This is a genomic window from Staphylococcus caeli (genome assembly GCF_051413795.1).
GTDB lineage: Bacteria > Bacillota > Bacilli > Staphylococcales > Staphylococcaceae > Staphylococcus > Staphylococcus caeli_A.
Genome location: NZ_JBOIRQ010000004.1, coordinates 1 through 115,343 on the forward strand (window position 1 = coordinate 1; position 115,343 = coordinate 115,343).

The 115,343-nt window shown below is 34.1% G+C and carries 99 protein-coding genes (1 of these 99 running past the window's edge); 6 read left to right on the plus strand and 93 right to left on the minus strand.

From position 1 onward, the window contains the following. Positions 1 to 154 precede the first annotated feature (154 nt). From rny to rbfA, 19 genes are all read right to left on the minus strand, one after another. Positions 155 to 1,714: a ribonuclease Y gene (gene rny / locus ACSULM_RS03400; protein ID WP_436860595.1), complete on the minus strand. Its 1,560-nt coding sequence runs from the start codon at positions 1,712 to 1,714 to the stop codon at positions 155 to 157. A gap of 324 nt (positions 1,715 to 2,038) precedes the next feature. Further along, positions 2,039 to 3,085, minus strand: a complete 1,047-nt coding sequence (gene recA, locus ACSULM_RS03405; protein ID WP_436860598.1) for a recombinase RecA — start codon at positions 3,083 to 3,085, stop codon at positions 2,039 to 2,041. 173 nt (positions 3,086 to 3,258) lie between these two features. Continuing rightward, positions 3,259 to 4,401 carry a CinA family nicotinamide mononucleotide deamidase-related protein gene (locus tag ACSULM_RS03410; RefSeq protein ID WP_436860600.1) on the minus strand — a complete coding sequence of 381 codons (1,143 nt, stop codon included), beginning with the start codon at positions 4,399 to 4,401 and terminating at the stop codon, positions 3,259 to 3,261. 158 nt (positions 4,402 to 4,559) lie between these two features. Then, positions 4,560 to 4,667 carry a hypothetical protein gene (locus tag ACSULM_RS03415; RefSeq protein WP_436860603.1) on the minus strand — a complete coding sequence of 36 codons (108 nt, stop codon included), beginning with the start codon at positions 4,665 to 4,667 and terminating at the stop codon, positions 4,560 to 4,562. A 17-nt stretch (positions 4,668 to 4,684) separates the two neighbouring features. Continuing rightward, positions 4,685 to 4,846 carry a hypothetical protein gene (locus ACSULM_RS03420; RefSeq protein WP_436860604.1) on the minus strand — a complete coding sequence of 54 codons (162 nt, stop codon included), beginning with the start codon at positions 4,844 to 4,846 and terminating at the stop codon, positions 4,685 to 4,687. A 208-nt stretch (positions 4,847 to 5,054) separates the two neighbouring features. Next, complete coding sequence (pgsA, locus tag ACSULM_RS03425; RefSeq protein ID WP_436860606.1) at positions 5,055 to 5,633, minus strand: CDP-diacylglycerol--glycerol-3-phosphate 3-phosphatidyltransferase; 579 nt, start codon at positions 5,631 to 5,633, stop codon at positions 5,055 to 5,057. Between the two features lie 52 nt (positions 5,634 to 5,685). Continuing rightward, the gene (locus ACSULM_RS03430; protein WP_436860608.1) at positions 5,686 to 6,078 is read right to left on the minus strand and encodes a helix-turn-helix domain-containing protein; all 393 of its coding nucleotides are present in this window, start codon (positions 6,076 to 6,078) and stop codon (positions 5,686 to 5,688) included. A 31-nt stretch (positions 6,079 to 6,109) separates the two neighbouring features. Further along, positions 6,110 to 6,940 carry a DUF3388 domain-containing protein gene (locus ACSULM_RS03435; protein WP_436860610.1) on the minus strand — a complete coding sequence of 277 codons (831 nt, stop codon included), beginning with the start codon at positions 6,938 to 6,940 and terminating at the stop codon, positions 6,110 to 6,112. 187 nt (positions 6,941 to 7,127) lie between these two features. After that, positions 7,128 to 7,832: an elongation factor P 5-aminopentanone reductase gene (ymfI, locus tag ACSULM_RS03440; protein ID WP_436860612.1), complete on the minus strand. Its 705-nt coding sequence runs from the start codon at positions 7,830 to 7,832 to the stop codon at positions 7,128 to 7,130. 1 nt (position 7,833) lies between these two features. Then, positions 7,834 to 9,126, minus strand: coding sequence for an EF-P 5-aminopentanol modification-associated protein YfmH (gene yfmH, locus ACSULM_RS03445; protein ID WP_436860614.1), 1,293 nt, complete (start codon positions 9,124 to 9,126; stop codon positions 7,834 to 7,836). Next, the gene (yfmF, locus tag ACSULM_RS03450) at positions 9,126 to 10,415 is read right to left on the minus strand and encodes an EF-P 5-aminopentanol modification-associated protein YfmF (protein ID WP_436860615.1); all 1,290 of its coding nucleotides are present in this window, start codon (positions 10,413 to 10,415) and stop codon (positions 9,126 to 9,128) included. Before yfmF ends, yfmH begins: the two co-directional genes overlap by 1 nt. Positions 10,416 to 10,425: 10 nt before the next feature. Continuing rightward, on the minus strand, positions 10,426 to 11,139 hold the full coding sequence (locus ACSULM_RS03455) for a GntR family transcriptional regulator (protein WP_436853718.1): 714 nt from the start codon (positions 11,137 to 11,139) through the stop codon (positions 10,426 to 10,428). A gap of 2 nt (positions 11,140 to 11,141) precedes the next feature. Then, a complete protein-coding gene (locus ACSULM_RS03460) occupies positions 11,142 to 13,607 on the minus strand; it encodes a DNA translocase FtsK (RefSeq protein WP_436860617.1) in 2,466 nt (821 codons plus the stop codon). 311 nt (positions 13,608 to 13,918) lie between these two features. Then, positions 13,919 to 15,592 (minus strand): ribonuclease J2, encoded by a 1,674-nt coding sequence (gene rnjB / locus ACSULM_RS03465; RefSeq protein WP_436860618.1) that lies wholly within the window; start codon positions 15,590 to 15,592, stop codon positions 13,919 to 13,921. Between the two features lie 325 nt (positions 15,593 to 15,917). After that, positions 15,918 to 18,011 carry a polyribonucleotide nucleotidyltransferase gene (pnp, locus tag ACSULM_RS03470; RefSeq protein WP_436860620.1) on the minus strand — a complete coding sequence of 698 codons (2,094 nt, stop codon included), beginning with the start codon at positions 18,009 to 18,011 and terminating at the stop codon, positions 15,918 to 15,920. A 249-nt stretch (positions 18,012 to 18,260) separates the two neighbouring features. Further along, positions 18,261 to 18,530, minus strand: coding sequence for a 30S ribosomal protein S15 (gene rpsO / locus ACSULM_RS03475; RefSeq protein ID WP_436853714.1), 270 nt, complete (start codon positions 18,528 to 18,530; stop codon positions 18,261 to 18,263). A 103-nt stretch (positions 18,531 to 18,633) separates the two neighbouring features. Next, the gene (locus ACSULM_RS03480; RefSeq protein ID WP_436853713.1) at positions 18,634 to 19,605 is read right to left on the minus strand and encodes a bifunctional riboflavin kinase/FAD synthetase; all 972 of its coding nucleotides are present in this window, start codon (positions 19,603 to 19,605) and stop codon (positions 18,634 to 18,636) included. Between the two features lie 13 nt (positions 19,606 to 19,618). Next, positions 19,619 to 20,536 (minus strand): tRNA pseudouridine(55) synthase TruB, encoded by a 918-nt coding sequence (truB, locus tag ACSULM_RS03485; protein WP_436860622.1) that lies wholly within the window; start codon positions 20,534 to 20,536, stop codon positions 19,619 to 19,621. Between the two features lie 235 nt (positions 20,537 to 20,771). Continuing rightward, positions 20,772 to 21,116, minus strand: a complete 345-nt coding sequence (gene rbfA, locus ACSULM_RS03490) for a 30S ribosome-binding factor RbfA (protein ID WP_436853711.1) — start codon at positions 21,114 to 21,116, stop codon at positions 20,772 to 20,774. 409 nt (positions 21,117 to 21,525) lie between these two features. Here rbfA and ACSULM_RS03495 point away from each other — a divergent pair, with 409 nt between their 5' ends. Then, on the plus strand, positions 21,526 to 22,398 hold the full coding sequence (locus ACSULM_RS03495; RefSeq protein ID WP_436860625.1) for a hypothetical protein: 873 nt from the start codon (positions 21,526 to 21,528) through the stop codon (positions 22,396 to 22,398). 276 nt (positions 22,399 to 22,674) lie between these two features. Here ACSULM_RS03495 and ACSULM_RS03500 read toward each other — a convergent pair whose 3' ends face one another. The 27 genes from ACSULM_RS03500 to ylqF all read right to left on the minus strand — a co-directional run bounded on the left by ACSULM_RS03500 (position 22,675) and on the right by ylqF (position 54,749). Further along, positions 22,675 to 23,475 (minus strand): hypothetical protein, encoded by an 801-nt coding sequence (locus tag ACSULM_RS03500; protein WP_436860627.1) that lies wholly within the window; start codon positions 23,473 to 23,475, stop codon positions 22,675 to 22,677. Further along, positions 23,468 to 23,674 carry a hypothetical protein gene (locus tag ACSULM_RS03505; protein ID WP_436860629.1) on the minus strand — a complete coding sequence of 69 codons (207 nt, stop codon included), beginning with the start codon at positions 23,672 to 23,674 and terminating at the stop codon, positions 23,468 to 23,470. Before ACSULM_RS03505 ends, ACSULM_RS03500 begins: the two co-directional genes overlap by 8 nt. A gap of 408 nt (positions 23,675 to 24,082) precedes the next feature. After that, positions 24,083 to 26,179, minus strand: a complete 2,097-nt coding sequence (gene infB, locus ACSULM_RS03510) for a translation initiation factor IF-2 (protein ID WP_436860631.1) — start codon at positions 26,177 to 26,179, stop codon at positions 24,083 to 24,085. 4 nt (positions 26,180 to 26,183) lie between these two features. Then, complete coding sequence (locus tag ACSULM_RS03515; RefSeq protein ID WP_436853707.1) at positions 26,184 to 26,501, minus strand: L7Ae/L30e/S12e/Gadd45 family ribosomal protein; 318 nt, start codon at positions 26,499 to 26,501, stop codon at positions 26,184 to 26,186. Continuing rightward, positions 26,498 to 26,782 carry an RNase P modulator RnpM gene (gene rnpM / locus ACSULM_RS03520; RefSeq protein WP_436853706.1) on the minus strand — a complete coding sequence of 95 codons (285 nt, stop codon included), beginning with the start codon at positions 26,780 to 26,782 and terminating at the stop codon, positions 26,498 to 26,500. The genes ACSULM_RS03515 and rnpM overlap by 4 nt, the downstream gene beginning before the upstream one ends. 17 nt (positions 26,783 to 26,799) lie before the next feature. After that, positions 26,800 to 27,996 carry a transcription termination factor NusA gene (gene nusA / locus ACSULM_RS03525; RefSeq protein WP_436860633.1) on the minus strand — a complete coding sequence of 399 codons (1,197 nt, stop codon included), beginning with the start codon at positions 27,994 to 27,996 and terminating at the stop codon, positions 26,800 to 26,802. Between the two features lie 23 nt (positions 27,997 to 28,019). Further along, positions 28,020 to 28,487, minus strand: coding sequence for a ribosome maturation factor RimP (gene rimP / locus ACSULM_RS03530; RefSeq protein WP_436860635.1), 468 nt, complete (start codon positions 28,485 to 28,487; stop codon positions 28,020 to 28,022). A 439-nt stretch (positions 28,488 to 28,926) separates the two neighbouring features. Then, positions 28,927 to 33,243 (minus strand): PolC-type DNA polymerase III, encoded by a 4,317-nt coding sequence (locus ACSULM_RS03535; RefSeq protein WP_436860637.1) that lies wholly within the window; start codon positions 33,241 to 33,243, stop codon positions 28,927 to 28,929. A 310-nt stretch (positions 33,244 to 33,553) separates the two neighbouring features. Further along, complete coding sequence (locus tag ACSULM_RS03540) at positions 33,554 to 35,254, minus strand: proline--tRNA ligase (RefSeq protein WP_436860640.1); 1,701 nt, start codon at positions 35,252 to 35,254, stop codon at positions 33,554 to 33,556. Positions 35,255 to 35,273: 19 nt separating this feature from the next. After that, positions 35,274 to 36,560, minus strand: coding sequence for an RIP metalloprotease RseP (gene rseP / locus ACSULM_RS03545; RefSeq protein WP_436860642.1), 1,287 nt, complete (start codon positions 36,558 to 36,560; stop codon positions 35,274 to 35,276). Between the two features lie 307 nt (positions 36,561 to 36,867). Then, positions 36,868 to 37,650: a phosphatidate cytidylyltransferase gene (locus tag ACSULM_RS03550; RefSeq protein WP_436853700.1), complete on the minus strand. Its 783-nt coding sequence runs from the start codon at positions 37,648 to 37,650 to the stop codon at positions 36,868 to 36,870. 17 nt (positions 37,651 to 37,667) lie between these two features. Continuing rightward, positions 37,668 to 38,432 (minus strand): isoprenyl transferase, encoded by a 765-nt coding sequence (locus ACSULM_RS03555; RefSeq protein ID WP_436860643.1) that lies wholly within the window; start codon positions 38,430 to 38,432, stop codon positions 37,668 to 37,670. Between the two features lie 228 nt (positions 38,433 to 38,660). After that, positions 38,661 to 39,215, minus strand: coding sequence for a ribosome recycling factor (gene frr, locus ACSULM_RS03560; RefSeq protein WP_436853698.1), 555 nt, complete (start codon positions 39,213 to 39,215; stop codon positions 38,661 to 38,663). Between the two features lie 16 nt (positions 39,216 to 39,231). Beyond that, positions 39,232 to 39,954: a UMP kinase gene (gene pyrH / locus ACSULM_RS03565; protein ID WP_436853697.1), complete on the minus strand. Its 723-nt coding sequence runs from the start codon at positions 39,952 to 39,954 to the stop codon at positions 39,232 to 39,234. A 133-nt stretch (positions 39,955 to 40,087) separates the two neighbouring features. Continuing rightward, positions 40,088 to 40,966, minus strand: coding sequence for a translation elongation factor Ts (gene tsf, locus ACSULM_RS03570; RefSeq protein ID WP_436860645.1), 879 nt, complete (start codon positions 40,964 to 40,966; stop codon positions 40,088 to 40,090). Positions 40,967 to 41,059: 93 nt separating this feature from the next. After that, entirely contained in the window at positions 41,060 to 41,848 is a 789-nt protein-coding gene (gene rpsB / locus ACSULM_RS03575; RefSeq protein WP_069995764.1) for a 30S ribosomal protein S2, read from the minus strand. A gap of 330 nt (positions 41,849 to 42,178) precedes the next feature. Then, entirely contained in the window at positions 42,179 to 42,952 is a 774-nt protein-coding gene (gene codY, locus ACSULM_RS03580) for a GTP-sensing pleiotropic transcriptional regulator CodY (protein ID WP_436853694.1), read from the minus strand. A 23-nt stretch (positions 42,953 to 42,975) separates the two neighbouring features. Beyond that, positions 42,976 to 44,388 (minus strand): ATP-dependent protease ATPase subunit HslU, encoded by a 1,413-nt coding sequence (hslU, locus tag ACSULM_RS03585; RefSeq protein WP_436860648.1) that lies wholly within the window; start codon positions 44,386 to 44,388, stop codon positions 42,976 to 42,978. Positions 44,389 to 44,526: 138 nt separating this feature from the next. Further along, complete coding sequence (hslV, locus tag ACSULM_RS03590; protein WP_436860649.1) at positions 44,527 to 45,069, minus strand: ATP-dependent protease subunit HslV; 543 nt, start codon at positions 45,067 to 45,069, stop codon at positions 44,527 to 44,529. Between the two features lie 3 nt (positions 45,070 to 45,072). Continuing rightward, positions 45,073 to 45,963 (minus strand): tyrosine recombinase XerC, encoded by an 891-nt coding sequence (xerC, locus tag ACSULM_RS03595; RefSeq protein ID WP_436860651.1) that lies wholly within the window; start codon positions 45,961 to 45,963, stop codon positions 45,073 to 45,075. Positions 45,964 to 46,081: 118 nt separating this feature from the next. After that, a complete protein-coding gene (trmFO, locus tag ACSULM_RS03600) occupies positions 46,082 to 47,389 on the minus strand; it encodes an FADH(2)-oxidizing methylenetetrahydrofolate--tRNA-(uracil(54)-C(5))-methyltransferase TrmFO (protein ID WP_436853690.1) in 1,308 nt (435 codons plus the stop codon). Positions 47,390 to 47,534: 145 nt separating this feature from the next. Next, positions 47,535 to 49,601 (minus strand): type I DNA topoisomerase, encoded by a 2,067-nt coding sequence (gene topA, locus ACSULM_RS03605; RefSeq protein WP_436860653.1) that lies wholly within the window; start codon positions 49,599 to 49,601, stop codon positions 47,535 to 47,537. A gap of 202 nt (positions 49,602 to 49,803) precedes the next feature. Then, positions 49,804 to 50,673: a DNA-processing protein DprA gene (gene dprA, locus ACSULM_RS03610; RefSeq protein ID WP_436860655.1), complete on the minus strand. Its 870-nt coding sequence runs from the start codon at positions 50,671 to 50,673 to the stop codon at positions 49,804 to 49,806. A gap of 238 nt (positions 50,674 to 50,911) precedes the next feature. Then, positions 50,912 to 51,817, minus strand: a complete 906-nt coding sequence (sucD, locus tag ACSULM_RS03615; protein WP_436853687.1) for a succinate--CoA ligase subunit alpha — start codon at positions 51,815 to 51,817, stop codon at positions 50,912 to 50,914. Positions 51,818 to 51,838: 21 nt separating this feature from the next. Continuing rightward, positions 51,839 to 53,005 (minus strand): ADP-forming succinate--CoA ligase subunit beta, encoded by a 1,167-nt coding sequence (gene sucC / locus ACSULM_RS03620; RefSeq protein ID WP_436853686.1) that lies wholly within the window; start codon positions 53,003 to 53,005, stop codon positions 51,839 to 51,841. Positions 53,006 to 53,112: 107 nt separating this feature from the next. Next, positions 53,113 to 53,883 carry a ribonuclease HII gene (locus tag ACSULM_RS03625; RefSeq protein WP_436860657.1) on the minus strand — a complete coding sequence of 257 codons (771 nt, stop codon included), beginning with the start codon at positions 53,881 to 53,883 and terminating at the stop codon, positions 53,113 to 53,115. A gap of 5 nt (positions 53,884 to 53,888) precedes the next feature. Continuing rightward, positions 53,889 to 54,749, minus strand: coding sequence for a ribosome biogenesis GTPase YlqF (gene ylqF, locus ACSULM_RS03630; protein ID WP_436860660.1), 861 nt, complete (start codon positions 54,747 to 54,749; stop codon positions 53,889 to 53,891). A gap of 453 nt (positions 54,750 to 55,202) precedes the next feature. Between ylqF and ACSULM_RS03635 the strand changes: the two genes are divergently transcribed. Then, a complete protein-coding gene (locus tag ACSULM_RS03635) occupies positions 55,203 to 57,788 on the plus strand; it encodes a YfhO family protein (protein WP_436860662.1) in 2,586 nt (861 codons plus the stop codon). Positions 57,789 to 57,824: 36 nt separating this feature from the next. Further along, positions 57,825 to 60,440, plus strand: coding sequence for a YfhO family protein (locus ACSULM_RS03640; protein WP_436860663.1), 2,616 nt, complete (start codon positions 57,825 to 57,827; stop codon positions 60,438 to 60,440). Positions 60,441 to 60,625: 185 nt separating this feature from the next. On the opposite strand, the gene rplS is transcribed toward ACSULM_RS03640, so the two are convergent. From rplS to fapR, 14 genes are all read right to left on the minus strand, one after another. Continuing rightward, the gene (rplS, locus tag ACSULM_RS03645; RefSeq protein ID WP_069995606.1) at positions 60,626 to 60,976 is read right to left on the minus strand and encodes a 50S ribosomal protein L19; all 351 of its coding nucleotides are present in this window, start codon (positions 60,974 to 60,976) and stop codon (positions 60,626 to 60,628) included. A 103-nt stretch (positions 60,977 to 61,079) separates the two neighbouring features. Further along, positions 61,080 to 61,817 carry a tRNA (guanosine(37)-N1)-methyltransferase TrmD gene (gene trmD / locus ACSULM_RS03650; protein WP_436860762.1) on the minus strand — a complete coding sequence of 246 codons (738 nt, stop codon included), beginning with the start codon at positions 61,815 to 61,817 and terminating at the stop codon, positions 61,080 to 61,082. Then, a complete protein-coding gene (gene rimM / locus ACSULM_RS03655; protein WP_436860665.1) occupies positions 61,817 to 62,323 on the minus strand; it encodes a ribosome maturation factor RimM in 507 nt (168 codons plus the stop codon). The genes trmD and rimM overlap by 1 nt, the downstream gene beginning before the upstream one ends. A gap of 263 nt (positions 62,324 to 62,586) precedes the next feature. After that, on the minus strand, positions 62,587 to 62,853 hold the full coding sequence (gene rpsP / locus ACSULM_RS03660; protein WP_436853679.1) for a 30S ribosomal protein S16: 267 nt from the start codon (positions 62,851 to 62,853) through the stop codon (positions 62,587 to 62,589). A 313-nt stretch (positions 62,854 to 63,166) separates the two neighbouring features. Next, complete coding sequence (ffh, locus tag ACSULM_RS03665; RefSeq protein WP_436860668.1) at positions 63,167 to 64,534, minus strand: signal recognition particle protein; 1,368 nt, start codon at positions 64,532 to 64,534, stop codon at positions 63,167 to 63,169. A 25-nt stretch (positions 64,535 to 64,559) separates the two neighbouring features. Next, positions 64,560 to 64,892 carry a putative DNA-binding protein gene (locus tag ACSULM_RS03670; protein WP_069995611.1) on the minus strand — a complete coding sequence of 111 codons (333 nt, stop codon included), beginning with the start codon at positions 64,890 to 64,892 and terminating at the stop codon, positions 64,560 to 64,562. Beyond that, positions 64,879 to 66,111 carry a signal recognition particle-docking protein FtsY gene (ftsY, locus tag ACSULM_RS03675; RefSeq protein WP_436860670.1) on the minus strand — a complete coding sequence of 411 codons (1,233 nt, stop codon included), beginning with the start codon at positions 66,109 to 66,111 and terminating at the stop codon, positions 64,879 to 64,881. Before ftsY ends, ACSULM_RS03670 begins: the two co-directional genes overlap by 14 nt. Then, positions 66,108 to 69,677, minus strand: coding sequence for a chromosome segregation protein SMC (gene smc / locus ACSULM_RS03680; protein WP_436860673.1), 3,570 nt, complete (start codon positions 69,675 to 69,677; stop codon positions 66,108 to 66,110). The genes ftsY and smc overlap by 4 nt, the downstream gene beginning before the upstream one ends. 245 nt (positions 69,678 to 69,922) lie before the next feature. Continuing rightward, positions 69,923 to 70,657: a ribonuclease III gene (rnc, locus tag ACSULM_RS03685; protein ID WP_436860675.1), complete on the minus strand. Its 735-nt coding sequence runs from the start codon at positions 70,655 to 70,657 to the stop codon at positions 69,923 to 69,925. A gap of 206 nt (positions 70,658 to 70,863) precedes the next feature. Then, positions 70,864 to 71,097, minus strand: coding sequence for an acyl carrier protein (locus tag ACSULM_RS03690; RefSeq protein ID WP_002483492.1), 234 nt, complete (start codon positions 71,095 to 71,097; stop codon positions 70,864 to 70,866). A gap of 213 nt (positions 71,098 to 71,310) precedes the next feature. Then, complete coding sequence (gene fabG, locus ACSULM_RS03695; RefSeq protein ID WP_436860677.1) at positions 71,311 to 72,045, minus strand: 3-oxoacyl-[acyl-carrier-protein] reductase; 735 nt, start codon at positions 72,043 to 72,045, stop codon at positions 71,311 to 71,313. Then, on the minus strand, positions 72,038 to 72,964 hold the full coding sequence (fabD, locus tag ACSULM_RS03700) for an ACP S-malonyltransferase (RefSeq protein ID WP_436860680.1): 927 nt from the start codon (positions 72,962 to 72,964) through the stop codon (positions 72,038 to 72,040). Before fabD ends, fabG begins: the two co-directional genes overlap by 8 nt. Next, the gene (gene plsX, locus ACSULM_RS03705) at positions 72,957 to 73,943 is read right to left on the minus strand and encodes a phosphate acyltransferase PlsX (RefSeq protein ID WP_436854231.1); all 987 of its coding nucleotides are present in this window, start codon (positions 73,941 to 73,943) and stop codon (positions 72,957 to 72,959) included. Before plsX ends, fabD begins: the two co-directional genes overlap by 8 nt. Beyond that, positions 73,936 to 74,505 (minus strand): transcription factor FapR, encoded by a 570-nt coding sequence (fapR, locus tag ACSULM_RS03710; RefSeq protein ID WP_436853672.1) that lies wholly within the window; start codon positions 74,503 to 74,505, stop codon positions 73,936 to 73,938. Before fapR ends, plsX begins: the two co-directional genes overlap by 8 nt. A 360-nt stretch (positions 74,506 to 74,865) precedes the next feature. On the opposite strand from fapR, the gene ACSULM_RS03715 reads away from it, so the two are divergent. Next, positions 74,866 to 76,428 (plus strand): M4 family metallopeptidase, encoded by a 1,563-nt coding sequence (locus tag ACSULM_RS03715; protein WP_436860681.1) that lies wholly within the window; start codon positions 74,866 to 74,868, stop codon positions 76,426 to 76,428. Between the two features lie 166 nt (positions 76,429 to 76,594). Here ACSULM_RS03715 and recG read toward each other — a convergent pair whose 3' ends face one another. The 5 genes from recG to ACSULM_RS03740 all read right to left on the minus strand — a co-directional run bounded on the left by recG (position 76,595) and on the right by ACSULM_RS03740 (position 82,532). Then, on the minus strand, positions 76,595 to 78,640 hold the full coding sequence (recG, locus tag ACSULM_RS03720) for an ATP-dependent DNA helicase RecG (RefSeq protein ID WP_436860683.1): 2,046 nt from the start codon (positions 78,638 to 78,640) through the stop codon (positions 76,595 to 76,597). 2 nt (positions 78,641 to 78,642) lie between these two features. Next, the gene (gene sdaAA / locus ACSULM_RS03725; RefSeq protein WP_069995621.1) at positions 78,643 to 79,512 is read right to left on the minus strand and encodes an L-serine ammonia-lyase, iron-sulfur-dependent, subunit alpha; all 870 of its coding nucleotides are present in this window, start codon (positions 79,510 to 79,512) and stop codon (positions 78,643 to 78,645) included. Positions 79,513 to 79,524: 12 nt separating this feature from the next. Further along, a complete protein-coding gene (gene sdaAB / locus ACSULM_RS03730) occupies positions 79,525 to 80,190 on the minus strand; it encodes an L-serine ammonia-lyase, iron-sulfur-dependent subunit beta (RefSeq protein WP_436853669.1) in 666 nt (221 codons plus the stop codon). A 297-nt stretch (positions 80,191 to 80,487) separates the two neighbouring features. Further along, positions 80,488 to 82,146, minus strand: a complete 1,659-nt coding sequence (gene fakA / locus ACSULM_RS03735) for a fatty acid kinase catalytic subunit FakA (RefSeq protein ID WP_436860686.1) — start codon at positions 82,144 to 82,146, stop codon at positions 80,488 to 80,490. A 14-nt stretch (positions 82,147 to 82,160) separates the two neighbouring features. Then, positions 82,161 to 82,532: an Asp23/Gls24 family envelope stress response protein gene (locus tag ACSULM_RS03740; protein WP_436860689.1), complete on the minus strand. Its 372-nt coding sequence runs from the start codon at positions 82,530 to 82,532 to the stop codon at positions 82,161 to 82,163. 252 nt (positions 82,533 to 82,784) lie between these two features. Between ACSULM_RS03740 and rpmB the strand changes: the two genes are divergently transcribed. Continuing rightward, entirely contained in the window at positions 82,785 to 82,973 is a 189-nt protein-coding gene (gene rpmB / locus ACSULM_RS03745) for a 50S ribosomal protein L28 (protein WP_002483503.1), read from the plus strand. Positions 82,974 to 83,029: 56 nt separating this feature from the next. Here the strand turns inward: rpmB and ACSULM_RS03750 are convergent, their stop codons facing one another. The 14 genes from ACSULM_RS03750 to gmk form a co-directional block, all read right to left on the minus strand. Beyond that, positions 83,030 to 83,668, minus strand: a complete 639-nt coding sequence (locus ACSULM_RS03750; protein ID WP_436860692.1) for a thiamine diphosphokinase — start codon at positions 83,666 to 83,668, stop codon at positions 83,030 to 83,032. Positions 83,669 to 83,673: 5 nt separating this feature from the next. Continuing rightward, positions 83,674 to 84,318, minus strand: coding sequence for a ribulose-phosphate 3-epimerase (rpe, locus tag ACSULM_RS03755; protein ID WP_436860694.1), 645 nt, complete (start codon positions 84,316 to 84,318; stop codon positions 83,674 to 83,676). Next, positions 84,319 to 85,194 carry a ribosome small subunit-dependent GTPase A gene (rsgA, locus tag ACSULM_RS03760; RefSeq protein WP_436860695.1) on the minus strand — a complete coding sequence of 292 codons (876 nt, stop codon included), beginning with the start codon at positions 85,192 to 85,194 and terminating at the stop codon, positions 84,319 to 84,321. 293 nt (positions 85,195 to 85,487) lie between these two features. After that, positions 85,488 to 87,503 carry a Stk1 family PASTA domain-containing Ser/Thr kinase gene (gene pknB / locus ACSULM_RS03765; RefSeq protein WP_436860698.1) on the minus strand — a complete coding sequence of 672 codons (2,016 nt, stop codon included), beginning with the start codon at positions 87,501 to 87,503 and terminating at the stop codon, positions 85,488 to 85,490. Further along, positions 87,500 to 88,243 (minus strand): Stp1/IreP family PP2C-type Ser/Thr phosphatase, encoded by a 744-nt coding sequence (locus ACSULM_RS03770; protein WP_436860700.1) that lies wholly within the window; start codon positions 88,241 to 88,243, stop codon positions 87,500 to 87,502. Before ACSULM_RS03770 ends, pknB begins: the two co-directional genes overlap by 4 nt. Positions 88,244 to 88,247: 4 nt before the next feature. Next, positions 88,248 to 89,342: a 23S rRNA (adenine(2503)-C(2))-methyltransferase RlmN gene (gene rlmN / locus ACSULM_RS03775; protein ID WP_436853661.1), complete on the minus strand. Its 1,095-nt coding sequence runs from the start codon at positions 89,340 to 89,342 to the stop codon at positions 88,248 to 88,250. A gap of 3 nt (positions 89,343 to 89,345) precedes the next feature. Next, positions 89,346 to 90,659, minus strand: coding sequence for a 16S rRNA (cytosine(967)-C(5))-methyltransferase RsmB (gene rsmB / locus ACSULM_RS03780; RefSeq protein WP_436860703.1), 1,314 nt, complete (start codon positions 90,657 to 90,659; stop codon positions 89,346 to 89,348). Then, on the minus strand, positions 90,656 to 91,588 hold the full coding sequence (gene fmt, locus ACSULM_RS03785) for a methionyl-tRNA formyltransferase (RefSeq protein WP_436860705.1): 933 nt from the start codon (positions 91,586 to 91,588) through the stop codon (positions 90,656 to 90,658). The genes rsmB and fmt overlap by 4 nt, the downstream gene beginning before the upstream one ends. Next, positions 91,581 to 92,069 carry a peptide deformylase gene (locus ACSULM_RS03790; RefSeq protein ID WP_436860708.1) on the minus strand — a complete coding sequence of 163 codons (489 nt, stop codon included), beginning with the start codon at positions 92,067 to 92,069 and terminating at the stop codon, positions 91,581 to 91,583. Before ACSULM_RS03790 ends, fmt begins: the two co-directional genes overlap by 8 nt. A 79-nt stretch (positions 92,070 to 92,148) precedes the next feature. Then, on the minus strand, positions 92,149 to 92,838 hold the full coding sequence (locus ACSULM_RS03795; RefSeq protein WP_436860711.1) for a GNAT family N-acetyltransferase: 690 nt from the start codon (positions 92,836 to 92,838) through the stop codon (positions 92,149 to 92,151). 244 nt (positions 92,839 to 93,082) lie between these two features. After that, a complete protein-coding gene (priA, locus tag ACSULM_RS03800) occupies positions 93,083 to 95,491 on the minus strand; it encodes a primosomal protein N' (RefSeq protein WP_436860714.1) in 2,409 nt (802 codons plus the stop codon). 1 nt (position 95,492) lies between these two features. Next, on the minus strand, positions 95,493 to 96,701 hold the full coding sequence (coaBC, locus tag ACSULM_RS03805) for a bifunctional phosphopantothenoylcysteine decarboxylase/phosphopantothenate--cysteine ligase CoaBC (protein ID WP_436860716.1): 1,209 nt from the start codon (positions 96,699 to 96,701) through the stop codon (positions 95,493 to 95,495). Positions 96,702 to 97,119: 418 nt separating this feature from the next. Further along, on the minus strand, positions 97,120 to 97,332 hold the full coding sequence (gene rpoZ / locus ACSULM_RS03810; RefSeq protein ID WP_069995636.1) for a DNA-directed RNA polymerase subunit omega: 213 nt from the start codon (positions 97,330 to 97,332) through the stop codon (positions 97,120 to 97,122). Further along, positions 97,332 to 97,955: a guanylate kinase gene (gmk, locus tag ACSULM_RS03815; protein ID WP_436860719.1), complete on the minus strand. Its 624-nt coding sequence runs from the start codon at positions 97,953 to 97,955 to the stop codon at positions 97,332 to 97,334. Before gmk ends, rpoZ begins: the two co-directional genes overlap by 1 nt. Positions 97,956 to 98,114: 159 nt before the next feature. Here gmk and ACSULM_RS03820 point away from each other — a divergent pair, with 159 nt between their 5' ends. Further along, positions 98,115 to 99,812 (plus strand): Rqc2 family fibronectin-binding protein, encoded by a 1,698-nt coding sequence (locus ACSULM_RS03820; protein WP_436860721.1) that lies wholly within the window; start codon positions 98,115 to 98,117, stop codon positions 99,810 to 99,812. Between the two features lie 263 nt (positions 99,813 to 100,075). Here the strand turns inward: ACSULM_RS03820 and ACSULM_RS03825 are convergent, their stop codons facing one another. The 14 genes from ACSULM_RS03825 to ileS all read right to left on the minus strand — a co-directional run. Continuing rightward, the gene (locus tag ACSULM_RS03825; RefSeq protein ID WP_436853652.1) at positions 100,076 to 100,486 is read right to left on the minus strand and encodes a VOC family protein; all 411 of its coding nucleotides are present in this window, start codon (positions 100,484 to 100,486) and stop codon (positions 100,076 to 100,078) included. Positions 100,487 to 100,826: 340 nt separating this feature from the next. Next, positions 100,827 to 101,015, minus strand: coding sequence for a hypothetical protein (locus tag ACSULM_RS03830; protein WP_436860722.1), 189 nt, complete (start codon positions 101,013 to 101,015; stop codon positions 100,827 to 100,829). Between the two features lie 22 nt (positions 101,016 to 101,037). Then, on the minus strand, positions 101,038 to 101,649 hold the full coding sequence (gene pyrE / locus ACSULM_RS03835) for an orotate phosphoribosyltransferase (protein WP_436860723.1): 612 nt from the start codon (positions 101,647 to 101,649) through the stop codon (positions 101,038 to 101,040). Further along, positions 101,650 to 102,342: an orotidine-5'-phosphate decarboxylase gene (gene pyrF / locus ACSULM_RS03840; protein ID WP_436860725.1), complete on the minus strand. Its 693-nt coding sequence runs from the start codon at positions 102,340 to 102,342 to the stop codon at positions 101,650 to 101,652. It abuts the gene before it with no gap. 71 nt (positions 102,343 to 102,413) lie between these two features. Next, on the minus strand, positions 102,414 to 105,587 hold the full coding sequence (carB, locus tag ACSULM_RS03845; protein ID WP_436860727.1) for a carbamoyl-phosphate synthase large subunit: 3,174 nt from the start codon (positions 105,585 to 105,587) through the stop codon (positions 102,414 to 102,416). Beyond that, the gene (locus ACSULM_RS03850) at positions 105,580 to 106,680 is read right to left on the minus strand and encodes a carbamoyl phosphate synthase small subunit (RefSeq protein ID WP_436860730.1); all 1,101 of its coding nucleotides are present in this window, start codon (positions 106,678 to 106,680) and stop codon (positions 105,580 to 105,582) included. The genes carB and ACSULM_RS03850 overlap by 8 nt, the downstream gene beginning before the upstream one ends. Continuing rightward, on the minus strand, positions 106,680 to 107,954 hold the full coding sequence (locus tag ACSULM_RS03855; RefSeq protein ID WP_436860731.1) for a dihydroorotase: 1,275 nt from the start codon (positions 107,952 to 107,954) through the stop codon (positions 106,680 to 106,682). The genes ACSULM_RS03850 and ACSULM_RS03855 overlap by 1 nt, the downstream gene beginning before the upstream one ends. Continuing rightward, a complete protein-coding gene (locus ACSULM_RS03860) occupies positions 107,951 to 108,853 on the minus strand; it encodes an aspartate carbamoyltransferase catalytic subunit (RefSeq protein WP_436860734.1) in 903 nt (300 codons plus the stop codon). The genes ACSULM_RS03855 and ACSULM_RS03860 overlap by 4 nt, the downstream gene beginning before the upstream one ends. Before the next feature lie 29 nt (positions 108,854 to 108,882). Beyond that, positions 108,883 to 110,190: a uracil-xanthine permease family protein gene (locus tag ACSULM_RS03865; protein ID WP_436860736.1), complete on the minus strand. Its 1,308-nt coding sequence runs from the start codon at positions 110,188 to 110,190 to the stop codon at positions 108,883 to 108,885. 278 nt (positions 110,191 to 110,468) lie between these two features. Beyond that, complete coding sequence (gene pyrR, locus ACSULM_RS03870; protein WP_436853643.1) at positions 110,469 to 110,996, minus strand: bifunctional pyr operon transcriptional regulator/uracil phosphoribosyltransferase PyrR; 528 nt, start codon at positions 110,994 to 110,996, stop codon at positions 110,469 to 110,471. A 449-nt stretch (positions 110,997 to 111,445) separates the two neighbouring features. Then, positions 111,446 to 112,363 (minus strand): RluA family pseudouridine synthase, encoded by a 918-nt coding sequence (locus tag ACSULM_RS03875; protein WP_436860738.1) that lies wholly within the window; start codon positions 112,361 to 112,363, stop codon positions 111,446 to 111,448. Positions 112,364 to 112,375: 12 nt separating this feature from the next. Continuing rightward, positions 112,376 to 112,852 carry a signal peptidase II gene (gene lspA, locus ACSULM_RS03880; protein WP_436853641.1) on the minus strand — a complete coding sequence of 159 codons (477 nt, stop codon included), beginning with the start codon at positions 112,850 to 112,852 and terminating at the stop codon, positions 112,376 to 112,378. 147 nt (positions 112,853 to 112,999) lie between these two features. Beyond that, positions 113,000 to 113,794 carry a VOC family protein gene (locus ACSULM_RS03885; RefSeq protein ID WP_436860741.1) on the minus strand — a complete coding sequence of 265 codons (795 nt, stop codon included), beginning with the start codon at positions 113,792 to 113,794 and terminating at the stop codon, positions 113,000 to 113,002. Between the two features lie 252 nt (positions 113,795 to 114,046). Continuing rightward, positions 114,047 to 115,343, minus strand: partial view of an isoleucine--tRNA ligase gene (gene ileS / locus ACSULM_RS03890; RefSeq protein WP_436860743.1) — the 3' portion only. 1,454 nt of this gene lie beyond the right edge of the window; only the last 1,297 of its 2,751 coding nucleotides appear in the window; its start codon lies off the right edge, out of view; it ends in the stop codon at positions 114,047 to 114,049.

Consider the following 115,343-nt stretch of genomic DNA (forward strand, 5'->3'; position numbering starts at 1 on the left):
CATCTTACAATAGAGTGCCGTTTATGGGCATTTTTTTTATGAAATTTTAAGAGTGTTGCACTTAATATTACAATCCGTCATATAAAAAAACAAACTAAGCATTGTTTAGCTTAGTTTGTTGAAAACTCAATATTAAATGTTTAATAAGTAATTTTTATTTTGCATATTCAATTGCTCTAGTCTCACGAACAACTGTCACTTTTATATGGCCAGGATATTGAAGCTCATCTTCAATTTGGCGCTTAATATCTCTTGCTAAGCGATGTGATTTTAAGTCGTCGATAGTTTCTGGTGATACAATCACTCGTATTTCTCGACCTGCTTGGATGGCAAATGCTTTTTCAACACCTTCATAACCTTCTGACAGTGTTTCTAGTCTTTCCAATCTTCTTATATAATTTTCTAATGTCTCTTTACGAGCACCTGGTCTTGCAGCAGATAAAGCATCAGCTGCTGCTACAAGTATAGAAATAATAGAAGTTGGCTCTACATCACCATGGTGAGAATGGATAGCATTAATTACCGTATCATTTTCTGCATATTTTTTAGCTAACTCAACACCAATTTCAACATGGCTACCTTCAACTTCATGGTCAATTGCTTTACCAACATCATGAAGTAATCCGGCACGTTTAGCTAACGTAATATCTTCACCTAATTCTGCAGCTAACATTCCACTTAAGTGTGCAACTTCAATGGAGTGTTTTAATACATTTTGTCCATAGCTTGTACGATATTGTAAACGACCCAAGATTTTCACTAAATCTGGATGCATATTATGCACATTAATTTCAAATGTAGCTTGTTCACCTGCATCACGAATGATGTCGTCTACTTCTTTACGAGCTTTATCAACCATATCTTCTATACGTCCAGGATGGATTCGACCATCCGAAACAAGATTTACTAATGCAGTTCTTGCAATTTCACGTCTAATTGGGTCAAAACCAGAAAGAATTACTGCTTCTGGCGTATCATCTATAATTAAGTCAATACCTGTTAACGTTTCTAACGTTCTGATATTTCTACCTTCTCTACCAATGATTCGACCTTTCATTTCGTCATTCGGTAAATTAACAACGGAAACTGTTGATTCAGAAGTATGTTCTGCTGCTAATCTTTGAACAGTAGTTGCTAATAACTCTTTTGCATTTTTATCGACTGCTTCTTTTGCTTCTCTCTCTTTTTCCTTAACAAGTATTGCAATATCTTGTGACAATTCATCTTCAACTCTTTGAAGTTGCTCTTGAGCTGCTTCTTCTTGAGTGAGACCAGAGATGCGTTCTAATTCTTGTTCATGCTTATTTATTAATGTTTGAACACTACTCTCTTTTGCATCTACTTGTTGTTGTCGTTCTTCAAGTTTAGACTCTTTTTGCTCTAAAATCTCATCCTTTTTGTCTAACAGATCAGATTTTCGCTCTAAGTTTTCTTCTTTTTGTAGAAGTCTTGCTTCCTGTCTTTGAAGTTCACCGCGTCTTTCACGAAGTTCGTTTTCACTTTGTTCTTTGATGATTTGGTTTTCTTCTTTTGCTTCTAGGAGCTTTTCCTTCTTAATATTCTCTGCTTCTTTATTACCTTGCTCGATAATATCTTTAGCAGTTTGTCTTGCTTGTATTTGCTTTTGATGCAACAAATTTCGGGCAATTAGATACCCTACAACAACTCCGAGAATAATACCTAGCAAAATGAGTAGGAGGCTTAATAAATTCACACAAACACCCCCTTTTATCTAGGATTTTGCTCTGTATATCAAATTCAATATGATTATATGAAGTTATATAAGAATCATACAATGTAATTGTACGGTTTTAAACTAAGTGGTGTCAAGGTTTCCATATACATTAATTCAATATTTGAAACAACTCTTTTACACTAAATGCACTTTAGCAATTGCTGGTCCTTAATTAGCAACATTTTTAGAATGAAAAAACTTTTCATATAATATTTTGAAATTCTTATGTAAAAACAAAAATAAGTGCACATTTTTTATAATGTACACTTATTTTATAATTTATCTCTATATAATTAATATCGATTATTCTTCGTCAAATAACGTTGCTGGTTTCTCAGCTTCCGTTTCTTCAACATCACCATCAAAAATGCCTAATTTCTCACGTAATTTTTGATCAATTTCATTTTTAATCGTTGGATTTTCTTTAAGGTAAGATTTAACGTTTTCTTTACCTTGCCCCATGCGCTCTCCATTATAAGAATACCAAGCACCGGATTTATCAACAATTTCATGCTCAGCACCAAGGTCTATTAATTCGCCTTCTTTAGAGATACCTTTACCGTACATGATATCAACTTCTGCAATTCTAAATGGTGGTGCTACTTTATTTTTTACAACTTTAATTTTCGTTCTGTTACCTACAATTTCTTGGCCTTGTTTCAATTGCTCGGCACGACGTACTTCTAAACGCACTGAACTATAGAATTTTAACGCACGCCCACCTGGTGTTACTTCAGGATTACCGAACATAACCCCTACTTTTTCACGAATTTGGTTGATAAATATTGCTGTCGTATTTGATTTTGAAATCGCACCGGAAAGTTTTCTAAGTGCTTGTGACATCAAACGTGCTTGTAAACCAACATGTGTGTCACCCATTTCACCTTCAATTTCAGCTTTAGGTGTTAAGGCAGCAACTGAGTCAACTACAACGATATCTACAGCGCCACTTCTAACGAATGCTTCTGCAATTTCTAAACCTTGCTCACCATGGTCTGGTTGTGAAAGATAAAGGTTTTGAATATCTACACCTAATGCTTCTGCATAAACAGGATCTAATGCGTGCTCAGCATCAATAAAAGCTGCTACGCCACCATTTTTTTGAACTTCCGCAATTGCGTGAAGTGCCACAGTCGTTTTACCTGAACTTTCAGGACCATATATTTCAACAATTCTACCTTTAGGGTATCCACCTACACCTAATGCATTATCTAAAGTTACTGAACCACTTGATACACTTGATACACGACGACCTTTATTATCGCCTAATTTCATTACTGCACCTTTACCAAATGATTTTTCCATATTTTTAATTACCGTATCTAAAGCTTTCTGACGATCGTTATCCAATGCTGGACCTCCTAAATGAGTTTTATCTCTGAAAAATATCTTATACATACTATACCTTGATTTAAATAATTCCGCAAGCATTTTGCGAATATTTGTTCGCTAAACTTTAAAACATCACAAACAAAAATAGAACACATGTACTAAAAATATTGTTTTTTGATACATGTTCGTATCTATTTAAACCAATTTAGTAGTCTAATTAACACATAATTTGGTGTTCTGCTTTTTATTAAATTTCGTCTTTGCGGCATTTTGAATGTCTGGATCGTTAATTGTTTATGTTTTAAAATGCCTAAATAAACTGAATCATTTTCATGCAAAATTGAAATTCCAATATCTGTTGCAAATAAATCTTTAACAATATTAGCTGTAATAGAAAGTTGCGCTTCAATCGTATCACGGGAAGCTACAAATTGCTCGTGATGAGACAGCATTCCTTTAAGTGTGTTATCTGTATCAAAATCTTTCATTCTTGAGTACAAAATACCTTCAGTTACACCATCATATACTGCAAATGTATGGGAAACATTTTCCATAAATGCTTGCTCTAGCAAATCATCATCTGAACCGTAATAATATTGGCCAATACGTTGTAAAATTTGAGCTTTTATTGGTGCGATCAATGCTTTACAAGCTCGCTCTGTTTCACCATTAGCTGTTAATCTTACATTAACTTCATGAGTCCCAGCCAAGGGTGCAATCGTTGGATTTGATTGATTATCAATTAAATCTAATAATTCTGTTTCGACTTTTGATTCACCAATTCCAGCAAAACGTAATGACTCTGAAAATATCGTGCGTTCACCATTTAGAAAATATGGTAATAACGCTTCTTTAGCCATTGGCTTCATTTCTTTTGGTGGCCCGGGCAACAATGCAATACGCTTGCTATCTTGTTCAACTAACATACCGGGTGCCATGCCATTTTTGTTTTCTAATACATGTGAACCCTCAATCACAAGTGCTTGCTGACGATTATTTGGTGTCATTTCTGTACCTTGCTCATTAAAATACTGTTCAATATAGTCTAGCGCATGTTGATTGATGACCAATTCTTTTCCTAATAATTTAGCTACTGTATGTTTCGTCAAATCATCTTTTGTTGGTCCTAAACCACCAGTAAGTATCACTGAATCATACTTTGACATAGCATGTTCTATTACGTTCTCTAAACGCTCTGGATTGTCTCCAATTACTGTATGTTCTACAACATTGTGTCCAGCTTCGTTAAACAATTTTGATAAATATTGGCCATTGGTATTTGCAATTTGACCTAACAATAATTCTGATCCTACTGCAATAATAGAGATATTCACACTACATCCTCCTAGTATCAAATGCACCTTTTAACATTTAACGAAAAGCATGCATTTATTAACAATATATGTCTACTTCCCTTTATTATAAAATGAGAAACTCCAAAAAACGAAAAATTAGCTTTCAACTTTTTAAGCTGCAATTTCACTTATTTGAATTAAATAAAAAAAAGAAGCATGAGTTCTGCTACACTTGTTTCTATTTCTTTAATTGTTTGTCTCATTGATTTAATACCAAATAATCTTTGTGTGAGTAATATCTTCACTAAAATAACAAGGTCTATTAATGGTCTACCATTAGACAGTATTTGTCTTCGACAAGTTCATATACAAAGTTTAAATCTAATATCGCATCGACTTTACGTAATAAATGATTATTAAGGACTAATTCAGAGATAGAGATCATTTCATATTGATCTCTTTTATCAATTGATTTATTTAGCATAATAAACACCACCAATCTTTAATTTACATATAATATTTTGTGTATAATATTGGCAGTAATTTATGCCGACTCCTGCGGGAATAGCACTAGCCGAAGACTACAGGCTAAGGCAGTGCCCGCGGAAAGCGTGCATAAAAAAACTGCCAACAAAGTCGGAGACTTTGTCGACAGTCTGAGAAGCATGAACTCATGCTTCTTTTAGGTATTATTATTTTGCTTTAAATACGTCGCGACCTTTATAGAAATATTCTATTCCAGATAAGATAGTGAATACTACGCCAATATATAGCATTACTTGACCTAATTGGAAACCAATCCATATAGCTAATGGATCACCTAGTAGAATCCATACAATTGCTACCATTGTAACTGCCGTCTTAATCTTACCTAATTGCCCTGCAGCACTTACAAAACCTTGTTCAATTTGTAATAAACGTAAGCCAGTCACTGCAAATTCACGTGCAATAATAATAATTGCAACTATAGAATTCGTTAAATCAACTTGAACCAACGCAATTAGAGCACTAGAAACAAGTAATTTATCAGCTAATGGATCTAGGAATTTCCCCATATTCGTTACAAGATTCCATTTTCTAGCTAAATATCCGTCCACAAAATCACTAAGTGATGCAACAATAAAAACAATTCCACTAATAAGTAATTCTATTCTTATTTCATTCCCACCTAGAAATGAAATGTTACCAAAACCAAAATCTGCAAGTGCAAATAGAAGAAATATTGGAATTAGTATAACTCTGAAAACAGTTATCCAATTCGGTATATTCATAAAAAGTCCTCTTTTCTATATATATCTAATATTTATTTATAAAGTACTGTTTCTAAAAAATCAAAACTGAAAAAATCCATAATAATGCTGAAATAACAACAGCTAAACATACAACAATTGCTACCTGCATAGGTTCTTTGTTCTTACTACGATACGAAGGTTTATCTTCTTGTGAGAAGGCATTAATTGTTTGTTGCATAGTTTCGTCATTATTTGGAATTTCATCTCTATGCGCTTCTATCAATTGCACTGAGTCAATATTAACAGCTTGTGCATATTTTCTGATGAAACCTTCAGCATAATTCACATTATTTAATGATTCAAAATCATTATTCTCAATAATTGTTAAAGTTTGACGTTTAATTTGTGTTCGTGACTCTAATTCAGTGAGCGTCATTCCTAAACGTTCTCGTCGTCCTTTTAACGTTTGACCAACTAAATTCAATGGTTAGTCCTCCTCACTTATCATTCATCAATTATTCAAAAAATCCAAAACCGCCGCCAAATGTATCATTACCAAAGTCTAGGTTATTTTTACTTTTAACGGTCTGCTTTTTCATTTCTTCATATTGAATTTCTTGATTTTTATTTTCTCGTAATTCAATAATATAATCAAAATCACTCATTTCATAGTCACTTGTTTCTACAAAAAGATCTGGGTGTTCTACTACTTTGATTGCAGGTAAACTCATCACTTCTTTAACTAACTCTTGATGTTTTTGATTAGATTCTCTGGCTGTAACAGCACCATCAATAATATAAACATGGTCAGAATCATATTCACCTTTAATTAAAGAACTTCGAACCGTTTGCTTGATTAACGTAGAGCTAATGAATAACCATCTCTTATGTGCACAGACACTACCTGCTACAATAGATTCAGTCTTGCCTACTCTAGGCATTCCTCTAATACCAATAAGTTTATGTCCATTTTCTTTAAATAATTCGGCCATAAAATCCACGAGTAAACCTAAGTCATCTCTTTCGAAACGGAAGGTTTTCTTGTCATCAGCATCTTGCTCTATGTATCGACCATGTCTGACCGCTAAGCGATCACGTAATTCTGGCTGTCTCAATTTTGTAATTGAAATATCATCTATTTCTGTAACAATATTTTCAAAACGATGTACTTTATCAAGACTATCAGATTTAATTAAAAGACCTCTTCGTCCTTCATCAATACCATTAATAGTAACGATACTAATCCCCATCATACCTAACAAACTTGATATGTCGCCTAAGAGACCTGCACGGTTCATTGTTATCTTATATTCTAAATACCATTCTTTTTTTGTAGCTACTGCCATGAAATAAACACCCCTTTGTTTAAAGAACGCATACTATAGACTTAAATCATATATCTAATAGCATTTAATAACTATAAGTTTATTTATTGCTAGTTTCATTTGTCATATAAAATGTTAAATTATTGTACACATATTATATCATTGAATGTTTCGGAGTTGGTTTATTTTCCAAATATTATTTAAAATTTTATAAGTACCAAGCACCATTTACTTTTTGGATTGTCCCCGTAATACTCTTGGCTAGTGGATGACACAAGTAACTACAAGTATGCGCAATTTCAATAGGATCAATCAATCTTTGCTGTGGCAACGAGTTTCTAATTTCTGTTAGTTCATCATCCGTCCATACGTTTGCCATGTTCCCTTTTACAAAGCCAGGTGCAATTGCATTTACGGTAACTAATGTCATCGCTAATTCTTGACTTAAAGCTTTAACAAAAGCAATCTGTGCACCCTTCATCGCAGAATAGACTGATTCCATGCTAGCACCCGTTTCACCCCATATTGATGAAATAATGACTATGCGCCCAGAATCACTTTGTCTTAACTGGTCTGTGAAATAACGACAAATTCTAATCATTTGCCTTACATGTAAATGGTAACAAGTATCAATCATTGTGTCTGACATATCTTGCAATTGACCATAAAGTGCTGTACCTGGTGCATAAACGAGGCAATCAAGATGCTTAATAAATTGTAAATGGGTTTCTAAATGCACATCTTGCGTTAAATCCAACTGGATGAATTGGACTGGCTGTTCACGATAACGTTGCTGCAATACATCAATATCAGCGCAGTGGTAATGTACAATCACTTCATAACCATCATCTAACAAACGATCTACTATAGCTGAACCTATTGTACCGGAACCACCCATTACTAAGGCTCTCATGTTATTTCATCTCCAAGCGACTGTCGACAACTTGTGCCATATTTAAACACATTTGTGAGGTTTCATTAACGCTTTCTAACGTAATACTTTCCACAATTTCTAACAGATCAAATAAACTTACACCTTCAAAATAAAGTTTTGTGTATTGGTTGGCAATATATTCTGGAGAATTCAAACCTGAGATAAATTCGCCAATAAATTGTTTTTTCAATAAATCAAATGCTTCTACATCAGTCAAATTGCCTTGATATTTTTCAATTTCAGATATAAGTACAGCTTTTAATTTATCTGGATATTGCGTAGCGCTAGTGATTACAGAGAAGCTGTATGTCGGTTCTAACACGAATTGATATCCGAATGTCTCATCAATCAAGTCTTCATTCAGTAATGATTGATAAAAGTCAGTCTCTTCGCCAAATAACATTTCATAAAAAAGAGTCATTTCTAAATCACGTTTAACAAATGCAGCATCTGGTTCTTCCGTGAGTGGTTTATTTTTAAACCCTAACATGAGTCTAGGTGATTGTAGCTTCATCGTTTCTGAAACTTTAACTTCATTAACCGTTGCTTTTTCTACTAATGCATCTCTAACAATTTGCGGTTGAGCAACTTTATCACGCTGTGCTTCATGTGTAGCAATCACATCGTAAATATGAGATACATCAACATCACCCACAACAAAAAGAACCATATTAGATGGATGATAGAAAGTTTCATAACATAAGTACAAATCATCTTTCGTTATTTCATAAATACTTTCCACACTACCAGCAATGTCTACACGTATCGGGTGTGTATCGTACATCGCTTTCAATGTGTTAAACATTAATTTATATCCCGGTTGTTCTTGATACATTTTAATTTCTTCAGCAATAATACCTTTTTCTTTATCTACAGTTTCTTTCGTAAAGTAAGGTGATTCGACCATAGTTAACAGTCGTATAATATTACGTTCTACATGATCAGTTGCACTAAATAAGTAACTTGTCCGATCGAAACTTGTAAATGCATTTACTTGAGCATTATCTTCAGCAAACGCCGTAAACAAGTCTTCACCAGAATCGTCATTCTCAAATAGTTTATGTTCTAAAAAATGTGCGACGCCATCAGGCACTGTAACAAACGTATCACTACCATGTGGCTTGAATTTATTATCTAGTGAGCCAAACTTTGTAGTATATGTCACAAACGTTTTTTGAAAACCTTTTTTAGGAATAATGAATAATTTGAGTCCGTTATTTAATTCTGCTTCGAAAACGCGCTCATCTATTTGTTCATAATATGTTTCTCGCATTATTCATTACCTCCTTTTGTCAAAATATAAATAGTATCTAACGTAACTTTCTGTGCCAATTGTTGAACATCTTCTTTAGTTACTTGTTGTATACCAGATAAATAATCATCTTCACTCATAGGTGTATCCAATAAAATATTATTGTTTAAAATTTCAATAATACTCTTCGGCCTATCGTGTGATTCTTGTCTTTGCGATAAAATTACTTTTTTGGCTAGCGCTAATTTTTCTTCCTCAAACTGACCATTTTGAAATTTTTCAAATTCAGCAATTATAGTATCTTTGGCAATGTCGTATTTATCTGCAGAGACACCACTAAGTACAAACATATAACCATTTTTAGCATCAATCTGTGAATGGATAGAATATGCTAAACTTTGTTTTTCTCGTACTTCATTAAATAGTACCGAAGATGGATCTCCTCCAAACATGACATTAAACACTACCATGGCAAAATAATCTGCGTCGCCATATTGTGCTGGCAATCTGAATCCCATATTTAATTTTGCTTGATCTACATCGTCTTTTTCAATAACTTCAAGTGGCATTTGTGACTTTGGTGTTGGTACGGCAGTTTGGGTTAACTCAAACTGAAATGGTTTAATATTAAAGTAAGATTGTAATTGTTGTTTTACTTGCAATTCATCTACATTACCTACTACATATACAGCACAATAGTCATTTTGTAACATAGATTGATATGTATGATATAAAGTTTCTGGTGTGATGCTTGATATGTATTCAACTTGACCAGTTGCTAAATGGCGATATGGTTGTTCTCCAAACATGTTTTTAAGTAAATTCAAGAATGATATTTGTGATTTATTATCGACCATCGCTTCTAATTTTTTTGTTAATAATGATTTTTCTTGTGCGACAAATACATCATCAAAACGGCCATCTGTAATCAGTGGGTTCCAAATCATTTCTTTAAGTAAGTTTAATCCTTTTTCAAATAAAGGCGTTTGATCTTTTAAGTAACGTTCATTTACAAGTTCCAATGAAATCGTAATTACATGTTTATCTTTAAATTTAGTTACAAAACTGTTTACATATGCTCCGTATAGTTGAGATAGATGTCGATTAGATGCTTTATCTGTCGGCCACTCTTTCGTAGCGCGTACCAACAATTTACTTAAAATAGAACGTGCTGTCGTTGTTTTACTGTCTAAAGGTGCCATGAATTTCAATGTAATTGTTGTCGTTTTAAATTTTGTTGTTGGCATTACATTAATATGTATATCGTCTTGTATGTTCTCAGTGTTCAAAATATCATGCCTCACTTCCATAAATTTATTATTATAATCTGTTTTTAACCGTTTTAAATTTTACTAAACTACTTTTGAAATAATTAAATGAATAAAGTATCGGTTGATTATCTTTATCATAGTGTACTAACTTCAATAGCATTAGCCCTTCATGTGGTGATGCACCAAGTACATCCGAAATATGTGGCTCGTAACTAATTGCTTCCATTTCTGTATCGGCATAAGCCACTTTTCTATTTGTATATGCTTCTATAGCATCCAATAATGATTCATCACTATTTTGATATTCTGCACAAGTTAGTGACTCTGTAGGCAATTTATCTAAGCAATACACAACTGGATTATTGTCAGCTGTACGCACCCGTTCAATAATTGTCACATATGCTTTATCTGCAATCTTTAAACGCATAGCATCTAAAGAGGTAGCTGGTTTTTCATCAAAGCTAATATATTCCGTACCTGCCTTATAACCTTGATCCTCAATCATCTTACTGATACTTACAACCTCTCCTAAAGGATAATAGAATGGGTGCAGTGATTTAACACATGCACCTTCTTCTAAGTTATTCGATAGGACTTGTTCTGTAATCAATTCATCTACTGCATCATAGACATCGTCTGTTTTTACATTTAATGTTCTCGCAATCGCTAAATTACTTGGCAGTGGTTCTCCATGTTGTAACTTACCAGCTTTAATTTGTTGAATCATCCACTCTTTTACTTTATAAACAGAAGTCAATTCCATATTTACACCTCATCACTATCTAAATCCACTAATATTTGTCTAGGTTTACTACCTTTTTGTGGTCCAATTACTTGATTACGTTCTAAATCATCCATTAATCGTGAAGCACGGTTATAGCCAATTCTAAATTGTCTTTGTAACAATGACGTACTTGCTTTTTGTTGTTCAAGAACAAATAGATATGCTTCATCATATAACGCATCTTCACTCTTCATTTCTGATTTTTCAACGGGAGCATCAGGTTCCATTTCTTTCACATAATTTGCTTTTTGCTGTTCAACGACATAATTTACAACGTCTTGAACTTCTTGATCACTTAAAAATGCACCTTGTACTCGCGTTCTCGTAGAACCACCATTTGCTACGTAAAGCATATCGCCTTTTCCTAACAATTTGTCAGCACCACTGCTATCAATAATGGTTCTAGAATCAATTTGTGAACTTACTGCAAAAGCAATTCTGCTAGGAATATTATTCTTAATTAATCCAGTAATAACGTCTACAGAAGGTCTTTGCGTTGCAATTATCAAATGAATACCCGCAGCACGTGCCATCTGTGTAATACGTTGAATGGCATTTTCAACTTCTTTTCCTGCTACCATCATTAAATCGGCTAATTCATCTACAATTACAACAATATATGGTAATTCAGATTGCTTTTCTTCCATTTCCATATTTTGACGTCTAATCGCTTCGTTATATCCTTCAATATTTCTTGTTGAAGAATGTTGGAATAAATCGTAACGACGTTCCATCTCAGCAACGACTTTCTCTAAAGCCTGAGATGCTTTGTGTGGATTCGTAACCACTGGAATGAGTAAGTGAGGAATACCATTATATACGTTCAATTCTACCATTTTCGGGTCTATTAACATAAGTTTTACTTCGTGCGGCTTCGCATTCAATAAAATACTTGTAATAATGCCATTTATACAAACGGACTTCCCGCTACCTGTTGAACCAGCTACTAATAAGTGCGGCATTTTATTTAATTCTACCGTTATTGGATCACCTGAAATATCTCTACCTAACCCTACTTCCAACTTGTTTTTAGCCGGGAATTTTTCATCTAGTACCTCTTTTAATGACACAAGTGAAATTTTATCATTCGGAACTTCAATCCCAACTGCTGAACGCCCTGGAATTGGCGCTTCAATTCTTATATCTTTCGCTGCCAATGCTAAAGCAATATCATTATGCAAGTTTACAATTTTACTTACTTTAACACCTTGTGCTGGCTGTATTTCATATTGTGTAACTGCAGGTCCGATTTTAATTTGCGTCACTCTAGCATCCACACCGAAATTTTTAAGTGTTGTTTCTAAGAGTTGGCCCTTTTTCTGAACTTCAGCTTTAGATGTTGCTTTTTGTTTGGCAGGTTGATTTAGTAATGATAATGGCGGTACAGTATAAGCTTCATTTTCAACTTCTCCTGCTTCAGAAATTGAATTTACCGCTTCACCTTGCGCTTCATCGCTATCTTGATTACTATCCATAGCTTGATCTAATGACGTTAAATCAGCATCCGACATTGGTTGTGAAGTATTTTGATTAGCAGTATCTTCATGGTCAAACATACGCTTGCGACTCGAACGACTACTTTTTTGGGAAGAATTCGTCTGTGCTACCTCTTCTTCATTGTCACTATGACCATAAATTGGGATCGATGACTGCATTTCAGAATTTGAGTTAGAAACCTCTTGTAACTCACTAACATCTTTTATGTCATCATCGCCAGTATCTGCTCTAGTCGCTTCTAAGCGTTGTGCCTGCTCAGCTTTTTTCTCTGCTTTTACACGTGCCTTGGCATCTTTTTTAACTTTGTTTTGTTGTCTCTTTTCTTTATAATTCGCTGAAGCATCTTGGCTTTTTATTTTTAGCATTTCAAAAAATACTTTAGAAACATCGCGATGTTTTTGCTTTAACAGTAAAATAATACTAGAAGCAATCAATAAAATTGTCACTATAATAATACCCACAATAGAAATGAGCGGAATGAACAAAGCTAGTAAATAATGTCCAATTAAGCCACCACCAAAATTAGGAAAATGCGAATGTTCATATGATTTATACACAAAAGATAATACTGGCTCTCGTTGTGCTTGAACCTTATTTGTAAAATAAAATACGATTTGTGTTACTAACAATAGTGCAATTTGTAATACAAATGCTCCTACTGTTCGTCTAGTCTTCGGCAAAGCCTTATAATATGTAATAAATACGGTACCAATTAAAATGAGTAAATATGTTAAAAATCTACTTGAACCAAATAAATAGTTAAAGAAACTATCAATCATCGTACCCACAATACCAAGTTGAAAAGCACCTAATATAACAAGTACAAAAACAGCAATCGCTATGATATATCTTAATGGACTATCACCCTGTTGTTTCTTTTTATTCGTTGTTTTCTTTCTTGTAGTAGTAGGTTTACGCTTAGTAGTTGTTCTTTTTTTTGCCTGTGCCAAACTTTACACCTTCTTCTCGACTCTTTGTCTCAATTTATCTACGTGCGAACATGCTAAAATTCACATCAATATGTCCCTTGATTTTGCACTTAAATTATTTGTTATTGCCTTTAATATGTACAATTACAATGCATAAATTAATATTTATAACCCTTACATAATAACACAAAAGAGGTAAGACAATTACCGCTCTCAGTAAATTTAAAGGTTACATCTCTCGTACAACATGTTTCAACATGTCAATGTAATCAGCTTTTAAATATATTTAACCTTAGCGTTTGTCTTAACCTCTTTGTTTAGTTCAGAAATAATTAAATTTCTGATATAACTGGAATAATCATAGGACGACGTTTTGTATTCTCAAATAATAATTTACTTATTTGATCACGCATACTTTGTTTAATTTCTGACCATTCAATACGTTTTTCTTGTAAACCTAATTCTACAATTTCACGTACTTTTTCTTCAGCTTCGTTTAATAATGCTTCACTTTCTCTAACATATACAAAACCTCTAGATTGAATTTCCGGTCCTGCAGCGATTCTTCTATTTTTAGGATCAAGTGTTACCACAGCAATGAAAATACCATCTTCAGCTAATAAATGACGGTCTCTGAGGACTATATTACCTACGTCGCCGACACCAATACCATCTATAAGAACATTTCCAGAATTTACTTTTTCATTTAAAATCATTTCTTCGCCATCGTAATTAACAACATCGCCTTTTTCTACTAAAAAGATTTTTTCAGGTTGTACGCCTGATTCATTTGCTAATTTAGCATGTGCAATCTGCATTTTAAATTCACCATTTACAGGAATAAAGTATTCTGGTTTCATGATATTAATCATCATCTTCAACTCTTCCATACAACCATGGCTTGAAGCATGAATTTTTTTGCTGTTTGGAATAATTTCTGCACCAGCACGTACGAGTTCATTTAACGTATTACCAACAATAACTTCCATATTCGCAGAAGCTGTAATCGCTAAAAATACTGAATCTCCTGGTTCAATATTCATTATTTTGTGTTTCTGTTGAGCCATTTGATTCAATGCTTCTACAGGTTCGCCTTGCATACCTGTTGCAATAATAATCACTTCATTTTTAGGATAATTTTCAACTTCATTAATTGGAATTAACAAGTCTTTTGAAATATCAAAATAACCCATTTTTCTAGCAATATTAAACGAACTTTCTAATGAACGTCCTAAGAATGACACTTTACGGTTCAATCTTTGTGCTAAATTTAAAACTTGCTGAATACGTATAAAATTCGATGCATAGCAAGATACAATCAATCTACCTTTAACTTTTGTAAATGCATCATACATATGTGATTCAATGACATTTTCCGGTGTATTATAGCCTGGTTTTTCAGCCTCAGTAGAGTCACTGATTAATGCAAATACGCCTTCTTCGCCAATTTCAGTCATTTTCTTCAAATCTGGTGCATAATGACCATGTAAGCTTTGATCGAATTTGAATTCACCTGTGTAAACAATCGCACCGTAAGAAGTATGAATACAAACGCCTAAGCTATCTGGAATACTATGTGTCGTGTTAAAGAAAGTGATATTAAAACCTTTGAAACGCATAACAGATTCATTATTAACTGTGTAATATCTCACTTTTTTATTCACATTACGTGCTTTCATATTCTCTTTAATTAACGCAATCGTTAATTTAGAACCATAAACTGGTGCATCCACTTGTTCTAATACATACGTAACTGCACCAATCGCGTGTTCATGACCATGTGTTAAAAAGATACCTTTTAATTTTTCTTTGTTTTCAATGACATATTGGATATCTGGAATTACAATATCTACCCCAAGCATTTCATCTTCTGGAAACATCAAGCCAGCATCTAGCATGAACATTTCATCGTCTACTTCGACGATATACATGTTTTTCGCAATTTCTCCAACTCCGCCGAGTGGTATGATGCGAATATTTTTGTTTTTTTTCTTTATTAAACTCAAAATGTTACCTCCTATTAAATTTCCCCGTCCATATATAAACTCATAATTTATTATAAGTTAAAATAGGCTTTATGTACACTATTAAAGTAATGTGATATAACCTTCACGCTTGTTTTTATTTAATAGTACATATTTCATTGCGATTCATTTATGTGCGCTGGAATATATTTTTTATTGTATTTTCATATGTAAAAAAAGAAACTAGTTATTCTGAACTACACGCATATCAATAAATGCACTTATTTCATGCATTTGCTGATTGCAAGCATTCATTTAGCTAGTCTCTTCTTATATAAATCAATATAAATTAATTGTTACTGCTAAACTATAGCAACGCTTTATGTGACGCATTAACGCGACCTTGTTTATCAATTTCAGTCACTTTTATTTTAAATGTGTCGCCAACTTTCAACACATCTTCCACTTTTTCAATACGTTCATTAGCAATTTGTGAGATGTGTACAAGTGCATCTTTACCTGGGAATAGTTCAACAAAGGCACCATATTTTTCAATACGTTTAACTTTCCCTTCATAAACTTGTCCAACTTCAGCTTCTCTTGTAAGATCTTCGATAATTGAACGCGCACGTGCGATTGCATCTTTATCAACAGCACCGATGAAGATTGTACCATCTTGTTCTATATCTAGCTTAACGCCCGTTTCATCAATAATTTCATTGATTTTCTTACCACCAGGTCCAATGACATCTCTGATTTTTTCTGGTTTAATCGTCATTGTAACTACTTTTGGTGCAAATGCACTTAATTCGTTACGAGGTGTATCAATCGTTTGTAGCATATGATCTAAAATTGCAAGTCTACCTTCACGTGCTTGTTCTAACGCTTCTTTGATTATTTCTTTAGTCAATCCATCAATTTTGATATCCATTTGAATGGCAGTAATACCTTCTGATGTACCTGCAACTTTAAAGTCCATATCTCCAAGTGCGTCTTCCATGCCTTGAATATCTGTTAGTATCGTATAGCTATCATCACGTGTTACAAGGCCCATTGCAATACCTGCAACCGGTGCTTTAATTGGTACCCCTGCATCCATTAATGCTAAAGTAGAGCCACAAATCGAAGCTTGTGATGATGAACCATTTGATTCTAATACTTCACTAACAATTCTTACAGTATATGGGAAGTCTTTTAAATCAGGAATGATATAACTTAACGCGCGTTCGCCAAGTGCACCATGTCCAATTTCACGACGTCCAGGAGAACGTACAGGTCCAGTTTCACCTACTGAATAATTAGGGAAATTATAGTGATGCATGAAACGTTTTTGCTCTTCTTCACCTAATCCATCGAGTATTTGATACTCACTCATTGAACCTAATGTTAATACTGACAAGGCTTGCGTTTGTCCACGTGTGAATAAACCAGAACCATGTGCTCTTGGAAGTATACCTACTTCAGATTCAAGTGGACGAATTTCATTTGTTTTACGTCCATCTGGTCTGATTTTCTCTTCAGCGATAAGTCTTCTAACCTCTTCTTTGACTAAATCATTTAAAATGCCGTTCACTTCTTTAATAAGTGTTTCGTTATCTGCATCATCTTCATCAATAAATTCTGCAGCAACTTTTTCTTTTAAAGCATCTAAATTAATGTCACGTTGTTGTTTATCAAATGTTAAAACTGCATCTTTTAAACCGTGTTCTTCAGTCAATTGCTTAACTTTAGCTTCAAGAGCTTCATCTTTTTCAACTGGAACAAATTCTTTTTTAACAGGTTGTATATAATCAACAATTTCTTGTTGGAATTTCACTAATCGTTGAATTTCATTATGTCCAAAGAAAATTGCTTCTAACATTTCACTTTCTGTTATTTCACTCGCCCCTGCTTCAACCATGTTCACAGCATCTTTATGTCCTGCAACTTCTAGGTCAAGACGTGAAACTTCTTTTTGGGCAACCGTTGGGTTAATCACATATTCACCATCTACATAACCAACGTTTACACCGGCAATCGGTCCTTGGAATGGTATATCAGATACGCTAAGCGCCATTGATGAGCCAATCATCGCTGCCATTTCTGGTGAACAATCAGGGTCTGCACTTAACACTGTATTCATTATTTGTACATCATATTTATAACCTTTAGGGAATAATGGACGAATAGGTCTGTCGATTAAACGTGCCGTTAATGTAGCCTCATCGCTTGGACGACCTTCACGTTTTTTAAATCCACCAGGTATTTTACCTGCTGCGTACATTTTTTCTTCGTAGTTTACCATTAATGGGAAAAAGTCACCATCACGTGGTTCTTTTGATGCAACCGCGGTAGATAACACAACTGTATCACCATAACGAACTAATACAGCACCATTTGCTTGTTTAGCAAGTTGTCCTGTTTCAATCGTTAATGAGCGATTTGCCCATTCCGTTTTAAAAACCTTTTTTTCTTGAGACATTTCGAATCTCCTCTCATATATCTAATAAATACTATCATATCATTTCTTAGAATATTTTTATATTAGTATATTACTTTTTAAACTTTGCTTGTCTATATTTATAAAAAAGCGGCTCAGAAATCTAATAAATTAAACAAACTTACTCTGAACACTTAGAAAAATGATTTAAATTGAACAAATATCATCATAATAACAGTTGAGGCTGAGACATATACTATGCCTCAGCCTCGTCTATATACGTCTTAAAAATTAACGACGGATACCTAATGATTTAATTAATTCACGGTAACGTTGAACATCTTTATCACGTAAGTAGTTAAGTAAGTGTCTACGACGACCTACCATTTTTAATAATCCACGACGTGAATGGTGATCTTTCTTGTGTTCACGTAAGTGATCGTTTAATGCAGTGATTTCTGCAGTTAAAACAGCGATTTGAACTTCTGGAGATCCAGTATCCGCTTCGTGTGTACGATATTCTTTAATTAGTTCATTTTTACGTTCTTGTGAAATTGCCATTGTCAATTTCCTCCTTTAATTTTTATTCGCCTTTATCCGAGCAAATCGTCGGAGTCTCGAACTGCCAAGGTAAAGGTGCTAGAATGTGATTTACACATTCGCCTTAAATATTATATGATACTTCATCACCAAAATCAACAGATAATAAGTATTTCGCTTTTTCTTTATCTTTATTCATCTGTTCAACTAAAGGGTCTATACCATCAAATTTGATTTCTGGTCTCAAATAGTGATGCCAAAATACTGTCACACGCTCACCGTATATATTTTCACTAAAATCAAACAAGTTAACCTCTATCACAATTTGCGCTTTCGATGGATCATGAAAAGTCGGTTTCACTCCTACATTAGCCACGCCACGATAAATTTCTTTATTCGCACCTATTTCCATACTTACGGCATAAACGCCATTTTTCGGTAAAACATAGTCACCATTAGGTTGTACATTAGCAGTTGGAAAACCTATTGTTCTACCTCGTTTTTCCCCTTGAACGACCGTACCTTTAATACGATAACGATAGTCAAGTTCCTCATTTGCTTTTTGCAAATCACCAGTTTTCAGCGATTTTCTAATATCTGTAGTAGAAATCTTTTCCGATTCTATTTCTTGTTTACTAACAACTGTTGTATTAAACTCAGACATTTCATCAAGAATCATCATATTCCCTTTACCAAACTTACCAAATGTAAAATCAAATCCTGCAATGACTTCTTTCACACGATTTTTAATAATATATTCTTTAATAAAATCTTCAGCTGTAACATCAGCAAACTTCGAAGAAAAATTTATAATAATACAATAATCTATACCATAAGATTCCAATATTTCTACTTTGTCTTGAATCGGCGTCAAATAATCCGTACGTTTAAGTTTAGGATTTAGCACAACAGATGGATGTGGATCAAATGTCATGACGGCTTTCTTAAGATTTGATTCCTTGGCCTTTTGTTCTAAAGTTTCAAATACCTTCGCATGACCTTTATGCATACCATCAAAAAATCCAAATGCCATGGCTACATCTTCCGTAATATATTGATCTTGTTGAATTGGATGTGCTATTTCTATTACTTTCATGCGTAGGACTCCTTTAGTTAAATACCTTTTTAGGTTTAATTTCATGAATTTTTTCAGGGTGTGGTTCATAAATTGCTAACACTTTTTGTGTCGTATCATCTACCATTATAACGATTTCATCAATATTTTGCTCGAACTGCGCTTTATTAAACTTCTGACCATTCAATATTTTCCCTTTGATTTCATCATCAGATATTACAATTTGTTTTAAACCCTTCAAACCATATTCTATCGGAAACAATTTTTCTTGTAACGCGTCTTGCTCATGCAACGTTTGTATCGCTTCTAATGATAAACTCTCTTTCAAGTCAAAGCCACCACTTTGCGTGCGTGTAAGTTTAGACATATGTGCAGGTAAACCTAATGCTTTACCAATATCTGTTGCTAGCGTTCTAATATATGTACCTTTGCCACATGAAACAATAATGTCAAATTCGCAGTCATTATGTTCAAAGCGTAACCCAGAAGTGCGAGAAATCTGATTAATCACTACCTGTCTTTCAGGCCTTTCAACAACTTGATTGTTTCTCGCATATTCATATAATTTTTTACCATTAACCTTCACAGAAGAGTACATCGGTGGCACTTGTGTAATCACACCTTGAAACTGCACTAACACGTCATCAATTTGCGTACTTGTAATGGTATCTTTTTCAATATTTACACGTTCTATAACTTCACCCGTTTGATCCTCGGTCGTGGTCGTAGATCCTAGGCATACGGTAGCTTCATAGGTTTTCCCCATGTTCATGACATAATCGCTTACTTTAGTAGCATCACCGATACAAATAGGAAGTACACCTGATACCTCTGGGTCTAATGTGCCTGTATGACCTACTTTTTTTGTTTTTAAAATTTTTCTCAATTTAAATACTACATCATGGCTTGTTAATCCACGTTCCTTATAAACAGGTAATATACCATTATACATTTCTCATTCACCTTCAACTGTTCAATTTTTCATTTTCTTATCATATAACAATACAATGCTAAGTATGAATTTATGTAAAAAAAGGAGCGGTACAGAAACCAAATCTTATAATTTGATTTCATATTCCCGCCCCTCACAATAATCACCAACAATCAAGCTGCCCTTTATTGTGTAAGCTATTTTATAGCTATTATTAGATATTCAGATAAAATAATGCTATCTAGTTTAATGCAAATTAGTCTTTCTTATGCAAATCTTGAATCATGCGTTCAATTTTATTACCATAATCGATTGACTCATCGTATTCAAAGTTCAATTCTGGAATTATACGTAATCTCATTCTTGAACCTAACTCAGATTTTATAAAGCCTTTTGCTTTTTCTAATCCTTTAAAAGTATCTGCTTTTTCTTTCTCATTACCTAAAACAGTTAAATAAACCGTTGCTATTGATAGATCATTAGTTAATTGAACATCTGTAATTGTTAAAAATCCAATTCTTGGATCTTTTACTTTATTATTTGCGATATCCATGATTTCTTGTTTCATTTGCTCGCCAACACGTTCTGCTCTCATATTCATATTCTTTCACCTCACATATTTAACACTTCGGCTTTGTTCCTTACTAAAAGATTATATGATAGTTTATTTCCTATCGTCAAACATATATTGCTACGATTATGAATTACTTTTTGAAAATTGACTGCGTTTCATCGCTATGCTGTTATTGTGACACTTAAGCATACTTTCATTTCTTAACTGTTATTTTTTTGAAACAATATTTCAAAAAATAAGTTATAAATTTACTTTTAAATTGCCTAGATGTTTAAAAAAGATGCCTAAGTGAAAATAATGCTGTTAATTTTAAAATTTGTTTTTATTTTGTATTTAAATTAGCCTAACAAGTTATACATATATTATATTAAAATGTTATACTATAGTACGATTTAGAAATAGATTGTTATATTTTAAGATTTAGGAGCGTATGTTATTGGAGAAACCAGAACGCCTTTTATATATTTACACTAGACTTTTAAATGGAAAAACCTTGAACAAAGATGTCCTTGCACAACAACTAAATGTAAACGTACGCTCGATTCAAAGAGATATTAGTGATATAAATAACTTTATATATGAAGATCAAGAGTGGCATGGCCTAGACGGAAAAGTTATATATGACACCTCAATTGAACAGCATCGTTTGAAAATAGATAGATATAAATTCAAAAACAACAGATTGTTAAATCTAATTTTTCGAATGAAAAATTTCACGCCGATGATTCATGAAGATACTTACAAGCTTATAAGAGGATTAAATGCAAATTCTAATTTAGCTGAAAAATTATTATCCAATAAACTACTCAGTCAGTTTAAAGTACATAAAGAGCTAAATGAATCTAGCCTCATCTATAAAATTCAATTAGCTATTGAAAATAGTCATGAAATTCTAATTAAATATGAAAATCACACTACCACAAGTGTTACTCCATTATATACAAGATATTTCTCAAATAAATATTGGTTTACGTATCTACAAAATAATGAAATACTTACACTCGACTTGTCTTCAATTATGGATATCGAACAATTAAATACCGTTATTGATGATTCTAAATTTAAGGACGTCCAATACGTAGTTATGACTGTGACAGACCAAATTTGGCCAGAAATCAAACGACAATTCGTCATACTAGATACACAAAAAACTGAATATGGTAATAAAGTTAAACTGCTTATTTCCAAGCAGGAAACCATGCAATTGGCATATGAATATCCAGTAGATATCACATTATTATATCCTGAAAAATACGTCGAAGATTTTAAAATGACACTTAACACTCTTTTCGATAAATATAATTTTTGATAATAAAAGCAAAATATCTGCTACACATCTTACTTTTAAACAAAATCAATCACCTTTATGAAACAGACATAATTTATTTTTTAAGTGAATTTAAGTTACATCTAATAAACATATAAAAAAGCTATGAAAACGGTAGTAAGACATTACATTTTCAATTCAGTCATCTACTGCCTAAATTGGAAAGAGCCTGAGACATAAATAGATGTCTCAGGCTCTTTCATAGCTTTTTTAGTTGTAGCATTACTGAGTTAAAAATATCTCAGGAGCTTTTTAAGCTTAATTTTGTTGTGTTACCTGATTACGCATGGCATTCATTTTTCTATGAAAATCGGAGTCACCATTTTCACGCGCAATTTTTTGTTCTTGATTCCACTTATAGTATTCAGTTTTAGTTAATTCTAATTTCTTTTTCAAACGTATACGGTGCTCTTTATAACTCAAAACATTACACATTGTTAAATGTCTATTTTGCTTAGATGAAAGTACAAATAACTGATCAATTAAATATTCACAAATTTCGTTTTCAGCAAAATTTTTAAAAATAGATATATATAATTCCTCTTCACTAACAATATAGATACGTTCTTTGTCGTCTTTTAACATTTTAATCAACAATTCAAAATTCATACATTGTGATGGTAATTTATATTTATATGAGAGGAAGTCTTTGGGAATGCCTGCAGAATGACCCGTTTGATATGGAAAAAAGTTAATAACCATTAAGCGATTTGGATCTATATTAAAATGTCTAAGCGTTGATGCATTACTATATAGATATTTTACAAACCATCTGTGACGGTCAATATACGGAAGAAAACGTTTTTCACCATCAAACGTTAGCTTACCTTGTATATCTAAAAGTATTCTCTTTCTAAATTCAATAGCATCTGTCTCAGGAAGTTCATCACCATATGTTTTAAAATCATTTTCTGGTTGTTTCTTCAATATCACTATATCTGCAATTTCTGGATTTCCGAAATAAGGTCTTGCAATAGCAGGATTGATTTCGGCGTTTTCAAATGTGATTTTTTGTCTGTTTTTATTGACCCTAACTTTCCCATTCGCAAAATCAATCATTTTTTTTAAACCGTGGTATTTCTGAAAAATTTTCACCAAAGTGCGCTTCAATATATTCTAAATCTTTTGGATGAAGAAAAGCAGTCGTATCATTATTTTCCACCATTTTTTTTAATGTTGTTTCATCATAAATAGAGTTATATTGATTTAAGTATTGTTCCCAAAATTCATTTATTTCTTTTAAGTATTCACCCATCATTAATAACCCCCCTATTTACTTCAATTCTAAATAAGTGCATAGACAATCACTGTCAATCATCGCTAATAGAGTAATTTTACGATAATTTTTAAATCTAATTTAAAGCTATAAATGCCTATTCTATTTATATAAAATGAATCGACAAAGTTTACATAGTTTAATTTTTAAAATTTAAAATCTTTTTTGAAATAGAATATTCCTAATACAAATTGTACATAAATAAAATTAGACATAGTTTGTTGTATATGATTATATTTTTGCTCATATATTGTATTATATTGAGTCGCTAAAAATCAAATTTTTTTATATTTTTTATTACGTATAATTACTGTTTTAAAAATATCTATAACAAATAAAAACACGCATTTTCAATTTTGAAAATGCGTGTTTTTATTAATTTATACTTATTTATCTTTTGATTTCAACCATTTCAAATGCTTCAATAATGTCGCCTTCTTTTAGGTCATTGTATTTTTCAACAGTAATACCACACTCATAACCTTGAGCAACTTCTTTTGCATCATCTTTAAAGCGTTTCAATGTATCGAGTTCGCCTTCAAATTGAACGATACCGTCTCTAATGACACGAACGCCAGCATTACGTGTGATTTTACCTTCAATCACGTAACTACCTGCAATAGTACCCACTTTAGAAACTTTGAATGTTTGACGAACTTCAGCTTGTCCAATAACTTTCTCTTCAAACTCAGGATCAAGCATACCTTTCATAGCTGATTCAATTTCTTCGATAACATTATAGATTACTCTGTGTAATCGCATATCTACGCCTTCTGTATCAGCTGCACGTTTAGCACCTGTATCTGGACGTACGTTAAACCCTATAATAATACCATTTGAAGCATTAGCTAATGTTACGTCTGATTCATTAATTGCACCCACTGCAGTGTGAATAATACGTACATTTACGCCTTCAACATCAATTTTCATTAATGACGCTGCAAGAGCTTCTACAGATCCTTGAACATCACCTTTAATGATAACATTAAGGTCTTTCATTTCGCCTTGTTTCATTTGTTCAAACAAGTTATCTAATGAAACACTCTTACTTTCTTGACGTTGTTGCATAACACTTGCTTCATGACGTGCTTCACCAATACGTCTTGCTTGTTTTTCATCTTTAAATACAACGAATCTATCACCAGCTTGAGGCACATCATTAATACCTGTAATTTCAACAGGCGTAGAAGGGCCAGCAGTTTTAATACGTTGACCTAAATCATTGACCATAGCACGAATTCTACCATACGTATTTCCGACTACGATTGAATCACCAACATTCAATGTACCATTTTGTACTAATAGAGATGCTGATGGTCCACGAGATTTATCTAATTCAGCTTCAATTACTGTACCGACAGCGTTCTTCTCTGGGTTCGCTTTTAATTCTTGAACTTCTGAAGTTAACACTATCATTTCTAATAAATCTTCAATTCCATCACCACTTAATGCTGAAAGTGGTACAAAAATTGTGTCGCCGCCCCAATCTTCAGGGATAAGACCGTATTCTGTTAATTCTTGCATTACACGATCTGGATTCGCTGTAGGTTTATCAATTTTGTTTACTGCAACAATTGTAGGTACTTCTGCTTCTTTAGCATGATTAATCGCTTCAATTGTTTGAGGCATGACACCATCATCCGCTGCAACTACCAAGATTGTAATGTCTGTTACTTGCGCACCACGTGCACGCATTGTTGTAAATGCAGCATGTCCAGGTGTATCTAAGAAAGTGATTTTTTTGCCATCATTTTCAATTTGATATGCACCAATATGTTGCGTGATACCACCAGCTTCGCCTGCAGTAACTTTAGTGTGACGAATTGAGTCTAGTAATGTTGTTTTACCATGGTCAACGTGTCCCATAATTGTTACAACAGCTGGACGTTCAATTGCATCTTCATCTTCTGTTTCATCATCAAAATAAATCGCTAAGTCTTCTTCGTCAATAACGATTTCTTTTTCTAATTCTACACCATAGTCATCTACAATTAATTCTAAAGATTCTTCATCTAATGATTGATTGATATTTGCCATAATACCTAAAAGGAATAATTTTTTTATGATACCTGAAGAATCAATATTTAGTTTTTCAGCAAGTTCTCCTACTGTAATTCCATCTTGATATGTGATTTTTGATGGCATTTCTTTCGGTTCTTCTTGTTTAGGCTGATTATTATTTTTATTATTGTTCTTGTTTGGTTTATTATTCTTTTTGTTGTTTGGCTTGTTGTTTTGTTTACCTTTATTGCCTTGATTGTTATTATTTTGATTACCTTTTTGATTTGAAGCTTGTTGTTTGTTTTGTGCAGGTTTTTGCGGTGCTTTTTCTGGTTTATAAATCTTGTCTAGTGCTTTAATTTGGTCGTCTTCTAACGTTTGCATGTGGCTCGTTACCTCAACGTCCATTTTGTTTAACTCATCTATAATTTCTTTGCTTTTTAATTTTAAATCTTTGGCATATTCATAAATTCTTTGTTTACTCATATAGTCACTCCTTACGATATTCATCAATCATTGACAATAACTTTTTAGCAAAGCCTTGATCAGTGATTCCAATGTTTACACGTTCTGCTTTACCTAAAGCCTGTCCTAATTCAGCTCTCGTTCCAAATATACGTAATGATATATGGTAACTCTCACATTTGTTCTGTATCACTTTAGTTGTGTTATCAGAAGCATCTGTTGCAATGATGACGAGCTTTAACTTGTTCTTTTTTAAGTCATTTAAAATGACTGATTCACCTGTTTTCACTTTACCAGCACGCATTGCTAAACCTAAAAAATTCACAATTTTTTCTTTCGTCATTTAGGAATCTCTTCACGATAAATAAGTCTTATAATTTCTTTATAAACAGGATCTAATGTTTCAGCATCTGCTTTAAAATATTTTTCTAAAGTTCCTTTTTCTTGCGCTGCTTCTACTAATTTCACGTCTTTTGAGACATATGCACCTCGACCTTGTTGTTTACCAGTTGCATCAGCAAAAATTTGTTCTTCTTTATTGATTACAACTCTAATCATGTCATTTTTAGGGCGCATTTCATTTGAAAGTATACATTTACGCATTGGAATTTTTTTCTTTTTCATAAAGTGTTCACTCCAATTTATTTTTCAGCGTCTACTTCGTCTTCTTCAACAGTTTCTGCTTCCAAAGCTTCAGTATGAGTTGCTTCCATTTCTTTGTCTTCAATTGCTACATCATCATCTGAAGTTAACTCAGCTTCATCCTCATCTGTTGCTTCAGCTACAGGATAAACACCAGCTGCTCTAGCCTCAGTTTCTGATTTAATATCAATCTTCCAACCTGTCAATTTCGCAGCTAAACGTGCATTTTGACCACGTTTACCAATTGCTAATGAAAGTTGATAATCAGGTACTACTACAACTGTTGATTGATTTGCTTCATCTACAATAACTTGTAATACTTGAGAAGGACTTAAAGCATTTTTTACAAATACTTTTGGATCTTCATTCCATTGAACGATGTCGATTTTTTCGCCACCAAGTTCTTCAACAACAGCTTCAACGCGTGCACCTTTAGCACCTACACATGCGCCAACTGCATCGATATCAGGATTATCAGAATGCACACTTATTTTCGAACGATCTCCCGCTTCACGAGCGACAGATTTAACGATTACTGTACCGTCAAAAATTTCTGGTACTTCTTGTTCAAATAAACGTTTTAACAAGCCTGGATGACTTCTTGAAACATAAATTTGCGGACCTTTCGTTGTTTGTTCAACCTTGTTTACATACACTCTAATTCTTTCGTTAGGAATATAGCTTTCATTAGGACTTCTCTCAGCTTCAGATAAAACTGCTTCAGTACGGCCTAAATTCACATATACGTAACGATGATCCACTCTGTCTATCAAACCAGTAACGATATCGTCCTCTTTATCAATAAATTCATCGTAAAGAATTTCACGTTCAGCATCACGTAAACGTTGCATAACAGCTTGTTTAGCTGCTTGTGCACCTACACGACCAAAGTCACTTGGCGTAACATCTTCTTCGTAAATATCCCCAATTTCATATGCTGGATTTTTAACTAATGCAGTATCTAGGCTGATTTCTTCTCTATCATCCATAGATTCTTCAACCACTTCTTTACGAGCGATTACCTTGAAACTACCTTGATCCATATTTAATTCAACTCGTACAGTTCTTGCACTATCATAGTTCTTTTTATAAGCAGTAATTAATGCGGCTTCAATAGCATCAATTAATACTTCTCTAGGGATTTTCTTTTCTTTTTCTAAGTACTCAGTAGCTAATAATAATTCATTACTTGACACGACTTATCATCCTCCTCATCACGTTATATCATTACAGCATGGCGTGCTTTTGCGATTTTATCTCTTGGAATTTCAATTTGTTTTGTTTTGGCTTTTTCTTTTACTTCCATAGTAATCTTGTCATCATCAACAGATTGTAAAATACCTAACCATTCTTTAGCATTTTCAACAGGTGCATATAATGACACAAATATAGGTTTTGTTAATGCATTTTGGTAATCTTTTTCTTTTTTAATTGGTCTTTCTGCGCCTGGAGATGCTACATCTAAATAATACATTTCTTGAATTGGGTCTTCTGCATCTATGACTTCACTAATCTTTTCAGATGCCAACGCACAATCATTTAAATCGACGCCGCCTTCTTTATCAATAGATACTCTTAAAAAATGGTCTTTACCTTCTTTTGTAAACTCAACTTCTACTAATTCAAAATTTAAGTCGTTAAGGACAGGTTGAATGATTGTTTCAACTTGCTCAGTTATTTTACTCATGCTGACCTCCTTTTTTGGCAAATAGAAAAGAGCGGGTATTATGCCCACTCTTTCTGCCTGAGTCTAATTTTTTAAGCACTGTTATTATACCATAGGTTTATTTTCTATACAAATAACTATATTTCTAAATCCCACTTATGACAACTATACTCAGATTTCACAAGTTTAGTTGTATTAAAATGGACGTACAGTACTTCTCGTAACATATATTTTATAATACGTGTGATGCTCTATTTGAAACACAAATAATTCTGAACCATTTTCATTGAGATAAATAAAATCGTTTATGTGGGTTAACTGAATTACATTTTGGAAAATTACAGTTATAAACTGTATTTGTGAAAAGAAACAAAAACTGCCAACAAAGCCATGTACTATGTCGACAGTTTGAAATTTTTTATCAACTGTAAATCAATCATAATTTCTCATAAAATATAGCTTACATATCAAAAATGGAAAGCTGTGCTTTATCTGGCAAATTAGGTAGTGACCCCAATTCATCAAGATATTCAATTACCTTTTGAGATAGACCTGCTTTTTTATTTAAATCTTCTTTTGATAAAAACGGACCTTCTTCACGTGCATCAACTATTCTTTGAGCAACGTTTTCACCTAAACCAGGCACAGAAATAAATGGCGGAATTAAGGTATCCCCTTCAATTACGAACTCATATGCTTTACTCTTCTCTAAACTAATTGGTTGCATACGATAACCACGTTGCGCCATTTCATTCATGATTTCAAGCACTGTTAATGTATCTTTTTCTTTTTTAGCTAAATCCATATATCTACTATACATCTCACTGACTGTATTTCGGATACTGTCTTTGTCTTTAATCATGGAAATCAAATCAAAGTCAGATGCACGTACTGTGAAGTAACTTGCATAGTAATATAAAGGATAATGAACTTTAAAGTAAGCAATACGTACGGCCATTAATACATAGGCAGCGGCATGGGCTTTAGGGAACATGTATTTAATCTTTCTACATGAGTCTAAATACCAATCCGGCACTTCATTATCCACCATCGCTTCAACCATATCATCCGTTAACCCTTTACCTTTACGTACAAACTCCATCGTCTTAAAGGCTAACGAAGGCTCTAAACCGTTATACATCAAGTACACCATGATATCATCACGACAACATATAACACTTGATAAATCACATTTTCCTGAACGGATTAAGTCTTGTGCATTACCTAACCACACATCTGTACCATGTGATAATCCGGAAATTCTTACTAATTCTGAAAATGTCGTCGGCTTCGTATCTTCTAACATTTGTCTAACGAAACCAGTACCAAATTCTGGCACACCAAATGTTCCTGTTTTACATAAAATGGCTTCTGACGTTACACCTAAAGGATCTGGTGAACTGAAAATACCCATCGTATCTTTATCATCTACTGGTATCGTCTTCGGATCAATACCGGATAAATCTTGAAGCATACGAATCATTGTAGGGTCATCGTGTCCAAGTATATCAAGCTTCAGTACATTATCATGTATGGAATGGAAATCAAAATGCGTAGTCATCCATGAAGACCCTTGATCATCAGCTGGGAATTGTACCGGTGTAAAATCATAAATATCCATATAATCAGGTACAACGATAATACCACCTGGATGCTGTCCTGTAGTACGCTTCACACCCGTACAACCTTTGACTAAGCGATCAATTTCTGCACCTCTTTTATGGATGCCTTGATCATTTAAAAATCCTTTTACATAACCGAATGCTGTTTTTTCAGCTACTGTACCTATTGTTCCTGCACGGAATACTTTATCTTCACCAAATAATTCTTTCGTATAATTATGGGCTTCAGGTTGGTATTCACCACTAAAGTTCAAGTCAATATCGGGAACTTTATCCCCTTTAAATCCTAAGAATGTTTCGAAAGGAATATCTTGTCCTTCTTTAATTAAATCACAACCACATACGTCACATTTTTTATCTGGCAAGTCAAAACCAGAACCTACTGACCCATCATCAAAGAATTCACTTTTTTTACATTTCGGGCAAATATAATGTGGTGGTAATGGATTAACTTCTGTAATTTCTGTCATTGTCGCAACAAAACTGGAGCCGACAGAACCACGAGAACCAACTAAGTAACCATCATTAAGTGATTTTTTAACAAGTCTTTGTGAAATTAAATAGATAACTGAGAAACCATTACCGATGATACTCGCTAATTCTTTTTCTAATCGATCGATGACAATTTGTGGTAAATCATCTCCATAGAGTGCCTTGGCATTGTCGTAACTCATTTGACGAATTTCTTCATTCGCACCTTCCATCCGCGGTGTATATAATTCATCTTTAATTGGTACTACTCGTTCAATACGATCTGCTAATTCATTCGTATTTTTAATAACTAATTCATACGCTTTTTCTTCACCTAGAAAATGTAATTCATCAAGCATTTCATCAGTAGTTCTAAAATGTGCTTGTGGCAACGTTGAACGATTGAGTGGATTACCAGGTTGTGAAGCGATTAAAATTTTACGAGCAATAGCATCGTGTTCATTTAAATAGTGTGCATTTCCCGTAGCAATGACAGGTAGATTATTAACTTCTGCAGCACGAATCAATCGATTGTATATTTCATGTAATGTTTCGTTATCTCTAATCAATTCTCTATCAATCAAATCTTGATATAACGCTGGTGGTTGAACTTCAATAAAGTCGTAATACTTAGCAATGCGTTCGACTTGTGATTGGTCTTTTTGCATAACTGCCGTAAATACTTCGCCTTCATCACATGCTGAACCGACTAAGATACCTTCACGATACTCATCTAACAGAGAACGTGGAATTCTTGGTGTTCGATAATAGTATTGAACAAGTGATGCACTCACTATTTTGAAAAGGTTCTTTAGGCCTTGTTGATTCTGCACGATAAGTGTAACGTGATTCGGTCTAGCACGTTTATACGCATCTTCGTTAGAGAGCGATGTATTGATGTCTTTATGATTATGAACATCCAATTCTTCTAATTGCTTAAGCATTTTTATAAACATATATGCAGTAGCTTCTGTATCATAAATCGCTCTATGGTGTTGTGTTAATTCGACGCCATATTTTTTAGCTAAGAAATTCAGTCCGTGTTTACCATATTCGGTATTAATCGTTCTAGACAATTCCAATGTATCAATAACACCATTTGTAGATGCGCCAATACCAACATGTTCGTAACCAGTATCTATGAAGCCCATGTCGAATGATGCGTTATGGGCAACAAAGATTGCATCTCCAACCCATTCTTTAAATTCAGTTAATACCTCTTCGATTTCTGGAGCATCGACAAGCATATCATCGGATATATGCGTTAAGTTTTTAATCGTTTCTGATAACCGTTCATGTGGATTACTGAAACGTTCAAATTTATCTACAATCTCACCATCTACGACTTTTACAGCTGCGAGTTCAATAATTTTATCATATTGGTTAGACAATCCTGTTGTCTCAACGTCAAATACAACATATGTAGCTGTTTTCAAATCTCTATCTTGAGGCTTGTAAGCGATAGGGACACCATCATCCACTAACATACCTTCCATGCCGTAAATCATCTTAATGCCATTTTTTTCTGCTGCACTATGTGCATCTGGAAAAGCTTGTACGACATTATGGTCAGTTACAGCAATTGCTTTGTGCCCCCACTTGGCAGCTTGGTCAACATATGAGGCAATGTTAGGAATACCATCCATTTGACTCATAGATGTATGCAAATGAAACTCAACACGTTTCTCTTCAGCTTTGTCTTGTTTTGTCGCCTTTTTAATTTCTTCAATATCAGACATCATCATTACTAAATCACGAACAAAGGTATCTTCTTCGATTCGACCTTGTGCACGCACCCATTTTCCGACACTTAACGCCTTAAAATGAGCTAAATCATCTTTATTTTTACGTGTAAACATTTTTAATACGAGTGAGTCCGTATAGTCAGTCACTTTTAATTCAACAATATGTCGGCCACTTTTCAGTTCTTTCAAATTAATGTCAAAAATAACACCTTCAACAGCAACCTTAAACTCTTCCTCAATAATAGAATCAATTGGTCGAACATTTTCAACTTGAATTGGCTTACCAATCTGACATTTTGATACCGAACTTTCATTGTTGTCTTGTTGTTTAGCTTTTTCAGCTTTCATTTTTTCTAATTTTTCTGTTGCTTCACGAGCACTTTTTTCATCTTCTTCTTGAATATGCGCTTCAAGCGATGCAAGATCTCCATCGTTATCAGCACTATCCGTCTCAAATACGACTTTATTCAAATCAAAGCCACATTGTTTAAAAGCGGCAATTAGGCTTCCGTTACAAGCTTTATCAAAATGATTACGTTCAACATCATTTTGACACATTACTTTCAACACATCACCTGACATAATTAATTTTTTTTGCTTCAATTGTCCCTTTACTTTTGGAGACAACTTAGTCTGCTCAATGCAATGGCTAAAATATTTTAACGCGAACTCATCTTGATTCGCTTTATTTTTAACAGTGATATTACATTGCACATCAGCAATTGTTTTAAATTCTTCAGTGATTGCTCCTATAAAAAGCAAATAATCTTCTATAGCTAAAAAGTATGGAAACGTGATTTGAAACACCCAAGTACGGTCAGATGTCTTGACGTCTACACGTGTCAATTCGCTTTGTGCCAATATTTCTGGATCCAAATGATCTGTGATTTTTATTTGGTCAGCTAGGATTTTAAATTTTTCCTCGTTTGTCATTGTCATGACGATAACCACCTTACTATTCATTACACTGCTTTTCTTGTATACCTATTACTGGATTGACGGTGCATGTGTTTTTCTACATATTTAATAATACAATGAAAACTAGTTAAAATTCTATTAGAAAATCTTAACGCTTATTATTTGAACTTATAAGTACACATAAATAAAAGAGAGCGAGAAAGTAATCAAAAGTACTATTTTGATTTATATTCCTCGCCCTCCTCAATAGTTAGTAAGAGCACTCAAATAATTAATAATTTGCTATATGGTCTATGTCTGGACAAAAATAGATACCATTGTCTTATTTAAACTACAGTTTTGTATATAGTTCATTTACATAATTACTTAAATCATCAACATGTACATCTTCACTATCACCTGTATCACGGCGTTTAACTTCAACAATACCTTCAGAAGCATTTTTACCAACTACTACACGAATTGGTAGCCCTATTAAATCAGCATCATTAAATTTCACACCCGCACGTTCTTTTCGATCATCATACAATACATCGAAGTTTTCTTTAAGTTGGACGTATAATTGATCTGCTAATTCACGTTGATCATCTTTTTTAGGATTGATTGTGATTAAATGTAAATCAAATGGAGTAACTGATTTTGGCCAAATAATACCATTATCATCATTGTTCTGTTCTACAATAGCACTTAAAGTTCTTGATACTCCGATACCATAGCATCCCATCAATAATGGTTGTGCTTTCCCTTGGTTATCTAAAAATGTTGCATTCATAGATTCAGAGTATTTCGTACCTAATTTAAATACTTGACCTACTTCGATACCTTCAGCAAATCTTGCAACACCTGACCCATCTACTAATGGCTCACCTTCTAAAATAAATCTAAAATCACCAAATGCTTCTACATTGAAATCACGACCAATATTAGCATTAAGTAAATGGTAACCATCTTCGTTGGCACCTACAACAATGTTATTTAAGTCTTGGATATAATTATCTGCATATACTTTGATTTCTTTATCAAATACAGGACCTAATGAACCTGGCTTCGCACCTAATAAATTCACGATTTCATCTTCAGTAGCGAGCTCTATATTGTCCGTTTCAAAGTAAGCTTTTAATTTAATATCATTGAGTTCATGGTGACCACGCACAAGTACCATGATAAATTCTCCCTCAACTTTAAAGACCATTGATTTAGTAATTTCATCTAAAGGCTTTTCTAAAAATGTAGCTAATTCTTGTGCCGTTTGGATATTTGGTGTTTCTATTTTAGTTAATGGTTGAAGTTCACTATGTTTTTCGTTTGGTTGATATACGACTTCTGCTTTTTCAATATTAGCTGCATAGTCACTTTGCTCACTATAAACGATCGTATCTTCGCCAATTTCACTCAAAGCCATAAATTCATGTGTATGACTACCGCCAATTGCACCAGAATCAGCAACAACCGGACGTGCATTAATGCCTACACGTTTAAAAATTCGGCCATAAGCATTGTACATATCTTGATATGATTCATCTAAAGACGCTTCATCTGCATGGAAAGAATACGCATCTTTCATAATAAATTCTCTTCCACGTAATAAACCAAAGCGTGGACGCTTTTCATCTCTGAATTTAGATTGAATTTGGAATAGCGTCATTGGTAACTGTTTATAAGATTTTAGTTCATCTCGTACGATTGATGTTACAACTTCTTCATGTGTTGGTCCTAATGCAAATTCACGACCATTGCGGTCTTTTAAGCGCATTAGTTCTGGACCGTATGCATTCCAACGACCTGATTCTTCCCATAGTTCTGCTTGTTGTAATGCAGGCATTAAGATTTCAACCGCATCAATGCGTTCCATTTCTTCTCGAACGATTGCTTCAATATTATTGAGCACACGAGCTGCTAGTGGTAAATAACTGTAAATACCACTTGTACTTTGTTTAATTAAACCCGCTTTTAGTAAAAGGCGATGACTAAGTGCTTCTGCACCCGCTGGTACTTCTTTCATCGTTGGTATAAATACTTTTGATTGTTTCATTGAACTACCTCTCTCCCATTTATAAGAAATAACGTTGAATATCGTTCCACGTTACTAAGACCATAATAATTAATACAAATACTGCGCCAATAGCTACAATTGTTGTTTCTGCCTTCTTGTTTACTGGCTTTCTAAATATTGCTTCATAAATAACAAATAAAATACGTCCACCATCTAATGCTGGTACAGGTAATAGATTCATCAAACCTAAGTTTACACTCAATAATGCTGTCCATGAAATCAAGTTGATGATACCTGTTTTAACAACTGAATCGACGGTATGGTAAATACCAACCGGTCCATTCAACATATCAAATGAGAAATGTCCTGTGAATATACTCGCAATCATGCTCACTATTGCAGTGAAAATGAGCTTACCTGCAACTAATGTGCGTTCAAATCCTGCTGCAATTGGTTTAAACAACGTATGTTCCGTAGTAGATTCATAACCTAATATGTAACGTGTTTCCGTTTTGGTCTTCGTTACTTTTTGCTCTATTTTTTTAGGTTTGATATCCATTGTTTGTTTTTTGCCATCACGTTCGACCGTAATTTTCGTTGTTTTATTGCCGGTTTTTTCCACTGCTTCGTTAATATCATTTCTTGTAGAAATTTTATTATTATCTATCTTAACAATGGTATCTCCAGCTTTAAGTCCTGCGTGTGCTGCCGGTGAATCTTTCATAACTTTATCAATTGAATTCGTCGGCGTGCCTTGATAATATGCAAGACCTATAAACAATACAAGTGTAAGTAAAAAGTTAAATAACGGACCTGCAAACAATGTTAAAAACTTTTGATAAGGTTTTTTATACGTAAATTGTCTATCTTTAGGTGCGATTTGAATAAGACTGCCATTTTCAACAAAATAAGATTCTTTTGCAATCGTATATCTATGACGCGCTTGATCGTAAGGTGTAACCCCTTCAATATATAAGCCATCTTTAAAATCACATTGCTTCACTTCTATAGCTTCAATTTGTTGGAATTTATGTTGATCATCTAAAATGATATGCGTAATTTCTTCTTGATCATTTAATTTAATTTTAACATGCATACCTGGTTGTACTGGCGGTTCTTCTAAACCATCTCCAGCCATTCGTACATATCCACCAACGGGTAATAATCGAATTGTATAAAGGGTTTCATTTTTCCTGAAACTAAAAATTTTCGGTCCCATACCAATAGCAAATTCCGGGCACATAATTCCTGCACGTTTTGCAAAGAACATGTGACCATACTCATGTACAGTTACGAGGACACCAAAGAAAATAATAAATGAAATAATTGTTACTAGAAAACTCAATTTGATACACCTCATATTTTCTAAATAAATTGACTGCGATTACGATTACAAAATATTAAATAGTATTCTAATTCGTCGCACTTTAGGTTATAAAAGTATAACATATCTCTATGTTATGACACACGTAACTTTAATATATAACCATATCCTTTTCCCAAAAATAGTGTTTGGATATGATAGCAAATCTACAAAATGTCCACCTTGTCAAAAGGAGTTAAGAACAGTAGAAACCGTGCAATACACAGGGTCCACATTCATTAACTCCTAGCAAATTTATATCCAATTATTTAATACTATCTCACTATTTTTAAATTTGTATTAACAAGATATTTAATAAAGGTAGTACAAACATAAAGCTATCGAAACGATCCAATATACCACCATGACCTGGCAGAATTCTACCTGAATCTTTAACACCGAAATGACGTTTAAAGCCTGACTCAACTAAGTCACCTAATTGACCAAACATACTTAATATAATGGTAATGATGAGTAATAACCATAATGCTGTATTAAAATCAACAAACAACATCATAACAAGCGGAACGATAAGACTACAAATCAGTCCACCAACAAAGCCTTCAACCGTTTTATTCGGGCTGATTACTGGCCATAATTTGTGTTTACCCATTAATCTACCGAAGATATAAGCACCTGTATCCGTTAACCATACGACTAGAAACGCAAATAATATGTAATGTAGGCCTTCTGAACGAGTTTCATATAAATACATAAAGCCGATACCGACATAAGCGATAGACATGAGACAGAATGCCGCATCCATAAAACTAAATCTATTTTTCGAAAGTACGGTATAACTTAATAAAATAAAACTCATTGCGATTAAAGATTTCAACTGAAGATCATTCACCCAGCTACCCGCATCTTGAGGTAACATAATAATTAAAATACCTAATGCACTTATTATTCCTGGAATGGATAAGAACTTAATCATATTCATATTGAGCAATTCTTTTAAAGCTATGAACGCTAATAAATATGAAAATAGCATTAGTATAAAGCCGCCCTTTAATAATACAGGGAGGAACACGATAAGCGCTATGATTGCCGTTAAAGTTCTAACTTTCATACTATTCTCCTAACTATTTATAATCCACCGAATCGACGTTGTCGTGATTGATAAATTTTAATACAATTTATTAATTCCTCTTTATCAAAATCTGGCCATAATTTATCGTTGAAAATAAATTCACTATAAGATACTTGCCAGATTAGGAAATTACTAATTCTCTGTTCACCTGATGTTCTTATCAATAAATCTGGATCTGGATAAGCGTGGGTCATCAAATGGTCATCAATCATCTGTTCTGTAATTTCATCACTCGTTAAACCTTTAGCAGTTAATTGATCATAGATTGATTTCACACTGTTTACAATTTCTGCGCGGCCACCATAATTAATTGCAAAAATTAATTTCAAGCCAGTATTGTGCTTCGTTTCCTCTTTCGCTTTAGCAATTGCTTTAAGTGTAGAAGTTGGCAAATATTCCATAAATCCAATTGTCTCAACTTTTACATTATTTTCTATCAACTCTGGTAGAAATGTTTTTAAAAAGTTAACTGGTAAGTTCATGATATAGTTGACTTCACTTTCAGGTCGCGTCCAATTTTCTGTAGAAAATGCATACAATGTTAAATATTTTATTCCCAAATCACTTGCAACTTTAGTGATTTTTTTTACGGTTTGCATACCCTGATAGTGACCTTTAATTCTAGGCAATTTTCTTTGTTTAGCCCAACGACCATTACCATCCATAATGATAGCCACATGTTCAGGTATGTTATGTAATTCCAATTCAAAGTTGGATATGGTTGGCAGATTTTTTTTCTTCTTCATTAACTTTTTAAACATGGTATTTCCTCCGAGCGTGATCATCTATGTTTATTATAATTGGTTCTAGATGCAATTATCTACCATTTTATCATAATAGATAGATGCATTGAATAAACAAATAAAAAAACTGTACCAAAGTCTGATTTGATACAGTTCAGATAAAATATGATTAGCTTCTTTTTGGACGATTTCATTAGTATAACAATACCGTAATCTCTAAATTGAAGCTTATCATCCTTACCATGTTTATACTGACATAATATCTTGTTCTTTTTCTTCTAACAATTTATCAATTTCTTTAATTGAATCGTCAGTTAGCTTTTGGACATCGTCTGTTTGAGATCTTAAGTCATCTTCAGTGATGTCAGCATTTTTTTGTTGTTTTTTAAGTTCGTCGTTTGTGTCACGACGTACGTTTCTTACTGCAACTTTCGCATCTTCGCCAGTTTTCTTTACTTCTTTAACTAACTCTTTACGACGTTCTTCTGTTAATGCAGGAACACTGATGCGAATAACTTCGCCATCACTTGATGGATTAACACCTAAGTTCGCTGCGTTGATAGCTTTTTCTATATTTCCAAGTGATGTTTTATCATAAGGAGAAATAACTAATAAACGTGCTTCTGGAACATTGATACTTGCAAGTTGTTGAACTGGTGTTGGAGCACCATAATAGTCAACATTAACTCCATTGAGTAAGTTAGAATTGGCTCTACCCGCACTGATATTTGCTAATTCTCTTGAAAGGTTATCTATAGATTTTTGCATTTTTGATTTTGTTTCATTAATAATGTCACTCATAGTCATACACCTCTAATTATTTTGTAATTAACGTTCCTATTTTTTCGCCCATAACAGCACGTTTAATGTTACCTTCTTCTGTTATAGAGAAGACATTCAATGGAATATTATTATCCATACAGAATGATGAAGCTGTTGAATCCATGACTTGTAATCCTTCTTGCAACATTTGAATATGTGTTAAATGTTCATATTTGATTGCATTTGGGTCAACTTTAGGATCTGCTGAATAAACACCATCAACATTATTTTTACCCATTAAAATGACGTCAGCTTCTACTTCAGCAGCACGTAAAGCTGCAGTAGTATCTGTAGAGAAGTAAGGGTTACCAATACCAGCTGCAAATATTACAACACGTTTCTTTTCTAAATGTCTAATTGCACGACGACGAATATATGGTTCTGCTACTTGTTTCATTTCTATTGAAGTTAAAACACGTGTATCGCAATCTAATTGTTCGAGGCTATCTTGTAATGCTAAAGCATTCATAACCGTAGCAAGCATACCCATGTAGTCTGCTGTACCACGATCCATACCTAAGTCACTACCAGTTTTACCTCTCCAAATGTTACCTCCACCAACAATAACAGCAATTTCGCAATCCATTTTTGCTACTTCAGCAACTTGTTCTGCTACACTTTTAATTATAATTGGATTGATTCCAAATCCATCTTCACCTGCGAGTGCTTCGCCACTTAATTTTAATACAACACGTTCGTATTTAGAAGTTTGAGCCATTGTCTTATCCTCTCTATTGTAAAAATATGTAAATTATACAAGTAAAGAAGACACAATAGGTCTTCCAATACAAAAGTGAATCTTTCATACGGAGCACAAAAGGTGTCTTCTTACTTGTCTAAACTATGAAAAATTATTTCATTTGTCCTTTAACTTCGTCAGCAAAGTTTTCTTCACGTTTTTCCATACCTTCGCCTACTTCATAACGTACGAAGTCAACTAGTTTACCACCTTTAGATTTTAAGAAAGCTTCAACTGTTTGATCAGGATCTTTTACAAAGTTTTGGTCAACTGCACAAATTTCTTGTAAATATTTACGTAAACGGCCTTCTACCATTTTTTCTACGATGTTTTCTGGTTTACCTTCATTAAGCGCTTGTTGTTTTAATACTTCTCTTTCATGTGCAATTTCTTCTTCACTTACTTGTTCAGAAGAAACATATTTAGGGTTAATCGCAGCGATGTGCATTGCTACGTCTTTAGCTGCTTCACCATCAGTTGAACCTTCAACGACAGTTAATACACCAATACGACCGCCCATGTGTAAATAAGCACCAAAAGCATCATTGTCAGTTTTTGTTCTGATAGCAAAACGACGAATGCTTAATTTTTCTCCGATAGTTGAAATTGCTTCTTTTACGCGTTGATCTACAGATTTACCATCAGGTAAGTTAGTTTCTAATAACGCTTCAACTGTATCTACTTTAGTGTCTAATACTTGAATAGCAATTTCTTTTACTAATTGTTGGAAACCTTCGTTACGTGCTACGAAGTCAGTTTCAGAATTAATTTCTACAATTGCTGCTTCGTTGCCTCTTTCTTCAACATGTACTAAACCTTCTGCCGCAATACGGTCAGATTTTTTAGCAGCTTTAGCGATACCTTTTTCACGTAGGAAATCGATCGCTTTGTCGATGTCACCATCAGTTTCTGTTAACGCTTTTTTACAATCCATCATACCAGCGCCAGTTTTTTCACGTAATTCTTTTACAAGTTTAGCTGAAATTGCCATTTCAAATTCCTCCATTATTTAATGAATTTTATTATATTTATTTTAAAAAAAGGTGATAAGCTTAAATATCTTATCACCCATTTTACATTATTCTTAGTTTGATTCAACAGAAGTGTTTTCTTCAGTTGTTTCTGCTTCAGTAGCTTCTTTTGATTCATTTAAATCAATGTTTTGTTCTGCTGCTACTTCTTCATTTGATACACCTTGTTGACCTTCTAAGATTGCATCTGCCATTTTACCAGTTAATAATTTAACGGCACGGATAGCATCATCGTTTGCAGGGATAACGTAATCAATTTCATCTGGGTCGCAGTTAGTATCTACAATACCTACGATTGGGATGTGTAATTTGCGTGCTTCAGCAATTGCGTTGCGCTCTTTACGAGGGTCAACAACAAATAATGCTTGAGGCATAGATTTCATATCACGAATTCCGCCTAAGAATTTAATTAAACGGTCATATTCTTTTTTAAGTTCTACAACTTCTTTTTTAGGTAATACTTCGAATAAGCCATCTTCTTCCATTTTTTCAATTTCAGAGATGCGTTTGATACGTTTAGAAATTGTTTTATAGTTAGTTAAAATTCCACCTAACCATCTTTGGTTAACATAGAATTGACCCGCACGTTCTGCTTCAGCTTTAACTGATTCTTGTGCTTGTTTTTTAGTACCAACGAATAAAACTTTTCCGCCATCTTCTGATACTTGTTTGATGAAGTTATAAGCTTCCTCTACTTTTTTCACTGTTTTTTGTAAATCGATAATATAGATACCGTTTCTTTCAGTGAAAATGTATCTCTTCATTTTTGGGTTCCAACGGCGTGTTTGGTGACCGAAGTGAACACCTGCTTCTAGCAATTGTTTCATTGAAATTACTGCCATAATAAAAATCCTCCTATTGGTTTATTACCTCCATAAAAAGCTCATATAAACACGACAAATAAATATCGCACCCTTTATACTTTCACTCTTTATGTGTGTATTGGCTTCATAGCCGTCAATAAATATATCATATTTGTATCTATAAATCAACACTTTCAAATCAGTTATTTATGCATTTATTTTAACTTAAATAGATTACTATAAGACGTTGTTCAAAATAAAAATAAATACATTTTTAACTGATGCGATTTATGATCTTTCAGAGATTAAGCCCAAGATACAAGGGCATCTTAGGCTCAACATAAACTGTATGTGGATTACATCCGTCTATTATTTAATTCTTTCAAGTTCATCTAAGAATTTTTCTTTTTTAACTTTAATAAATGTACCTTTCATACCAAGTGAACGTGATTCAATTACACCTGCACTTTCAAGTTTACGTAAGGCATTCACGATTACAGAACGTGTAATTCCTACTCTATCCGCTACTTTTGAAGCAATTAATAAACCTTCTTTACCGCCTAATTCTTCAAAAATATGCTCAATCGCTTCACTCTCAGAGTAAGATAATGAGTTGATTGCCATACTTATCGCTGCTTTGTCTCGTGCTTCTTGCTCAACTTCATTATGCTTCTCACGTAAAATTTCCATACCAATAACAGTTGCTGCATATTCGCCAAGAACTAAATCATTTTCTGAGAAATCTTCAGTCACACGGCCTAGAACTAAAGTACCTAATCTTTCACCGCCACCTAAAATAGGGAAAATTGTCGTTCTACTTTCGCCAAATAAGTCTTTGTTTTCCGGTGGGAATACAGTAAGTACGTTATCAATACCAATGTTAGATTGTGTTTCTCTAACATCCATTAATTGATCCGTATACTCAACAGGAATATGTCTATTTTCAAGCATTTGAATTATACGTTCATTTTTCAACAGCTCATTCAAGTTTGAACCTAAAATTTTTCCTTTTCTAGATACGATAAATACATTAGTAACTGTGACATTACTGATTGTTTGTGCGACATCTTTAAAATCTACGGCAATACCTTTATGTTTTTGCAAAAGTGTATTTAATTCTCTTGTTTTCGATAATAAGCTCATATTACTGCTCCTTTATATTTATATTATAAGATAAATGCACTTAAATCTTTATTTATTGAAATTGATTTCAACTTATCATCAACGTACTGTGGCGTAATATCTACAACCGCATTAGGCATATTCGGTGCTTCAAATGATAAATCTTCTAACATTTTTTCAAGTATTGTATGCAGTCGACGGGCGCCAATGTCATCTGTATCTTGGTTTACTTTGAATGCAATTTCAGCTAATCGTTTAATTGATTCGTCAGTAAAATTAACTGTGACATGTTCCGTATCTAGCAACGCCTCATATTGTTTGATAAGTGATAGCTTAGGTTCTGTTAAAATACGGACAAAATCTCCTACTGAAAGACTTTCCAGTTCAACACGAATTGGGAAGCGTCCTTGTAACTCAGGAATTAAATCACTTGGTTTAGACACGTGAAATGCACCCGCACCAATAAACAGCATATGTTCAGTATTAACAGTACCATACTTTGTTTGAACCATGCTACCTTCAAGAATTGGTAATATATCTCTTTGAACACCTTGACGTGACACATCTTGACCAGAGTTTTGATTATTTGTAGCAACCTTATCTATTTCATCAATAAAAATGATGCCCATTTGCTCTGCAAGTTCAATTGCTTCTTGGTTAGCAGTTTCTTGGTCAATCAATTCATCCGCATATTCGTCTGTTAGTATTTTACGTGCAGTTTTAACAGGTAGTTCTCGTTCAACTTTTTTCTTCGGCATGAGTTGATTCATCATATCTTGCATTTGTTGATTTTGGTTTGTACCTAACATTCCCATTGCAGCAGGGTCTTGTTCAACTTTCAATCTTACTTTTTCTTCTTCGAGCGCGCCATTTAAAAGTTGTTGTTTAATTTCAGAACGTTTTGTTTTCACTTCTTCAGTTGGTGCTTCATCTTCCTCTTCGTTATTTTGACCAAAATTAGGAATTGCTCCTCCAAAAAGTGACTCTAATGGATTATTACTATTGTTATTATTATTTGCTTTTTTCTTCATACTAGGCACAAGTAATTTGACTAATTTTTCATTAGCTTTTGCTTCTGCTTCATCTTTGACTAATGCTTTCTTCTGTTCTTTTACAAGTCTAACCGCAACGTCTACAAGATCTCTCACCATACTTTCAACATCGCGTCCAACATAACCAACTTCAGTAAATTTTGTAGCTTCTACTTTTATAAAAGGTGCACCGACAACTTTCGCCATACGTCTCGCAATTTCTGTTTTACCTACACCTGTTGGACCAATCATTAAAATATTCTTAGGTGCGATCTCTTGCTTCTCTTCTTCTGACAATAAACTTCTTCTATATCGGTTTCGTAATGCAATCGCAACTTTTCTTTTAGCATCATCTTGTCCGACGATATACTCATTCAATTTCGAAACAATATCTTTAGGTGTTAGCTTTATACTATTTGTCTCCATGCGTTGCTATACCTCCATTATTTTGAATTCTTTTAATTTTCAACTTAGTTTTATTTTTCAGTTAATAGTTTAAACATTTTAGCGGCTCTCAATCAAATAGGATGACATTTAGTAACATGCCTCATTTTATAATTTAAACTATAACTTTTCAACGATGATTTGATCATTTGTAAATACACATATATCTGAAGCTACTTTTAAACTTTCGTATGCCATTTCACTCGCAGTTAAATGTGTTGCATTACGTTTTAGTGCTCTACCTGCACTTAATGCATAATTACCGCCTGAACCAATAGCTATGAGGTTGTCATCTGGAGCAATAACTTCACCTGTACCACTCACTACTAAAATAGATGATTCATCCATAACAATGAGCATTGCTTCTAATTGTCTTAATTGTTTGTCTCCACGCCATTCTTGCGCTAATTCCACTGCAGCTCGCTCTAAATTACCACCAAATTGTTGTAATTTAGTTTCGAATTTTTCGAACAATGTAAATGCGTCTGCCACACTGCCTGCAAATCCAGCTAGCACTTTATCATTATATAAACGTCTCACTTTTCTTGCAGTTTGTTTCATAATCACCTGTTCACCTAATGTCACTTGTCCATCTCCGGCCATTGCTGCATGGCCATTATGTTGTACTGCAAAAATTGTTGTTGCATGAATAGATGTACTCATTAATTATTTCTCCTTTTTCGCACGCGGATGTGCGTTTAAATATACTTTTCGTAATTGTTCATTTGTTACATGTGTATAACGACCTGTTGTAGATAGATTCACATGTCCTAATAAAGATTGGACTGTTCTTAAATCTGCACCTTGATTTAGCATATGCGTTGCAAATGTATGCCTTAATTTATGTGGGTGTATCTCCGTGACACCAGCTGTACGTTTGACCACATCATTTAATACATAGCGTATACCTCGTTCAGTAATTGGTTCACCCTTCATGTTTACTAACAAAAATTCATGATTGGCATTCAATTTAGGTTTGAAAGTTGTAATATACCTTTCAATACCTTGCTTACAAAATTCGCCAAACGGAATGAAGCGTTCTTTACCACCTTTACCTAGTACTTTTACACCTGGCGCATTCATATCAATATCCTGCGTTTTGATATGTACTAATTCAGACACCCTTATTCCTGTAGCATACAGCAATTCCAATATCACTCTATCTCTTAACCCTTTTTTTAGATCATTTTCAACTGTATCGAATAGGGCTTCCATTTCTTCTTCATAAAAAAAATGCGGTAAGTAATGTTCTTTTTTGGGGTGTACAAGTTGAATAAAAGGATTCACAACACTTTCATCTTGTGTCATCCAATATTCATAAAAACTTCTCAGCGTTGAAATTTTACGAGAAACTGACGTTCTTTTCAAGTTTTTTGAATATAGATAACTTAGATAGTTTCGTGCATCTTTATATTCAAATGATAGCAGTGATAAATGTTCTTGTGCTAAAAACACATTAAATTGTGCTAAATCATCATGATACGATTTTAAAGTATGCTCCGAAAACTGTCGTTCTACTTTTAACATAAATAAGTATGCTTCTTGGATTTTTTCCAATAAAAACCCCTCCATCAATATGAATTGTAGCATAATGATAGAGGGGACTGCGAAAAATATCTATTAAATTAAGGCGAACTTTCAAAATTTTCCGAAAGTATTATCACCTATTATACTTTTACAATGTCTGTTTATAATTATCTAAATATGTTAATGCACGATTAGCCAAGGTTTCATAACGTTCTTTTTTATCTTTAATTCTATTTTCTAAAGTTGGAAGCAAACCAAAATTAGCATTCATTGGTTGGAAATTTTTCTCATTTTTAGCATGTGATATATAATAAGCCATACTTCCAATCATCGTTTCTCGTGGAAAAATAACTTCACCTTTATCTAAAATTTTATGTGCCACATTAATACCAGCAACTAATCCACTAGCAGCACTTTCCACATAACCTTCTACGCCTGTCATTTGACCTGCAAAGTAAAGTGTTTCTCTACCTTTTAGTTCGTAAGTTTCAGATAGAACATCTGGAGAGTTGATAAAAGTATTTCTATGCATCACACCATATCTTACGATTTCAACATTTTCTAAACCTGGAATAAGACGAATTACATCTTTTTGTGCCCCCCATTTTAAATGCGTTTGAAAACCAACGATATTGTAAAGTGTTCCAGCCGCATCGTCTTGGCGCAACTGCACGACCGCATATGGTCTTTTACCAGTCTTTGGATCTTCCAATCCTACAGGTTTCATAGGACCAAATAGCAACGTTTTTCTACCTCGTTCAGCCATAACTTCAAATGGCATACAACCTTCAAAGTATTTTTCTTTTTCAAATTCATTGACCGGCGCTACTTCTGCTTCCATCAATGCATCATAAAATGTATTGAATTCATCTTCTGTCATAGGACAGTTTAAATATGCTGCTTCACCTTTATCATAACGTGATTTTAAATATACTTTATCCATATCGATGCTATCTTTTTCAACAATTGGTGCTGCTGCGTCATAAAAATACAATTGATCTTTTCCAGTTGCTTCTACTATCTCATTCGCTAAATTATCTGTCGTTAACGGGCCAGTTGCGATGATCGTATAGCCTTCAGGTATCGAATGAATTTCTTCATTTAATACTGTGATGTTTGGATGATTCTTAAGTGTGTCTGTGATATAACCAGCAAAATCATGACGGTCAACAGCTAATGCACCACCTGCAGGTACTCGCGCTTTATCAGCAGCACGTATGATTAAAGAATCTAAACGTCTCATTTCTTCTTTTAGTACACCAACTGCATTTGTTAGCGCATTACCTCTTAATGAATTTGAACAAACGAGTTCTGCAAATTTATCTGTATGGTGCGCTGGTGTTTGTTTTACAGGTCTCATTTCAATTAAATTTACTTTTACGCCTCGTTGCGCTAATTGATATGCGGCTTCAGAACCAGCTAAGCCAGCCCCAACTACATTTACAACTTGAGTCATTTTATTTCCTCCTATACAAAAAAGCAACTTAGACATCGTATCATAATTATAAATACACTTTTATTATAAATATGTGTCATAAGTTGCGCTTATTTATTACTATCGTATCCATCAATCATAAAAATCTCTTATTAAAGTCAGTTATTTATTTCTGTTCTTCTTCTTTATAATCACAATTAGAACATACTACTTGGCTCTTACGGCCTTGTTTTTTCTCAACAAGGTAGTCTTCACACTTAGGACACGCACGGCCTATTGGTTTATCCCAACTAACAAAATCACATTCTGGGTATTTTGAACAACCATAGAATATGCGATTTTTCTTAGATTTACGCTCTACTACATCGCCCTCTTTACATTTAGGACAAGTAACTCCAATTGTTTTAACAATTGCTTTAGTGTTACGACAATCTGGGAAATTAGAACAAGCCATAAATTTACCATAACGCCCCATTTTAATAACCATTGGCGAACCACATAATTCACAATCTTCTCCTGCAGGTTCATCTTTAATTTCTATCTTTTCCATTTCTTCCTCAGCACGTTCTACATCTTGTTTAAAACTGCTATAGAAATCAGAAATAACTTTCTTCCATCCAATTTCTCCATCAGCAACCTTATCCAATAATGTTTCCATGTTAACTGTAAAATCGACATCAATGATTTCAGGGAAGTAATCTTTTACTTGTTCATGAACAATTTCACCTAATTCAGTAGGTACAAATCGTTTACTTTCATTCTTAACGTAATTTCTTTTTTGGATTGTATCAATCGTTGGTGCATATGTTGATGGACGACCAATTTTTAGCTCTTCCATTGTTTTTACTAAACGTGCTTCCGTATAACGTGGTGGTGGCTGAGTAAAGTGTTGAGAAGGTTCAATTTTAGTAGCAGTTACCATTTCGCCTTCATCAATATTTGGTAATTTATTATCTTTACCATCTTCGCTATCGTCTTTAGTTTCAACATATAACGTCATAAATCCTTTGAACTTAATTGTTTGGCCGTTTGCACGGAATTTTATATCATTTTGAGTTAAGTCCATTGCAACTGTATCTAAAATTGCAGGTGCCATTTGACTCGCTACAAATCTTTCCCAAATCAACTTGTACAATCTATGTTGATCACGCGTTAAATATGGTTTCATTTCATTCGGTGTACGCAAAGTACTAGATGGTCTAATTGCTTCATGGGCATCTTGATCTCCCTGACCTTTTGCTTTCCGTTTCGATGTGTAATTTTTCCCATATGTTTCTTCAATATAATTTTGAGCTTCAGATTTTGCTTGATCAGAAATTCTTGTTGAGTCCGTACGCATATATGTGATTAAACCAACAGTACCTTGTCTTTTCAAATCAATACCTTCATATAGTTGTTGTGCTAACATCATTGTTTTACGCGCTTTGAAATTTAATTTTCGTGCTGCTTCTTGTTGTAACGTTGATGTTGTAAAAGGATTCGCTGGATAACGTGTCTTTTCTTTCTTCGTCACTTTCGTAACTTCGAATTGATCGCCATCTAATTGTGTAGTTACTTTTTCTACATCTGCTTTTTCAGTTAGTTTAAATGGTTTATCTTTTAAATGTAAAAATTTAGCTGTGAATTTTGATTTTTTATATCTAAACTCACCTTCTATTTTCCAATATTCTTCTGGTTTAAAGTTTCTAATTTCATTTTCACGATCAATAACTAACCTTAGTGCAACAGATTGCACACGGCCTGCTGAAAGACCTTTTTTAACTTTTTTCCAAAGTACTGGTGAAATATTGTAACCAACAAGACGGTCAAGAATACGTCGTGCTTGTTGCGCATCAACTAATTCCATTTCAATACCACGTGGATGTTTAAAGCTATCTTTTACAGCGTCTTTTGTTATTTCATTAAATACTACTCTATTTTCATTTGAGTCTTCTAAATCTAATATATTTGCTAAATGCCAAGCAATCGCTTCACCTTCACGGTCAGGGTCACTCGCTAAGAATATTTTTTTAGCTTTCTTAGCATGCTTTTTTAATTCTTTAACAACTGGCCCTTTACCACGTATTGTTATATATTTGGGTTCATAATCATTTTCAGCATCTACGCCCATTTGACTACGAGGCAAATCTCTTACATGCCCCATTGATGCTACGACTTTATATTTTTTCCCTAAATATTTTTCAATGGTTTTTGCTTTTGCAGGCGATTCAACTATGACTAAATTTTCTGCCAAAGTAGTTACCCCCTTGCATTTTCTAATTACAAAGATAAATGATAAACGGTGTATTTTGTTTTTGTCAATGTTTTTAATTTTAAGTTGATTTAATTTAGAGCCGCATTTCACAAAATCTCTCTAAATATTGACAGTTTCTGCACAGTTTCAATCACTAGGCTTTACACTCATTTTCATTTGATAAACCTTTACTTATTATCTATTAAATATAATCATCTATAATATCATCTACTGTTCTTATAATTTTCGCACCTTCCTGAGCACTACGTAAATTGCCTTCAGTCATTTTATTAAAAATTGCTCCAGGTAAAACATATACTTCTCTATTTTGTTCAAGTGCACAATTCGTAGTAATACTCGTACCACTATGTACTGTTGATTCTGTAATAAGTACACCTTTAGATAGGCCACTTATAATTCGATTACGTTCAGGAAAGTGATATTTATATGGCTTAGCTGTTGGTAAGTATTCACTAATTACAATACCCGATGCCTCAATATCATTTCTAATGTTTATAGTAGATTGTGGGTAATGATTTAAATGCCCAAATCCTAAAACTGCTATAGTTGGCAGTTGAAAACTTAAAGCGCATTGATGTGCCATTTTATCAGCTCCATGTGCTAAACCTGACACGATTGTTAGATTATACTTTTTAAATGAAGGAAAAAATTGTTGAAGTGTGTTCCAAGTATATGTTGTGGCTTTTCTTGAGCCAATAATGGCAAGAGTTTGAAGTGATTTTAATAAATTTAAATCTCCCCTATAAAACAGTATTACAGGTGGATTGTGGATTTCTCTTAGTAATGGAGGATAAGCTTGATGATTGATGGTTATATAATTGATATACCATGATTTCAATTGAAGCTGCAATTGTTCCAAATCAAACTCTAGAAATGCTCGATACATCTTATCTTTATTTTTAGATTTCAATGTCGCTAAATATTGTTTAAGTAGATATTTTTGTTCTAAATCATGAGTTAACAGAAAGTCAGGAGAAAAATTAAGTAGTTGATAAATTTGTTTCGTAGAAAGTCCTGCAAATCGAAGTCTTAAATAGTGTGTGTCATTCATTAACATCGCACTCCTTTATAAGCAATATTATAAAGGAAATCACGCTAAATTCATTTTACAATTCAACATCAATTCACGTTAAAAAGTAACAGTTTTTTAAAGAGTAATTTCGTAAAATCAATTTCAGTAGCACATTGATTTTATTTTCATAAAACATATTCACTTATTACAATACAACCCAAAAAAGCACAAACTCCGACATATTCTCGGAATTTGTGCTGATTACAAACAATAAACCTTATTTTACAGTTAATAATTGTTCATAAATGCCAGCTTCTTTAGCAGCATCAATTAATGTTGTTCCAATTTCTGATGGAGTATCTGCAGTTTTCACGCCACAACTGTTAAGTGTTTTGATTTTTTCTGCAGCAGTACCTTTACCACCTGAGATAATCGCACCAGCATGGCCCATACGTTTACCTGGAGGTGCAGTTTGTCCACCTACGAAACCTACAACTGGTTTAGTCATGTTTGCTTTAATCCATTCAGCTGCTTCTTCTTCAGCAGTACCACCGATTTCACCAATCATAACAACCGCTTTTGTTTCATCATCTTCATTGAATGCTTTTAATACATCGATAAAGTTTGTTCCATTAACTGGGTCTCCGCCAATACCGACAGCAGTCGTTTGACCAATACCTTCTTCAGTTAATTGGTGAACCGCTTCATAAGTTAATGTACCAGAACGTGATACAACACCTACGTGACCTTTTTTATGAATATATCCTGGCATGATACCAATTTTACATTCGTCAGCAGTAATAACACCTGGACAGTTAGGTCCTACGACACGTGTTTTCTTACCTTCTGAGAAACGTTTCACTTTAATCATATCAATAACTGGGATATGTTCAGTGATACAGATTGCTAAGTCTAATTCAGCTTCGATACATTCTAAAATTGCATCAGCAGCAAATGGTGCTGGTACATAGATTACTGAAACTGTAGCACCTGTTTCTTTTTGTGCTTCTTCAACTGTATTGAAAACTGGTACGCCTTCTACAACTTGTCCACCTTTACCTGGAGTTACCCCAGCAACAATTTGTGTACCATATTCAAGCATTTGTTTTGTATGGAAAAGGGCAGTTGACCCTGTGATACCTTGTACAATTACTTTTGTATTCTTATCAATAAATACGCTCATCTTCGTGCTCCCATCCTTTCCTTATGCTTCTTTAACAAGTTTTACGATTTTTTGTGCGCCTTCAGCCATAGTAGCTGCTGGTTCGATTGCTAATCCTGATTGTTCAAGAATCTCTTTACCTCTTTCAACATTCGTACCTTCTAAACGTACAACTAATGGTAAAGTAAGTTCAACTTCTTTAACGGCAGCGACAATACCTTCAGCAATAATGTCACACTTCATGATGCCACCAAAGATATTTACGAAAATACCTTTAACATGTTCATCACCTAAGATGATTTTGAATGCTTCAGTAACTTTTTCTTTAGTTGCGCCGCCCCCTACGTCAAGGAAGTTAGCCGGATTTCCGCCAAAGTGATTGATTGTATCCATTGTAGCCATTGCTAAACCAGCACCGTTAACCATACAACCAATGTCTCCATCTAATGCGATATAAGATAAGTCATATTTTGATGCTTCGATTTCTTTTGGATCTTCTTCTTCTAAATCACGTAATTCTTGGATATCTTTATGTTTAAATAACGCATTGTCATCGAAGTTAACTTTTGCATCTAAAGCTAAAACTTCACCTTCACCTGTAGTTACAAGTGGGTTAATTTCAACGATTGAGCAATCTTTTTCGATAAATACATTATAAAGTGAAACTAAAAATTTAGCCGCTTTATTAATTGATTCTTTAGGAATATTAATGTTAAAAGCAATTCTTCTAGCTTGGTATGGTGCTAATCCTACAACAGGATCGATTGTTTCTTTGAATATTTTTTCAGGTGTTTCAGCAGCAACTTCTTCAATTTCAGTACCGCCTTCTTCTGAAGCCATCAAAGTAACTCTGTCTGTTGCGCGATCAATTACAAAACCAACATAATATTCTTTTTGAATATCGCAGCCCTCTTCTATGTAAAGGCGTTTAACTTCTTTACCTTCTGGACCAGTTTGATGTGTAACAAGCGTCTTACCTAATAATTCATTAGCATAAGTTTCAACTTCGGAAAGCGATTTAGCGATTTTAACACCGCCTGCTTTACCTCGACCCCCTGCGTGAATTTGTGCTTTTACCACATAAACTTTTGAATTTAATTCTTTTGCCTTTTCAACTGCTTCTTCAGCAGTATATGCTACGCGTCCTTCTGGGACAGCAACGCCCATAGAACGAAATATTGCTTTACCTTGATACTCGTGGATATTCATTCTCCATCCTCCTGTTTCTTAGGTTAAGTTCATAACCAATTATAAGAAATGAAAGCGCTATTGTAAACTGATTTAGCCTACTTATTTCAATTATTTTATTTTAACTATTAATTTAAGAGAGATTTAATTGGCTCAAATGTTTTTCTATGTTCATTTAAGATGCCATAATTTTTAATACCTTCTAAATGTTGTTGAGTGCCATAACCTGCATTTTTATCAAAACCATACCCTGGATATTTGTCACCGAGTTCACGCATATATTTGTCTCTATATTCTTTCGCTAGCACGCTTGCGGCAGCAATCGATACACTTCTAGCATCTCCTTTAATAATAGATGTTTGCGGTATATCAATATCTAATGTCATTGCATCTACAAGTAGATGTGTAGGTTTCACAGGTAATGCTTCAATTGCCCTGAGCATCGCTATTTTTGTAGCTTCATATATATTATAACGATCTATTTCTTCAACTGTTGCTTGTCCATAAGCATACGCATGTACTTCACTTAATAATTGAGTTTCAAGTGAATTTCTTTGCTTTGAAGACAGTTTTTTTGAATCGTTTAAACCTGTAAAGTGATGATTTTTATTTAAAATCACTGCGCTTGTAACAACTGGACCAGCAAGTGGACCACGCCCTACTTCATCTATACCGCAAATCAATGCTTGTTCATTTTCTGCCAAAATTGCATTTTCAAATTCAGTCATCTTAATATAATTGTCAAACAATTGTTGTTCTTTTTCTAACTGTTTGCGTCTTTGCGCAATTGCATTTTGTACGCCTTTTCGTGCGTCTTCATGATATCTAGTTGTTGCTAAATCATTAAGCGTAGTAATGTCTTGGAGCGCTAATTTAATTGTTTGAATCGTTTCTTTCATATGAGTTACACGTCCATTTCATTTATTAAGTCAAACGTGTACGTACCTATTTTCGCATTTCTTACTTCATGGATGATTAACTCAATAACCGCTTCATAATCAATTTCATTACCACGACGTAATAATCCACGTTTCCGTCCAATTGCATCAAACCACTCTATGTTTTCTGCATCTTTTGACACATCAACTTTGTAATGTTGTTTTAGTCCTTCATAGTCATGTTCTTTCAGGAAATCTAATGCATAAATTGCTACTTCATCTAAATGCACAATACTATCTTTGATAGCACCTGTTACACTTAGTTTTTTGCCGACAAGTTGATCTTCGAATTTCGGCCATAAGATACCAGGTGTATCTAATAATTGTAATGCATTTCCCACTTTAATCCATTGTTGTTGCTTCGTTACACCTGGTGTATTTCCGGTTTTTGCTATAGATTTATTTGCTAATTTATTTATTAATGTTGATTTTCCTACATTAGGAATCCCCACAATCATCGCTCTAATCGCGCGTGGTTTTAATCCTTTTAGTTTTTCTTTTTCAAACTTCTCTTTTGTCGCTCGTATTGCTGTTTGTTCTACTAGTTTTAAACCTTTACCATGTTTAGCGTCAATTGCCACTGGATAAAAACCTTTATCTTTAAAGAATGATTCCCACTTTGCTAGTTCTTTTAAATTTGCCATATCTTTTTTATTTAATATAACGACACGTGGTTTCTGCTGAATCACTTCATCTATCATTGGATTTCTTGAACTATACGGAATTCTTGCATCAACCAATTCAAATACAACATCAACCTTTTTCAATTGCTCAGAGACTTCTCTTTTAGCCTTGGCCATATGTCCTGGATACCATTGAATTACCATTTATATCACCTTTCCTTTTTGTAATACTTTCTGTCAATTTTTAAAACCATATTATTAATTATATTAAAAATTACGTACTATCAACTTTAAAATCATAACATGACGTCGCTCGGTTATAAACAATATTCTATGCTATTTACAGTTCATTATTCATTTTACAATATTTTATCTCATCTAAGTAATTAAGGTTATATTTAATAATTATTAATCATTACATCTCATGTACCATAAATGTAATAATGATCGTCTTTTAAAAACCAATATAAAAGTCTTCCTTACTTTAACTGACAACTCGATACGCAATAGTACTTGATTTCACAATTTTTCTCTGGGAAAATTAACAGCTACTTCTAAAATTAATTTTTTTAATAGAAAATAATAGTTATTTTTATCTAAATGTTCAAAAAGTAGTTACAATGAAGTAAATAGATTACATATTTAGGAGATTGTCTTATGAAACGCAAATTTTTATATGTCTGCTTATTTATATTATTAGCTATCATAGGTCATAGTTACGTTATTTATAGATATGTATTTGACGGTGTACTCTTTACAGGGCCAAATGATGGTATGGAACAAATGGTCCCTATTCAAATGTATTTATTTGATAACTGGCGTCATGGACAATTGTTTTACGCCACTGATTTCGGATTAGGCGGAGATTTCTTTACGGATCTTACCTATTACTTTTCGACAAATCTCATTTTTATCATAAATGCACTTATAATCATCGTATTAAAACTTTTTATACCATTAGCGACATCAGATATTATGTTTTGGATGACCAATGCGCTCATCATTTCTATTATTAAATCCGCAATTGCGATGTGTGCTACATTTGCATTTGTACGTTACATAACAATTAATCGATATATTTCAATTTTAGCTGCTTTTATATTTGTCATCTCGCCATTATATTTTAGATTTACAGTCTATTGGCCATTTTTCAGTGATATTTTCATTTGGCTGCCCTTATTATTATTAGCTATTGAACGTTTCTTAAAACAAGGAAAGATTGGACTTTTCATAATAATTGTCGTTGTATCACTGATTAATAACTTTTATTTTGCATATTATCAATTACTCACAGGAATATGCTATTTTGCAATAAGATTATGTTTCAAACATCAGCAAGATATCATCACAAGGTTTAAAGCAATAATCACATTATCAGTCGCATCAATTTTAGCATTGGGTTGTAGTTTATTTTTCTTTTTCCCGGCTATTCAGGGTTACTTTAACAATAGACGTGTTCCCTTCGAGGGTAATGTTGATTTACTTGAACCTTTTAATCAAAACACAAACATATTTTATGACAATTATTTAATTGTCATTCTCTTCATAACAATACAAGCACTATTATCCTTTAAACTATATAAACATTATTATTTCAGATTATTTGCTGTTGGAACTTTGGTGCTAATCATAGCTAGTTTTTTTCCATTCATTGACCAAGTTTTTAATGGTTTTTCTGCACCACAAAAACGCTGGCATTACCTAATTGCATTTAACGCTGCAATACTAATTGCTTTATATGTAAAATATTTTCGAACATTGTCATTAAAACAATACATACTTCCTTCTATTGTCGCATTAGGTTTTATCATTGGTTGTGCGTGGTATTATGATGATGTCGTAGCTTGGGTATGGTTCACACCCATCGTAAGTCTTATCGGCATGTTAATTTTACTAATCACAGATGCACACACACGCGTAAAATTAACACATGGTTTCCTACTATCTATCGCAATACTTGGTTTCCTTGTAAGTATGGTTTTTATTAGAAATCAAATCTATTTTGAAGATCATGTAGATCGTGCCAGTAAATATTATGTAAATGCTAGTCTTTTTAACACACCATTACAACGTCAACTTGTTTCAGAAATGACTCGAGATAAATCTGAAGATGAGCGCATCGACTGGCGTGTTAATGAACAGGACAATACGCCAATGTACCAACATTTCAAAGGATTGAGCATTTATTCTAGTATTTTCAATCATTCTATTTTAGATTTCTATTATGACCAATTGAAAATCAACCTGCAATCTGAATCTGTCAGTCGTTACCAATCAACGAATGCACGTCAGAATATCAACAGTTTATTTTCAATCAAATATTTAATGCGTAAAGACTACCAACAAAACTTGCCTACATATTTTCAAAAAATTAAATCTGAAGGTCAGTATCATATATATGAAAATAAATTAAACTTACCTTCAGTCCGTGTATCTAATAATACGTATAATGCGCAACAATTGACTGAACCCATTGATAGAGAACATGCCATGTTAGATGGGGTCATTTTAAATAATCACGGACAAACTTACCAAGATAAAGCACAGAACCTATTAGATAAAGTGAATGTAAGCTACCATAACATCAAGCAAAATCCCGATAATAAAGTCTATATTTCTAAAGCAAATAGTCATGTACAAATTCATATTCCACAAGCCTTAAGACAGCGTTATAAAGACTTTTATCTAACGCTTAAGGTTAAACGTGGTCAACCTGACAGTAATTATTCAATTAATATCAATAACTACAAAAATGATAGATTATTTAACAATTCAACTTATCGTACTGGTGTAGATACTCAACTTTATAGAGCGCAACCTGATGCAAACGGTAATATTAATGTATCATTAAGCCCAACTGGACCCTACTATCTTGAAGTACAACGTTTGCATGGTGAAGATTATAAAAAATTAAAATCCGCACATGCATCTCGTACAAATCAAGGCCATTATAAGGATATTAAAAATGGGGTTAAAGTTAAACTAACAAGACATCAAAAAGGCATCGCAGCGATTAATATTCCATATCGCGAAGGCATGTATGCATATATCGGCAATAAAAAAATTAAACCTTTCCAAGTTAACTATATGATGACTGGTGTTCCTGTTGATAAAGATGATCATGAAATCATTATTAAGTATCGACCTAAATATTGGTATACAATGGTTTGTATTTCGATCATTAATATGCTCGTTATCGCAATTTGGATAGGCCGACAAACAATTAAGAAGAAAAAACATTAAATTTATAAAGGAGTTTATTAGCTATGAGGTATGACCATGTTTCATAAACTTTGGGCACACAAAGTAACTAGGTTTTTATGTATCATTGCAATGGGATTATTTGTCGCATTGCTTACGTTTACACCATACATTTATCGTTATCTTACACAAGGTATTGTTTTTAGTGGCTCCGGTGACGGTTACAGACAAATGATGCCGTTTCAAATGTATTTATATGATCATTTTAGCCATTTCAAAAGTTTTTATGATCATTCATTTGGTTTAGGCGGCGATTATGTAAAAGATTTGGCGTATTATTATGCTACATCTCCATTTACGTTAGTAAATTTTATATTTGTATGGCTATCCGAACATTTATTTCATAGTACGCCTCAAAACATTACATTTTGGGCGAGTAACCAGCTCATTGTAGCCTTTGTTAAAGGCATAGCTACATTTGTTCTTTCATTCTACTTTTTTAAATATATAAAAGTTAAAGGTTATACACTATTTCTTGCTGCAATGCTTTATGCAGCATCAACAACTGTTATTTATTTTAATTTCACTTGGTCCTATTATGGAGATTTATTGATATTCCTTCCTTTATCTTTATTAGGTATCGAACGCTTTTATAAAGAACAGAAAATTGGTTTGTTTATTTTTGCAATTGCATTGACCCTATTTTCAAATTTTTATTTTAGCTATTATGAAGCTATTGTCATATTAGCGTATGCTATATATCGATTTATTTGGCCACACCCCAACGATATAGTTACGAGAAAACAACAATTATGGATGATACCTGTAGCAGTATTTTTAAGTACACTCATTGGAATATGGGGATTTTATACCGGTGTAAGTTCATTTTTAAATAATGATAGGGTCAGCAATCCACATTTTAATATACCGATGTTTACCGATTTCGCACGTCAAAAACACTTTTTCACTAACGGATTTTATATTACTGTATCCATCATCGCTATTGTTGCACTACTTTCATTTAAATTATACAAACATTACTATTATAGACTTTTTGCTATTGCTACATGGATAATGCTAATTGGTTCAATCACGCCACATTTTGACAGCATGTTTAATGGTTTTTCAACACCTGAACGTCGTTGGGTATACATATTTGCATTTACTACTGCAGGTCTCATCGCATTATTTATTCAACATCTTGCAGAGTTATCATTCAAAAATTATGTTTATGCTTGTATTCCAACATGTTTAATTATGCTAGTAATGATGATTATTGTGAAAGATCAAAAAATGTCCTGGATGACTATTTGCTTATTATTAATGATACTACTTGGTTTCATTTTGCATAAAAAACATCTATTAAACAAAAAGTGGATGATGCCTACAATCATATGTTTATTCATCATTCAACAAAGCATAATATTGTCGAATCATCACTTTAATAATGTAAAAAAATATGAATCTACTCAACAAGCCATGTCAGATTCTGCCTATAAGAGTCCTGCATTAGCTAAAAAAATTGATACCATTCAAGAACAGTCAACTAATCCATTGCAACGTATAGATTATATGTCACAATATGGTTTGAATTCTCCGATGATTTATCATTTTAATGGAATTGCATTATATTCAAGTATTTTTGATGGAGATATTTTAAGATATTATGATAAAACTTTACAAATAAACATGCATACCGATAAAAATAGTACTTATCGTCTTATGTCAAATCGTGCAAATTTAATGGCATTATGGGATGTAAGTGACCGTATACGCCGTCCTGATGATCTCAATATGCCTTATGGTTTTAAAGAAAAGGATGTTGTTCATCATTCTAAAGACGAAGCTTTTATACATTCGACAAATCAAATCCAATATCCGAGTGCACATATTACTAAAAAAGTTTTTGATGCAAATGACCTCAAATCTCCATTAGACAGAGAACAAGCCATGTTACAAGGCGTTGTTTTTAACGATAATAGTTATACAGCAAATCAGCACTTTAAGAGCAACCAAAATTTATTAAAAAACGCTTCACACAGCTTACATGATGCGCGTCAGCAAAAAAATAATGAAATCATCGTTTCGAAAGATAATGGTGGTATTAGTTACCATTTACCAAAATCAATAGCTCAAAAATACAAAGATATGTACGTCGAAATGGATGTTGAATTGTTAACACCAGATAAATCACACAACGTTGGCATTAATGAATACAGTCAGCAACGTAATCCACTCACTTATAAATACAGACGCTTCGTCACGCCAGTTACAATGCGTGTGAAGGCTAATGAAGATCTCAATATTAAATTATCTAAAGGCACATACCGTTTTAAAATGAAGGGCATTTATGGTGAAGATTATCAAACACTACAAAAAGCTTCAAAATCATTGCATCCTGTAAAAGTTTCACAGCAACGTGATGGTTATACCATTACAAAGGACCAGCATGATTCAGGCTACATAGTATTAACAATGTCCTATCGTGAAGGTATGCGTGCGTATGCAAACAATCAAACAATACCTGTTAAACAAGGCAATGGTATTATGACCGTCATTCCAGTAGAAAAAGGTCAAGAACAGATTAAACTTAAATATACACCACCACATCTTGGCTTATTGATAGTATCAACAATATTCGGCATACTATCTAGTATTGTATTCACAGTGTGGTTAAAACGTAGAAATAAATAACATGGTTAAATGATTAAATTGAAAAAGTTAAACCGCAGCGACTATTAGTTGAGTCGCTGCGGTCTTTTATTTTATATAACCCTATAGTAACTATCATGATTTATTGGAAAATGTTAAATGGCCATAAAATACAAAAAAAGCGATTCTCATATAGAGAATCGCTTTTAATATACTTATTATGCTGATTAACGAATTTCTTTAATTCTAGCAGCTTTACCACGTAATTCACGTAGGTAGTATAATTTAGCACGACGTACTTTACCACGACGTTTAACTTCAATTGTTTCGATTTTTGGTGTGTGTAATGGGAATGTACGTTCCACACCTACACCTGAAGAAATCTTACGTACAGTGAAAGTTTCAGAAATACCTCCACCACGGCGTTTGATAACTACACCTTCGAATACTTGGATACGTTCACGTGTACCCTCAACAATACGTACGTGCACTTTTAAAGTGTCACCAGGACGGAATGAAGGTAAGTCTGTGCGTAATTGCGATTGAGTTACTGCTTCGATTAATTTGTGATTACTCATTATTTTTTCTCTCCTTCAACCTATGTTCTTGCCTAGACAAAATATAGCAGCGGATCATAGTGATTTTTCGTGTGTCGCACACTTAAAATATATTAGCACACTGCTAATCTTTTTTCAATTGCTTTTTGTATCTTTCTATAATATCTTGCTCTTCTTTTGTTAATTTATATTGTTCTAATAAGTCTGGACGCTTTTCAAACGTGCGTATGATTTTTTGTTCATGACGCCATTTTTCAATATTTGCATGATTACCTGACAATAACACATCAGGTACTGCCATTGATTGATATTCACGTGGTCTTGTATATTGCGGAAATTCTAATAGTCCATCTTGAAAAGAATCATCCATGTGTGATTGCTTATTACCAAGCACACCAGGTAACAATCTCACTATGGCATCGGTCATTACCATTGCAGGTAACTCTCCACCAGTTAACACATAATCACCCATTGAAATTTCATCAGTGACTAAATGTTCGCGAATTCTTTCATCATATCCTTCATAATGTCCACATATAAATACTAGATGTTCTACCTCACTCAATTCATTGGCAATCGCCTGATCAAATGGACGTCCTTGTGGACACATTAAAATAACACGCGTGTCTGCTGTTTTTTCAATACTTGCCATTGCATTAAAAACCGGTTCTGGTTTCAGAACCATGCCTTGACCACCACCAAATGGATAATCGTCTACTTGGTTATGTTTATTTTCAGCAAAATGTCTAAAATCAACTGTATTTACTTGTAATAGACCTTTATCTTGAGCACGCTTAAGAATTGACTGGTTTAATACGCCATTAAACATTTCTGGAAATAATGTTAAGTAATCGATTTTCATCAATCTAACAATCCTTCCATAGGCGTGATTTGAATTCGTCTACCTTCTACATCTATTTCTTTGACAACATCTGCAATATAAGGAATTAAATACTCTTTGTCGCCTTTAACAACCCATACGTCATTGGCACCCGTCTCAAAAATTTCCGTTACTCGCCCTATAGGTGTATCTGCATCATCAAATACAGTGCAACCGATGATATCAGAATAATAAAATTCATGTTCACCTAATTCTATTTCTTCATGGTCACGTTCTTGTAATAACGTTTCTCCCTTTAAATACTCTATATCATTAATATTATTAATGCCTTCAAATGTTAGCATATGAAGCCCTTTATGCATACGATATGATTTTATGGTAAACGTGAGCGGCTCTTGTGCTTTACGATCAATAACAACTGTTTCACCAGGTTGAAAACGTGTATCTGTAAAATCTGAATTTGACTTCACCTTTATTTCGCCTTTAATACCATGTGTATTAACAATTTTACCTACTTCAACTTTCATGTTATGTTCCTCCGGTATACTTTGCCTATTTATTTATTTTATTATGTATATATTTTCATTACTTATCTTAATATTATAACATGTTACAGCTATCACAGTTACCCATTCAACTATAGAAAAAACACTCTAAATCTAGAAACAATTATAATATTCCTAACTTCATATCATTCATTACATTTTAATCATAAACATAAAATGAGCCTGAGACATCTATTTATGTCCCAGGCTCTTACAAACATTCATTTGTATTTTAGGTTGAAACCTTATTTTTGTTCATCAAATTTCTTCAAGATACCTTCTCTTGATAAGATATTGTGAACTGTATCTGTAGGTTTCGCACCATTTTTCAACCATTTAAGTGCTAATTCTTCGTCAATCTTAACTTCTGCTGCATTCACATTGTTTGGGTTGTAAGTACCGATTTGTTCGATATTACGACCGTCACGTGGCGCACGTGCATCAGCTGCTACGATACGATAGAATGGATTTCTTTTTGAACCTAAACGTGTTAAACGTAATTTAACTGCCATTTATATTCGCTCCTTTATGTTTTATAATTTTTATTTTCTACAAGAAATAATGATAACAGTTATCCAATGCTTTGTAAAGAGTTTCTTCTTTACCAATTTTAAAAATTTAAAATTCTACTTCAATGACACCATTTATTAAACTGTCATTATGCTCTCCACCAAGAAATAATGCTTTTATTAGCTATTTAAAATTACTTAGTCCGAGCCCAGCCAAGATGACTAGAATAGGCTTTTTTAACCAACTACTATTATACAAAGATAGAGACTGTAACACTATTTATGTCACAGCCTCTATTTCATACATTACTGTATCTTAAAACGGTAAGTTCATACCATTCATCATATTTTCCATTTGCTTACGTTTACCTTTTTTACCTTTACCGCCACCGGTAAATTGTTTCATCATTTTCTTCATGTCATTAAATTGTTTCATTAAGCGATTGACTTCTTGAACTGTGCGGCCTGAACCTTTGGCGATACGCTTTTTACGAGATACATTTAAAGTATCTGGATTATCACGTTCACTTGGTGTCATAGATTGAATAATTGCTTTAATATGATCGATTTGCTTTTCATTCATATTAAGCTTATCAATACCTTTCATTTTATTCATGCCAGGTATCATCTTCATAATGTCATCTAATGGCCCAAGATTTTTGACTTGGTCTAATTGTTCTAAAAAGTCATCCAAAGTAAATGAAGATGTACGCATCTTTTTCTCTAAATCTTTAGCTTTATCTTCATCTACATCTTGTTGCGCCTTCTCTATTAAACTTAGTACATCACCCATACCAAGTATACGTGATGCCATTCGTTCTGGGTGGAACGGTTCTAAGCCATCGAGTTTCTCACTCATACCCACAAATTTAATTGGTTTTTGTGTTACTGATCGAATTGATAACGCAGCACCACCACGTGTATCACCATCTAATTTCGTCAAAGTAACACCTGAAACTTCAAGTTGCTCATCAAATGACTGCGCAACATTTACTGCGTCTTGACCAGTCATTGCATCTACTACAAGCATAATTTCATCTGGTTTTGTGATTTCTTTAACATCACTTAGTTCTTGCATCAACGCTTCATCTACATGTAAACGACCAGCTGTATCGATAATTACAAAGTCTAAGTGTTCTTCTTTTGCATGCTTAATTGCATTATCAACAATTTGTTGTGGCTTCACTTGATCGCCTTCACTATAGACAGGTATATCAATTTGTTTACCTACAGTTTGCAATTGATCAATAGCGGCAGGACGATAAATATCTGCAGCAACGAGCATTGGTTTTTTATTATATTTCTTACGCATTAATAGTGCTAATTTACCTGCAGTCGTCGTTTTACCTGCACCTTGTAAACCAACCATCATTACAACTGTTGGCGGTTTATTAGCCATTTTAATCGAAGCATTTTCCCCACCCATGAGTTGGGTCAATTCTTCTTGTACAATTTTAATAACTTGTTGTCCAGGTGTTAATGATTTCATTACATCTGAACCTAAAGCTCTATCTGATACAGTTTTGACAAAATCCTTAACAACTTTAAAGTTAACATCGGCTTCTAGTAATGCTAATCTAACTTCACGCATCATTAATTTAATATCAGCTTCAGTAACTTTACCTTTACCGCGGATTTTTTGCATCGTTCCTTGTAAACGATCGGATAATCCTTCAAATGCCATATCAAATACCCTCCTTTTTCTCAATTCACTCTAAATCTTCTAATGATTGAATATCTTGTTTAATTTGTTCTGGATCATTTATATGTTGTTTAATTTGTTCATATATTTGTTGTCTTTGCTCGAAATTTCGATATAATCCCAGTTTTTCTTCATAGTCTTCTACTAAGTCGCCAGTTCTTCTTATGTTATCATACACTGCTTGACGACTCACATCAAATGTATCTGCTATCTCACTTAAGGAATAGTCTTGTAAGTAGAACAGTTCTAAATAATTACGTTGTTTTTCGGTAAGTAGTGCTTGATAGAAATCAAAAAGATAATTCATTCGAATCGTTTTAATTAAATCATTTTGGCTCATTCGATTGACCTTCAGTCTCTACTATACCTTGATCTTCTTCAGATACTTCTGCTTCATCAACATTTTGTTCTATCATATCAGCAAATAGTCCATAAACATAACTTTCAGGATTAAATGGTTGTAAATCGTCTAATTTTTCACCTAAACCAACATATTTAACTGGAATGTGTAATTCATTTCTAATTGCAAGTACAATACCACCTTTGGCCGTACCATCAAGTTTCGTTAGTACGATACCTGTAACGTTGGTTACCTCTTTAAATGTTTTAGCTTGTGATAACGCATTTTGCCCAGTTGTAGCATCTAAACATAATAATACTTCATGTGGTGCTTCAGGCACTGAACGACTAATTACGCGCTTCACTTTTTCTAATTCATTCATTAAATTAGATTTATTTTGTAAACGACCTGCTGTATCACAAATTAAAATATCTACACCTTTACTTTTAGCTGCATTAATCGCATCATACATTACCGCTGCAGGGTCAGAACCCTCGCTTTGACTCATAACATCAACGCCAACACGTTCGCCCCAAACTTTCAATTGTTGAATCGCACCAGCTCTAAATGTATCACCAGCGGCTAGCATTACTTTCTTGCCTTCTGCTTGGTAACGGTGCGCAAGTTTACCAATCGTTGTAGTCTTACCTACACCATTTACACCAACCATTAAGATAACATTCAGACCTTCATTTTCAATATTCATGACTTCTGAATTCGTATCATCTTGATGATAAATCTCAACTATTTTTTCAACGATAACTTCACGTAAATCTTCAGTTTCTGTAATGTTACGTCTTTGTGCTTCTACACGTAATTCTTCGACTAACTGCATCACAGTATTAAATCCAACGTCTGCAGTAATTAGCATTTCTTCTAAAGCTTCAAAAAACTCTTCATCAACTTTACGATAACGTGCAATTAAGTTATTCAATTGAGCTTGGAAATTCTCACGTGATTTTTCTAACCCTGCTCTAAATTTCGCACCAAGTTGTTGCGCTTCAATTTCCTCAAAGTCTTCAATAGATATTAAACCATCATCATCAAAGTCTGCCTCTTTTAACTTCTTAGGCTTTTTCTTTTCTGGCTGTTCAATCTCTGTTTGCTCTGTAACTTGTTCTTGTTCTTTATCTTCAGATAATGTTTCCAGTTCATTTTCTTGTTTCTCCACTTCAGGTTGTGCAGAGAACTTATCTTTTAATCGTTTGAAAAAGCTCATACTTGTTCCTCCTTAATGACTTCATCAATAGTATTTAGATTAACACTTACTAGCTTAGAAACACCTGATTCTTGCATTGTAACGCCATACAATCTATCAGAAAATTCCATTGTCCCTTTACGGTGAGTAATAACAATAAATTGCGTTTGATCAGATAGTTCTTTTAAGTATTGTGCATATCGAATGACATTTGCTTCATCTAATGCTGCTTCTACCTCATCTAAGATAACAAACGGTGCTGATCTTACTTTTAAGATTGCAAATAACAATGCGATTGCGCTTAATGCACGTTCCCCGCCACTTAATAATGATAAATGTTGTAATTTTTTACCTGGAGGTTGCACTATAATATCTACGCCAGCCGATAAATAATCATCATCGGTTAATCGCAATTCTGCTTGTCCACCGCCAAATAATGACTTGAACACTGCAGTGAAATGCCCTTGTACTGCATGAAATGTCTCTTTGAAGCGATCTTTAACCTCTTGATCCATCTCTTCAATCAATTGTTCTAATGTCGATTTTGCTGCACGCAGGTCTGTACGCTGTTCATCTAAAAATGTGTAACGTGTATTGATTTCTTCGAACTGCTCTATTGCATTTAAATTTACAGGCCCTAATTCTTCTATAGACATTTTTGTTAATTTTACTTTTTTACGCAGAGCATCAATATCTTCGTCAAGTTCATATAGTTCACTTGCGCGTTCATATGTTAAGTGATAATCCTCGCTTAAGTGATCCATTGCATGGTTAATTAATACATCTAATCGTGATTGCTCAGACTTAATATCTTGGTATCTATTCTCTATGGATAGTATATCTTGATTTGCCTCTTGAAGTTTCTGATCAGTCTCTTCAATTGTATCATTCAAATCCAGTCTACGCGATTTAACTTCATCGGTTTCAGTCGTTAGATTCGCCTTCTCCGTTTTACTTTGTGCAATATGATTTTGGATTGTTTCAAAAGCTTTTTCTCCGGTCACTTCATCTGAATTAAATAATTTTATTTGTTCATCCAATCTATCTTGTTGGTCTTCAACATGCGCGATTTGTTTGGTTGTTTTTGACAGTGATTGCTTTTGAGCATTCAAACGTTCTTTAACCACAGCGAGATCTGATTGTTTTTGATGCAATTGTTGTTGGATTTGAGTCGTGCTCTCTTTACCTTCTTTAGATAATTTTGTATAGAGATTGATGTCCTCTTCTAACTTCTGTAGTTGTTGTTTGATTTGTTTCAAACGTTGTTGTTTATCATTCAACGTTTGTTTACTTGTTTCACTTTGATAGCCATCATTTTTCTCAAATTCAAATTCTTCATGCTCATCTTTTAAATGTGTTTCATTTTTTCTAAGCCTGTCTAACTCTAGTTCGAAGTCATGAACTTTTTGTTTGAGCACATTATAATTTTGACTCGTATCAAAATAACGCTCACTAATTTGATCTGCTTCATCCTTGATAGCCTGGTATTGTTGCTCAAAATTAATGGTTTGCTTTTGGTAGTCTTCTAATTGTGCACGCATTTGAGTGAGCTCGTCTTTTTGAGCTAATATACTTTTCGTCTTACGTTCTCCGCCACCGGTCATTGAACCACCTGGGTTAACAATGTCACCGTCTAAAGTCACAATACGTGTACGATAACGAATATTACGTGCTAATTCATTAGCATTTTTTAATTCATCTACTATGATTGTATTCCCTAAAAGGTTTTGTATCACACTGTGATAATCTGAATCTACTTGAATCGCTTCAGAAGCAATGTTGAGAAAACCTTGTGCTGACTGGGCAGTTTTTAGAATATCACTCGCAACATGTCTAGGTTGAATCACATTAAGTGGCAAGAATGTCGCCCTTCCTAAACCATTCTGTTTAAGATATTGAATCGCCTGTCTACCATCTTTTTCTGATTCTACAATTACATGCTGTAATGAGGCTCCTAGTGCAGTTTCTATCGCCTTCGTTAAATTGGTCGGGACTTGAATTACTTCAGCAACAGCACCTCTGATGCCTGATAATTTATTGTCTTTCGCCTTCAAGATATGTTTGACACCATTGAAGAAATAACTATATTCTTCTTGCTGTGTTGCTGCACTATCGATACGTGATTTTAGCTTTTCATTATAACGATATGCTTGATGTAATTTTTTTTCATATTCGCTACGCTGTTGTTTTAATTGTGTTAGCTTTTGTTCATACTCACTCAGTTGTTTTTCTGCCTTTTTTAACTCTTTCTGAGCAGCCGTATTTTGTTTTTCTACTTCATTAATTTCATATTGTATATTTTTCAATTGCTCAAATACTTCGCCAAGTCTTGAATCTAGACGTGATTGCTTAGTTTCATTTTCTTGAATTGTATGTTCTAAAAAGCGAATATCATTATTTACATCCGACTGTTCCGACATTAACTGATAATATTCATCTTTAATCGTTTCAAGTTTCTCATCATGTTGTTCGTCTGATACATATAATTGCGACTCAAAATGTTGTACTTGCTCATTTAAGTCTTTTTGTTGCTGTTTTAATCGATCTATTTCCGTCTGCACTTCAGCTTTTTCTCGTTTAAGCGTTTCCGCTTGATTAAGCAAGCTTTCTTGTTCTTCTTCAAATCGTGCATTCGTTTCAGATTGATTTTTCTTGCGTTCTTCTAATACATTGAGTTGCCCTGTGTATTTTTCAACTTCTTCTGTAGCTTTTACGAGTTGATAATTCAGAGACTCTATACGTTCATCTAGTTGTTGTCTTTCAGCCTTAAACTTGTTTAAAGATTGTGTGTGCTGCACTTTCTCAGCATCTTTAGTCGCTTGTTGACCCTTTAGGTAATTCAAATTATCGTCTAACTCATTGATGTCTTCACTATATTGTTTAATATCATGAACCGTAACGAGCACATCACTTTTTTCCATTTCTTTCGCTAAATGTTGGTACTCTTTTGCAATTGCTGCTTCTTCACGAAGTGGCTCCACGCGTCCTTCTAAATCGTATAAGATATCTTCAACACGTGATAAATTATCTTCTGTTTGATCTAGTTTTTGAACAGATGTCGCTTTTCTCTTTTTATATTTTAAAACACCAGCAGATTCTTCTAAAATTTGTCTACGATCTACTGGCTTAGCATTTAAAATTTCATCAACACGTCCTTGCGAGATAATGCTAAATGCTTCTTTACCTAAACCAGAATCTAGAAATAAATCGATAATATCTTTTAATCGAGCTCTATCATTATTAAGGTAATATTCACTTTCACCACTTCTATATAAACGACGTGTCACTGTAACTTCTGATGCATCTACTTGTAACTTACCTAAGCTATTATCTAGTTTTAGTTTTACTTCTGCATAGTTTTGAGCTTTTCTATGTTCAGCTCCCGAAAAAATAATATCTTCCATCTTTGCACCACGTAAAGACTTAGCTGATTGCTCACCTAACACCCATTTTATTGCATCTGTAATATTACTTTTCCCGCTACCATTAGGTCCAACGATTGCTGTCACACCTTCATCAAACTGGACATTTGTGTGTTCAGCAAAAGATTTAAAACCAAAGGCATCTATAGATTTTAAATAAACCATGTTATTCTCCTTTAAATTGTTCCTTACACTTTCTAACTCAATCATATACAAACATATTTGTTTAAATTCATACATAAAATGAGACTAAGACAAAATAGATGTCTCGGATTCTATTTCAATTAGGCTGTAGATGACTGAATTGAAATACGTTAGAAAATCAATAACATTTATACTCACACGCTTAGTGCTACGTAACTCGCATTATATCTGGCATAGTCTATTCAACATGACCATGCTCATAATTTTTACAATGCACTATTTTTTAAAATTTTATATGCTTGTTCAGCCGCTTTTTGTTCAGACTCTTTTTTGGTCTTACCTTTTCCTTCTGCGACCGCTTCATTCTCTAAAATAACTTCCGATGTGAATAATCGGTGATGTGCCGGTCCTTCTTCATTAATTAAGCGATATGTGACATCACCTTTATTTTGTCTATGTACGAACTCTTGAAATTGTGTTTTGAAATCAACAACACCATCCAATTCATCATCCTCAACAAATGGGAAAATGATTTGTTCCGCAAATTGCCAAACCGCATCCAATCCTTGATCCAAATATAGTGCACCTACAAAAGCTTCAAAAGCGTCGGAAACCAACGATGGTCGTGTTCTTCCTCCGGTTTTTTCTTCGCCTTTGCCTAGCAAAATTAAATCATTGAGTTGAATTTTTTTCGCAAATATTACAAGTGAAGGCTCACATACAATTGTTGCACGCATTTTCGTTAGATTTCCTTCTGGTAATTCAGGAAACTTATCAAATAAGTAGCGTGAAACCGTCAATTCTAATACTGCATCTCCTAAAAATTCCAAACGTTCATTATGATCTAATCGATTCATATTGAAGTCATTGATAAAACTTGAATGTGAAAATGCTTGTTGATATAAATCTACATTATTGAAGTTCAAGTTGAGCTCGTGCATTTTCTGAGCAAAATTAGTTTGGAAAATTTGAACCATTTCTTTCTTTTTTTGATTGGTCAATCTTGTTCCTCCTCAAATACAATTCTAATGATGATACACCCTTACATTTTACGTGAAATCACTATAAAACTAAAGAAATAACTGTTGTCTATTTAACAATAAAACACCTTGAATATTTTAGTGAGTTATCTATTTTTTTATAAATGTGGATTATAAACACAACAAAAAATCTGAGCCGTAATCAAAACGACTCAGATATGTGTTTATTATTTTTCAATACTATTGATAAATTTAACTGCGTCACCAACTGTATTGATTTTTTCAGCTTCCTCATCAGGAATTTCAGTACCAAATTCATCTTCTAATTCCATAACTAATTCAGCGATATCAAGTGAGTCAGCGCCTAAATCATCTTTAAAAGATGCATCTTCAGTTACTTTTTCAGCGTCAACACCTAAACGGTCAACGATGATATCTTTTACTTTGTCGAAGTTTTCCACGTCGATTCACCTCCTTTAAAAAGTCTACTTATAGACTTTTATATTTTCCCATTATATCAAATGAAATACAAGTAGTAATTCATTTTAATGCTTATAGACATGTATATATTATACTTAAATAGTCAAAATTACATTTTATTCCTCAATAATAGCTAATAGTTTTTGATTTACACCTTATACTTATCAACTTAATTGAAATGTAGTGCACAACGATTACATGTGCATACCGCCGTTAACATGAATTGTTTGGCCAGTGATATATTTCGCTTTTTCTGAAGCTAAAAATGCAACAGTATTTGCTATATCAGCATCTTCGCCGAATTTAGCTAATGGAATCTGCTCTAACATCTTATCTTTCAACTCATCACTTAACGCATCTGTCATGTCCGAAACAATAAAGCCTGGCGCGACAGCATTCACTGTAATATTTCTTGAAGCTAATTCTTTGGCTACTGATTTTGTTAAACCAATAACACCAGCTTTAGTTGCTACATAATTAGCCTGTCCTGGATTACCTACTGCACCGACAACACTAGATAAATTAATGATAGAACCACTCTTTTGTCTAAGCATTTGTGGTGTTACTTTTTGTATACAGTTAAACACACCTTTTAAGTTTGTGTCGATAACATCGTCCCATTCTTGCTCTTTCATACGCATAAGCAAGTTGTCACGCGTGATACCAGCATTATTTACCAATACATCAACTGAGCCAAATTGGCTTACAACTTCTTTAATCATTGCTTTCACTTCATCACCGTCGGCAACATTAGCTTGAATTGCAAAACTTTCTACACCTTTTGCTTTAATTTCTTCTACTACAGCCTCGGCTTTTTCTTTATTACCCGCATAGTTTACTGCTACATTATAACCTTCCTCAGCAAGTTGGATCGCTATACTGCGTCCAATACCTCTTGAAGCTCCTGTAACTAATGCACTTTTAGTCATTTTCATTCCAACCTTTCACATCTTCTAATGTTTGAATTGATGTTACTTTGACATCTCTATTTATTTTTTTGATTAATCCTGAAAGTACTTTACCTGGTCCAATCTCGATAAAATGATCTACACCTTGCTCAATTAGCCATTCAGTTGAATCAATGAATTGCACTGGTGAATATAATTGTTCAATCATATGTTTTTTAATCACTTGCGCATCTGTTTCTCCTTGTGCATGCACATTTTGTACCACAGGGAATTGAGCATTATGCCATTCAAATTGATCAATATAGTTCGCAAAATCATCTTTAATTACTTGCATCATTGATGAATGGAATGGTCCTGAAACAGCCAAAGGTAACACTCGTTTTGCACCTAATGCTTTACCTTCTGCAACAAGTTGGTCTATTAATGACTTGTGACCAGATACAACAATTTGTCCTGGAGAATTAATATTTGCTGGTTCAATAATTTCGTCATCTGTCGATAATTTTTTACATATTGCATCTACTTCAGCATAATCTAATCCTAATACTGCAGCCATACTTCCTACACCATTTGGAAAAGCTGCTGCCATAAGTTGACCACGTTTTCTAACAATCTTAACTGCATCTTCAAAACTTAATACGCCACTTGCTACTAAACTAGCATATTCACCTAAACTATGTCCCATAGTATAATCAGCATTTAAGTCGCTTAATGCATTTAATAAAGCAGCACTGTGTGATAACAATGCAGGTTGTGTATGTTCTGTTTGTCCTAATTTTTCTTCACTATCTGTGAACATTGTTTCTAGGATATCAAAGTCCACTGCATCTTGTGCTTGATTTAAAATCGTAGTAGCAGCTTCATTATGTTCATATAAATCGCTTGCCATGCCTACTTTTTGAGAACCTTGTCCTGGAAAAATAATTGCTGTTTTACTCATTATTCGACCCCACCGTTTCTGTCATAGTTTCAACAATTTTTTGTTCGCCTGCAATTTTAGCCTGACGAATTGCTGAATAAAATGCTTTTGCACTAGAACTACCATGTGCCTTGACTACTGTACCATTCAAACCTAACAACACAGAACCGCCATATTCTGCATAATCCATCTTCGTCATTAGACCATTTAAATCTTTGCGTAATACCAACGCGGCCATTTTATTTTTAAAACTACTAAGAAGTGTGGCTTTAAACATTTTGCCCATCGCTTTTGCAACACCTTCTAAGTTTTTGAGAATCATATTCCCAGTATAACCATCTGTTACAACGACATCTGCGGCATCATTCATCAAACCTTTAGCCTCAACATTGCCAGTAAAATTAAAATCACTTTGGTCTGACATTAATTGATATGCTTTTTTAGTCAACGTATTCCCTTTTGCCGCTTCAGTACCTATATTTAATAAACTCACTGACGGATTTTCAATATTTCTTATTTTTTTAGCATATATATTACCAAGTTGTGCATACTGTAATAAATGTTCAGCTTTTGCATCTGCATTAGCGCCCACATCCATAAACACAAATCCTTTACCTGACACTGTAGGCAATGTTACTACAAGTGCTGGACGTTCAACACCTTTGATACGACCAACTATAAACAATCCAGCAGACATCAATGCACCAGTATTCCCTGCAGATACACATCCATTTGCTTCACCTGACTTAACAGCTTCAGCCATACGTACCATTGAGCTATCTTTTTTACGTTTGATTGCTCTGACCGGCTCATCATGCATTGTTATTGCTTCTGTACAATGTCTTACTTCAACGCGTTCATGACTGAGCGTACATTGCGCTGAATCGCCGAATAAAATTATCTCTAAATCTTCAAAGTCATTAACTGCTTTTTCAACAGCTTCCAAAACGATTCCAGGTGCGTCATCTCCACCCATCATATCAATCGCCAATTTAACCATTTTGTTCATCCTCACTTGTATAATACATTTTAAAAGTGCCGTTAAATACGAGTGTATCTTTCACATATGATGCCACTTTAATCGTATAGTATTTATCTGTAATTTCAATAGCTCGCGCCTCTGCTCGTACCGTGTCATTTAACTTAACTGTTTTTATAAATGCTACATTACTTTCACGTGTTAATACAATTGGTTTATGTATAAGTGCCACGCATAATGAATTGGCTTGTGCAAATAACACATGACCTCTAGCAATTTTATTTTTTGTAAATACAGATTCTTCGTCAATTCGAATGATAGAAGTTGCAGTTTTATCAGGTTGTACATTAATGACATCACCGATAATCTCATTACCTTCAATTGAACGAATACTTTCATAATTTTCCTTAGCTACAGATTTAATTCGAGTTCTTAATTCTGGAATATTTAAGTGCGTTCGATCTAAACGAATCGTCTGAATACTCACGGAAAATAAAACACTTAAATCTGAATCTGTGATAAACGGATTTTTTTCTATTTCTTTTTTTATTTCATTACGCCGTTCTTGCTTTTTCAATTTCATCACAATCGAACTCCCATGTTTTTAGTACCAAGTCTTAAACATTCCTAACATATCATAACACTTTCTATTTCATTTGCTCAACAAAAAACATACTGAGGCAGCAAATTCTATCACTAAAGCGATAGCTCAATGAAATAAAAATATTTTTATATAGTATTTTAAAAACTCAATTGTTATTACCATATTATTACAAATCTAACAATTTCAGAATTTTTTGTATTTTGGTATTGAATAAAAATTTTTAAAATCGTATAATTTTAAATGATTTAAATGGGGTATGATATTTTATGTAAAAAAATATTATAGATACTTTGTTTAGTCACTCTTGTCAATGGATTAAATTTTAGGAGGAATAAATTTATGAAGAAAGTACTTACTACAACACTCGCAACATGTGCACTCATATCACTATCTTCATTCGAAGTGCAGGCAGAAGAAAAGAACAACAGCATTAAACCAGAAAGTCTTAAGCAACCTATTAAAACTAAAATCAACAATGACAACGACGTCAAAGCATATTTACAGAAAAATGCTGGAAAATTAGTAAGTCATATCAAAGAATCGAAAAGTATCACTAACGAAGATCAAGCATTTAAACAATATGAAATCACAGATAAAAAACAGGACACAACTGGTATTACACACTATACGTTGAAACCAAAAGTCAATGGTGTCATAGCAGAGGACAGCGCCGTTAAGGTGCATGTTAATGAAAGTGGCAATGTTACGTTAATCAATGGTGATATTGATAAACCAAACATTGAAGTAAATAATCAGACAAAAATTTCTGAAGCTGATGCGGAAAATCAAGCATTCAAAGCGATTGATAAAACTAAAAAAGATGTGAAAAATCTTAAAGGTTATGACATAGTCAGTAAAAATAAATTAAACATTAATAGCGATAGTAAAAAATATGTGTACGATATAGAAATTAACTATATTTCGCCTAAAGCGGCACATTGGAAAATTCAAGTAGATGCAAGTACTGGAGAAGTATTAAAAAAAGACAACGTTATTAACAATGCTGCTGCAACAGGTAAAGGAATTGGTGTAAACAACGATGTTAAGTCCCCATTAAATTTAACTGAATCAAATGGTGTGTACACTTTGAAAGATACGACGCAAAATGCTGAAATGCATACTGTCACAGCAAATAATACCAAAACTAATTTCTCAGAAATTACAAACAATAATAATTACTTTAATAAATCATCACAAAAAGCTGGCGTAGACGCACATTACTATGCAAATGAAGTATACAATTATTATTTAAATCACCATGGTCGTGATAGTTATGATAACGCAGGTGCGCAGATTGATTCAGTTGTACATTATGGTAACAACTATAATAATGCTGCTTGGACAGGACAATATATGATTTACGGTGATGGCGACGGACAATCATTCCAATCACTTTCAGGTGCCAATGATATTATTGCCCACGAGTTAACACATGCAGTAACTGAACGTACAGCCAACCTAGTCTATCAAGATCAACCTGGTGCCTTAAATGAATCATTTTCAGATGTATTTGGCTACTTTGTAGACTCCGAAGATTGGTTGATGGGTGAAGACGTTTACACACCTGGCAGAAGTGGTGACGCACTCAGAAGTATGAAAGACCCCGAACAGTATAACCAACCTGCTCATATGGATCAATACTATCATGGTAGAGATGATTATGGTGGCGTGCATACAAATAGCGGTATTCCGAATAAAGCTGCTTATCTCACGATTTCTAAAATTGGAGAAGCTAAAGCGGAACAAATTTATTATCTCGCATTAACACAGTATTTAACTCAAAATTCAGAATTTTCTGATGCTAAAGTTGCACTCAAAGAAGCAGCAAAAGAACTTTATGGTGCAAACAGTCCAGAAGTAAATGCTATTGATAAAGCTTGGACAGATGTCGGTGTAAATTAAAAAGCCTATTAGATAAATAAATATCTAACAGACTTTCAGAACAATATATTCTAACTTTGCTTTTATGCAATAGAGGCTGAGACATTTGCAGATGTCCAGCCTCATTTTATTTAGAATATATTAAAAAGTATACAATGCATTCAAAAGAAAAACAAATTCTAAAAACTTAATCAAAACTCATATATAATAAATTTGTTTCAATGAAGTTTCTCAATGTATTATATTGTTGTTCGAAAAATTTCCCTGATTGTATTAATTCAGCCGCTTCGTCTCTAGCGACCTCAAGCATTTTATAATCCTCTACCACATTAGCTACTAAGAAATCGGGTAGTCCACTTTGTTTCACACCAAAGAAGTCTCCTGGTCCACGCATTTCTAAATCTCGTTCACTTAATTCAAAGCCATCCGTCGTTTGTGTCATGATATTCATACGTTCAATACCTGTTTCAGTCTTGGGCGATGCAATTAAGACACAATAACTTTGATGTTCACTTCTTCCTACACGACCACGTAATTGATGCAGTGTAGATAAGCCAAAGCGATCAGCATCATAAATCATCATAAATGTTGCATTCGGTACGTTTACACCCACTTCTACAACTGTCGTTGATACTAATATGTCTATATCATGATTACTAAATCTTTGCATGACTTGATCTTTTTCTTCTGCATGTAATTTCCCGTGCAACAAGCCAACTTTATCCTCGCCATAATGCGCCTGTAATGATTCATAAAGTTCCACTACATTTTGCACGTCTTCAAGATGTTCAGAGCTTTCAATAAGGGGACATATCACATAAGCTTGACGCCCTTTTCTCAATTCCACGGTCATCTGGTTGAGCACACTTTCATATGCTTCGTGTTTAGACCAAGATGTAATGATAGGTTTACGCCCTTTCGGTAACTGTTTAATTGAAGAGACATCCATTTCACCAAATACAGATATTGCTAACGTTCTTGGAATTGGTGTTGCTGTCATAAATAGTACATTAGTCATAGCACCTTTTTCCCTTAATAACTGTCTTTGATTCACACCAAATCGATGTTGCTCATCGGTGATAACAAGCCCAACATTATTAAATTTCACATCATCTTGAATCAATGCATGTGTACCAATAATACAATCAATTTCATTATTATTGAGTTGTTCTAATAGTAATTTACGCTTTTTACCTTTCACGGAGCCTGTGAGTAATGCGACATTCATACGCTCTCCAAAGATATCTACTAAACTTTCTGCATGTTGCTCAGCTAGTATTTCAGTAGGCACCATTAATGCTGATTGATAACCAGCAGTCTTTAGTGCATACATACAGATTGCAGCGACTACAGTTTTTCCTGATCCAACATCGCCCTGTAATAAACGATGCATACGGATAGGTGCTTTTAAATCTCTGAAAATTTCATTCACACTATGTTTTTGTGCATCTGTTAATTCAAAAGGTAAACTATCGATAAATTGTTTGACCAACTCTATGTCATAATCAACTTCAATTGCCTCATCAGAAGTTTTTTCAAGACGATTTAACCATTGCATCCTTAATTCGAACATAAATAATTCGGTGAAAGCATAAGTTCTACGTGCTTTAAGCAAGGAGGTCTTGTCTGTAGCAAAGTGTAGTGCTTTAATCGTATCTTCTAGAGATTCTAATTTGTACTTTTTACGTAAATCTTCTGATAACCATTCGTGAATCGTCACATGATCAAGCATTTGACGAATCATATCTCTAAGTGGTTTTTGTTTGATGCCTTCTTTTATGCGATAAACAGGTTCAAATTGTGACCCTTCCGTCTCTTGTTGATTGAAAAACATTCTGTTCCCGTTTATTTCTTGTTTACTTCTATTCCATTTACCTTTAATTGTCACTGTTTGATGAAGTTCAATTTTCTTTTTCAAATAAGGTTGATTGAAAAAAGTACACTTTACTGCAATCTGATTCACCATGATATGTACTGTTAATTTTGATTTATTTCTACCAAAAAAAGCGACAGTAGGTGTTGAATACACTTCACCCACCACTGTCACTATCGCTTGATCTTCGGCTTCATTTAAGTCAATTACAGTATTATCTTCGTAACGCGTTGGCAAATATAAGATTAAGTCTTCAACTGTGAATATATTCAATTCATTTAATACTGCTAAGCGCTTTGGTCCCAATCCTTTAATTTGTGCTAGAGGAAAAGGACTTTCAATTAAATTGACTTTTGACATAATTAATCACCAAATATTTCTTGTTTTAGGCGCTGACCTGTAGGTGTACCTGCTAAACCTCCACGACCTGTTTCGCGCAATGCTGATGGCATCGTTTGGCCAATTTTGTACATCGCTTCGATTACTTCATCTGTTGGGATTCTTGAAGTAACACCTGCCAATGCCATATCTGCAGATACTATCGCATTAGAAGCGCCAGCTGCATTTCTCTTAACACAAGGTACTTCTACTAAACCAGCTACTGGATCACATACTAAACCTAGCATATTTTTCAAACAAATTGCAAAAGCTTCTGCTGATTGTTGTGGCGTACCACCAGCTAATTCAACAGTCGCACCTGCTGCCATTGCTGCTGCAGAACCGACTTCAGCTTGACAACCACCAGCTGCACCGGAAATCGAAGCATTATTTGCAACGACAAAACCAAATGCACCTGACGTTAATAAGAAATTCAACATATCTTTACGTGTTGGTTCTAAACGCGGTTTCAATCCGAATAATACACCTGGTACAACACCAGCTGATCCGGCAGTAGGCGTTGCACAAATTTTACCCATAGCTGCATTAACTTCATTCGTAGCAACCGCTTTACTTACTGCATCTAATAATGTTGGACCGGCAAGTGATTTACCTGTTTTTAAATATTCTTTGATTAACACAGCATCTCCACCTGTTAAACCAGTCGTAGACGTAACACCTGCTAAGCCTTCATCGAGTGCATTTTCCATCGTTTGTAAATTTTTATCCATATGTGCGTAAACTTCAGCTTCTGATAAACCAGTAACTTCCATTTCTTGTTCTAACATAATTTCATGAATTTTTTTATCTTGTGCTTCACACATTTCTATTAATTCTTTCACACTTTTAAACATGCAATACCTCCATTAGGCGTCTCCCATGAGTGAAACCGTCACTACACCATCGACGTTTTTAATTTTCTCTATAATTTCGTCATTCACAGCGTCATCTAATTCACAAGTCATCAATGCTTGGTCGCCTTTTTCTTTTCTCGAAACTTGCATACTACCCACGTTAATACTAGAATCTCCAAGAATATTAGCTACGCGACCAATCGTGCCAAATGTATCTTTGTGAAAGACGAGCAGTGCTGGATAATTGCCACTAATCGCTATATTAAATCCATTAATTGCAACGACTTCAATCTTGCCGCCACCGATTGACACACCTTCTACAGAAATTTCTTTTTCCCCATCACGCATATTAATAATAGCTGTATTAGGATGCGAACGTTCTTCTGCCATTTCTATAAAATTAACTTTCATGCCAACTTCTTCTGCTGTTTCTAAACTCGTTTGAATACGGTCGTCGTCTGTATCGTAACCAAGTAAACCGCCTACGAGTGCAACATCCGTACCATGTCCTTTATATGTTTCCATAAATGATCCATAAAGATATATATCAACTTGTTTTGGTAACTGATTAAATAAGTCTCTTGCGACTAAACCAATTCTCACTGCCCCCGCAGTATGAGAAGACGATGGACCTACCATTGTAGGACCGATAATATCGAAGACTGTTTTATATTTCATAATTATACCCCACTCTTATTTTTAATGTTTCTAAAGTGTTGCGCTTTCATTATTTAAACATCTCATTTATTATAACAAGTTCACGAAACATTATAAACCCAAACTGGTTGGCTTACTTTGATTTAACGTAAAATAATGTTGCTAACAATCTTTGATTCCCCAAATTTCTTATAATTTGAAACGAAGAGCATATAAATTCATAATCAATGTACAATTCAACATAGCTTATAACGCAACAAAACAAGCTGAGACAATTCATGTCCCAGCCTGTATCAGTCTTTAAATTATATTGTACAATTATTCTACTGAAAATAGATATTGGTAAACTGGTTGTTGACCGTCGTGTTGGTCTAATTCAACTTCTGGATAAGTTTCTTCTAACCATGTTTCAATATTTGAAGTCACTGCTTCATCCGCGTCCTCACCGACGATCATCGTTATGATTTCACTATCTTCATTAATCATCTCTGAGAGTAAACCTTTTGTTGTTTCAAATTGATCCGTATTGCTAGTTACAATCTTATCTTCAACTAAGCCCATAAATGCGTCTTTTTTAATTTCAACACCATCAATTTTTGTGTCACGTACTGCATACGTAACTGAACCAGAACGCACAGCTTGTAAAGATTCCACCATACGTGATTTATTAGCATCAAGTGAGTCTGATTCATCATAATTGAATAGCGCAGCGATACCTTGAGGTATTGACTTCGTCGGAATGACGACAGCCTCTGCCTCTACGATATCTGCAGCTTGCTCACTGGCCATCAATATATTTTTGTTGTTAGGAAGTATAATAGCGCGTTTGCATTGCGATTGTTCAATGACTTTCACGATATCTTCTGTAGATGGATTCATAGTTTGACCACCACTAATCATATGCGTTGCACCCATAGATTTAAACAATTGTGATATACCTTCACCCATTGAAATAGCAATTACTGCCGTTTCTACTGTAGATGGCGCTTCCGGTTGATTTGCATTGTGGCTATCACTAGCTTTTTTCACAACTTCACGATGTTGCTCACGCATATTTTCAACTTTCAATTTGATTAGCTCACCATATTGTTGGCCATAATTAAATACATCACCTGGTTTTTCAGTGTGCACATGGACTTTCACTATTTCATCGTCATTGATGACAAGTAAAGAATCACCAAATGCACTCATATCTTCTCTGAAACTCTGTTCATCAAATGACTTTTTATTTTTGCCAAATCGAACCATCATTTCAGTACAATAACCATAAACGATATCCTCTGTGTTAATCACACCATGAAAATCATGTTCTTCATTAACTAATGAATCTTTATCTAATTTTGGCGCTTTAGCAGATACAGTTTCTCCTTTTAGAGCTTTCAAGAAACCTTCATAAACGACAGCTAATCCTTTACCACCACTATCAACAACACCTACTTCTTTTAATACTGGTAATAAGTTTGGTGTATTTTCAAGTGAGATTTCTGCTGCTTCAAGAATATCAGTCATTAATGTTATACAATCATCCGTTTCTTCAGCTTTACGCATTGCTGCATCAGCCGCGTCACGAGCTACAGTTAAAATTGTCCCCTCAACTGGTTTCATGATTGCTTTGTACGCCGTATCAACACCCGCTTTAAAACTTTCAGCAAATTGTTTTGCATCGATCACATCATAATCTTCTAAATTTTTACTAAAGCCTCTAAATAATTGTGATAAGATGACCCCAGAATTTCCTCTAGCGCCCATTAGCAATCCTTTAGAATATGTCTTACCAAGCTCTCCAATGTGTTGAGATAAGTTACTTTCTACTGCTTCTCTCCCAGATGTCATTGTCAAATTCATGTTCGTGCCAGTATCACCATCTGGTACTGGATATACGTTTAATGAATCCACCAAGTCTGCATGATTTGATAAATTTTGTGCCCCTTGTATAATCATCTCGGCAAATAATTTACCATCTATTTTGCTTACCATTGCGTCATGTCCTCCTAGTTTTTCGTGCCATTATGAATGCGCACACCTTGTACAAATATATTGATTGAATTTACTTTTATTTTTAATGTTTGTTCTAATGTATATTTCACAGTTGATTGTACATTACTTGCAACTTCAGAAATTTTAGTTCCAAAACTTACAATAATATACATATCTACATCGATGACTCCTTTATTTTCTCGCACAACGATACCCTTGGCGTAATTTTCATGTCCAAGTATTTCAGCGATTCCATCTCTTACTTGTTGTCTAGAAGCCATACCTACAATTCCATAACATTCTACTGCCTTGCTACCCACAACTGATGCGATTACCTCGTTGGAAATATCAATACTACCATAATCATTTGTGATTTCTAATGTCATAAAATGGGCCTCCTAAGTTTATGGTTTTATTATAAACCACGTTTAACAAACAATTATTTACAATTGTCTTAATAAAAAAATACTATATTTATCCACAGTTTACAATTATACCATAATTTTATTTTAACAAAAGGAAAACCCTTATAAACTAGAAAATTTTCACCATAATATTGCTATCAATTTCAATTTATGGTACATTATTCAAGTATGTAGTAGATACGTGTATTTATATTTATTAAAGGAGGTACTTTCATGGGCAAACAATGTTTCGTAACAGGTCGTAAAGCTTCAACTGGAAACAATCGTTCACACGCTTTAAATTCTTCTAAAAGAAGATGGAATGCTAACCTTCAAAAAGTTAGAATTCTTGTAGACGGAAAACCTAAAAAAGTTTGGGTTTCCGCACGTGCTTTAAAATCTGGTAAAGTAACTAGAGTTTAATAAATATAATGCACGAAAAGACCAGTCCTTATGTGGAGGACTGGTCTTTTTTACGTTTAACTATCTTTACTGCGAATCATCAATACGCTTCCTTCTGAAATATCTATAATGCCTTGTGTTTCATTGAGTTCATTGGAAATTGTTAGGGTAGAGCCCTGTTTGAGCGTTTCATTATGAAGATTATATTTAAAATCAATTAAAGAAATTGTCGTTGGGTATACGACAGGTATAAATGAAATATACGGAAACATTGTGTGATTTTTAATATGATGCCTTCCTTCAGTTAAAAAACTAATCTCATTAGATGCATCGATGAGCCTGATTTCGATATTTAACTTTGCATAATCTAGTTTCTCTAATATTTGCAAAGCGCCCATGAAATGATCTAATCGACCACCAGTTGCACCATAGATATCAATTATTTTGTAGCCACTTTTAACGGCTTGCGCAACACCTAATGCTAAATCAGTATCATCTTTCTCTGTTTGATATGGGTTAATTTCAATTCGCTGTTCTATATAAGATTTTTCTGCTTGTGTAATAGAATCAAAATCACCCACTGCAAATTGAGGTCTAATACCTGCCTCTAAAAGGATTAACGTCCCTCTATCTATTCCTATCCAATGCGCATCTTTATTATTAATCAACACATCTTCCGGTAAATTTCTAGTACCACATAATAAATTGGCTTTCATAATTGTCAACCTTTCAATATTTGAGTTGCATGTTGATAATCATCTTGTTTGAAAAAGTATGATCCCGCTACCAGCATCGTTGCACCGTGGCTTACAACCGTTTCAACTGTTTGGTCATTAATTCCACCATCTACCTCTATTTCAAAATCTAATCCTAATCTTTGTTTTAATGCATATAATTGGTCTAACTTTTCGACACAACTTTCAATAAATGTTTGACCACCAAATCCAGGATTAACCGTCATGACTAATACATAATCAATCATATTTAATATAGGTCTAATCGCATCCACGGGTGTTCCAGGATTGATAACTACCCCTGCTTTGACTTTTGCATTTTTAATTTGCTCTATAACTCTGTGAATATGCGGTGTCGCTTCAACATGTACGGAAATCATATCCGCGCCATGTTCTGCAAATAACGCAACATATTTTTCTGGTGTTTCAATCATCAAATGAACATCTATCGGTAATGTAGTCCCTTTACGCACTGCATCAAGGATGGGTATACCGACTGATATATTGGGTACAAACTGACCATCCATAACATCAAAGTGAACGCCATCGACGCCAGCAGCCTCTAATGCTTTTAATTCTTTGTCTAAATTCAAAAAATCTGCAGATAATAATGATGGATAAACTTTTGTCACTTAATATCTTTCCCTTCTGTTTGCAATCTCATTAAATAATTGAAGATAGTGGTCATATCTAAATTGAGCAATATTCCCTTTCTCAAGTTCAACTTTTATATTACATTTCGGTTCATTAATATGATTGCAATCTCTAAATTTACATAATTCCCCATATTCATGTAGTTCCATGAAATAGTTTTTAATTTCATCTTTTTGAATATGATCAAAATCTAACGCACTAAATCCAGGTGTATCCGCAATGTAACCTTCTGCGCGTTCAAAAAGTTCTACATGACGTGTCGTATGTCTACCTCTATTTAACGCCTTTGAAATGTGTTGTGTTTCTATATTTAAATTTGGAAAATATTTATTTAGTAATGTGGATTTCCCTACGCCTGACTGCCCACTTAATACTGCTAGACCTTCTCCCCAATTCGAAAATACTTGTTCAACATCATCATTCATACCAATGAATTGCGTTTGATATCCCATTTTTTCATAAACATTTAATAATGATTCAATATTTTCTTGATTTTCAGCTGATGCCAAATCTTTTTTAGTCACAAGAATACGCGGGCGCATATGATATGAATGTGCAATAACTAAGAAACGGTCTAATAATTGTGTAGAGAAATCTGGTTCTACTGCACTCATCACTAATATAAGATGATCAACATTACTTACTGGTGGTCGTTTGATTTCATTTTTTCTGTCATGTACATGATGAATGTAACCTTCTGTTACATTTTCAACTTCAAAATCAACTACATCACCAACAATAGGTGAAAATTTATTTTTTCTAAATAATCCACGTGGTTTCGTATCATACATTTCACCATTTACATCAACACGATAAACGCCACTTAATGATTTTATGATGCGTCCTGTTTTCACTTAGGCACCTCTCTTTGAAATACTTTTACTCTTTATATTATAGCAAAGCATTTTTAATTTAAATATCATTTGAAACGATTTCGCTTAAAAATAGTGTACTTTATTTAGAAGATTCAATTTGATATTAATAAAGTGTCATGCCAATTGCTATTTTCAAAAATATTAATCATTACAAATTAGCTTCTTTCAACTATTAGCTACATTATAAAATGCTATAAGCATAATAAAACACCCTTTCAATTGATTACTTCAATTGAGAGGGTGCTATATTGATATTGCTTTAAGGAATGACACTAGTAAGGTATATCTTTATCAGCTACAATTTTATCGTCTACACGCACAGTGTAACCTGCTGTTTTACCTTTTTCGATTGTCATTGGTATTTTAATCGTTTTATCATTCTTAATCTTAAAACTTTGTGCTTCTGACGTGCCATCATTATCTTTATCTCTAATGTATACTTTAACTTCCTGACTTTCATCATCTTCACCAGTATATTTCACCTGATAAGTTTCTGTATAAGCTTTAGTCTCAGGCTCGTCGTCTTTAGCTTTATCATCATCTTTGTCCGATTCATCAGATTTTGGTGCACCTTTAGAAACAGTAAATGTAATTGTAGAACCTTCATCTACTTCTTCACCTTTAGGAGATTGACTAATTACATTATCTTTTTTAACTTTATCATCTTCTGTTTCTTTGTTAACGACGACCTTAAAGCCTTTCGCTTCTAACTCTGATTTTGCAGTTTTAAATGCTTTATTTTCATAATTATCAACATATACCTGTTTCGTGCCTAAGGATTCCGTCAATTCAACATTTCCATCATTTAATTTTACTTTATCTCCTGGAGAAACATTTTGTGATTCGATTAATCCTTTGGCAAGGTTTTGTTTAGAATACGCCTGTTTGACTTTGACATCTTTAATGCCTAATGCTTTCAATTTATCTAAAGCATCTGATTTAGACATACCATAAAGGTTGGGCATATCTGCAAGTTCGGGCCCTTTTGAAAGTACAATATCAACTTTACTCTCTTGTTCTAAGCGTTCACCTTTTTTAGGCTTTGTTTTGATAATTTTATTTTCTGAATACTTATCACTGTATTCTCTTGAAATATTACCCATTTGCAATTTATGTTCAGCTAATATATGTTCGGCTTCTTTTTCAGTTTTTCCTGATAAATCTGGTGTTTCTAAATATTTATTTCCAAACATACCCATAGCTATAAAGCCAAATAAGCCAAGTAGTAACAATATTATAATTACCGAATAGAAAAATTTCTTCTTCTTACTGCGCTTCTTTTTGGGCACAGCATATATATGTTCTTCACTTGATTGAAATTGCTGTTGATTAACGATTGGTATTTGCATTGTTTCATTGATGCTTTTACCGTTATCTACGTCTCTCGTTTGGTTGGCAATTTCTGTTTTATTTATTGGGACTGTTTTCGTATTTGCATCTATCGATTGATAGCGTTCTTCATTTTCACGATTTGGTGACAATACCGTTTCCAAGTCTTTTTGCATTTCTCTTACTGACTGATAACGTTCTGACTTATCCTTTTCTGTAGCTTTAAGTACTACATTACTCAAAGCTTGCGGGACATCAGAGCGATTATCTGAAATATTAGGCATTGGATCTTGAATATGTTTGATTGCAATACTGACTGCCGTTTCCCCTGAAAATGGCGGCTCTCCAGTAAGCATCTCAAATAATACTACACCAATAGAATAAATATCTGTTCCATTATCAGTAGATTCTCCACGTGCTTGTTCTGGTGACAGGTATTGAACCGTTCCTAAGACATGATTTGTTTGCGTCATCGTCGTTTCACTTAATGCTTTAGCAATTCCAAAATCCAATATTTTTAAAGTCTTGTTCTTATCTACTAATATATTTTGAGGTTTAATATCACGATGCACAATTTTGGTATCATGTGCGTGTTTAATCCCCTCAATGATTTGATTCGTAAAATTCAACGCCGTCTCTGGTGCAATGGGTTGATTTTTTTGAATATATTCAGATAATGTTGGACCTTCTATGTATTCCATAACTAAATAAAAATTTTCATCATCTTCAGTTACATCAAATACATTAACAATATTTTCGTGAGAAAGCTGTGTAAGATTATGCACTTCACGTTCAAAACGTTTAATCGTTTCTTCTTTTTCACCATTTGGAATGCCAATCGCTTTAATTGCTACTTTGCGATTAAGTATTGTATCTTCAGCGAGGTAGACAGTACTCATACCACCACCGCCAAGTTTCTTCGCCACTTCATAACGTTCACTTATCATCTTGCCAATCATACTCTGTCACCTTCAATCTCAGCCAATATCAAACTTACATTGTCATTTGTATCTTCTGCCAATGCAAGGTCTATGAGATTTTGACCGTTTGTTTCTAAGTCATGTGCTTGCATCAATAAATCTTGAATATGATGATCGCGCACAAAATCTGTTAAACCATCAGAATTTAATAATAGATAGTCATAAAACTTTGTTTTTTTCACAAAAACGTCTGGCGTCACTAGCTTATCTGTCCCCATCACTTTTGTAATGATATTGCGTTGAGGGTGTGTAAACGCTTGTTCAGGCGTAATTTGACCAATCATAATCAGATGATTCACAAAAGAATGATCATTTGTAATTTGTTCTATTTCTCTACGATTTACTAAATAGGCACGAGAATCGCCAATATTGGCAACTACTACATAGTTATCAAATACTAAAGCACAGACACAAGTCGTACCCATGCCCTGATATTCTGGATTTTCTACTGACATTTCATACAAATCACGGTTTATAGCTTTTAAAGTTGTTCTCAACCAAGTTTCTGCTTGTTCTGCCTCGATTAAATTCTCTTCTTCAAATCGACGTTGTAGTTCATCGGTTACAAACTGGCTCGCTACCTCACCTGCTAAATGGCCACCCATACCATCACAGAGTACTAATAACTGTTGCTCTGTACGGTTATAAAATACGCCACCTGCATCTTCGTTTTTATCACGGTGTTGTCCCGTGTCAGTAAAAAAATGTGCTTTCAGCATGTCCCTACCTCGTTTCTACTTTTCGTTCCTTCGCTCTTAATTGACCACATGCAGCATCAATATCTGCACCTTGTTCACGTCTGATTGTTGCATTTATCCCTAAACGTTTTAATTCCTTTTCAAATTTAAAGATGTCTTCTTTTGGTGTCTTAACATAATTTCTTTCAGGTACGTGATTCACAGGAATTAAATTAACGTGGCAATTCAACTTTTGAATTAGATGTGCTAATTCTCTTGCATGTTCGATTTGATCGTTGACACCACCAAATAAACCATATTCAAATGTGATACGTCTATTTGTTTTTTCTTGATAATAATGAATTGCTTCCATTAATTTTTCAACATTATACGCTCTGTTAATAGGCATTAAACGTGAACGAATTTCATCTTTTGCACCATGTAAGCTCACTGCAAAGTTAATCTGTATATCTTCATCAGCAAAATCATATATACGAGGAATGATTCCTGATGTTGATACCGTAATATGACGGGCACCAATATTCAGACCATTGTCATCGTTTACAATTTTCAAGAAATCCATCATTTCATCATAGTTTTCAAATGGTTCACCAATACCCATGATAACAATCTGTGATACGCGTTCTTCTGTTTCATCTAATGCTTTTTGTACCGTTAAAACTTGTGAAACGATTTCTCCAGCTTCTAGATTACGTTTTAATCCACCTAATGTAGAGGCACAGAATGTACAACCAATGCGGCAACCTACCTGTGTCGTTACACATACAGAATTACCATATTCGTGACGCATAAGCACTGTTTCTATTGTATAACCATCTTGTAATTCAAATAGAAACTTGATTGTGCCATCTCGACTTTCTTGTTTTACAACAGTTGTCATCGTCGTCATTGTGAAATTATCTTCTAAAACGCTTCTAAGTTCTTTAGATAAATTTGTCATTTCTTCGATGCTGTCTACGCGTTTTTCATAAAGCCACTCAAAAATTTGTTTCGCTCTGAATTTTTGTTGCCCATGTTCAACCAACCAATCTTGCATTTCATCATATCTTAATGAATATATGGATTGCTTTTCAAAATTCGGAAGGAACTTGTTCTTTTTCTTTTTTTCTGGAGTAATCATATTTTAATTTTCCTTTCTTCTAATCCTTGTTATGAAAAAGCCATCAGAGTTAAAATCTTGAGGTAGTATTTGCATCGTTTTTACTTTTTCTCCAGTTACCGGATGTTCAAATGTATCGAATTCAAAATCTTTATTTTCTTTTAAAAATGTATAAATAACATTTTCATTTTCCATTTGCTCTATTGTACACGTTGAATAAATAATCGTGCCACCTTGTTTCACATTATGCTTCACATTATTCAGAATCTCTAATTGAACTTCAACCAAAGATTGGATAGCATCTTGTGATTGTTCATATTTAATTTCAGGTTTATGTCTTAATACGCCTAAACCGCTACAAGGTGCATCAACTAAAATCTTATCATACACTTTATCATATTTTTCTGTAGCATCGTGTTCAAATGCAGAAATGTTAGACAATCGTAACTTTCTAATATTAAAATCAATCAAATCGATTTTATGTGCATGAATGTCAGTTGCGTCTACATGGCCGCTTCCATCTAATAATTCAGCGATATGACAAGCTTTACCACCTGGTGCACTACATGCATCTAGCACTTGATCACCTGCATTGAGTCCTATCAATTCTCCTACAAACATCGAACTCTTATCTTGGATAGAAACAAGGCCATCTTTAAACATACGTGATTCTATGATTGGTTTACCGCTAATATGCAAGCAAGTCTCAATATCCTTATCTTGTTCAACGATATAGTCATCATCTACAAGTCTTCGAATCGCATCATCTACTGAAATTCGCGTTAAATTCACACGCACAGTTGTCGAAACTTTGTCTAAAAATGATTGTGCAATTGCCTCTGTTGTTTCAACGCCAAAATGCGTTGTCCAATGATCGACGAGCCATTTAGGTAAACTATATTCGATTGCGATTCTTTTTTTGTCATCTGTAATTTCAGTGAAATCTGGCAATTCACTTCTCATAATATTTCTTAAAATACCATTTACTACATTGCCGTTATGTGGTCCACCTTTATACTTTGCAATTTCTACAGCCTCATTGATAATAGCGTGCTCTGGTATTTTATCTAAATAGACATATTGATAAATGCTCATCCATAATAACTGTCTAACCCAGCCTTTGAGTTTCGTTTGTACGAATGGTTTCAATAAATAATCTAACGTGTACTTTCTTTTTAAAGTTCCATATACCAACTCTGTAAATAAACCTTTATCTGCTCGGTTTAATTCATTATTGGAAAGTACTTCATTAATAATAATGTTGCTATAAGCTTTGTCATGAATAATATCTTGAATTGTTTCAAAGGCTAAGACTCTCACATTTGTTTCACTTGTCATGATAATACCTTCCCAACTAGTGATGTTTGTACACCACTTAAATAATTTGCAGCTAACATACGTTTTTTACCTGCAACTTGTATGTCTGTTAATGCGATGGCATCATCTGAACCAGTTGCTACAATGATGGCTTTTTTAGTCGTTTCTATAATCGTACCAGGTTCACCTGTTTGATTTTTCACTATTTGAGAAGCATATAATTTCATGTTGCCATCATCCATAATTGTGTATGCAACAGGCCATGGTGACAATCCTCTAATATGGTTGTATATTACTTCTGCAGATTGCGTCCAGTCAATTTTTTCTTGGTCACGTGAGATATTTGATGCAAATGTTGCCTCTTCTTCTTGTTGTGGTACACGTTGGTTTGTACCATCCAATATGCTCGGTAATGTTGATTTTAATAAATCTGCACCTAATATACTTAATTTATCATGCATTGTACCTACATCATCTTGTTGTTCTATAGCAATTGCGCTTTGAGTGATGATATCTCCAGCATCTAGTTTTTTGACCATATACATGATCGTAATACCTGTTTCTGATTGCCCATCCATAATTGCTTGATGTATTGGTGCACCGCCTCTGTATTTCGGCAATAATGATGCATGAACGTTTACTGCACCATATTTTGGAGCAGTTAATAATGATTCTGGTAATATTTGACCAAAAGCAGCCGTAACAATTAGATCAGCATCTAAAGCAATGAGTTGTTCTAATTCTTCTGAGTGTGCTAATTTTTCAGGTTGGTACACTGGTATATCATGTTCAACAGCAACTTCTTTTACTGGTGGTGGTGTAAGTTTACGTTTTCTACCAACCGGTCTATCTGGTTGCGTCACAACAGCAATCACATCATGTTCAGCAATTAACATTTCTAGGACTTTCGTTGAAAAATCAGGTGTTCCCATAAAAATTATTTTACTCATTTTCAAAATACGCCTCCATCTCTGCTTCATCTATAAGTCGTTCAACACGTTCTGTAAATAATTTACCATCAAAGTGATCAATCATATGCAAAATCATTCTCGCAATATCATCATATGCTGTCATTTCCACTTCGTTACCATGTTTATCATTACTTTTCACTACGATCATTTTACTTCTTGTCACTTCACCATACACACCTGGCATACTAATTGATCCTTCTAAATCTGTTACTTTTTCATTAGATTCTCGCAATAATTGTGGATTAATCAATTGCAGTAGTCCATCTATTTCCATATCAATAATAGCAACTTGCTGCGCAATTCCAATTTGTGGTGCACAAATCGCAGATGCTTCAACATCATACATTGTGTCCTCTAAATCTAATAATAATTGTTCTAATTGTGTATCAAATTGCGTCACGTTTGGAATCTGTTGATTAAGTGCCGGGTGTTTAGTTGTTACAAGCGATTTAATCGTCATAGTGATATCTCCTCATAAAAATTCATCATATCATTATAACTTATTTTTACAGAAATTGCATTAACTATTCCATATTGTATTATATTGATAATCGACTCAACTGCTCGCCATTTTCATTGAAATTCTGGGGTGCTAGCCATTTTTCAAATTTTTGTTTGTTTTTGTGCCATTCATGGTCAGTCATTGCCAACCAACATGTATCTCTGTTGCGATTTTTATATACTTTATGTTGTTGGAAAATACCCTCGAATTTAAATCCCAGCCTTTTTGCAGCTTTGATAGAAGGTTCATTTAATGCATCACATTTCCATTCATATCTTCTATAACCTAATGTATCAAAGACATATTTTGCTAATAAATACTGTGCCTCCGTTGCAATTCGTGATCGTTTTAAAATATTCGCATAGTGAATATGCCCGACTTCAATGACGCCATTGTCTTGGTCAATTCTTAAAAAAGATAAGAGCCCTACCGTCTGTGAAGTCGCTTTATCAATAATAGCAAAAAAATAAGGATCATTTGATACAATCATCGGAGCTATATATGATTCAAATGCATTGAAATCTTGTGGCTGATTATCAGGTAAATACGTCCAATTTGGTGCGTCATCCTCTGCTATAAAATATTGATATAAATCCTCTGTATGTTCATTTGATAATTTTTCCAATCGACAATATTGCCCTTCTATGACTTTTACTGATGGCGCATCCAGTTTGGTAAAATTTAAAACTGCTTCCCCTACAGGTTGATTAAATTGATTATATTTCATTATATATAGCCCCCTTTTGATTTTTACTAATACTCATTATTAATCTTACTATACATTACAATGACATATTCAGAAAAATGATGGTCCATATTTTGCAATCACTATAACAAATTATTAATTTTTATATAAAAAACAGGCAAGCGGTTAACTCAGAAATCACACTTCATTCTAAGTTAAGCCACTTGCCTTTTTCAATTTCAACAAACCTTATAAGTAATGGTATTAAATTCTTATAGCATACAAATTACATCATCATCTGCGGATTGATATCAATTTTTAGTGCTAGCTTCTCTTTCAAGTATTGATCATGATAATAGTCATCTAAATATTTTAAAGCTTCATGTAGTGCGGGTTCACTTTTATATTTCACTAATATTTGGAAACGATATTCATTGTTAATACGTGCTAAGGCAGCTGGTGATGGTCCTAATACTAACGCCTTGTCTGATAAATGCTGTAGTAACACTTTATGAATATGCTTCGAAGCTTCCATAACTTTTTTCATTTCTTTGTGTGAAATTGTGAAATTCATTAAAAAGAAATATGGTGGATATTTCCCTATTTTGCGGTAGTTCATCTCTTTTTCAAAAAATGCAATATAATCATTTTGCTGAACATCTTTAATTGCATAGTGCTCTGGATTATATGTTTGAATTATGACTTGCCCTTCTTTTTCATGTCGACCTGCACGCCCGGATACTTGTGTTAGTAATTGATACGTACGTTCACTGGCTCTAAAATCAGGCAAATTCAACATTGTATCTGCATTAAGCACACCTACTAAGGTAATATTAGGAAAATCTAGACCTTTAGCAATCATTTGAGTACCTAATAAAATGTCACCTTTACCTTCACCAAAATCATCTAAAAGCTTTTCATGTGCTCCTTTTTTAGATGTCGTGTCTACGTCCATCCGTATAATACGTGCATCTTGAAATGCTTCCTGTAACAATTCTTCTACGCGCTGTGTACCTGTTCCTACTTGTCGAATATGCTCACTCTCACAATTTGGGCATCGATTAGGTGGCACTTCTTGATGACCACAATAGTGGCATTTCAATTGATCCGTCGATTTATGGTAGGTCAATGAAATATCACAATTAGGACACTGTGGTACATGACCGCAATCTCTACATAACATAAACGAAGCGTAGCCTCGTCGATTTAAAAACAGCACAATTTGTTCGTGTCTATCTAACCGTTGCTGAATCGCTTCACGCAATTGATTTGAGAACATAGAACGATTTCCTGAACTCAATTCTTCGCGCATATCTACAATCTCAACTTCTGGTAAGGCTTGTTTATTGACTCTTTGCGGTAATGCTAACAACTCATAGACCCCTTTTTCAGCTCGAGCATAAGTTTCCAAACTTGGTGTCGCACTCCCTAAAATCAATGGGCACTGATGGTACTGACTTCTCCATTGCGCAATATCTCTCGCGTGATATCTTGGATAATCTTCTTGTTTATAGGTTGACTCATGTTCTTCATCGATAATAATCATACCTAGATTTTTAAAAGGAGCAAATACACTTGAACGTGCACCAACACTCACTCGAGCCTTGCCATCTCTAATTTTTTGCCATTCATCATATCGTTCACCTTTTGATAAACCTGAATGCAATACTGCAACTTCATCACCAAAACGACGTTTAAATCGCAAGACCATTTGCGGTGTTAAGGCAATTTCGGGAACGAGCATCATCGCTTGTCGATTAAGCTTTAACGCTTCTTCAATTGTTTGCAGATAGACTTCTGTTTTACCGGATCCTGTAACACCATGAAGTAAAAATGTTCGTTGCTCATGCGCTTGTATATTTTCCAAAATAGCATCATATGCTTGTTGTTGGTCGTTGGTCAATTGCTGTTTAACATCTTGTTCAAAGACTCTTGTTTCAAAAGGATCTCGTTCAACGATGGCATCATATTTTTCAACATAACCTTTGCGTACTAACGTATCAACACTAGATTTGGAAAATTCCATTGCTTCAATATCTTTAAGCAATACTGTGTGGTGTCGTTCATCTAACAAATATGCATACAATTCATACTGCTTTTTTGACTTTTCCAATGAAGCAAGTATTTGTTCTTCATCAAAGCCTTCTACGACAGCAACTGCACGTTGTTTTTTCTTACTAACATTCTGAGACAACAACGTCACTTCAGTGACTACACCTTGTTTTAATAATGGAAGCATTTGATCTAAATCGTCATTGTGTTGTGCTGCTTTATACGGGTAATGCCCCTCACTATCAAACTTCTGTAATAAGGATGAAGGAATATTTTCTGCATCTTCAATAGCAAAAACTTTCGTATACTTCGCCTTAATTTCACTTGGTAACATGACTTCTAGCATAGAAATTCGCTTTGTAACAAAGTAATTATTGTACCACTCTGTTAACTGTATCAATTCCTCTGTTAACTCAGGCTTGATATCTTGAATTTCTTTAATTTCTTTTAACTTGGCAGTATCTAAATCGTTATCTGGTTGATTAGCAATGTGCATTACATAACCTTGAATGGTCCTTGGTCCAAACGGAACAATAACACGCATCCCAACTTGAATCATTGATTGTAACCTCGTAGGAATGATGTAATCAAAGGTAAAATCAACACTCTTAGAAGGTATATCAACAATCACTTTAGCTATCATCTTATTGCCACCTTGTTTCTAAACTATTTAAAATATGCTCCGCAAGTTCGACCTTTTTACGTTTACCTAAAGCCATTGTTTCTCCATCTTTATAATACATCGTGTAATCATTGTCATCTGAACTGAAACCAATCGTTCGGTCCCCTACGTTATTCGCAATGATTACATCTGCATTTTTGCGTTGTAATTTCTTACGAGCATAAGTCTCAATATTTTGAGTTTCTGCAGCAAAGCCTACAAGATACTGTGTTGTTTTGTGTGCGCCTAAATATTTTAATATATCAGGCGTGCGTCTAAATGCTACTGATAGGTCACCATCTTGTTTCTTCAATTTATGTTCTAACATTTCAACTGGCGCATAATCTGATACAGCCGCAGCTTTAAATACAATATCTTGTTCTGAGAAACGCGACTTGACCGCTTCAAACATATCGTCCGCACTTTGCACTTGAACAACAGTTACATTATCGGGTGGTGTGAGATGTGTCGGTCCAGATACTAAAGTGACATTTGCCCCACGTTGTGCTAATGATTCCGCTAATGCGTAGCCTATTTTTCCTGAAGAGCGATTCGAAAGAAAGCGTACTGGATCTAATTCTTCAACTGTTGGACCAGCCGTAACCAATGCTTGTTTTCCTGAAAAACTGCTACCTTTGCTAAGCGAGGTTTGTTTAATTTCATTAAAGTATTGATTCAAGCGTTCAACGATTTGCAACGGCTCTTCCATACGTCCCTTAGCTACATAGCCACATGCTAGGAATCCTTCGCCTGGTTCTAAAAATAAATAGCCATCAGAACGTAATGTTGCCATGTTGTGTTGTGTTCTATTATTCTCATACATATGGACATTCATGGCTGGTGCTACAAATTTCGGCGTTTCAGTCGCCAGTAAAGTAGATGTCACCATATCATCGGCAATACCATTCGCAAGTTTAGCAATTGTATTAGCTGTAGCAGGTGCAACTACAATTGCATCTGCCCAATCGCCTAATGCAACATGTTGTATTTCTTTAGGATTTTCTTCTACAAATGTGCTCGTATACACTGTATTTCTACCAATTGCTTGAAAAGCTAATGGTGTAACAAATTCTTGTGCATGATCAGTAAGCATTACGCGCACATCATAACCTGCTTGCGTTAATTTGCTCGTTAAATCGATTGCTTTATATGCTGCTATGCCACCCGTCACAGCTAGTAATATTCGTTTCATCGTATTGTTATTCTCCTTCAATATGCATTATATATAACTTATAACTTTCAATTTCTATGAAAAATAAGCGCGATGTTCATATCTTAAAACATGCTTTTGTTTAATTACTCTTTATTATACACAAATTAGTTATCAAATTAAAAAAAGGGAGCAGGACAGAAATCAAATTTTTAATAAAGATTTCGTAGTCCCACCCCTGAAAGGATGACTAGAGTTGAAAAGTTTACCTGAGCTGATGTTCATGCATAAGTCTCACCAACTTAGTGAATTAAACAGTGGGACTTTACATTTTCTATACAGTCATCTACTGCCTAATTGAAAAACGAGCCTGAGACATCTATTTATGTCCCAGGCTTTTGAGTGTCATTTCAATTTAAACCATTACATTACTAAATGCATTCGTAAAATTGATTTGAACTTAATATGTTTTTAAGAATAGTTCGTCAGGATAAACTTCACCGTCAGCGATTTCTTCTAAAGCTTTACCTACAGGTTTTTCTGAAATATATCTGTTTAATAATTCAGTTTCAGGTTTTTCATCAATTTCACGCGCACGTTTTGCAGCTGTCGTTGCAATTAAATATTTAGAATTGATTTTTGCTGTTAATTGGTTTAATGGTGGTTGTAACATTATTTTTTTGCCTCCAGTATCATTTTTCTATATTTTGCTTCAATACGTTCTCTTTTTAAATGTTCCGCTTCAACAATGGATTGGATACGTTGTTTGGCTAGTTCTACTTCATCGTTTACAACAACATAATCATATAGGTTCATCATTTCCACTTCTTTGCGTGCCTCATTTACACGACTTTGTATCTTCTCACTGGATTCTGTACCACGCCCGACTAATCGTTCACGCAAATGATCTAAACTTGGTGGCGCAAGAAAAATAAACAGTGCATCAGGGAATTTCTTACGCACTTGTTTAGCACCCTCAACCTCGATTTCTAAAAATACATCGTGGCCTTGATCCATCGTATCTTTAACGTATTGTACAGGTGTCCCATAATAATTACCAACGTACTCTGCATATTCTATGAATTGATCTTGTTTTATTAATTCTTCAAATTCTGACTTTGCTTTAAAGAAATAATCAACACCATCGACTTCGCCTTCACGTTTATCACGTGTTGTCATCGAAATAGAATATTTATAAGATGTGGACGGGTCATCAAATATTTTTTTTCTAACTGTACCTTTTCCAACACCAGAAGGTCCAGATAAGACAATCAACAAACCTTTCTCATTATCCATGACTTACTACCTCTCTAAACTATTCTTCTATTATTAAACTATGATACCATAATTCTCATTTAAATGTATAGCTTACAATTGTACAAACTTTGGTCATGACCATTTCTTTATGCCATGTTACAATATGATGAATGACTAAAAATAAGGTGGCTGATAGTAATGGCATATGATGGTTTATTTACAAGAAAAATGGTGGAATCACTCCAATTTTTAGTAGATGGAAGAATCCACAAAATTAATCAACCTGAAAACGACACATTAATCATCGTCGTGAGACAAAATCGTAAAAATCATCAGCTTCTCCTTTCTATCCATCCTAGTTTTGCGAGAATGCATTTAACAACTAAAAAATATGATAATCCATTTGATCCACCCATGTTTGCACGTGTGTTTCGTAAACATATTGAGGGTGGTATCGTTAAAGCAGTAAGACAAATTGGAAATGATAGACGTGTAGAAATTGATGTTCAAAGTAAGGACGAAATTGGCGATACAATTTATAGAACAGTTATATTAGAAATTATGGGGAAACACAGTAACTTAATTTTAGTAGATGAACAACGCAAAATCATTGAAGGATTTAAGCATTTAACACCTAATACGAATCAATATCGTACGGTTATGCCTGGATTTCAATATGAAACTCCCCCAACACAAAACAAAATCAACCCATTTGAACTTTCAGGGCAAGAAGTCTTAAAGTATATTGATTTTAATCGTGGGAAAATTGCACGTCAATTGCTTGACCACTTCGAAGGGTTTAGCCCACTTATCACAAATGAAATTGTCAATCGTAAACAATTTATGACAAGTGAAACCCTCCCTGATGCATATGACACAATCATTGATGAAATTAATGCACCGCCAACACCGGTATTTCATAAAAATCATGAGACAGGTAAAGAAGATTTCTATTTTATGAAATTAAATCTATTTTATGATGATATTGATGAATACGAATCATTGCATGATTTATTAGATCGTTATTATGATGCCCGTGGTGAACGAGAACGTGTGAAACAACGTGCAAATGATTTAGTTAAATTTGTACAGCAACAACTGCATAAATATCAAAATAAATTAAATAAATTACTTGATGAACAAGAAGGTACAAAAGACAAGGAAACGCAACAATTATATGGTGAATTAATCACTGCGAATATTTATCGTATTCAACAAGGTGATAAATCTTTAGAAGCACTTAATTATTATACAGGTGAGAATGTGACGATACCGTTGAATCCTACAAAAGCACCTGCAGTGAATGCGCAAATTTATTATAAAAAATATAACAAACTCAAAACACGTGAACATGAATTACATCATCAAATTGAATTAACGAAAGAGAATATCGACTATTTTGAAAGCATTGAACAACAACTTGCGCATATTTCAGTTGATGATATAGATGATATTCGTGATGAACTTGCAGAGCAAGGATATATGAAACAGCGTAAACAAAGTAAAAAGACTAAGAAACCAGCAATGCAAATTCAATCGTATACTTCAACGGATGGCGATACGATTTTAGTTGGTAAAAATAATAAGCAAAATGATTTTCTTACGAATAAAAAGGCAAAAAAACATCATCTTTGGTTCCATACGAAAGATATCCCTGGCTCGCATGTAGTCATACTTAGTGATGAGCCAAGTGAAACAACGATTATGGAAGCGGCTATGTTATCAGGTTACTTTTCAAAAGCTGGCAACTCTGCACAAATTCCAGTTGACTATACTGAAATTAAACATGTACACAAGCCTTCAGGTGCTAAGCCAGGTTTCGTAACGTATGATAATCAAAAAACACTTTATACAACACCTGACTACAACCATATTCAAAAAATGAAATCACAATAATTCATAAAACTATATCTATAATTTATTAGCAATGATAAATTATTAAAAAAACGAGTCCGGGACATAAATAAACGTCCCGGACTCTTTTGCAATTAGGCAGTAGATGACTGAATTGAAAATGCGCTTATATCAAGCTTTTTTCAACTCTAGTCATCCTTGCCGGGGTGGGACTACGAAATCTTTATTAGAAAATTCGCTTTCTGTCCCACTCCCGTTTTTTACTTTAAGTTTTACTCATAATAGCATCATTATATTACACACACTTATTTATTATCTGCTGGTAAAGCAAGTTGGAAATTTACGCCAAATTTGTCTTGTATCCATGCAAATTCTCTAAATGGTGGCATTTCTGTTTTAGGCATCAATATCGCCCCATCACGTTTCAATTTACTAAATAAGCGTTCCATTTCTAGTGGTGAATCAACTGTAACGTATAATGACATGGCTGGATTCATTTCAATATCTACACCATTCATATTGTCGATTGCCATAAATACTTGGTCTTTCAATCTAAAGATTGCATGTTGTACTGCTCCAGTTGGTTCAGCATCACTTTCAGTATATCTGACCATTGCTAAGATTTCTGCATCTTCAAATGTATTTACATACAAATTAATTGCTTCCTCTGCATTCCCATTAAACATTAGAAATGTTGTTATTTTAGGTATTGCCATGATTCTACCTCCTTTACACTTCTCAAAATTAAGCATAAATGATACATAACCAAAAATCTAATTTAATATATCATTTACACTAATTCCTCCATATTATATGGATTAAAATAGCTTTTTACTTTGCCTTTTAACAATTCACAGTTAAACTATAAATAAATCTATTGGAGGTAATTTTATGTCTTTTTATATTATTCCATTATTAATTGCAGCCTTAGTCATACTTATAGGCTATATTATTATAAAAATTATGATTCGCTAATTATTTCAATCAAACCATAAAAAATGGGTTTACGTGTCAATATCATTGCACGTACGCCCATTTTTTACGTCATTTGATTTTTTAAGGTTGAATATGACCTTTTTGCTTCATGTTTGATTTTGATTTCTTATATATATTTTTCTCTGTTGTACTAGATAATAATTCATTATCTGTCTCTGTTGTGCTTTGTTGACGATAGTCTTCATCTTTTTTTAAAAATTTGTTTAAATGCGAAAAATGATTATACGCATCTTTCGGGTCTTTTGTCATAATATCCCCTCCACATAATATATTATGACAAGTTGTCTCTCCAATCAACTAATGTACGAATATCATCTTCAGAAATATCTCCATTTTCTTTAGCAACTTCAAGTAATTCATTGTAATCACTTAATGTATAGAACGGGATATGTGCTTCTTTGAACTGTTCATCCGCTTTTTTAAGTCCATACGTAAATATTGCGACAACACCTATCACTTCTGCGCCTGCTTCTCTTAATGCTTCAACTGCAGTAATAGATGAACCACCTGTTGAAATCAAATCTTCAATAACTACAACTTTCTTGCCTTGACTTAAGGCACCTTCAATTTGATTTTGTTTACCATGACTTTTACTTTTAGAACGAACATAATTCATTGGCAAATCTAGCACTTCAGAAACAAATGCAGCATGCGGAATTCCTGCAGTTGCAGTACCTGAAATGATTTCTACATCTGAAAAATGTGACTTGATTAATTCGCACAAACCATCTCGAATGTGTTGTCGTACCTTTGGATAACCAAGTGTCACACGATTATCACAATATATCGGTGATTTTATACCTGAACTCCATGTGAATGGATCATTAGGTGATAGTGAAACTGCTTCGATTTCTAAGAGTGATTGAGCAATTGCTTTAGCCATTTAACTTAACCAACTTTCTTTAATTTTATGATAACTTGCAACAGGATTGTCACTTTTTGTTATAGGTCTTCCCACAACGATGTGCGTTGAACCTAATTTTTTAGCATCTTCCGGCGTTGTGATACGTTTTTGGTCGTCTGTACTACTATCGATTGGCCTAATTCCAGGCGTTACCTTTAAGAAATCATTGCCCAATTCAGCTTTTAACAATTCAGCTTCTAGTGGCGAGCATACGACGCCATCCAGACCTGATTCTTTTGCTAGTTGTGCATAGTTAAGTACTGCATCTTCAATAGTACTTTGAATATTTTGTTCATCACGTAACATCTCTTCAGTCGTAGATGTTAGTTGTGTCACTGCAATTAATTTAATATCAGCATTATGCTTTCTGAGACCTGCTAGTGCACGTTTCATCATTTCTGTTCCACCAGCTGCATGGACATTGACTAAATCTACATTCATTTTACTTAATCCTTCCATCGCCTTACCAACTGTATTCGGTATATCGTGCAATTTCAAATCAAGAAAGATATCATGTCCACGTGCTTTAATACCCTCAATTAATTGAGGACCTGTTTGATAAAACAATTCCATGCCTACTTTTACAAATAGGGGTTCATCGAATTGGTCTAAAAAATGATCTACCGCTTCTTTGGAATCAAAATCTAACGCAATAATTGGCAAATTGTTCATTCACAAACGACTCCCTCACATTTATATTTCCTGGTGCTCATATATTAGAACTTACATGCTCTATCTTTGGTTTACATATTTTTCATTGTAAAAGTCATGCTTTCAAGTACACGTGTTAATGCTACAACTGTGTCTAATGATGTCAGACAAGGTACACCATTTTCAACGGAAGCACGTCTGATTTGGAAACCATCACGTTCAAATTCTTTACCTTTCGTCATTGTATTCACAACGATTTGAACTTCACCATTTTGAATTCGAGTGAGTAAGTCATCTTCGCCACCAATTTTGCCAACAATTTCTGCAGGTATATTATGCTCTGCAAGTTTGTTTGCAGTACCTTTAGTTGCTAAAATCTTATAGCCTACTTCGTTTAAACGATGGGCAATATTCACAATTTCTTCTTTATCTTTATCACTGACTGTCATTAATACTGTTCCGTGATCTTTAACTTCCATACCACTTGCAGTTAACCCTTTGTATAGCGCTTTTTCCATCGTTGCATCTTTACCCATAACTTCACCAGTTGATTTCATCTCAGGTCCGAGTGTGATATCCACATTTTTCAATTTGTTGAAACTGAATACAGGAGCTTTAACAAATACACCTTCTGTATATGGTTGAATCCCTGGTTTATAGCCTAAGTCTGTCAATTTCTCACCAATAATTGCACGCATGGCTAATTGTGCCATTTGGATATTCGTAATTTTACTCAAGAAAGGCACTGTACGACTTGAACGTGGATTCACTTCAAGTACATATACCCCATCGTGCGCAATGACAAATTGAATGTTAATTAATCCTACAATGTTTAAACCTTTAGCTAAACGGATTGTAAAATCTTCTAACGTCTTCATTTCTTCTTGAGTTAACGTTTGTGGTGGATACACAGCAATAGAGTCACCAGAGTGTACACCTGCTCTTTCAATGTGCTCCATGATACCTGGTATAATAACCGTTTCACCATCAGAAATCGCATCTACTTCAATTTCTTTACCCGTTAAATATCTGTCGACTAATACTGGGTGATCGGGACTTGCTTTTACCGCTTGATTCATATAATCTTCTAATTCAGCATCGCTATTTACAATTTCCATTGCACGACCACCCAATACATATGAAGGTCTAACTACTACTGGATACCCAATATTTCTAGCATTTTCAAGTGCTTCTTGTGGTGAAGTTGCTGTTTTACCTTTTGGTTGTGGCACATCGATTGTGTGTAATAAGGCTTCAAATTCCTTACGATCCTCTGCTCTATTTAAATCTTCAAGTGATGTTCCTAAAATTTTCACATCACGCTGTGCTAATTTATCTGCTAAGTTAATCGCTGTTTGTCCACCAAACTGTACAACTACCCCTTTAGGTTGCTCTAAATCAACGATGTTCATCACGTCTTCTTCAGTCAATGGTTCAAAGTATAATTTGTCTGAAATAGAGAAGTCAGTTGAAACTGTTTCTGGATTATTATTAACGATAATCGCTTCATATCCAGCTTGTTGAATTGCCCAAACAGCATGTACTGTAGCATAGTCAAATTCAACACCTTGTCCAATTCTAATCGGTCCTGAACCAAGTACTAATATTTTTTCTTTTTCTGTCACTGTAGATTCATTTTCATATTCATACGTACCATAATAATATGGTGTTGCAGATTCAAATTCTGCTGCGCATGTATCTACCATTTTGAATACTGGTGTAATGCCATGTTGCTGTCTTAAGTCATACACTTCTTGTTCTGTCATATCGAAACGATGCGCGATGACTCTATCACTGAAACCGTAGTTTTTAGCAAATTTGAGATAGTCTATATCACCTTTATTGGCTTTCAAATCATGCTCAATATTGATAATATGTTGGAATTTATTTAAGAAGAAATAATCGATTTTTGTCATGTCATGTATTTCTTCTAAAGTCGTGCCTCTACGTATTGCTTCACCAATAAAGAATAAACGCTCGTCATCTTGGTCTTTGATACGTGTTTTAATATAATCTAAGTCGAACGTTTCACCATTTGGTAAACCTAAATGGTGAACCCCATACTCTAACGAACGAATCGCTTTTAGTAATGATTCTTCATATGTTCTACCAATCGCCATTACTTCGCCTGTCGCTTTCATTTGTGTTCCTAATACACGTTCTCCTTTTTCAAATTTGTCGAATGGGAAACGTGGGATCTTAGAAATAACATAATCCAATGAAGGTTCAAATGCAGCATAAGATGTTTCTGTGATTGGATTTAACATTTCATCTAACGTCAGACCAATCGCTATCTTTGCAGCCAATTTAGCTATTGGATAACCTGTTGCTTTTGAAGCCAATGCAGACGAACGTGACACACGTGGGTTCACTTCGATAATATAATAATCCATAGAATGCGGATCTAAAGCAAGTTGTACGTTACAACCACCTTCAATTTCTAATGCACGGATAACTTTTAAAGATACATCACGTAACATTTGATATTCCACGTCTGATAAAGTTTGGCTTGGTGCAACAACTATAGAGTCACCTGTATGAATACCTACTGGATCGATATTCTCCATATTACAAACAACAATGGCATTATCATTTTTATCACGCATCACTTCATACTCAATTTCTTTAAATCCTGCAATAGATTTTTCGATTAAACATTGAGTCGCAGGGCTATAATGCAAACCATTAGTCACAATTTCTTTGAATTCTTCATCGTTATGACAAATTCCGCCACCAGTACCACCCATGGTAAACGCTGGTCTAACGATTAATGGATATCCAACTTCTTCTTTAAATGCAAAGGCTTGTTCCACCGTATTAACAATGTCACTCTCTGGTACTGGAACATCTAATTCATTCATTAACGATCTAAATAGCTCTCTATCTTCAGCTTGTTGAATTGATTCTAATTTTGTACCTAGAAGTTGTACATTATTTGCCTCAAGCTCGCCACTATCGTGTAACTGAATCGCCATATTCAAACCAGTTTGACCACCTAGTGTAGGTAACAATGCATCTGGTTGTTCTTTACGAATAATACGTGCAATGAAATCATGTGTTAATGGCTCGATATAGACTTTATCTGCAATTTCATTATCAGTCATAATTGTAGCAGGGTTTGAGTTCACCAAGATTACACGGTAACCTTCTTCTTTTAAGGCAAGACAAGCTTGCGTACCAGCATAGTCAAATTCCGCTGCTTGACCAATGATAATAGGTCCTGATCCAATTACTAAAATCGTTTCGATATCTTGACGTTTAGGCATTTGTAATACGCTCCTTTGATTTGTATTCATTGATCATGTCTATAAATTCATCAAATAAATAGTTTGAATCTGATGGTCCTGGGCATGCTTCTGGATGATATTGAACTGAAAATGCAGGCAATGACTTGTGTCTTAAACCTTCCACCGTGCCATCATTTATTGCCACATGTGTGATTTCTAATTCAGTATTCGCTAACGAATCTTTATCAATAGCATAACCATGATTTTGACTTGTTAAGGCAATTTTACCTGTCTTTAAGTCTTTAACAGGATGATTCGTACCTCTATGTCCAAACTTCATTTTAAATGATGTTGCTCCTTGTGATAGTGCAAATAGCTGGTGACCTAAACAAATACCAAAGAATGGAATTTTGCCTAATATACCTTTAATCATTTCAACAGCGACTTGTACTTCTTCTGGATCCCCTGGGCCATTTGAAAGCATCACGCCATCCGGTGACATTCTGATAATTGCTTCAGCAGACGTATCGTATGGTACTACGGTAACGTTACAACCACGTGCATTTAATTCTCTTACGATGTTTTGTTTTTTACCAAAATCAACAAGTACTACACTTAATCCATAACCAGTTGAAACATACGGCGTTTTTGTAGAGACAGTCGTCACTTCATTGCGTGGTAATGTTTCTGTTTTTAGACGCTCTATACATGCATCAATATCATCTTTATTATCTGTAAATGTTGCTTTTAATACACCATAATTTCTGATTTTTCGAGTGATACTACGTGTATCGACACCTGATATACCAGGAATATCATATTCAACTAATACTTCATGGAATGTCTTTTTCATTCTAAAATTGCTCGGTTGTTGACTTGCTTCTTTGACAACAACACCACTTAAAGTTGGTACTAGTGATTCAAAGTCATCTCTATTCACACCATAATTACCAATCAATGGATATGTGAACGTGATAATTTGACCTGTATAAGACGGGTCAGAAATGGTCTCTTGATAGCCTGTCATTGCTGTGTTAAATACAATTTCACCTAGTGTTAAATTATCGGAACCTAGCGGATAACCTTCATAATATGAACCATCTTCTAATACGAGATAACGTTTCTGCAACATTATTTTTCCTCCTTAAATTTAACTTCACCTTCAACCAATGTTAAGACCGGCGTACCATATACTTTGTAACCTAAAAATGGTGTATTCGTACCTTTTGATGCAAAGTCTTCTGCTTTAATTTCACTTTCTTCTTCTAGATTAATGACAGTCAAGTCAGCAAAGCTACCTTCTTCTAATTTGCCATATGGTAAATCAAAGGTTTGTGCTGGCTTAATTGTTAAGTAATCAACAAGTTGTTGTAACGTCCACTCTCCATTTTTCACAAAGTGAGTGTATAGTAATGGAAATGCTGTTTCGCTACCTACAATACCAAATGGTGCTTTGACCATAGGTTGATCCTTCTCTTCTGCTGCGTGTGGTGCATGATCTGTTGCTATACAGTCAATTGTACCGTCGAGCAAGCCTTCAAGTAACGCTGCTCTATCTTCTTTACTTCTTAATGGTGGGTTCATTTTATAAATTGCATCATCACCTGGAACATCATCTTCTGTAAGTAATAAATGGTGTGGTGTCACTTCGGCTGTAACATGAATACCTGCCTTTTTAGCATCACGAATCGCTCTAACACTTTCTTTTGTCGATACATGGCACACGTGATAATGTGCACCTGCCGCTTCAGCAAGTAAGACATCTCTCGCTATTTGTACCGCTTCACAAATATTTGGAATACCTGGAATGCCTAGTTCTTCACTGCGTTTCCCCTCATGCATTGCGCCGCCGTATATTAGACTATTATCTTCACAATGTGCAACAACTGCTTTGTTAACTTTAGCTGCAGCTTGCATCGCTTCATACATCATGCTCGCTTGTTGCACGCCAACACCGTCGTCTGTAAAAGCAAAAGCGCCATTTTTAGCAAGTATTTCAAAATCAACATGCTCATTACCAGCTTGTCTCACTGTAATTGCTGCATAAGGTAACACTCTCACTTGTGCATTTTCTTCGATTAATGTGTTTAGTCGTTTTAAATTATCCTCTGAATCAGGTACTGGTCGTGTATTAGGCATTGGACATACCGTCGTAAATCCACCTCTTGCAGCAGCTTGTGTCCCTGTAGCAATCGTTTCTTTATGTTCACCACCTGGTTCACGTAAATGTACATGAACGTCAACGAATCCTGGTGAAACAAATTGACCTTGTACATCGATGACTTCAGTTTCAGCATCTACATCAATTTGTGGTGCAATTTTTTTAATATACTGACCTTCTATTAAGATTGATACCGTTTCTAGTTCACCATTTTGTAAGACTTTAGCGTTTGTTAATAATTTCATTTTGTTGTTTCCCCTCTCGTTTTTAAGATATTGTCTATCACTGCCATACGCATGTACATGCCATTTTCCATTTGTTTAAATATTCGTGACTTAGGTGCCTCAACCAATGCATCGTCAATCTCTACACCTCTATTCACTGGTGCTGGATGCATAATAATTGCTTGATCTTTTAACTGTTCATATCTTGCTTGTGTTAGACCAAATTGTTCATGGTATTGCTGTGCTTCAAATTGTGTCGTTTCACTTTCTCCATGTCTTTCATGCTGAACTCTGAGCAACATAACAATATCAATCGTTGGTAACACTTCATCTATATCTACATAAGGTGCATCTAATGTGTCATCCTTCCATGTGTCTGGACTAGAAAACATGACGTGCGCACCTAATGCTGTTAAACTTTGATAATTACTTTTAGCTACACGTGAATTTTTAATATCACCACAAATTAAAATATTCAAGCCTTCGAATGTTTCATATTCTTCGTAAATTGTCATAATATCGAGTAAACTCTGCGTTGGGTGTTGACCACTGCCATCACCTGCATTAATAATCGGAATGTTTAAAGTCTGCAAATCCTCATAGTAGTTTGTTTGTGTATGACGAATGACGAGTACATCCGCTCCTACTTGTTCTAAAGTCTTGCATGTATCATATAAAGATTCACCTTTTTGAACTGAAGATGTATTGGTCTCAAAATCGATAAGTTTTAAACCGAGTTTTTGCTCTGCAACTAAAAAGCTACTTTTCGTTCGTGTTGAATTTTCAAAGAATAAGTTGGCAACGAATGTATCCTCGAAACAGATTGGCTTTTGCGTACCATGTTTGAATGCACTTGCACGTTGTACTAATTCATAAATTTCAGTTGTCGTTAAATGTTCCATTGATAGTAAGTTGTCCATATGATTCAGCTCCTATTAAAAGATTCGATCTATTTTTCTGCTGATGCTTCTTTCGGTAATATTAAATTCAGTATAATGCCTGCCAATGCTGCTAACGCCATACCTTCTATTTCTAAATTAATACCAATTCCTTTTAAATTAAACACCAGATTACCTATACCAATTACTAGTATGACTGAAGCAATGACTAAGTTACGATTACTCGCGAAATCAACTTCGCTTTCTACTAACATTCTTAAACCACTTGCAGCAATAATGCCAAAGAGTAATATGGATACGCCACCCATTACAGGTGTCGGTATCGATGACACAAGTGCTGTAAATTTACCTATGAAGCCAAGTATGATGGCTATCACTGCTGCACCACCAATGACATAAACACTGTAAATTTTTGTGATCGCAAGTACACCAATATTTTCACCATATGTCGTACTTGGCGGACCACCAATAATACTTGCAAACATTGTCGATACACCATCACCAATAATCGACTTATCTAGACCAGGGTCTTTAAAGAAATTGCGTCCTACAATCTTATTAATAACCATCTGATGTCCAATATGTTCACTTACTGTTACAAAGACAATCGGTATAAGTACGAGCACTAACCCTAAGTGAAATGACGGTGTGTAATCTTTAAATGGAATATATACTTCTGGAAATTGTAACCATTTGGCCTGTGCAATGGCTTCAAAATGAACGAGTCCCATAAATGCCGAAACAATATAACCTGTAATGATACCTATAAGCACAGGGATTAATGATAAAAAGCCTTTAAAATAGCCTTGTACAATGATTGTCACTAATAACGTCACCATTGCCACAATTAAATAACTTAGGTTATAACCTTTCATATCTGCTGAATTTTCAAACATAGCCATATTGACAGCAGTTGGCGCTAAACTTAAACCAATTACCATGATAACCGGACCAACAACAACAGGCGGTAACAAATGCATCAACCAGCCTGTGCCACTCAGTCGAATGGCTAGACCAATCAACACATACATCACACCGCTCATGAACAGTGCTACAAGCATATCTCCTAAACTATGGTTATTTAATCCCGTGATGATTGGTGTAATAAAAGCGAAACTTGAACCCAGATAGGCTGGGATTTTTGCTTTAGTAATTAAAATATACAGTAATGTTCCTATTCCTGATGCTAAAAGGGCTGATGATATCGGTAATCCCGTTAAAAATGGGACAAGTACCGTTGACCCAAACATCGCAAATAAGTGTTGTGTACTCAAAAAGGCCCATTGTCCTAGCTTCGGTTTATCTTGTACATCTAATACAGGTTTGGCTGTGCGCTCAAACATCGTTTCATTTTCCATGTATGTGCTTCCTCTCATAAAAAAATCTCTTTACATTGTATTCATGTAAAGAGACTAAAAAGTGGCATTATCTTTTTACTCACTCGACATGTATCTATATCATCATATGCTTTACATATAACAACTTATAGAACGCGCCAAGTTAAGTTAGATAATTTGAAGAGGTGCAGTATTCATCTACTACAATAATATCCAACACCACAATCTTAAACCATACCTATGATGTCGTTATGTTTACCTCTCCCCTTTTTCAGTCTCTCGTACCGAATTAAAAGGTGTTATTCAATTACTACTGCATTTCTATCGTCTATTTCATTAAGAAATACCGAAACCGCTTCTTCTTTTGCAGTTGGAATATTTTTTCCTACGAAATCTGCTCTAATCGGTAATTCTCTGTGACCTCTATCTACTAGCGTCGCTAATCCAATTTTTTGTGGACGAGCATATTGTAGTACTGCATCTAATGACGCTCTCACAGTACGTCCTGTGTATAACACATCATCAATAATAATGACAACTTGATTTGTGATATTAACGTCTATTTCATATGATTTTTCATCTATGTTATTCATACTTTGTTCTAAATCATCTCTAAATTGTGTTATATCTATCGTACCTGTAGGAACGGTTACTTCATCAATTTGTTCTATCTTTTGTTGAATGCGTCTTGCTAAAAATGCACCTCTAGTCTTAATGCCTAGTAAAACTAATTGGTCAGTACCTTTATTATATTCTAAAATTTCATGAGCAATACGTGTCACTGTACGTTGAATTGCTGCTTCATCCATAATAACGCGCTCTGACATTTTCAGCACCTACCTTTTTTAATATAAAAAAACCTCATGCCTTTACGAAGACATGAGGTTAACTAATCGTCATTCCAAATGTTTCAGAGATTAATCTCACATATTGGAGATCCTTTCTCTACCACTAGCATGATACTGTCAATCCTAATCGCTTTGATTTGACTACTCAGTATGACCTATGGCTTTCCATTGCGTTCAATCTTGTGAACTACAACAGCGTTTAATGTATTTACAAAAAACATTACATTTGTATAACTTTAATTGATAACATGTCTTCGAAGCCTCTCTGGACTCACATTTAAAGACGTTCGTTCTTTATTAAACTGTCATTATATTACCATGAATATCTAACCCTTGCAAGTTACTTTACGATATTCTAATCATTTTAAAATACTTCAAAGTGTTATTTTCAGCTAAAAGTTACGCGAAAGAATAAACTATAAGCGAATTTATTGATCACTTCTACGTAAATCAGCTAACAGCTGTTCAAAGTCATCAGGAAGTGACGTAGATTTCTCAATATATTCATGTGTCACTGGATGTTCAAAACCGATGACGCCTGCATGCAATGCTTGCCCACCGATATCCATTGTTTTCTTCGGACCATATTTTGGATCACCAACTAAAGGATAACCAATATATTTCATATGTACACGGATTTGGTGTGTACGTCCCGTTTCTAACTGGCATTCTATAAGGGTATATTTATTAAAATGTTCTAACACATTAAAATGTGTTATTGCATCCTTACCATCATCGACAACATCCATCGACTGACGATCGTTCTTATTTCTTCCAATCGGTGCATCGACAGTTCCATAATCATGTGGAATGTTGCCATGGACCAATGCAACATATTTACGAGTTACAGTCTTATTTACCAATTGATCGACTAAACTACGGTGCGCAACATCATTTTTCGCTACCATCAACAAACCAGATGTATCTTTATCAATACGATGCACAATACCAGGACGAATTTCTCCATTGATACCAGACAAATTCTTCATTTGATACATCAGACCATTTACTAAAGTACCTGTATAATGACCAGCAGATGGGTGAACCACCATGCCTTTTGGTTTATAGACGATTGCAACATCGTCATCTTCATAATAAATATCCAAATTTAAATTTTCAGGATGTATATCTGCATCGACAATTTCTTTCTCAGTAACAACAATCTGATCATTTATTTTCGTCTTATAGTTTGATTTGATCACTTTATCATTAACTTTTACAAGGCCCTCTTTTATCCAGTCTTGAATTTGTGTACGTGACCATCCCGACTGATACTCAGGCAGTAATTTGTCGATACGTTGGCCAACGTCGTCTGAGCGCTCTATTTTAAATTCATGTGTATCCATTTACTATCTCTCCTACTCTTCTTTTTTCATATCTTTTAATAAAGCGATAACAATCAACAATACACCTATCGTTAAACTAGAATCCGCTACATTAAATATTGGAAAATTATATCCAAAAATATATGTATCAACAAAATCTACGACTTCTCCATGAAAAACACGATCAATAAAGTTTCCTAAAGCTCCAGCAAACAATAAACTAATCGCTATTTGCATCAACAAATTATACTTCGCTTCCTTAATAAAGAACACAATTAACACAACGAGAATGACAAGTGTAATAATGTAAAAGAAACCCATTTTGCCACTCAAAATTCCCCAAGCAGCACCATCATTCCGATGTGAAGTTATATTTAAAAAATTCGGGATAACATTAAACGAATCTCCAATTTTCATCGAACTAGCTATCATAAATTTTGTAATTTGATCTAACACTAATATCACAATTGTTATGAATAAAGAAATACCAATATAGTACTGACGTTTCATGTCTGTACCTCCTATTCTACGTTCAGTCGCTTTTACAACAACTTTCATTATATCCTAATCAAACTTATAAAAAAAGTTACAGTTCAAATATATAATGAAAAATCGTATTTTCTGTTTATGTTCATCTTTTCATTGAACATAGTTTTGTTAAACCACTTTATAAAAATTAAAACGAAACAGAATGCCATCGGGACCTGTTAACTGTTTGTGCGTCGTTTCTGGATAATGGTAATCAATACAAGCTAAACCATAGGTTGTTTCATTTTCGATACGTTTAATACTGGAATACCAATTATTTACTACAATGTGTTGGTGATAACCATTCGATGATAAATATAATGCATGATTCGTTTCTATAGATGATGACTCCAGACCAAAGAAATTTTTATAGTATGTTGTCACGCGTTTCAGATTAATCGTCTTGATATTGATATAGCCTATCATGCTTTCATCCGGAATACCTTGCCATTTGTTATCAGATACATATGTTAATAAATGTGGCACATTTATAGGTTTCGTCTCTAATACTACTTTGCCGTCTTCAAACGCCCAGTCTTCAATCGGATGGTCGACATAGAACTCGAGTCCATTACCTTCAGGATCCTCAACAAATACAGAAGTAGTGATGTCATGTTCGCCTCCTGTTACAGGAATAGTATACTCACTCAATTGCACGAGTAAATCTGCTAAATCTGTCATTGAAGGTAATCTAATTGCAAGATGATACAGACCCACCTCAGATGTCAATGGTACGCGGCCACTTTGTACCTCTTTGAGCGTTAGGAAATGATTAAGATTGCCAATCTCATATTGTATGACTGAATAGGACTCATTTACTATATTTAATCCTAATATATCTTGATAAAAATGTTTCATCGTTGCTTTATCTCTTACATTTAATGTTATGCCATTTACAAAATGAGCACCTTGATTATGGAACATGACAAACACCTTTCTTTATAACACCCAGCATTATATTTACTTTATATACAAATGCTGTGAAATTTATATTGTCCGTTAAAAGTATCGCTGACATCACTTATATTTCATATTCAAATTGATATCAACAATTTTTGTATATTCTTAACATTGTACATTTTACTATAACCCTTAACAATACTAAATTAAAAAAGAGATTAGGACATGATGAAATGTCCCAACCTCTTAGAAATTATTCAACTCTATCACTTACAATTAAACAAGTGTTTTTACGACTGCTTGACAGCGTGGGCATAAGTTATCAAGTTCGCCAACTGAACCTAATGCCTCACTGTAATTCCAACAACGTTCACATTTCTCACCATGTGCATGTTCGATACGGATATCACCGTATTGATAAGAGACGCCATCCTCAACTTTATCAACAACTTCTGCCTGTGATGTGATAAATAACTGTTGTAGGTCACTAAATTGTTGTAAAAATGCCGTTGCATCAAATTGTGAATTACTACCGATGATTACTTTTGCTTCTAATGATTTACCGATAACTTTTTCACTACGTGCAACTTCTAATGCGCGGTTAACATCGTCACGTAATTTCATAAATGTGTTCCATCTATCAACAAATTCACGATCAATTTCAACACGTTCTGGCATGTTTGTTAAATGAACACTTTCTTCTTCTACGTGTGGAATATGAGACCACACTTCTTCTGCAGTATGCACTAAAATTGGTGCTAATAATTTCGTCATATCTACTACGATTTGATAAAGTACTGTTTGCATACTACGACGTTTGTGTGAGTCACGTTCTTCGATATATAAAATATCTTTACCGTAATCTAAGTAGAAATTACTTAATTCTACATTAATGAAGTTTTGAACTTCTTGGTAAATATCTAAATAGTCATAGTTATCATAATGATTTAATGTGTTTGCCGTAAATTCACGTAATCTATTTAGTAAATATTTATCTACTTCTAATAGCTCTGCTTCAGCTATAGCATCTGTAGCTGGATTATAATCGCTAACATTACCTAACATGAATCTTAATGTGTTTCTAATCTTACGATAGACATCTGAGCTTTGTTTTAAGATTTCATCTGAAATACGGACATCTGAAAGATAATCTACACTACTAACCCATAAACGTGCAATATCTGCACCTTTTTGCTTAACGATTTGATCAGGCACAATTACATTACCTAATGACTTACTCATCTTCTTACCGTCGCCATCCATCACGAAGCCGTGAGATAATAACATTTTGTATGGTGATTGACCTCTTGTTGCAACTGAAGTAGTGATTGATGAGTTAAACCAACCACGATATTGGTCACTTCCTTCAAGGTATAAATCAGCTGGGTAAGATAATTCTGGGCGTGTTTCTAATACAGCGCGATGAGAAGAACCTGAATCAAACCAAACATCCATGATATCTGTTTCTTTCGTAAATGTGCCATTCGGGCTACCCGGGTGCGTAAAGCCTTCAGGTAATAAGTCTTTAGCTTCACGTTCAAACCAAATATTTGAACCATGTGTTTCAAATAAG

Excerpts from the sequence above, each read along its gene's own strand:
- ACSULM_RS03420 (WP_436860604.1), bottom strand. The coding sequence starts at position 4,846 with ATGCTAAATAAATCAATTGATAAAAGAGATCAATATGAAATGATCTCT.
- pgsA (WP_436860606.1), bottom strand. The coding sequence starts at position 5,633 with ATGAATATACCGAATTGGATAACTGTTTTCAGAGTTATACTAATTCCA.
- ACSULM_RS03435 (WP_436860610.1), bottom strand. The coding sequence starts at position 6,940 with ATGGCAGTAGCTACAAAAAAAGAATGGTATTTAGAATATAAGATAACA.
- ymfI (WP_436860612.1), bottom strand. The coding sequence starts at position 7,832 with ATGAGAGCCTTAGTAATGGGTGGTTCCGGTACAATAGGTTCAGCTATA.
- yfmH (WP_436860614.1), bottom strand. The coding sequence starts at position 9,126 with ATGCGAGAAACATATTATGAACAAATAGATGAGCGCGTTTTCGAAGCA.
- yfmF (WP_436860615.1), bottom strand. The coding sequence starts at position 10,415 with ATGGAAGTGAGGCATGATATTTTGAACACTGAGAACATACAAGACGAT.
- ACSULM_RS03455 (WP_436853718.1), bottom strand. The coding sequence starts at position 11,139 with ATGGAATTGACTTCTGTTTATAAAGTAAAAGAGTGGATGATTCAACAA.
- pnp (WP_436860620.1), bottom strand. The coding sequence starts at position 18,011 with ATGTCTCAAGAAAAAAAGGTTTTTAAAACGGAATGGGCAAATCGCTCA.
- rpsO (WP_436853714.1), bottom strand. The coding sequence starts at position 18,530 with ATGGCAATTTCACAAGAACGTAAAAATGAACTAATTAAAGAATATCGT.
- ACSULM_RS03480 (WP_436853713.1), bottom strand. The coding sequence starts at position 19,605 with ATGAAAGTAATAGAAATAGCACATCCAATTCAACAAGATCAATATATT.
- truB (WP_436860622.1), bottom strand. The coding sequence starts at position 20,536 with ATGTATAATGGTATATTACCTGTTTATAAGGAACGTGGATTAACAAGC.
- rbfA (WP_436853711.1), bottom strand. The coding sequence starts at position 21,116 with ATGAATATGAGAGCAGAACGTGTTGGCGAGCAAATGAAACAAGAAATC.
- ACSULM_RS03500 (WP_436860627.1), bottom strand. The coding sequence starts at position 23,475 with ATGATTGATTTTGCGAATGGGAAAGTTAGGGTCAATAAAAACAGACAA.
- ACSULM_RS03505 (WP_436860629.1), bottom strand. The coding sequence starts at position 23,674 with ATGATGGGTGAATACTTAAAAGAAATAAATGAATTTTGGGAACAATAC.
- infB (WP_436860631.1), bottom strand. The coding sequence starts at position 26,179 with ATGAGTAAACAAAGAATTTATGAATATGCCAAAGATTTAAAATTAAAA.
- ACSULM_RS03515 (WP_436853707.1), bottom strand. The coding sequence starts at position 26,501 with ATGACGAAAGAAAAAATTGTGAATTTTTTAGGTTTAGCAATGCGTGCT.
- rnpM (WP_436853706.1), bottom strand. The coding sequence starts at position 26,782 with ATGAAAAAGAAAAAAATTCCAATGCGTAAATGTATACTTTCAAATGAA.
- rimP (WP_436860635.1), bottom strand. The coding sequence starts at position 28,487 with ATGAGTAAAATAACTGAGCAAGTTGAAACAATCATTCAACCTGTCCTT.
- ACSULM_RS03535 (WP_436860637.1), bottom strand. The coding sequence starts at position 33,243 with ATGACAATGACAAACGAGGAAAAATTTAAAATCCTAGCTGACCAAATA.
- ACSULM_RS03540 (WP_436860640.1), bottom strand. The coding sequence starts at position 35,254 with ATGAAACAATCAAAAGTATTTATACCAACGATGAAAGAAGTACCAGCG.
- ACSULM_RS03550 (WP_436853700.1), bottom strand. The coding sequence starts at position 37,650 with ATGAAAGTTAGAACTTTAACGGCAATCATAGCGCTTATCGTGTTCCTC.
- ACSULM_RS03555 (WP_436860643.1), bottom strand. The coding sequence starts at position 38,432 with ATGTTTAAAAAGTTAATGAAGAAGAAAAAAAATCTGCCAACCATATCC.
- frr (WP_436853698.1), bottom strand. The coding sequence starts at position 39,215 with ATGAGTGACATTATTAATGAAACAAAATCAAAAATGCAAAAATCTATA.
- pyrH (WP_436853697.1), bottom strand. The coding sequence starts at position 39,954 with ATGGCTCAAACTTCTAAATACGAACGTGTTGTATTAAAATTAAGTGGC.
- tsf (WP_436860645.1), bottom strand. The coding sequence starts at position 40,966 with ATGGCAATTTCAGCTAAACTTGTAAAAGAATTACGTGAAAAAACTGGC.
- rpsB (WP_069995764.1), bottom strand. The coding sequence starts at position 41,848 with ATGGCAGTAATTTCAATGAAACAATTGCTAGAAGCAGGTGTTCACTTC.
- codY (WP_436853694.1), bottom strand. The coding sequence starts at position 42,952 with ATGAGCTTATTATCGAAAACAAGAGAATTAAATACACTTTTGCAAAAA.
- hslU (WP_436860648.1), bottom strand. The coding sequence starts at position 44,388 with ATGGAGACAAATAGTATAAAGCTAACACCTAAAGATATTGTTTCGAAA.
- hslV (WP_436860649.1), bottom strand. The coding sequence starts at position 45,069 with ATGAGTACATCTATTCATGCAACAACAATTTTTGCAGTACAACATAAT.
- trmFO (WP_436853690.1), bottom strand. The coding sequence starts at position 47,389 with ATGACTCAAGTTGTAAATGTAGTTGGGGCTGGCTTAGCTGGTTCTGAA.
- dprA (WP_436860655.1), bottom strand. The coding sequence starts at position 50,673 with ATGAATGACACACACTATTTAAGACTTCGATTTGCAGGACTTTCTACG.
- sucD (WP_436853687.1), bottom strand. The coding sequence starts at position 51,817 with ATGAGCGTATTTATTGATAAGAATACAAAAGTAATTGTACAAGGTATC.
- sucC (WP_436853686.1), bottom strand. The coding sequence starts at position 53,005 with ATGAATATCCACGAGTATCAAGGTAAAGCAATATTTCGTTCTATGGGC.
- ACSULM_RS03625 (WP_436860657.1), bottom strand. The coding sequence starts at position 53,883 with ATGAAAGAAACGATTCAAACAATTAAATTAGCGCTCCAAGACATTACT.
- ylqF (WP_436860660.1), bottom strand. The coding sequence starts at position 54,749 with ATGGTAATTCAATGGTATCCAGGACATATGGCCAAGGCTAAAAGAGAA.
- ACSULM_RS03635 (WP_436860662.1), top strand. The coding sequence starts at position 55,203 with ATGAAACGCAAATTTTTATATGTCTGCTTATTTATATTATTAGCTATC.
- ACSULM_RS03640 (WP_436860663.1), top strand. The coding sequence starts at position 57,825 with ATGTTTCATAAACTTTGGGCACACAAAGTAACTAGGTTTTTATGTATC.
- rplS (WP_069995606.1), bottom strand. The coding sequence starts at position 60,976 with ATGAGTAATCACAAATTAATCGAAGCAGTAACTCAATCGCAATTACGC.
- trmD (WP_436860762.1), bottom strand. The coding sequence starts at position 61,817 with ATGAAAATCGATTACTTAACATTATTTCCAGAAATGTTTAATGGCGTA.
- rimM (WP_436860665.1), bottom strand. The coding sequence starts at position 62,323 with ATGAAAGTTGAAGTAGGTAAAATTGTTAATACACATGGTATTAAAGGC.
- rpsP (WP_436853679.1), bottom strand. The coding sequence starts at position 62,853 with ATGGCAGTTAAATTACGTTTAACACGTTTAGGTTCAAAAAGAAATCCA.
- ffh (WP_436860668.1), bottom strand. The coding sequence starts at position 64,534 with ATGGCATTTGAAGGATTATCCGATCGTTTACAAGGAACGATGCAAAAA.
- ACSULM_RS03670 (WP_069995611.1), bottom strand. The coding sequence starts at position 64,892 with ATGAGCCAAAATGATTTAATTAAAACGATTCGAATGAATTATCTTTTT.
- ftsY (WP_436860670.1), bottom strand. The coding sequence starts at position 66,111 with ATGAGCTTTTTCAAACGATTAAAAGATAAGTTCTCTGCACAACCTGAA.
- smc (WP_436860673.1), bottom strand. The coding sequence starts at position 69,677 with ATGGTTTATTTAAAATCTATAGATGCCTTTGGTTTTAAATCTTTTGCT.
- fabG (WP_436860677.1), bottom strand. The coding sequence starts at position 72,045 with ATGACTAAAAGTGCATTAGTTACAGGAGCTTCAAGAGGTATTGGACGC.
- fabD (WP_436860680.1), bottom strand. The coding sequence starts at position 72,964 with ATGAGTAAAACAGCAATTATTTTTCCAGGACAAGGTTCTCAAAAAGTA.
- plsX (WP_436854231.1), bottom strand. The coding sequence starts at position 73,943 with ATGGTTAAATTGGCGATTGATATGATGGGTGGAGATGACGCACCTGGA.
- fapR (WP_436853672.1), bottom strand. The coding sequence starts at position 74,505 with ATGAAATTGAAAAAGCAAGAACGGCGTAATGAAATAAAAAAAGAAATA.
- ACSULM_RS03715 (WP_436860681.1), top strand. The coding sequence starts at position 74,866 with ATGAAGAAAGTACTTACTACAACACTCGCAACATGTGCACTCATATCA.
- recG (WP_436860683.1), bottom strand. The coding sequence starts at position 78,640 with ATGTCAAAAGTCAATTTAATTGAAAGTCCTTTTCCTCTAGCACAAATT.
- sdaAA (WP_069995621.1), bottom strand. The coding sequence starts at position 79,512 with ATGTTTAAAAGTGTGAAAGAATTAATAGAAATGTGTGAAGCACAAGAT.
- sdaAB (WP_436853669.1), bottom strand. The coding sequence starts at position 80,190 with ATGAAATATAAAACAGTCTTCGATATTATCGGTCCTACAATGGTAGGT.
- fakA (WP_436860686.1), bottom strand. The coding sequence starts at position 82,146 with ATGGTAAGCAAAATAGATGGTAAATTATTTGCCGAGATGATTATACAA.
- ACSULM_RS03740 (WP_436860689.1), bottom strand. The coding sequence starts at position 82,532 with ATGACATTAGAAATCACAAATGATTATGGTAGTATTGATATTTCCAAC.
- rpmB (WP_002483503.1), top strand. The coding sequence starts at position 82,785 with ATGGGCAAACAATGTTTCGTAACAGGTCGTAAAGCTTCAACTGGAAAC.
- ACSULM_RS03750 (WP_436860692.1), bottom strand. The coding sequence starts at position 83,668 with ATGAAAGCCAATTTATTATGTGGTACTAGAAATTTACCGGAAGATGTG.
- pknB (WP_436860698.1), bottom strand. The coding sequence starts at position 87,503 with ATGATTGGCAAGATGATAAGTGAACGTTATGAAGTGGCGAAGAAACTT.
- ACSULM_RS03770 (WP_436860700.1), bottom strand. The coding sequence starts at position 88,243 with ATGCTGAAAGCACATTTTTTTACTGACACGGGACAACACCGTGATAAA.
- rlmN (WP_436853661.1), bottom strand. The coding sequence starts at position 89,342 with ATGATTACTCCAGAAAAAAAGAAAAAGAACAAGTTCCTTCCGAATTTT.
- rsmB (WP_436860703.1), bottom strand. The coding sequence starts at position 90,659 with ATGACAAGTGAAACAAATGTGAGAGTCTTAGCCTTTGAAACAATTCAA.
- fmt (WP_436860705.1), bottom strand. The coding sequence starts at position 91,588 with ATGAGTAAAATAATTTTTATGGGAACACCTGATTTTTCAACGAAAGTC.
- ACSULM_RS03790 (WP_436860708.1), bottom strand. The coding sequence starts at position 92,069 with ATGACGATTAAATCGCTTGTAACAACTAAACACCCGGCACTTAATCAA.
- ACSULM_RS03795 (WP_436860711.1), bottom strand. The coding sequence starts at position 92,838 with ATGAAATATAATCAATTTAATCAACCTGTAGGGGAAGCAGTTTTAAAT.
- priA (WP_436860714.1), bottom strand. The coding sequence starts at position 95,491 with ATGATAGCTAAAGTGATTGTTGATATACCTTCTAAGAGTGTTGATTTT.
- coaBC (WP_436860716.1), bottom strand. The coding sequence starts at position 96,701 with ATGAAACGAATATTACTAGCTGTGACGGGTGGCATAGCAGCATATAAA.
- rpoZ (WP_069995636.1), bottom strand. The coding sequence starts at position 97,332 with ATGTTACAACCACCATTAAACCAATTAACAGCAAAAATCAATTCTAAA.
- gmk (WP_436860719.1), bottom strand. The coding sequence starts at position 97,955 with ATGGATAATGAGAAAGGTTTGTTGATTGTCTTATCTGGACCTTCTGGT.
- ACSULM_RS03820 (WP_436860721.1), top strand. The coding sequence starts at position 98,115 with ATGGCATATGATGGTTTATTTACAAGAAAAATGGTGGAATCACTCCAA.
- ACSULM_RS03825 (WP_436853652.1), bottom strand. The coding sequence starts at position 100,486 with ATGGCAATACCTAAAATAACAACATTTCTAATGTTTAATGGGAATGCA.
- ACSULM_RS03830 (WP_436860722.1), bottom strand. The coding sequence starts at position 101,015 with ATGACAAAAGACCCGAAAGATGCGTATAATCATTTTTCGCATTTAAAC.
- pyrE (WP_436860723.1), bottom strand. The coding sequence starts at position 101,649 with ATGGCTAAAGCAATTGCTCAATCACTCTTAGAAATCGAAGCAGTTTCA.
- pyrF (WP_436860725.1), bottom strand. The coding sequence starts at position 102,342 with ATGAACAATTTGCCAATTATTGCGTTAGATTTTGATTCCAAAGAAGCG.
- carB (WP_436860727.1), bottom strand. The coding sequence starts at position 105,587 with ATGCCTAAACGTCAAGATATCGAAACGATTTTAGTAATTGGATCAGGA.
- ACSULM_RS03850 (WP_436860730.1), bottom strand. The coding sequence starts at position 106,680 with ATGTTGCAGAAACGTTATCTCGTATTAGAAGATGGTTCATATTATGAA.
- ACSULM_RS03855 (WP_436860731.1), bottom strand. The coding sequence starts at position 107,954 with ATGAAATTATTAACAAACGCTAAAGTCTTACAAAATGGTGAACTAGAA.
- ACSULM_RS03860 (WP_436860734.1), bottom strand. The coding sequence starts at position 108,853 with ATGGACAACTTACTATCAATGGAACATTTAACGACAACTGAAATTTAT.
- ACSULM_RS03865 (WP_436860736.1), bottom strand. The coding sequence starts at position 110,190 with ATGGAAAATGAAACGATGTTTGAGCGCACAGCCAAACCTGTATTAGAT.
- pyrR (WP_436853643.1), bottom strand. The coding sequence starts at position 110,996 with ATGTCAGAGCGCGTTATTATGGATGAAGCAGCAATTCAACGTACAGTG.
- ACSULM_RS03875 (WP_436860738.1), bottom strand. The coding sequence starts at position 112,363 with ATGGATACACATGAATTTAAAATAGAGCGCTCAGACGACGTTGGCCAA.
- lspA (WP_436853641.1), bottom strand. The coding sequence starts at position 112,852 with ATGAAACGTCAGTACTATATTGGTATTTCTTTATTCATAACAATTGTG.
- ACSULM_RS03885 (WP_436860741.1), bottom strand. The coding sequence starts at position 113,794 with ATGTTCCATAATCAAGGTGCTCATTTTGTAAATGGCATAACATTAAAT.